This is a genomic window from Algoriphagus boritolerans DSM 17298 = JCM 18970, assembly GCF_900108085.1.
Taxonomy (GTDB): Bacteria; Bacteroidota; Bacteroidia; order Cytophagales; family Cyclobacteriaceae; genus Algoriphagus; species Algoriphagus boritolerans.
The window spans coordinates 57,672-173,014 of sequence record NZ_FNVR01000007.1 but is presented as its reverse complement, the minus strand read 5'-3'; the positions used below and the strand labels follow the sequence as shown (position 1 = coordinate 173,014).

Sequence of the window (115,343 nt, the reverse complement as noted above, 5' to 3'; positions counted from 1 at the left end):
TACGAACATCTGAATAGCCCAAGGTGAAACCTAGGGAATTGAAGATCGAGATGGTTTACAACAACCCCGAAGCGGGTTGAACTTAAGGTAAAATAGAAATACAAAACATGTGTATCCGCAAAGATGCACGTTGAAAGAATTTTGGTATAAACCGGGCTGATACACGCCCACAGACGACGATCCACTGGCCGACAGCTATCGGACAAAGTAACGTTAAACTGGTGATCTAGCCATTTTTTATTTGGCTACGTGCTGATATCCGAACACCCAAAATACGATCATTGAAAAACCAACAGTTTCATAAAGAAAAAAACACCGTGCCCTCTTATTTTTCCTCTGTGAACTCCGAGGTAAAAAAATTTACAAATAAACCTTCGGCTCCAACCATATCAAACCCAAACTCAATAGCATCCCAATCAACCAAAACCAATTGGAAATCTTGATGTAACTGTCCTCGGAAGTACCTTTTTCACCTTCCACCCGAAAAGTTAAAGGCTTAACCAAAGCACCTGCATAAAGGCTTGGCAGTTCATTTTGGCCATAGACATAAATCGAAAAATCATCTCCAAAATCCACCCAACCCACAGAATCTGACTGGAAATTTCCTTTTGCCAAATACGGATTGGTCAAAGCTCCAACAAGATTCACCGAATCCACAGCACTGTAAATCCACTCCGGAATACTGTCGGTTTTATTCAATTGAAGTTCTGCCGAAATTCCCGATAATACCGGAGCGGAAATCTTCCAAGACTGAGGTTCTTCGGGTTCCAAAACTCCAAATAACCCTCCCCAAATCGCCTCATAACCCTTCTCATTTCCCTGAAGAAGCATCGGAAAAGTAGACGAATACAAGCTGATCGCAATTTGTACACCCCCAACTCGCTGAACTGCAATTGCTGCATCTCCAGGCACTTTCTGACCATTTTTCTCAACCCAATTAAATGGAACTGCTTCCAATTGATTCTCAAGAGTTCTACTCTCCCCCTGCCCTGTCCGCTGCAATTGAAAATCCGTCCCAAACATCCGATTGATTTGACCGACTGTTTCTTCTGGTTTGGAAAGGTTCATGACTACCAAAGCTCCTTCAGAAGTCTTTACCCAATCCTGAAGTGACTTTAATTCCAATTGCTGAGGATCGATCAGGCGAATTTGCAGGGAATCGGAATTAGGAATTCCTCCTTCCAAAACAGTAGCTCTCGATAGTCGGATTTCCTGACTTACTTTTTCCCCCTTGCTCTCCAGCCATTGACTCAGCACCCGAACTTCCTGCCCCGGAAATGAAAACTGAAAATGGTATATCTTGGAAACTGACGGTCCAATAAAATAGCGCAACATTGCCACGGAATCTCCATCTATCAGAAGTGGAACTTCCATTTTCCCCTGCCCTGCGGTTTGAAATTCAAGTTCACCAGCATTCCAACCCTTGGCCAGAACGCTTTTGGCCAGTTCGATTTCACCTTGTTGCAAATTGAGTTTAGCACTGTCTTTTTCTGAAAAAATGCGGTAACTGAGCCGTTGAAGCTCTCCTTTTCTCACATAACCTTTCCAGGATAAATCGCTGATTTGTCGATCCGATTCAGGCAAAATCCAGCTGACTGATTGATTACGGAACGGATAAATTGATTCCTTTGAAAAATCTTCTCCCAAAAGAAAAACTTGGTCTCCTGACTCCCGATAATCTTCAATAGAGACTGTCCTTTTGACCTCCAAACTATCCTGCCAAAACCTCACAAGATCCCGATTTACTTCATCTGAATAAACCAGAATCGAGTTATCATTTTCAGAAACTGGTCGGCTTGGCTGGAGGAGGAAAAATCCGAAAAACAAAAGAAAAAGAATGAGTAATCCTGATTTAATCCAGATTCTTTGAGTTGTAATTCCGTTTTTGAATTGAAAAAAAACAGGAATCCCACCTGCAAGTGCAGCCAGGGAAATAATTCCCAATAGAATGGGCCAAGAAGTTATCGGATTAAATTCCATCATTGTACTTTCTTCCGAAATGCTTCTTTCAATGAATTTGGAGCCAAATAAGATGCGTCAGTTTTTTTATAGCTTCCTGCAAAAGGATAGAGTTTTTCCCGTAGTTCATTCCTACCCTTTTCCTCCAATCTTCCCGATTCCAATTCCTGCAGATGCAAAAGCAATTTCAAATCGTTCATCCCGGTGTATTCCATGCGTCTGCTCCATATTTCTCCGAGTTCATGGACAGTTTCACGGTCTTGGGTTGACAAAGTTGGCTTGGGTAGCATCCCCAACACCCTAGACGCCAGCGGTTCGATTTGCTTTTCCAACTCAACCAACTCCTTTTTCATTCGGGCATCCAAGTCTTTCAACTCGCCCGTAAGACGCTTTTCCTGCTCCTTAATGGGAGGCGGATCGTAGCCGGTACGCTTCACATAAACCCTTGATTTCTGCTGAACAGTTTTGAGTAATTCCAGCGCCTTGTATTGAAATGGAAGCGATTTCTCAGGTTCGAAAAGCCTCAGATAAAGCTCTGCTTGCCACATTTGCTCCAAGGCAGCCTTCAGTGCACCTTTTGTGGATTGCTCAAAATAGGTATTCACTTCCTCTGAATCATGCGAGTGCATATACTCGCTCAGCAAACTCTCGATTCCTCCGTCTACTTTGGAAGACTCCTCTGCAGGTTCCTCTTCATGGGAGTGACCTTCATGAGACTCACCTACCTCAACTTCATTTTCGCTCTCCTGATCGTGCAAATGCATGTATCCGCTCAGTAAATCTCCGCCTTCTTCAATCGTTCCTCCTCCGGCATCCGATTCAAACTCCTCACCCAAATATTGTCCATAGCGAAGGCGAAGGAGCTTTTGATCGTATCCGATTTCATTGGAAGTAAATCCGAATTCCTTAGCTGTCTTTTTTGACTTCTCAGCGAGTAGTTTCTCAGTATCAATGATGATCTGCCGCTGACTGCGGAAGTATTCCGGAAGAAACTGAACTACCATTCCCTCCATTGCTACATCACTTTGGTCGTTTTCATCCACATATTGGATAAAGTAGGTGTCGGTGCGGGAAAGGTTCGCGACAGGTTGTCTATTGTCCACTGCAGCCCAATAGTAATAGAGTTCGTCACCGGGCTGAAAATCCAAGGTTTTGAAATCCAACAGATAGCTTGCTTCTTTTTCTTTGAAAGCTTGAGTCAAAACAGGGAATCGCGTTTCCCGAAACTTCACATTTTCACCTTTTCCTCTTGCTAAAGTCGCAACTAGATAAACTTCCTTCACCTGAAAGTCATCACTGACTTTGGCCTTCAGATTTAGTGTAGAAGGATTTTTCGGAAAATGATAACGGTAGATTTCCTTTTCTTCAGGAATGAGCTGAGGGCTTTGATCCCAAATCGCTTCGAGCGTGTAAAAATCACTTTCAAAAACCTTCACACTATCCCGAAAGGCCTGAATCGAATATATTCCTGAATTATTTAACTCCTCCCTCAATTCAAAATATTGATTCTTTTGGGAAAACAGAAGCTTTTCCCCTACCGAATTGAGCAGAAAAACATCCAAATCTGAACTGTCTGTAAAGCCGATTTCCCATGTCAATTGAGACCCTTTGATTGCTTTTGCTTCAAGTTCCTGTTGAACAGATCCTGCAATTTTGGTGTACGCCGGCGGCTGAATGGTCAATCGGGTTTGGCTTAAGCTGATCGTTTGATCACTTGCTGTAGAAACAGCGGTTTCGACTACTTTAAACCGCCCCTCTTGGTTGATTTGATTTCCTGAAAAATCCAAAAATCCCCTTCCGGTATAAATCAAAACCGGCAAAATCAAGCCAAAAAAATACGGCATCAAACCCCGTTGAACTACCCACAAATTGGGCGGTATCCGACCTGATATCCGCTCAATTTGAAGTTGATCCGCAATGGTAAAGGAAGATTTATTCAGGAGTTCAAGACTGAATTCCAGATCGCTCACTTCCTGATGTAAAAGCTGGACAGCCCATTTTCGTTGGCTTCGAAAGGCTCCAAAAAACCAGGAAAAACCAATAAACCCGATAAGTAAAAGTCCACCGATGATCCACAGTGCGGCTCCAAAAACCCAAGCCAAAAATCCAAGAACCATCCCCAAGACCAAGGCTTTTGCCAAGGCATTCAGTTGCAATTGCAACTCCAGAGCCCGAATGGATTGCTTGAGTTTGTTCACAGATTAAGGCGATAAGCATAGAAACGTTCCAGCCCAAAAAGGATCAGGAAAAGAACCAGAAGAAGCACTGCTGTATTGGGTAATGCAGTCCTTTTCGATTCAGGAATTTGGACAAATCGTTGTGCCAGTTGATTGATTGTTAACCTTTTTTCTTGGGAATGAATTCCAAGAAAGTGAACCAGAGGAGCCAGGATCAATTCCGGGAGCAAACCCTTTTCGATCAGTTCCTCCCAAGTCAAACCGGATTGCTTTTCTAAATGAATGACGTTTTGAGGTAAAATACCATCCCCGGATTCCACCAATAAATAAAGCTTTTCTTTTGAAATTACTTCCTGGGTTTGATCGGTTAAGATCAATTTACCTCCTTCGGAAACTTCCGAAAAGGTAAGCCCATAAACTTCCTCTATGGCTTCAAAAGCGGCCAAAAGCTGGTTTTTTTTCTCCTGGTTGCTTAAAGAAATACTGAATTCAATCGGTCCGGAAAATACCGGATCAGTAATCTTTTCGGCGGTGTCGAGCTGGAGCAAACCAAGCTCACTCACAGAAAGAAATCGAGTCGAATCGATGCCAATTTTGGCTTTGGAATAGGTCCTTTTATCCGAGGTCGACTTATGTAAAAGTGGAATTTCGGGAACAAAAAGCAATTTTGAACCAAAGTCATTTTCCAGTCCAGAGACATAAAAATGTAGCGAATCCAAGTGCTTGGGAAGCAGATCCAAGGCCTTTTGAACATCAAATTTTTTCAAATTTCCCTCAGAGATTTGTCCAACCTCATAGTCAGGCAATCCTTCTGCAAACCAAATTACTTGCTCCCCCTTTTCCAGCGCCTGCTCAATTTCGAAGCGAAATTCAGACTCAACAGCAGCATTTGGCTGAATGAGGTGAACAATGGGTTTGGATTCGCTTTTTTCCAAAAAATCAAACCAAAGTCCGACAGCAAGCAAAACCAAACATGTCCAAATCAGAACTCGGAGTACTAAAAGCCGCAATTGCTCCAGTTTGAAGGATCGACTGGATTGGGATGCCTGCGCGTTAAGCCAATTCATAGCTGCCCAGTCCAGGACTTTTCCTTTTCGCCCATTCCAAAGGTGAATCAGGACCGGAACTGAAATTCCCAATAGACCCCAAAAGAAAATCGGCTGAAGAAACTCCATCAGGACATTCGTTTAAGGTTTAATATCTTGCGGGCAAGCGTGGCTAAGGGAGTCTGGATGGATTCCCGCAAAAGGTGGACTTGCGGTTGCTGAAACTTTGCATCCAACTGATCCAAATAGGACTGGAAGTTCTTCTTGAACTCGGATTTCAACACCTGCCCATCGCGTACCATTTCCATTCCGGTTTCCAAATCCCTAAAAAGCAGATTTCCCTGAAGATTAAAGTCGAGTTCTTGTTCGCCCAAAAGTTGGATAAGCATAAGTTCTTTTCTGGGATGGCGAAATTGATCCACCAGGTATTCCCACTCTCCATTTTTCTGAAGAAAATCCGAAACCCACACGATCAATTCACGATTTCGGCCTGTGGGAAGAAGTGGAATTGGTACGTCCCCAGGCCAGGTGCCAATCGCCCTTTCTAACTCCAAGTGGTACAATATCCGCTGAAAACTCTTGGGAGTCGGAGCGACTTTTTGAGTAAACTGCCCCTCTTTCAAGGTAAAATAGCTTAAAGAATCACCTTGTAAATAAGCAAGATAAGCTAAGGATGCCAGGAGGTTTTTCGCGTAATCCAATCTGGAAAAGCCATTTTCCACATAATTCATTGATCCAGAAAGATCTAAAATCAAGCTGATGTGAAGAGTACTTTCTGTAGTCGATTCCTTGACCATGTATTTGCCGGATCGGGCAAAATACTTCCAGTCGATCCGCTTGAGATCATCGCCCGGACGATAGTGTCGGTATTGCTCAAACTCACTCCCCACTCCCACCCGGATGCCCGAATGGATACCCTGCCTCAGCTGTTGGCTGATCAGCCGTGCCGAAAGTCTCAGGTCGTTGAGTTTGATGATCTCCAGATTACTTGGCATGAACCGGTACTTGTTCGACTAGTTTTGAAATGATAAAATCCGTGTCAATTTGCTCCGCCTCAGCTTTGAAATGAAGGGAAATCCGATGTCTGAGCACAGGATACACCAAATACTGGATATCTTCAGGAATCACCGCATAGCGTCCTTTGAGGATTGCCCGAGCTTTGGCACAGAGAATCAAAGCCTGACCGGCACGCGTGCCTGCACCCCACTCCACATAGGATTTGACTTCGGGTACCGTAGAATTCTCCAATCGAGTCGCCCGAATCAGCCTGGTGATGTAGGACAAAAGCGCTGAATCCAAATGAATCTCTCGAGTCAATTGCTGCAGTTGAATGATTTCTTCGGCAGAAATGATTTTATCGATTATCGGTTTGTAAGTTCCTGTTGTTTTTTCCAGCACTTCCAGTTCTTCCTGCTCGCTTGGGTAGCCCAATTTGATATAGAGTAAAAAGCGGTCCAATTGCGCTTCAGGAAGTGGATAGGTTCCGCTCTGCTCGATGGGGTTTTGCGTAGCAATGATCAAAAACGGAATGGGCAAAGGATAATTTTTTCCACCATAAGTCACCACTTTTTCCTGCATCGCTTCCAATAGAGCCGCTTGGGTTTTGGGCGGAGTTCGGTTGATCTCATCGGCCAAAACCATATTTGCGAAAATGGGCCCTTGAGAAAACTGAAAAAACTTCTTTCCTGTACTGTGATCTTCTTCCAGAATTTCCGTTCCGATGATGTCACCGGGCATCAAATCCGGTGTAAACTGAATGCGCTTGAAGCTCATTTCCATTACCTCCGAAAGGGTTTTCACCATCAGCGTTTTTGCCAAACCCGGAACACCTTCGAGCAGACAGTGACCGCCAGCCAACAGCGTAATGATCACCTCATCCAGCACTTCTTCCTGTCCGACGATGACTTTAGCAATTTCTTTTTTCAGCTTGGGAAGCTTATCTACCAGGTTTTGGTAGTGTTTTAGGTCAGTTTCCAATAGGTATTAGGTTAAAGCGTACACCACGATGTTTACTCCAAAACGGGTGTTGTCAATTTTGAGAAATCGCTTATTTCGAAAATCGTAATCCCACTCGCAGCCGTAGTCCTTGTTGCTGTAGAGCACACCGATTCGGCCATTGATCTGAATAGCTTTGAGGTAATCGTGAACCAGATCATCTCCCCAACCATTCAGTTCAAAGGAAGTCGCAGGAGGACCGTCTTCGAAAGTGAAAAAGCAACGATAGATCCAATGGTCATTGGGAATTTTTTGAAGGGCATCTGAACCGAAAGTCCGGCTCATTTCCTCCTCAAATGACTTGGCAAAAAGCCCGTCAATGTCATGATTGCAGTCGTCTACAAAGACAAATCCACCCTGCTCCACGTAAGTTTTGAAGTTTCTGCGCTCCTGCTGAGAAAACTCCACCAACTTATGTCCACTCAGGTAGCAAAAGGGACTTTTGAAAATCTCGGCACTGCTGAGCTCCACAATTTTTTCCTTTTCATCCACCGGAATCGTCGTGTACTCGACCAGACTATTGAGAAGATTGGACGGCATGCGCTGATCCGTATCCCAATTACCGGAGTTATACTTGAGGCGGGTGAAGAAAAATGTAGACATTGTGGAAGTTGGTCTTAGTACTTCCTCTGTAAGTAGTAAGTAGTAAACAGTAAGCAGTAACTACTCACAAATTACCACTCACCACTTACAATAGAGGAAGACAATCAAGAAATTAAACAGCGTCCGACAATGAAGTAAACGTAAAGTCACGAATTTTCATCGGAGGCACCATGTTTCCACCTGTTCGCTCCGGTTTGCCCAAGGATTCAATGTTGTTGAGCATGATGATCGGACTTTCGTTGAAACGGAAGTTTTTCACCGGGAATTTGATCTTACCGTCCTCGATGTAGAAGGTACCGTCACGGGTCAGTCCAGTGTATAGCAAGGTCTGTGGATCCACGGCGCGGATGTACCAGAAACGTGTGACCAAGATTCCTCTTTCGGTATTTCTGATCATATCCGGAAGTGACTGATCGCCTCCGGCAAAAATAAATCCCTGAGGTCTCGCTACTGGCTGCACTCCCTGCTTTTCTGCCCAATAACGGGAATAAAACATATTCTTCACGACTCCATTTTCTACCCAAGTGGTCTTTTCCAAAGGAAAACCTTCTCCAGACCAAGGTGCTGAAGGAATGTCCGGATGAGCTGGATCGGAGTAAATATTCACCCGCTCGTCGAAGAGCTTTTCTCCCAACTTGGTTCCTCCGCCTTTTTTACTCAGAAAGCTTCGGCCTTCATCGGCACTCCGTGCATCCATACCGGAAGCTAAAAGTCTCAGCAGGTCATTGGCAGCCATGGGCTCCAAAATGACGGTGTATTTTCCCGGCTCTATGGCCTGCGCATTGACAGATGCCATTGCTTTTTGGACGGCAACATTGGTCACTTCACCCGCCTTCAGCAAGCCTGCATCATTGAAATCCCGTCCGGCATAGCCTGAACCTGTACCATCCGCCGAACGGACCGTCACGGTAAAATCCACACTCGTACTCTGGTTGTAGCCAAACAACCCTTTACTGTTTCCGGTTGCCACAAAACCTGTGAAGTCTTCCAGATATCCAGCAGCGGTCAGGTTATTATCTGCACAGGGCTTGATGCTGTCCACTGCCAACTGAGCCCGGTACTCGGGATTGATGGAATCAGTAGCTTTTGCAAACGTTTTGGAAGGTCCATAATTCTGCGGACCGAGCATGGGCATGTATTCCGGATTTTCGGGAGCCAAAACTGCGATTTCCTCTGCACGAGCCACGGCTCTTTTCAGAGATTCATCATCCAGTTCGTTGATGCTGGCAGAGCCTGATTTTTTCCCATAAACCGAAGTGATGCTGAGATTGATCTCATTGGTTTCTCCACTGGTGTTTACTGTATTTCTTGCATAGCGGATGTTGCCGGTCCGGCCACCACGAATGCTGACCTCGGTTTCATCAGCTTTCGCATAAGACAAAACTTTATCTATAATCGCTTTTGCTTCTTCTTGAGTTAGTATAGCCATAATAATAATGTTCAGAATTAAATGTTTCTACCTGTGTTGATGACATTGACTCCGTCGAAACGGGTAGTTGGGCTGCCGTGAGAAACCGCTGAGGACTGAGAAGGCTGCCCTTTTCCATCGAAGAATGAGCCGAAAAGACGATAGTCGTCTTTGTCGCACACTGCTGAACAGCTGTTCCAAAATTCCTGTGTGTTGGATTGGTAAGCCACGTCTTCCAGCATTCCTGCTATTTCTCCGTTTTTGATTTCGTAGAAAAGCTGACCTCCAAACTGAAAGTTGTAGCGCTGCTGATCGATGGAATAGGATCCACGACCGATGATGTAGATTCCTTTTTCGATATCCTTGATCATTTCATGCGGGCTCATTTTCTCTTCACCCGGTTTCAGGGACACGTTAGGCATACGCTGAAACTGTACCGAAGACCAGTTGTCAGCAAAGCAGCAACCGTGAGATTCTTTTTCGCCGATGATTTTGGCCTGATCACGGATCGCCTGGTAATTGACAAGCACACCATTTTTGATCAGTTCCCATTCTTTGGCTTTTACCCCTTCATCATCCCAACCCACGTTTCCGAGGGAATTTGGCTGGATTTTGTCTGCCACAATAGTCACTTTGTCCGAACCGTACTTGAAATCACCTGATTTCCACTTGTCCAAGGTCGCGAAGCTGGTTCCTGCATAGTTGGCTTCGTAGCCCAATACACGATCGAGCTCCAGCGGGTGACCGACTGACTCGTGAATGGTAAGACCCAAGTGATCCGGATCCAGCATCAGGTCATATTTGCCCGGCAATACTGATTTGGCTGTAAGTTTTTCTTTGGCATGTTTGGCAGCGGCCACGGCATCTTCTACCATGTCGTAGCTGTTTTTATAGCTGTTGAATCCGGCTGGATTCATGTACTTGTCAGCAGCCAAGCCGTCCAAATATTCAAAGCCCATGCCCATCGGCGCACTTAGGGCCTGTCGGGAGCGGAAGTTTCCTTCGGCTTTATTCACCGCGGTGACGGTGAAGTTTGGCCAAATGCGGTGAATGTCCTGATCGATGTAAGAACCATCAGTCGAAGCAAAGTACTTCTGCTCATTGATCATGAAAAGCGCCGAATTGACAAAGGCAGCGCCATTGTCCAAGGCCGCATTGTTCACAGAAAGGAGCAAGTCAATTTTGTCTTTAACCGGAACCTCCATCGCGTTTTTCTTGATTGGAGTCTTCCAACTCACTTCGCCATAAGCCTGAACGGGTGCCAAGACAACCGGCTCACTTTGGAGTTTGGAGTTGGCTTTTGCAATGGCAACGGCAGTTTCTGCGCATTTCTTGATTCCATCTGGAGTCACTTCGGAGGTAGCCGAAAAGCCCCAGGTTCCGTTGGCAATGACCCGGATACCGACACCGAAAGATTCGGCATTGGTGATTCCCTGTACATTTTTCTCCCGGGTGAAAAGGTACTGCTGCAGGTACCGTCCGATTCTGACATCGGTGTAAGTAGCACCAAGTGATTTGGCGGTGTTCAAAGCCACATCTGCCAGGAGTTTTTTGGCAGCTGCATCCATCCCGGGCGTGAGCAAATGCTCAGCAGAGACAGGCTGGCTGAAGGCAACCAGACCGGGAGTCATCATTGCCCCCAATCCAAGCCCTGAAAGGTGAATAAAATCTCTTCTCTTCAAAATATCGCTTGTTTAATGGTTAGGTTATGTTTTTTCATTTGTATGCATGCTCAAAGGTCAATTTGCCTTTTTCTGGGTTGATTGGACGGAAGACCGAAGACGGGATACCGAAGAAAACCAAATACCAGAATATTGAGCTAATAAGTTGGATTTTCAAAATGCTGTCAGATTTTGGCAAGTCAAATTCATTTGAGCTAAATGTAATCCTATTCTCCAATGCTTTCAACGGGTTTGTTATAATGGCGGTAAATGGGTTTAATTGGTGGGAAATATTCGGTTTGGACGTGTATTTTTAATTAAAGCTGGTCTTCGCAAGATACGAAAGCGGACATTTTCTATCTAAATTTTAAAGTGAGGGGTGTATGGAAGTTTGGAAGTAAGGAGGTTTGGAGGTCGGGAAACATATTGTAGGATGACCCAGATTAAAACAAATTCTCCACAGTTTGTTTTTAACTTAAAATAAAATTCAACCTCAGCAAAAACCCATTTTTATGAAAACTTTTAAACGCTCCATCTGGATCCTTACGCTGGTTTTGGTAACACTTTCTCAAAACCTGTTCGCTCAAAACAAAATCCTCCTGATCAATAATGTGGAAATTTTCAATGGATCATCTGAAAATACAATCCAAGGGAACATACTGATCGAAGGGAACACCATCTCCAGGATTTCCACCGCTCCTATTCCAACCAACAAAAGCGCAAACGTTCAGCTCATTGATGGCAAGGGTAAATTTTTAATGCCGGGTTTGATCGATGCGCACTATCACGCCATGTTTTCAAGCCTTTCCCAGATCGCCTTACTGACCTCGAATATTGGCTTTGTCAACTTGGTTGCCGGTAAAAATGCGGAAAACTTGTTGATGAAAGGATTTACCAGCATCCGGGATTTGGGTGGGCCAGTCTTTGGTTTAAAGCAGGCAATCGACAACAAAGTCATCCCTGGACCGAGAATCTGGCCCTCGGGAGCCTTTATTTCACAGACAGGCGGACATGGAGATTTCCGCCTTCCCAATGAGATTCCATCCGATCCCTCCAATGGTTTGACCTATGCCGAACGGATCAATGCAGCCGCCCTGGCAGATAGTCCCGATGCAGTAAGACTTCGTGTCCGGGAGCAATTGATGCTTGGAGCAAGCCAAATCAAGCTGATGGCAGGCGGCGGGGTCTCTTCCATCTACGATCCCCTGGATGTAACCCAATACACGGAAGCCGAGATCCGAGCAGCGGTGGAAGCTGCGGAAAACTGGGGCACCTATGTCACTGTCCATGCCTACACACCAAAGGCAATCCAACAAGCCATTCGTGCCGGTGTCAAATGCATCGATCACGGACAGCTGATCGATGAGGAAACAGTGAAAATGATGGTAGAAAAGAACATTTTTTGGAGCTTGCAACCTTTTGTGGATGAAGGGGACAAAGGTGTGCTCAGTCCCGAGAGTCGTGCCAAGCAGTTGGAAATGTATCAGGGAACAGATACGGCGTTTGAATTGGCCAAAAAGTACGACATGAAAATCGCCTATGGCACAGATGTGCTCTTTGATGCCCAGAAAGCTGCACAACCTGGCCTTCAACTGGTGAAAATGAAGCGTTGGTTTAGCAACTTTCAAATCCTCCAAATGGCCACTGCAAACAATGCCCAATTACTCGAATTGTCCGGAAAAAGAAGCCCTTATTCCGGCAAATTGGGAGTGATAGCAGAAGGAGCTTTGGCAGATTTGATTTTGGTGGATGGAAATTTGATACAGAATCTGGAATTGATCACCGAACCTGAAAAAAACATCCTGCTGGTCATAAAGGACGGAGTAATTTACAAAAACATCCTGAAGTAAAACTGTAATAAAAGCTCAATGAATTTTTAGAAGGAGACCTGTTGAGATTTGATGCCCAGATGACCTACGAAGGTAATTTCGATCTTGATCATTGATTATTATGCTTCTGCCATTGTAAAATCCATATTCCGCACCTAATGTGGCACTTAAGATGAAATCCTCAGAAATTTTGGCTAAATGATACTGGACATTTGCTTTCCCAAAAAAATGAGAATAATTCAGAATAAAACGAGCGGGAGAAAATCCATGAATTACTCTGAAGTTCCCAAAGCCCAGTTCCGGTCGAATCACCAAGCGATCTCCCAAAGGGATATCATAAAAGATGAAAATTCCTCCTTCCCGGAATCTAGCCTCGGTAAAAAAGCCACCCAAAAATTGATTTTCAAGAACTTTAGCACCATTTCCACTCGCATAAAATCCCAAACCCGGATATCCTGAAACTCCCAAATCAAAATTGATCTGATATCCTAAAGATACCTGGTATGCATCCCCCAGAAAGTTGCCCTCCTTAAAATTTCTCCCAAGAAACTCTGCACTGAAATCCGAAAAAAAGATGCCCTTCTCGAATTTTTTCCACTTCTTCGCTTCTTGGGAATGACAAATACTTAGACTCAGAAACGATAAGACTGGAATTAAAAAGATTAATTTTTTCATGGTTATACCAAAATCACTGTTCCCAAATCAATCACCCCATTTGCATCCCTTAGTGAAGGATCAAGCATCAAATCCCTATCCGTGTAAATAAATTCATTCTGATTGACCTCAAATAAAAATGGGGATGGAGCGGTCAACCTGTAACTATCATCCAGATTTTTGGAGGGTACCACAACCTTGAATGCGCCAAGATTATCTGTGGTGATCGAATAAATTAAAGAAGAATTGGAATAAAAATTCAACCTCAAATTGGAAACAGGATCTCCCTCCTTATCCACGATCACTCCTTGAAAAGTATCAAAACTGTCATGAATAAACTCCTGGCAGCCTTGAGCAAAAAACAGGAGAAAAATGAAAATCAACAGATTTTTGGTATGGTAATACTTAATCCAGTTCATGTGGTTTTGCCTTTAAAAAGAGTAATTCAAAAACGAAAATATGACATGCTAGGTTACTAGTAATTTGACTATCACAAATCGTCAGACTTCTGGAGAATCAGGATAAAGACGAAGGATTTTAAATTCAGCGAATTGAGCGATCAAGACCCGCTCACTTACAAATGCAGCTTAAATCCCCCATTGATCACAAATCCATCCACTGGTGCATAGATATCCCGAAACTGTGGATTGCTGATCGAACCGGTAAAGATCGTGTCAAAAGCAGTCTGTCGGGTGTCAAGAAAGTTCTCAAAGTTTAGGAAAACCGAAAAGTTTTCCCCCAGCTTTTTCTCTGACATCAAACCCAGAATCCAGTAGGACTGGCCTGTCTGACCGTCATTAAGAAGCTGAGGACTGAAATAATAGCCTTCCAATCCTATCCAAAAGTTATCATGCTTTTCGTACATCAGCACATTGTTCAATCGATGCTTCGCGACTAACGGAAATTGACTGCTGACTCCTCCTTGACGCTCTTCTACATCCGCATAGGTATAGCCCAAAAACAATTTCCAATCCCGATAAGTCCACTTCAGATTGAGCTCCATTCCCTGAGTCCGAATCTGACCCTCGGGTTGACGAAATTCATACCCTGACCCTGCAGCGACCAGCATCAGCGGATCTTGGATCTGGGTGTAGAAAAAAAGCGTGTTGGTATTCAGTGTGGCTTCTTCTCCAATGGCTATCTTGTAATTGATGTCGAAATTGGCACCAGCCGAACGCTCAGCTTCAAACTGGGAAGGATCGATAGGCAGTACATTTCTGAAAGACAATCGCTCCGCTTCTTCCGAAAAAACGGTCGGTGATTTGTATCCCAATCCTCCTCCCAATCGCATTGTTAGGAGTTCCGAAGGCTCCACCATCAAGGAGACTTTTGGCAAAGGAAATAGCCCGTAATCCTTCTGATAATCGAGTCGAAAACCAGATTCCAAAGTCCATTTTTCGGTCATATTCCAGATATTTTGGACAAAAGCTCCTACCGTATTCAATTCATAATCCAGCGGGTCAGCTAGGTTTCCCTGGCTTTGGTCAAAGTTTTCTGTCCATAGATTCACTCCCGAAGTCCACTCTGAATTGGCATTTTGCTTTTGGAAATTGAGCTCGGAAAAAGAAGAAAACTGCTTTCCCCCAAACTGATAACCCGGCAGCGTAATCTCTCGATTGAAGAAGTTTAGGCTATTCTTGAACTCCAAAACAAGATCTTCTCCCCAGTTTTTTCGATAGCTTATCTGGGTGGAAAAGCGGTCTGTTTCATTTCGTTCAAAGTAAGGATCCGATACCGATTCCCCTTTAATATAATCCAGATTTCCTCCCAGTCGATCTTCTGTCGTCCAGTTGAACCCCAGGATCAATTCAGTATCAGCTTTAGGATTCCAAAAAATTTTGGGATTGACCGTAATCCGATCAAATTCAGGAATAGCGGTCAGTCCTACCGAGGAAGGGTCGTAGGCAGTTCCTTTATTGAAAGAGGCAAAAATAGTGGTACCAACTTTTTCAAATTGCTCGGAATAAAAAGCACTGACATCCAATCCCAATGCTGAAGTCCCATTGACCATCAGGTCCAAGTCTCCATCTTCCGAAGGTCGCTTTGAAATCAAATTCACCAAGCCCGCAATTGCACCACCCCCATAAAGCGTAGACGCGGAGCCTTTGATCACCTCTACCTGCGCCAGATCCAAAGGTGGAATCTGCATCAAACTCAACCCTCCAGAGTAGCCCGAATACAAGGGCAAACCATCACGCAAAAGTTGCGTGTACTTGCCGTCCAAACCCTGAATTCGGATACTGGAATTGTAACTCGTGGCGGAGGTTTGTTGTGTTTGGATTCCTGTACTTTCATTGAGGAGCATGCGGATGTCACCCGGTTTCATATTGCCTTTTTCGGCGAGTTCCTCCCCGGCGATGACTTCCACACGGCTAGGAATATCTTCAATTACCCGACTGGATCTCATGGATCGGACTACGATGGCTTCCAGCTCCTCCTCATCATGATGCAGTGCAATCAATTCCACTTCATCACTCTCATTGGGAAAGCTCCGCTCAAACCGGGCTGTTCTATAGCCCAAAAATCTAACTTCAATAGTGTAAGACCCATTAGGAACGGCCTCCAACCGGATCATCCCTTCCTCATCGGCAACCGCTGCAAATGGGGTATTAATCAACTGAAGGGTTGCTCCAACCAGGGGTAGTTCTGATTCCTTGTCAATAATCTGAGCTTGGTAGGAAAAATTGGATTGTGAAAAAGCTTCACCCAAAGGGAACAAAATGAGCCAAAGCAGCACAAAAATCAAAGGATAGGCTGAAATCTTCATTCTTCAAAATTTTTACGTGTATTATTAAAATTCATGGCTTAAGAATAGCGGGTGGATCCCAAGCGCAAAGGACAGGAATATTTTGTAAAAGTAATAAAGCGCGCGATGAAAGCACTGGGAGAAAACGGACTCCTACTAGAGTTCTTACAGAGTTCATTCTTTTGTGAATTAGATGTATTCTCCCCTCTTTCTTCCAAATCATCGACAGTTTTTAAGATATGGAAGGGAATTGTCGGGGATTCTCACGATAGTCGGCAAGGAGGAGAAAGAGAAATTCCCAAAAACTCAGCATCTGTTAGCTATATGCTTCATCTAAACTCCAAAAAAAATTGGCTACCCCCTCCCAGAAGTAGCCAACCAATCAAACAAACTATGAACAAGTCTTTAATCGGCAATGGTTATCGCTCCTTCCATCGCTGAATGTATCGTGCAATTGTAAGTGGCAAGTTCTTCCGCTAGTTCAGCCGTAAGGGTAAAGCTGATATTGGCTCCAGCTACCACAAAATTTACGTCAGCATCGTCCTCGAAACTTCCATCCGCTGCGTCTTCAGATAAGAGGATGTCTCCATCGGAATTTCTGAAATCAAGGGGATGATTTGCACCGCCATTATTGATGAAAGTATATCTCAAACCCTCTGTCAATTCGATTCCGGCATTATCAGCATCCAAGGTTGCAGAAGCACCTACTCCATCTATTGATACAACCCGATAAGCCGAAGTACCAACGTTCGCCAAAGTGATTGTAGCCGAAGCATCGCTATCGCTTGGCGGAAGCAATACCTGATCGATGGCGTGAATCACCCCATTGGTCGCATGAATATTCAAAGCCGAACTGATCAAACCACTATCGTTGATTTCAAGGTTTGCAAGATCCACGCTCAACTCCTGTCCATCCAGTAAGGTAGGAAGACTCGCATCCTGACGAAGGTCTTGGGAGAAAGCTCGCGCAGGCACAACATGGTACAATAGCACATCAGTCAACAGATCAACCGGAATTTCGTCCACTCCGCTCACTCCCAAAGCCTCATACAATGATTCAAAAGCCTCATCGGTGGGCGCAAATACGGTCAGGTTATCCATCGCATCTCCACTGACAGCTTCGACTAAGTCTGCACGAATCAATGCCGCTACCAATTGGGTAAACTCGGGCGTTTCGGCTTCATTGGCGGCAAGGGCAATCTCCGCAATATTCTGCGTGGGAGCCGTAATTACATAATCCAACACATGGATAATTCCATTGTCTGCTGCAATATCTGTCTGGATGATTTGAGCATTACCATTGATCCAAAGATTGCCGGAAGGATCTTCACTGACGTAAAACTGACTTTGATTCAAGGCGGTAACCGGGCCGGGTGCGACATCAGCTGATGCCACGGCTCCATTTACCACATGATAAGTAAGGATATCTTCCAAATCAGGATTTGCCAACAATTGATCGGAAGTCAAATTATTGTCATCAAGAAATTCCTCAAAGGCATCGTCATTGGGGGCAAATACGGTCAAAGGTCCCGGACCAGATAGGGCTTCTACCAGTCCTGCTTCCCCTACTGCCGCTACAAGCGTAGAAAAATCCGGGTTTGCTGCCGCAACATCTACAATAGTTTCACTTTCAGGTACCATCGGAGGATCCACTTCATCCTCACAAGCGGAAAAACTCAGAACAGATCCGAGCGAAACCAGCAGAGCAAATGATCTCCACGGGTTGAATTTTGAATTCATCATAGCTGTTAATATTAGGTTAGTTAATAAGTTGGTATGAAAAAGTAACCCACAGGAAAAGGCTTTGGTTATGGAAAAATGAAAGATTCGTTTAATTGTACAACGATTTCTAAAAAAAATTAAACCCCTCTAAATGATCAGATTATGGGATTTTTATCAATCAATTACTTATCAGTGAGTTTGAGTCGTACAGAATTGTAAATCAATGAAACTAAGATTTAGGAAGAAAAAAAACATTTGATTTTTGGAAAAGCTTGTCACATTTTCGAGCCTTTTCCAGAAGAATTAAGATGCAAACCTTTCCATCATATCATTTTTCCCGTTAAATCAATTCCTACTCATCAGTAGTTCAATCGAGGAAGTTTCATTCTCATTTTTGACATCAATTTCATGGAAATAAAATTAACTGAAAAAGAACTTCAATTTTTAGTCGATACCGCTTCGGAGGCAGGGGTTAGTTTGGAAATAACTGGTCAAGACAAGTTTATAATTCACCATCCGAAGGCCACTATTTCAGGTGAAATTCTGGGATTTACGGACAGGACTATCGTGATCGGGTATAGTTTGGGATTTTGGAAAAATCTGGTGGTAAACTGGCTTTTCAAATTCGAGAGAGAAGGCATTATTTGGAATAAGAAACAAAGGCGTTTTGAAATCAATCCCTTTTCTTTCCTTCCGGAAAAAGAGAAACTAGCCACGGCAGACTTTAGTATCCGGGGAATTTCGATGGATCCGGGAAGTCTACAAATTCAGCTTCACATCACACCTGAATGATCCCAAGCAAAAAACCCTTCGAGCTTTGGAAGAATATCCATTTCCCGAAGGGTTTTAGAATTGGTTTTTCCGACAAATAATTTTCAGGACATTTCCTTTTAGATCAAGTGCACTTTACTTCAATACGTATCTGAGAGAAAGACTTCCATCGATAAAATTGCCCCGATAGTGCTGAAAGTAGAAATATGGGATCAAATCAATTCCGATAGTCAGGGGAGCGTCTCTGAATTTATACTCCAGACCTCCGATTCCCACTATTCCAATGGCCGCAAAAGACCGATCACCCCAATAGGCCGGGCATTTTGGATTTCGGGGATCATTGCATTTCCCACCATATCCGTCATAATAGTCACGTCCATCGTAAAAGCCCAGCCTTGCCCCCACTCCATAAACCCAACTCAATTCAGGAACTTCAAGTGCATTTTTTTTATGCCATTCGTATATCCCCGTAAGGGAAGTTCCCCTCCATCTACTGGCACCTACTATTATTTCTACAGCGGCTTTATTATTGACAAAGTGCTTAAGCGTAAGACCTGAGGTATAGCCACCACGAACTCCAATTGCGGTAGTATAACCCGATGGCCCAGCCGGCAAGGCACTACTTTCGAGGAAAGTGCGAACGGGATAAAATTCTGGTCTGCTAAGCATTGTTGGCGTTTTTTCCCATTGGTTTAGCGGATGATTTTCAAGCAAGACTTCCTCAATCGCACAAGAACAGCCATCAATCAGGCTTTCTGATTCATTTTGAGCTAGAATTATTCCCATAAAGGAGAAAACCAACAGGCAACTCATAAATATCTTTTTCATAATCACTGGTCTGGAATAGTTAAATAATTTTTGTTGGTAGAATTCCACAAAATTAGGACGATTTACCGGAAACCGATCAGCAAAGATTTTACTCAAAAGAAAAGCCCCCCAAATCTCTCTGGAGGGCAATTTCAAATCCTGGTGCTGACACTTCGACTTCGCTACTGATGACAGATTGATTTTGATAAGCTAGAAGGGGCGTCAGTCCGAGCGGAGCCGAGGACCTTTCGACTCCGCTCAAGATGACAATACCCTTGCTTTTACATTAAACCACAGTCATTTCCATTTTGTATGTTCGCAGAATAGTTAAGACTCAGTTTGACATAAAATCTTATACATTTGGCACTTTCCAGCCATTATGATAGTTGGCTTTCATCAGGGCATTAGCATCGGTATCGGTAAACATATTTTTGGTGGCATCCCAATAGACTTTCTTGCCGGTCTTATAGGCAATATTTCCCATTTGAGCATTGATCGCAGCAACTGATCCCGTCTGAATGGCGCATTTGAGCAACTTTGGATCATTAGCCGTAACGGCTTCGATGAAGTTGACCGCATGAAGGTCTAGTGCGCTTGGTCCACTTGGACGGGTATGAGGCACTTCTTCGATCTTATTTTTTCGCTGACCATCCACATTTTCGGTTTCCGGGATCACTTTCCAGCCACCACGATTCACGACAAGCGTCGCATTGTTTCCGATAAAAGCGATTCCTTCTGTCGTTCCATAATTTCCGCCGTCAATTCCAGTGGCATGTTCCCATAGCATATTGAATCCTTCGTATTCATACACGGTCTGTAGCGTATCCGGAGTCTCCGAAGCATCATCCGGATAGGCGAACTTACCACCGGAAGCCATCACGGATTTAGGCGCACTTACGCCCATAGCGTAGAGCGCAATGTCGATTTCGTGCACTCCCCAGTCTGTCATCAAGCCACCTGCATAATCCCAAAACCAACGAAAGTTGAAATGGAATCGGTTGGCATTGAATTCCCGCATAGGGGCCGGACCGAGCCACATGTTGTAATCCACACCAGCCGGTGCAGGACCGTTTGGCACTACAGGGACCGGTTTCATCCATCCCTGATAAGCCCAGCATTTCACCAGGCGGATCTGACCGAGTTTTCCTGACTTCACATAGTTAATGGCTTCATCATACTGGGAACCCGAACGCTGCCACTGCCCTACTTGTACCACTTTGCCGTAACGCTCCTGTGCTTTCACCATGATCTGACACTCTTCGATGGTATTGGCAATCGGCTTTTCGACGTAGACATGCTTTCCAGCTGAGACTGCATCCACCATATTGAGGCAATGCCAATGATCCGGGGTACCGATGATCACCACATCGATATCCTTATCTTCGAGCATTTTGCGGTAATCGGTGTATTGCTTGGGGCGGGTATTTCGGAGCTTGAATACATCCTCCGTGCGCTGATCCAATACACTCTGATCCACATCGCAAAGAGCGACACAGTTGACTTGAGCGTTTTTCAGGTGAGCATTCATATTGGACCAACCCATTCCTTTGCATCCGATCACGCCGTAGTTGATTTGGTCATTGGCACCGATAGTTCGGGTATATTTCCCGAAATCAGCAGCTGTCAGGATGGTAGGCATGCTTAGGCCTGCTCCGAGCAGCATGGTATTTTGGATAAAACGTCTTCTTGAAGTCATGATGGTTAATTGGTTATTGGATTACTGTTTTATTGAAAGTAGGCAGTTTACGGTAGGCAGTTTGCAGAGATCTGCCTCCTGAAAACTAACCACTGCCAACTGATTAAAGCGGTCTGACCCAAATATTTCTGAACCGAACCGGATTGCCGTGGTCCTGAAGTTTGATCGGCAATTCTTCCGCATGAGCCTTGTAATTTGGAATACCGATGTATTCAGTTGGCCCTTTCAGGATTACATTATTCTGTACCAACACCCCATTGATCAAGACGGTAACCGTAGCGGGTGAGGTCACCATTCCGTTTTTGTCAAAGCGGGGTGCTTTGAAGATGATATCATAGTAATTCCACTCTCCGGGAGCTCTGAGGGGGTTGACCAATGGAGGATGCTGCTTGTAGATACTTCCTGCCTGACCGTTGGTATAAGTCTTGCTTTCGTAACTGTCCAAAATCTGCACTTCGTAGATTCCCATCAGGAAAAAACCGGAGTTTCCCCGACCCTGTCCTTCGCCTACGATCTCCGTAGGTGCTGACCATTCGACGTGATATTGTGCATCTCCAAAAGCAAGTTTTGACTGGATATCGCCCTTTCCTTTGGCGACAACCAATTCACCGTTTTCCAAAGTCCATGCTGCGGGACTTGAACCGTCTCTGGCACTTACAAAACCATTCAGATTCGATCCGTCAAAAATCACAATTGCGTCCGAAGGAGGTGCGGTGTTGTTTGCACCCGGAGTGACTTTGGGAGGAACAGGCGTGTAAAATTCAGTTGCCTGAGGAGGTAACTTAGGAGGAGTTTGGTCTTGGGCTTGGGTTAAGGAACATACCGAAAGTCCTGCCACCAAGAAAGGGATAGCTACTAACTGCTTCTTCATATACAATAGATTATTTTAGGAATTGATTGATAACCCGATAAATTACAGTAAAAAAGACGTGAATGCGAAAGCCGCTGATGGATTTTTGCTGGAAATGCCCGATTCCTTTTTTACTTTTCACAAAATTAATCCCCATGCAAAAAACCATACTCTACCTGATTTTCACCCTTTTTCTGAGTAATCTCGCTCTGGCTCAGGAAGAATACTATTTTCCGGGAGAAAAATTCGATCCTAATATCCCCTCACCATCCCAATTTCTGGGATATCCCATTGGTGATTGGCATACAAGGTATGATCTGATCGTAAAATACTTCGAAAAGCTCGATCAGATCAGTGAAACGGCTCAACTCCAAACTATCGGCTATACCCATGAGCACCGGCCGAAAGTCATTTTGACCATCGCTTCTGCCAAAAACATGGGAAATCTGGAGCAGATCCGTCAAAAACAGCTTCAATTAGCTGATCCTTCCCAGTCCAAACCGGATGTGAGCACCATGCCTTCCATTGTTCATCTCGGCTACGGAGTTCATGGGAATGAGCCTTCTTCTGCAGAGGCAGCCATACTGACCGCTTATTGGATTATGGCTAGCCAATCTGACTTGGCGAAAAATCTCCGTGAAAATATGGTCGTCCACATCGATCCGACCTTGAATCCGGATGGACGTGACCGACACAGCCTTTGGGCCAACTCCAACAAGGGCTTCCCCCCGGTCGCGGATCCGCTGGACCGAGAACACAATGAAGCTTGGCCGGGAGGAAGAACGAATCATTATTGGTTTGATCTGAATCGGGACTGGTTGCCGCTGGCTCACCCTGAATCACGGGTGAAAGTGGAGTGGTATCATCAGTGGTATCCAAATGTGACTACGGATTTCCATGAAATGGGAACCAACAGCACCTATTTCTTCGAGCCAACCAAACCTTTTGGTTCGGAAAACCCCGTTGTCCCAAGAAAAAACTACGATGACATCAATCCCCGATTTGCGAAGTATTTCGCTAAGTATATGGACGAGATAGGAAGCTTATACTGGACCAAAGAGGTCTTTGACAACAGCTATCCGGGTTATGGTTCGACCTATCCTGACATTCACGGAGGCTTGGGTTTGGTATTCGAAACCGCAAGCTCAAGGGGTCATTTACAGGCCAGTCAGCGCGGTGATATTTCCTTTGCCTTCACCATAAGAAATCACGTCGTTAATTCCTTGGCGACCATGGAGGCGGCCTTGGACAACCGAGTGTATCTGCACGATTATTTGAGGGAATTCTTCGAAAGTGCAGCGGCAGAAGGTGGAAAAGATGCCGCCAAAAGCTATGTCTTTGGGGACGAATTTGACGACGGTAGAAATCGATTGTTTGTGAGGTTTCTGCTTGATCACAAGATCAAAGTCTATGAAAATTCTGCAGACCTGACTGTAGACGGACAGGCATTCAAAAAAGGGAAATCCTGGGTAGTTCCTACAAATCAGCCCCAGTATCGCATGGTACGCACCATGTTTGAATACGTAAAGGAATTTGCCGACTCCGTGTTTTATGATGCTTCTGCGTGGACCATGGCAGCTGCCTACGGGATGCCTTTTGCAGCAGCTGCCACAGCTAAAAGCGGAACTGAGATCACCACGGTAGCAACACCTGAATTTACTTTCCCGGAGGGAAAAGCTTATGCCTATCTGATCGATTGGTCAGATTATTATGCTCCAAAGATCCTTTTTGAATTGCAAAAAACAGGAATCCATGTCGAGGCAATTCATGGAGCATTTTCTTCCCAAACACAAGATGGCAAGGTGGAATTTGCCGCAGGTACGATGATGATTCCTATGGGCTTTCAGAAATTGAAAGCAGAGGAGGTATCCTCCAAACTAAAAGAACTGGCTGCCAAAAACGGACAGAAAGTTTATGCCGTTCAGACGGGATTAAACCTCAGCGGAATTGACTTGGGTTCGAATAAAGTTTCAGCAATTCAGCAGCCCAAAGTCTTGATGGTGGTAGGCACTGGTATCAATTCTTATGAGGCAGGAGAAATCTGGAATCTGATGGATCAGCAGCTGGGAATGCCATTCACCAAAATCAATACGGAGCAATTTGGACGAGTAAATCTTCACGATTACACCACCTTGATCATGCCTTCAGGGAATTACAACACACTATCCGAAGGATCAGTCAATCACCTCAAGGACTGGGTTAATCGCGGTGGAACCATCATTGCCATGAAAAATGCATCCCTTTGGCTCAATCAAAAAGGAATCACCAAGGAAGCTGCCGTAGAATTGGCGGATGCGCCAAAAGATCCAGAGGTGCTCCCATTTGATACTCGAAATGATTTTGAAGGTGCAAAAGAAGTGGGTGGAAGTATTTATCTGGCCGAACTGGATTTGACACATCCGATCGCATACGGCTATCACCGCAATAACCTTCCTGTGTACCGCAATACAGATATTTTCATTGCACCCTCTGCTGACAAATACCTTACGCCGGTGAAATACACCGCAAACCCTCATTTGGGTGGCTACATCTCCAAGACCAATCTGGAAAAGCTCAAGCTAAGTGCTGGAGTGGTTATTTCATCCTCAGGCCAAGGTCGGGTCGTTCATTTCTTCGACAGCCCAAACTTCCGGGGAACGTGGTTTGGAACGAATAAGCTGTTCTTGAATGCAATTTTCCACGGGGACAACATGGATTGACATCAGAAGGCTAAAGTCTGAAATCTAAAAAAAAGCCGCTGAGTGGATGCTTAGCGGCTTTTTAGATTTCAAATAAACAGGAATTGATTTAGCTTAACTTAAATCGGACAGGCAATCTCATTCTGGAATTGACCACCTGATCTTTTTGCTTTGCAGGTTCCCAATTGGGAGAGTTTTGGACTACTTGTACAGCAGCTTCATCTGCACCGCCTCCTATTCCTCTCAGAACTTCAACATCAGAGATGGACCCATCGGAATTGACTACAAATACCACAATCACTGTCCCTTCAATACCCATACTTTTGGCTTCTGCTGGATAGACCAAGTTTTCTTGAAGGTATTTATTCCAACCTTCCATGCCTCCGGGAGGATTTGGCTGGACTTCGGTCACATCAAATATTTTATTTCCATCTTTTGCTACATCATTCACACGGGATAAAATATTGGAGGAACCCAGCGTCTGTTTGGCTTCCACTTGAGTAGGGCCTTCGATTTCCGGTTCGGTGGCGATGTCACAAGCTGAGAAAACGATTATCAGATAAATTGCCAATATTCCTGTTATTTTACTGATTTTCAATTCATTGTTTTTCATAACTGTTTGATTTATTGGTTAAAATTTGAAATAAAAGTTCTATCTCTAAGATTTCCCCAGAGTTAACTAATCAATGAGATAAATTCTGACGGAACCGTGAATGCAAAGTTTCCTTCTATAGTGGTAACAGTCCCCGAGGTGATCCCTTTGATTAAAATAGTTGCTCCTTTAATGACTCGTCCCTCAGTATCGGTCACAGAACCTTCTACTTTAATTCCGCCTTTATCCTTTTGTCCAAAAGACTCTGAAGACATTAACAAAGTGCTCAAAAACATCAAAGTGAAAGGGATAATTTTACTTGAAATAGAATATCTCATATACTTTGTGGATTTAAGTTAAAAATTAGTCTTCAATAATTATCCAAGACTTAAAGTCAAAGGACCGATGTGAGATCAGTTGCTCTGAGCTTAATAGGCAATCTCTGCAATTTCCTGAAGCGGTTCCGAAGGAATAACTTTTGGTTCTTCAATAGACTTAGCAGATATGAGATTTGATTCCGAAATGCTTGCCAGCTTAAATCGAATCGGCAACCTCATACGCGTAATGACTTCTCTACCTCGCTGTTTACCAGGTTGCCATTTTGGAGCATTTTGTACTACCCGAACTGCTTCTTCATCTGCTCCACCTCCTATTCCTCTGAGGATTTCAACATTTCGAATTGATCCGTCTTTTTGAATTTCAAAGACAACGATCACCGTCCCTTCGATTCCCAACTGACGCGCCTGCGCCGGATAAGTAATATTTTTAGCTAGGTATTGATTCCAACCGTTCATCCCTCCTTGAGGACTAGGCTGCTCTTCCACTACGTCAAATACTTCATCTGCTGGAACTTCTACAATATTTCGCAGATCCAAATTGGAAGGAATTGGAGGCATTTTATCAGTAATTGGCACTTCTAGGATTTCCGGAAAATCGCTTACCACAGCCAATTGTGGACTCATATCCTCTTTTTCACAGGAAAAAACAAAAAGCAACATACCTACCACCGGAATAAAGATTAAAAACCTCAGTTTTTGCCAAGCAGAAGATTGAGATTTACCCATCATAATGATCCGCTTCTTGGTCTGAAACTGGTTGAAATTGTTCATAAACTGCCAACCCGGCTTAGCAGTGATCAAGCTCAATAGCAACGTTGCATATTCTCTCGGAGCGTAAGAAGAGGTGACCCCTTGATCCGCCTGATATTCATGTACTTCACGTAGAGAGTTCTCAAATAAATAGATCAACGGATTAAACCAAAAGAGCACTTTGGCAAAATTCACCAGCAACAAATCCCAGCTGTGACAAAGTCTGACATGCATGGATTCATGAAGGATGATTTGCTTTTGTTCCGGGCTATCCGGATTGAAGTCCGGCATCAGAATGTACTCGAAGAATGAGGCGGGTACAAACTTCGGATGAATGGCAATGAAATGTTTGTTATAATAGATTTTTTGGGCTTTTCCGATTTGTCTTTGAGAAATCATAAAACCAAAAATCAAGCGTGAGGCAGTAAAAGCAGCCCCGATAAAATAGATCCTAATTAACAATTGACCCCAGGAGAGTGAACTGCTTCCTACTGCACCGTCCTGATCTCCGACCAGAAAAACCGGTAAAATAATCTCTGAAACCTCCGGTCCAATACCGAAAAACTCAAATTGGAGTAGCGGAATCAAACCCGATAGAAAAAGTAGACCGAGGAGGATTGACCTATTCCAGGAGAAAAAGGTCAATCCACTCAGCAAAACTCTGTAGATCACCAAGGAGATTGCCAAACAAATGGAAACCTCTACAAGATAAATCAAGAGCGCATTCATTACTTCTTGGAGTTATCCAATTTGTCGATCATATCCTGAAGCTCTTTCACTTCCTTATCGGAAATGTTTTTCTCCTTGACCATGAAGGAAAGGAAATTCCCGACGGATCCTCCAAAGAAATGCGTTACAAGCCTGTTAAAGCTCTTTTTACTGTAATCTTCTTGATTCACAGCTGGTTTGTAAATATTTACCGTACCATACATCCGATGGGTGAGATATCCTTTACGCTCAATATTTTTGATCGTTGAGGCTAAGGTGGTGTAGGGTGGCTTTGGATCCGGCAATTGGTCCAATACATCTCTGATCAACAATTCTCCCTGATTCCAGAAGATTGACATGATCTGTTCTTCGTTTTGGTTAAGTTCTTCCATAATTGAAAGTTAAAAAAGCAAATTGTATTTTCCTACGCCTTTGTCGTAGAAATACGAAAAAAAATTAAAATATTCTTTTAGAAAGATTAAATCTTTCAAAACAATATTCATTTAACCTTTTGATTTAAAATCATTTAAGATCAAAAAAAAATCCCAATAAACTGAGAATCAAAATTCAGTTTATTGGAATAGAATTGAAAATTTCGAACTTATCAATAGAATTTCTCCCTCCAGCGGAAGGCGACACGAACCAGAATTATCAAAGCAGGCACTTCTACCAAAGGCCCTATAACTCCGGCGAAAGCCTGTCCTGAATTCAGCCCGAAAACCGCTATTGCGACCGCGATGGCCAACTCGAAATTGTTTCCCGCAGCAGTAAATGACACGGCGGCATTTTGATCATACGGTGCACCCATGGCCTTGCTGAAGAAAAATCCCAGAACAAACATGATCACAAAATATACCAACAAAGGAATCGCAATTCTGACCACATCCATCGGAATTGTCACGATCAATTCTCCTTTCAGAGAAAACATCACCAGAATAGTGAAAAGCAAAGCAATCAACGTGATGGGTCCTATCTTCGGTAGGAATACGTTCGTATACCATGCCTCTCCTTTTAGCTTGGGTAAAATCAATCGGCTGAGCAATCCCGCCAAAAATGGAATTCCTAGATAAATCGCCACACTTTCTGCAATCGTGCCAATAGAAATATCCACTATCGCGCCTTCAAATCCAAAATATGGAGGAAGGATAGTGATGAAAAGCCAGGCATAGAAGCTATAGCCAAACACTTGAAAGATACTGTTCAAGGCGACTAATCCCGCCCCATATTCAGAACTTCCCTCTGCCAGATCATTCCATACCAACACCATGGCTATGCATCTGGCCAATCCGATAAGGATCAGCCCAACCATGTACTCCGGATAATCTCTCAGGAAAGTAATCGCCAGCACAAACATGAGAATCGGACCTACCACCCAGTTCAAAATCAGAGAAATACTCAAAATTTTGACATTTTTGAAAACCTTCGGTAATAGACGATAGTCAACTTTTGCCAGAGGAGGATACATCATCAGGATCAATCCAATCGCAATCGGGATATTGGTTGTACCCGAACTCAACGAATCAATCACCTCACTTGATTCAGGCAGAAAATATCCCAGACCCACTCCGATTGCCATGGCGAGAAAAATCCAAAGGGTCAAATATTGATCGAGAAAACTCAGTTTCTTTTTTGATACTGTCATAGACGCTCTTTTACTTTTTGGAAAATCAAAAACAACTCCGCACCAATCTGATGGGATCGTTCAGTGTACATTTTCTCTTCCAGCTCTGTGCCGTCGAATACTTTTGGATCTTCAAATTGCAAGAGAATACGCTTTTCTGTTCCTGGTATAAAAGGACAATTCTCATCCGCATGGTCACAGGTCATTACCGCCGAAAAACCCCTCGTAGGATTGATCGGGTCATCGTAAACTTTTGAAAAGGTGACGATTGGTTCTGACTCCTCTCCATGAAACACAAAGAAAACGGGGTTTACTTCCCCTTTTTGCACTACTTTAAAGCCATCCCGCTTGATCGCCGCCACGGCACGTTCGTTGAATTCCGTAACTTCTACTCCACCGGAATAGCAACGGGCTTTTATCCCGTGATAATCAGCAGCTGTTTGCCCCCAAATCTGCGAAAATTGGCTTCTCCGGCTGTTGTGAGTACAAATGAAATTCAGCCGAACTTCCTCATTTGACTTGATTTTCCCCAAAATGTAATCTGCCATAAGCTCGATTGCAGGTAATCGTTCTGCGGGAATCTGTGTGATAGGCAAAGCGGAAATTGTCTTCTGAAGAGCCGGAAAAAAAGAATGCTTCATAGGTCAGTAAAGATTAGCAGCATTTGGAATTAGGTGCACAGCATCCGGCAGCTGAAGTCTGGATTTCGGACAATTTAAGTTTTGGCTTTTGAGCGGGAATTCCACATTTATCTTTTGCAAGGCAATCTGTCATGGTCTTGGTCAGGACAAAAGCTTCTCCATTGAAATCCAATCCGTATTTACCAATAGTATCTCCCTGGTATTCTACCTCCACTTCCAAGTCCTCGAGTCCAAGAACTTTTTCAGAAAGCTGAATGATATCCAACAATTTTTTGGCTCCCAATCTGTGATCGTAATCTCCGTCTTCCCACAATTGGAAATTGATTGATTTCTCGTCTCTAAGTGTGCCACCACAGTCGATGAATCGCTTGGTAACCTGCCCTACTTCAGTGATGTGAAAATGAGCCGGAACTGATGTTCCATCTGGTAAAAAGAAGGTCAATTGGCTCAATTGGGGAAGTTGTGATTTGATTTCTGAAAGTTTCATAGGATTATAATTAATTTTTAAATGATTAGGTTAAATTTCATAAGTAATTTATCATCCCTTTGGATTTTGATTTTGTCGTTTCAGCCGGCCTCAGGGAGGCTAGATTTCAAAAGGATTTATTTATTGCAATATTACGATATATCATTTCAAATTTTTTTAACAGCAGGAGTCTGAATCACAGGAATTATTCAACTCGTCAAAGAGTCCGTTGAACAATCCTTGTACTTGCTCCCACTTTTCCGGATTGATGCAATAACTGACCGAGACACCTTCTATGGATCCTTGGATCAGTCCGATTTCTTTCAGCTCTCTCAGATGCTGGGATATGGTAGCCTGGGCAAGCCCGAGTTCCTGGACCAACGTGCCGTTGATGCAACTTTTACTTTTTACCAAATATTGAAGTATGGCTATCCTTGCCGGATGTGCAAAAGCCTTTGCGATGAGAGCCAGCTCATTTTGCTGGGTCGTAAATAATTCTGTTTTCGTGATCCCCATAATTATATTGCAATATTACGATGATTAAAATTTACAAGACAACTTTTTTTTATTTTTTTTTCAAAAAAATCGGAATCAGTCGTATTTGGCCTGAATGACCAAAGATCGGGACAAGACGGGAGAAACAATAAAATAGCCCAGCACCTCTGGATTACCGGAGACGACACGGATATTAGTGTCCGGATTCTGTGGAGGTGGACTGAACAGGCCTCCATCGCTAAAGAGCAAATTGACCAACTGATTGAGGTAATCAAAGGCATCCTGATTGAGTCTGAAAAGCTCCAGTCGAACGCGGTCATTTTCCTGAAAGGAATATCCCAGCTCCAGCCCTTCCTCAAAAAACGCCAATCCAAACGTATCATCAAAAAGCAAATAATCTTCGCGCTGATTCTTAAGCGTATCGTTTTCAATGACTCGTATTCGGTAATTATTGTCATTTTCAAAGGGAATCTTGCCATAAACTTTCACGTAATACCCTTGTTCCCTAAAAGACCGCTCCTCTTCAAAACTCCAAGTGATACTATCTACCGTTGGCGGTTCGAGCATGACACCTTCAGAAATATAGGTGTTTTCTCCCCATCGAACATTGAGCTGGTAGGTTTCGCCCACTTCGGCTTTTTCCAGTGGATTAATGGGTTTATAAGACTTTGTTCCCCCAAAATAGCCAAAAGGAACAACTTTTTCAGTGCCAGGAATTGTAATAAAAACCTCTGCATCAGCAATTTCTACCACTTCGGAAGAATCATAATAGTCCTTGGAAAGGGTAAATTTCACTTCATTAAAACTCCCCTGATCTGTCCAATAAGCCTCTATGGTTGGAACCAATTCTGATTTGGTGCCCAATGGTAAAGTTACTTCCTCTTGACACGAGGAGAAACAAAAAATAAGTAAAACCAAAAAGAGCCTGTTCATCAGAATTGAAAGTTGTAGGTGATCGAGGGAAGAAATGTGAATAGATAGGTCATCACTACACCAGGACGCGAAGAGATGATTTCTCCATCAGATCCTCCATCGAATGTAATATCCTCATTGTAAATCTGCCGAAACTCATATGCAAACGGATTTTTCCTTCCGTATAGATTATAAATACTGAAATTCCAACTGCCACGCCATTTTCTGCCTTTATCAGAATTTTTCCAGGTCACAGAGGCATCCATTCGGTGATAATCCGGAAATCTGTCCAAATTTCTGAATTCGGAATATAGGGGCACAGATTGATTATCTACCCGATAGGATCCGACAGGATAAGAAACAGCCTGTCCGGTGGTATAGACGAAAGTCAATCCTGCGGACCAGCTCGGTGAGAACTCATGATTCAGCACCAAGGTTACATCATTGGGTCTGTCAAACCGTGGATTATACGCTTGATTTTTACTGACCCCTGCGATTTTTCGCCATGCACGGGACCAAGTATAGGAAAGCCAACCCGTAGTTTTTCCGATATTCTTACGTAGAAGAAATTCAGTTCCGTACGCCCAGCCTTTACCCGCAAGTAATTCCGTCTCCACCTGATCGGTGAAAAGTACCTGTGCGCCATTGCGCAAGTCGATTACATTATCGAGATCTTTGTAATACCCTTCGACGGACAACTCCCAGCGATCCTGATCAAAGTTGTGAAAGAGCCCCAAGGAAATCTGATCGCTTTTCACAGGTTCAACATACCGTCCGGACAAAATCCATCGGTCTATTGGAAGTCCTGCAGAGCTGTTGGATGCGATTTGGATGTATTGGAAATTTCGGTTGTAAGCTGTCTTGACAGTGAAAAAGTCACTGATCCGATAGCGAAAAGCAATTCTCGGCTCCAGTCCTTGGTAAAAATGCATGTTTTCAAAAGTGCCAAATTTTAATGAATCGGTAAGCTCTACCTGCGGTCCGGGCACCTCACCTTCATAGAGATAATCTACTCCTCTTCCCACCTGATTAAAAAGTCCCCATCTTAATCCTGCTTCTGCGCTTAACTTGGGGGAAATCTCATAATTACCGCTTACGAATAAATTATTTAAAAGTCCATTTTTAGGATTGGTGACAATGGGCCGAATCGCACTACCCGATGCAGGATCCAAATCCACGGGTGCAAAATTGTAAAATTGGGAATGCACTCCCCAATTGACTTGGAATTTATCAGTGGGAATTGCAGTCCAAATCGCCTTAATTCCAGATTCGGAAAGTTTATTGCTCCATTCAAACCCATTCTCCGGATCATCAAACTCCACACTGTACTTGTATCTGGAATGATAGCTTTGGAGGTCAAAAAAGAACTTGTCCGACTTTACCCTACTCCAGTTAACCGCTGTCACCCAATTTGTCCAGCCCAAACCAAAAGCTACATCCAAACCCAGAAAATCACTGCCTTGATAACTGGAAATGGATACTTTGTCTTTTTCTCCCAAAACAAAAGCAAACTTCCCACTCAAATCATGGAAATTCAGGCTATTGTTGCGGATGGCATCATCTGAAGAAAGCCTGAGAAAAATATCCGCATAAGTCCTTCTTCCACTGAGGATGAATGTGGAGTTTTTTCCAAAAAGCGGTCCGTCCACTGTCAGCCTTGAAGAAATACTTCCTATGCCCCCTTCGCCACGAACCTGTTGGTTATTTCCTTCGCGCAGTGAAACATCGATCAAGGACGCTGCCCGTCCACCAAATGAGGCTGGCATGTTGCCTTTATACAAATCCACACTTTTCAATCCGTCCGGATTAAAAACTGAAAATATGCCGAAAAAATGAGAGGGATTATAGACGGGAGCCCCATCCAACTGAACTAGATTTTGATCAGCGGATCCTCCTCTCACAAATAGCCCTGTCGTCCCTTCTCCCGCGGTTTGGACACCCGGAAGGAGTTGCAGACTTCGAAATAAATCCACTTCACCAAAAAGTGCCGGAATATTCTTAATGGTTTCAATTGGAATGGAAGCCTTACCCATTTCCATGTTTTTCAATTGCTCATCCGGTTTTCGCTCCTGAATGATAATTTCATCGAGCGACATTTCTTCCTGCTTCAGGTAAAACCTGATGGGTTTTTCAGCGTCTTTTTGATTAATCACTCGTACAGATCGCTCAAAACCAACGTATGAGATGACCAGCCTGGCAGGAAGTGGAATCAATTCCAATTCAAATTTCCCCTCCAAATTTGTCACTACCCCTGAGGTACTTTTTCCCTCCCAATACACATTTGCCCCGATCAATGGCTCCGAATTACTGACATCCATTACCTCACCGGTAATAAACTTCTGATCCTGAGGATAAGCCTGAAGGCCAACGATCGAAAGAAAAAACAATGTCAAAACTCTGAAAAGGGACATGCAGCAGAAATTGGATCGGAATATGCTAGGCGAACGGCCTCGTAAAATTAATGTTTGTTAATTCTGCCAAAAGTTTCATCAACTGTAAGTCTTAGAAAAAATCCTGACTTTCAATTTAGGTTTAATTTCCTAATTTCAGGCCATGATTTGGGCATATCCTGACATCAGACTCACCCTAGTGTTGGCAGGAGTCTTTGTTTTGTTTTACTTTCTGTATTTAATCAAATTTTGGTCCATCAACCGTCGGTTGAAAGTGGAGAAGCAACGTCTTTTCACCAAATTGATTATCAGGTCAGCCTATTTTATTTTGTTCTTAATTGCTTTTGCCGGTCCATCCATCGGAAATTCATTCAAAGAAGTCAAAGAAGAAGGCAAAGACATTTTCATTGCAGTAGATCTTTCCCAGTCAATGAATGCCACGGACATTGGCCCAAGCCGCCTGTCAAGGATCAAATTTGAATTGAAAAACCTAATCAAAAGCTTTCCCTCAGATCGCATCGGTTTGATTATTTTCAGTTCGGAGGCATTTATGCAGTGTCCATTGACATTTGATCAGGCTGTTATCCAGCTTTACATCGACGGATTGAATACCGGACTGGTACCTAATGCAGGGACAGATTTGACTGCACCCCTTCGAATGGCTTTGGATCGTTTTCTCAAAGATGAAAGCCAGGAAATCAAAGCCAAGTCGATCATTTTAATCTCTGATGGCGAAAATTTTGGAGACGATCTCGAAAGTATTGTATCCGATTTGGCAGACAATAATATCAAAGTCTTTTCCCTCGGAATCGGCACTAAGCAAGGCAGTCAAATTCCCAGAGGAAACGGCGTGGTCATTGACCCAGCCACAGGTATGCCTGCTATTACAAAATTGGAATCACAATCACTTCGCCTGGCCTCCTCTGAAACTTCCGGTGAATACTTCGAAATCTCAGATGAGTCTCAGCAAATCGGTGACTTGATAGCGACCCTTGAAAGTATGGAAGGCGGAGTGGCAAATACCAGAATGGTAGAAGCCAGCTCAAATAAGTATTTTTACTTTTTGTTGGCGGCATTGAGTCTAGCCTTGTTGGATATGATTTTACCCATCAAAACAATCAAACTCTAATGAGCTGGAGCAACTGGATTTTGACCGTGTTTTTGATCATCCCAAGTTCTTGGACCAGAGTTTCCAGGCTGAATACAGCCATCGAGACCGCAGAAAGAAGCTACGCCGAAGCAAAATATGAAGAATCGGTAGCCAATCATCTGGTGTTAGTCAATGATTTCGAATACAAATCACCCGAATTAAGTTTTGATTTGGGTTTGAGCCATCAGTACTCCGAAAAGCTGGAAGAAGCCCAGACTTGGTATGATCAGGTCACCCAAAGCCCAAACAAGACCCTGGTTTCCTTCGCGTTTAATCAAGGGGGAGTCATTTTAGGTAACAAAAAAGAATACGAAGCGGCACTCAGCAAATTCCAGTCTGCACTGATCAAAGACCCGACCAATGAACAAGCCCGTCACAACTACGAAATGCTTGCCCGTTGGCTCCAGCGAGATGAAGAGCGAAAAAATCAGGAGCAGAACAAGCCTGAGCCTTCGGAATTTGCGAAGCGAAAGAAGGCTGAGGCTGACCGATTGGTGGAACAATTCCGATTTAAAGACGCTTTAACTATCATGCAAGAAGCTTTGACACAGGACGAAACTGTGGCTGCATACCAGGACTTTATAACCACACTTCAGGAGGTAGTGGAGATCGATGAAAAATAAACTAACCCTACTCACCCTTGCTTTATTTCTGTTTTTGACCCATGAAATAACAGCACAAACAGCCGGAGATTTCTTCAACCGTGCGGCTCGCTCCTATGTGAAATCAGACAAAGAAAATGCGCTGAAGGAAGTCAATCAAGGTTTGGGGCAATTCCCAAATGACAGTAAACTGAAAGCGCTGAAAGAAAAGTTGGAAAAAGAGCAAGAGGAAGAACAGCAGGAACAACAGCAGGATCAACAGCAACAAAACGATCAAAATCAAAGTCAGGACAGCGAAGGAGAACAGGGAGATAATCAATCCGAGCAAAAAGACGGGGAACAATCCGAAGAAGACAAGGCTAAAGAAGGACAGGAAGGCAAAGACCCCTCGCAACAAAGTGAAGAAGCTGGGGAAAATGCAAACGATCAAATGGACGCCAACCTAGCCGATCAGCAAAAGCGTATGGAAGCAATGCGCGAAAAGCTGAAAAGCATGAACCTCACCCCCGAACAAGCCGCTCAAATTCTGGAATCCCTCAATGCTGCCGAGCTTCGATACATTCAGGAGAACAAAAAGAAACCGACACAACGGCCAAAAAGAGGCCTTCCGGACTGGTAAAAAGTCCGATGTCGGATGACTGGTGACCGATGAATTGGCGCAACTCGAGACTGGTCCGATATTTACAGGCAGACGGAAGTCCTGGATATCATTGTATTTCGTTCTATTACGCTGTCAAAAAATTATCTAAATTCTTTGAAAACACACATCAAAAACATCGTTTGAATGACGAAGTAATCCCCAAAACCCATTCACATTATCGGAAATAGTTCAAAAAAATATCAAACGCCGAATTCTGAATAGTGAATAATCAAGTAGATCGCGCGACTGATTAACAACACCGGACATCGGTCATCTGACATCTAGCATAAACTAAACCCAAATAAACATGAGCAAAGAAGTTTATATCGTATCAGCTGTTCGAACTCCACTAGGAAGCTTTGGAGGCAAGCTATCAGGCCTGACAGCTATTGAGCTTGGAAACACCGCAATCAAAGGTGCGCTCGCAAAATCAGGAGTTCCCTCAGAAGCTGTCAATGAAGTTTTCATGGGTAATGTAATTTCGGCAAATCTAGGCCAGGCTCCTGCCCGTCAGGCAACGATTGGTGCTGGCATCGGATACAACGTCCCTTGCACCACAGTCAATAAAGTGTGTGCATCGGGTATGAAAGCAGTGATGCTTGCCGCACAATCCATTATGCTGGGCATCAACGATGTGGTAGTTGCAGGTGGAATGGAAAGTATGTCCAATGTCCCCTATTACGTTCCAAAAGCACGCTTTGGCTACAAGTATGGTAATGCCGAAATGGTCGATGGCTTGGTAAAAGATGGGCTTTTTGAGGTGTATTACAAGTTCCCCATGGGCAACTGTGCAGAAAACACTGCCAAGGAAATGAACATCACGCGCGAGGAACAGGACGCCTACGCCATTCAATCTTACAAGCGCTCGGCCGAAGCCTGGGCCAAAGGCATGTTCAAAGATGAAATCGTTCCTGTAGAAATGCTTGGCAGAAAAGGTGAGACGATCCTGATCGAAGAAGACGAGGAATTTAGAAACGTCATGTTTGATAAAATCCCTTCGCTGAAGCCTGTTTTTGACAAAAACGGAACCGTGACTGCCGCCAATGCATCCACTATGAATGATGGAGCTTCTGCTCTGATTTTAGTAAGTAAAGAAAAAGCTGAGGAATTGGGCTTGAAGCCTCTGGCAAAAATCCGGGGCTTCGCAGACGCAGCCACCGATCCACTTTGGTTTACTACAGCTCCGGCTTTGGCTATTCCAAAAGCATTGAAGCATGCCGGCGTTTCTGCTGAAGAAGTTTCTTATTATGAAATCAACGAAGCTTTTGCAGCAGTTGCGATTGCAAACCAGCGGGAATTGAACTTAGACAATGATAAAATCAATGTCTTTGGAGGAGCGGTTTCATTGGGCCATCCTCTTGGAGCTTCCGGTGCCAGAATCATCACCACGCTCAACTCCGTACTTCACCAAAAAGGCGGAACTATCGGGGTAGCCGGTATCTGCAACGGTGGCGGTGGAGCGTCTGCGATTGTGATTGAGAAGATGTAAGCTGATTGTTCAACCCCCTTGAGGTTGGTGACTTTATTACCGTAACTCTTTTCCATGGGTTCCACCCATGGCTATGAGGGTTTGACTGCTTCGCAGTCGTAAAGAATATTCAATTGAAATAACGATCCTGAGGGGATCAAACTTTTCAATAGCCCGTATGAAATGCGGGGTTATTGATTTTATTTAAATAATTTCCTCAATCCCGAAGAGATTGAATTTTGGTTTTATGCCTACTCAGACTTGTCACCAGTTTCCTACTTTGGAAACCCTGAAGTAAACTCCATTTCCAGTTTTTCCTTTCCTCCGATCACAAACATCGCTTCTACTCCCGGAAGACTTTCCGCAAGGATTTTAGCTTTCTCTGGACCCATGGCCATAAAAGCTGTCGCTAAAGCATCCGCCTGTGTAGCCGAGGGGGCTAATACCGAGACTGAAACCATGGAATGGCTTACCGGAAACCCGGTCTTTGGATCCAAAATATGCGCACGTCGATTTCCTGCTTCATCGATGTAGAACTTCCGGTAATTTCCCGAACTGCTGATCGATCGATTATCCAACTCAACCTTGGTCAGCATCGTGCTGGTTATCCCCATTTCAGCTTTTGAAGGATCCTCGATACCGATTGTCCAAGTGGTTTGGCGGGAATTTTTACCTTTAGCCTTCATCTCTCCTCCGATTTCTACCATGTAGTCGGTGATTTGATTCATTTCAAGCACTTCCACCAATTTGTCAATCGCATAGCCCTCTCCTAAACCGGTAATATCCAGCATGACTCCCGGTTTGGCGGCGAAATACCCCGAATCAGAAGAAATAATCATTTGCTCAAACCCAATTAACCCAGCCAAACCAGCGACTTTCACAGAATCCATTTCCTCCCGCTGCTCAAAAGAAAATCCCCAGGACTTCAAAAGTGGGTATAAGGTTGGCTCAAAATAACCTTCTGACATTTGGTGGTATTTTACGGTAGAATCCATCATGTCCCTGAAAGTCAAAGAAGGATTGAGGAGTTTCCCCGTTTGATTAAAAGTCGAGATCTCCGAATCTTGTACATAAGAATTGGCGGCGATATTGATCAAGTTGAAAACCGAGTCAAATTGCGGCTGAAGGTTCTTTTCCAAATCGGCTACCTGGATCCGATAATAGGTTCCAAAAATCTCACCTTCGTACGTTTTGTAGGCTTTTTCCTTTTCTCCGCAGGAGCTAAGAGCTGCAACAACGATCAGTAAATAACTCAGGGTGAATCGCATAGTCAATAATTTGGTAAATAAAAGTGAAGTCTACTTTAGCGTGAAATAGAATTTTTGCTCAAAAATAATCAAATTGATTTCCTTCACCGTTAATTTCCCATGCAGTCCAACAATCAACTTTTGGATAGCCACTTCTCACCATTCCAATTGCCCAAATCATGATCCATTATTCTAAAAATATTTTTCTACTAAGCTTTTTGATTTTGATTATTCAGAGTGTTTTTTCACTGTGTTTTGGTCAAGATACCATTCGGACTTATTACGACGAGGAGTCTCTCCACATCAAAGAGATTCTGACCAAAATCAATGGAAAAGCTGAAGGTGAGGTTCGCCTTTTTGATATCAACGGAAATTTGATTTTGATCGGAAATCTCAAAAATGATCAACGAAACGGCCCATTTTATGACTTAAATCCTGAAACTGGAGATACCCTTCGGATTGTGAATTTTCAAAACAACTTACGGGAAGGCAAATCGCTCAGTTACTTTCCGGGTGGGGGCTTGAGTCAAGAGTCAAATTTTGTCAATAATCAACTCGAAGGTCCAGTCACTTCTTATTTTGAAGATGGGACAGTCAGAGATCGAACCATCTTCAAAAACAACAAGCCGGATGGACTATCGGAAGCTTTTTATCCAAATGCGAATCCAAAAACTAAAATAAATTTCTCCATGGGTCAATACCATGGCACCTACGAGGAGTTTGATGAATCCGGGCAATTGGTATTCAGCACCAATTATTCCCGAGGAGTAATTGACGGCAAAGAGCTGCAATATTTCCCCGAAGGCACCATCAAGGCTGTACGGGAATTTCGCTCCGGAGAACTAAATGGAAGCTATGAATTAAACTACCCTGACGGCAAGCCAGAGCGAAGGGCTACCTACAAAAAAGGCCAACCTGAAGGCGAGATGATCGAGTATTTTCCGGATGGATCGATCAGAATGAAGGCAATTTATCAGAAAGGAATTCCGTCACTGCCTATCGTCTATTTTCATCCGAATGGAAAAGTGCGTCAACGGATTACCTATAACGGGCAAGGAGCTAAAGTATTGGAGGAAAATTATTTTTCAAATGAACAATTAGCTTCTTCCATCCGCTTTGTGAATGAATTGGAGGAGGGTGAAGTAAAGATTTTTAATGAAAATGGTAACTTAATGGAAATCAGAAACTATTCAAAAGGAAGGCTAAACGGAACCCGTGAGCTGTTTGATGAATCTGGTCAGCTGACAAAAACTGAAATTTGGGAAAACGGAAATAAAATCAAGAAATAAATCCGAAGTCTAACACAGAGGAAAGTCATTTTTATATTTTTGCCGAAACGAATATCACATGAGCAACGCCATTAAAGAAACCCATTTCAATTTTCCCGGCCAGGTGGGTTTTTACAAAGGAAAGGTTCGAGACGTATATATCTTTGAGAAAGAGCTCATAGTGGTAGCATCCGACCGAATTTCTGCATTTGATGTAGTTCTACCTAAACCCATTCCTTACAAAGGGCAGGTATTAAATCAGATTGCGGCAACTTTTCTTAGAGCCACCGCAGATATAGTTCCCAATTGGGTGACAGCCACGCCGGATCCGAGCGTCACGATTGGTAAGCGCTGCGAACCATTCAAGGTAGAGATGGTGATCCGTGGTTATATGGCTGGACATGCCGCCAGGGAGTACAAAGCAGGCAAGCGAACGCTATGCGGAGTTGCAATGCCAGAAGGGTTAAGGGAAAATGATCCCTTTCCGGGGCCGATAATTACACCAACTACCAAAGCTTCGGAGGGTCATGATGAGGACATCAGCAGGGAAGATATCTTAGCTCAGGGAATTGTAAGTGAGGCGGATTATCTTGTATTGGAAAATTACACCCGGGCGCTCTTCCAACGCGGTCAGGAAATGGCCAAAGCGAAAGGATTGATTTTGGTTGATACCAAATATGAATTTGGTAAGTTTGTAGACGAAATTCTTCTTATTGATGAAATTCACACACCGGATTCATCGCGGTACTTCTATGCAGATAGCTACGAAGAAAATCAGGAAAAGGGAATACCCCAGAAGCAGCTGTCCAAGGAATTTGTGAGACAGTGGCTCATCGCAAATGGATTTCAGGGAAAAGAAGGGCAAACCATCCCGGAAATGACAAATGAAATTGTAGAAAGCATCTCGGATCGCTATATTGAGCTTTTCGAACAGATCACCGGAGAAAAATTCGAGAAAGCAGATACACAACAAATTGAACATAGAATAGAAAAAGCAATTCTGGCACATTTAGGCCTATAAATCCAACTATAATGAAATACACCATCGATAAGAAAGAGCAATACGTAGTGCTAAAGCCACTTGAGGAGAAAATCGATTCTCTTATTGCTCCCAAATTAAAATCCGAATTGCTGACCATTCACGCTGAAGGGCACTCCAATATCGTGCTCGACATGAGTCTGGTGAAATATGTGGATTCCAGCGGCTTGAGCGCACTACTTGTAGGTGACAGAGAATTTGGACGAAACGGTGGTATTTTTATCATCTCAGGAGTTCAGGACCATGTAATGAAGCTGTTGAAAATCTCCATGTTGGACAAAAAATTGAATCTGGTAACTACGCTTGAGGAAGCAGGAGAAGCAATTTTCATCCATGAAATTGAAGGCGGCAAAGAAGAAGAAAAGGCTTGATCCCTGATTTTGAAATCACCATTTTAGGAAACACTTCCTCCATCCCGGTGCATGGAAGGAATCATACTGCCCAAGTCGTCAGATTTGGGCAGGTGTGTTTATTGCTGGACTGTGGTGAAGGCACGCAGATTCAGATGCAGAAGTATCGAATTAAATCCTCCAAAATCTCACATATTTTTATTTCCCATTTACACGGTGATCATTACTTGGGTTTGTTGGGAGTTTTATCCAGTAACAATCTTTCCAAACGGACCAAACCGCTCACAATTTTTGGCCCAAAAGGGCTGGATGAGATTATCACCACTCAGTTTCGCTGGAGCAATACGAGGCTCACTTACCCCCTCACTTTTGTAGAAACCAAAACAGACGGATTAAATCTTCTCCTGAATCATCCTCGATTTACAGTCCATAGTTTCCCACTGACTCACAGATTACCTACCACCGGTTTTTTGATCCGGGAAAAAGAAGGACTTCGAAATCTGAACAAAGAAAAACTACAGGAAAAGAAAATTCCGCTTTCAGCCATCCAAAGCCTGAGAATCGGTAAGGATTTCACAGATGAAAACGGAATCAACTACCTGGTCAGAGAATATATCATTCCGCCTTTGCCACTACGGAGTTATGCCTTTTGCTCAGATACTTGTTTTGAACCAAAACTAAGCTCCTATCTGGACAGTCCGACTTTACTATATCACGAGTCAACCTTTATGGAATCCGATGCAGAAAGAGCAAAAGTGACATTACATAGCACTGCAAAACAGGCAGCAAAAATGGCAAATCACCTAAAGGCAAAATCCTTGCTTTTAGGTCACTTTTCCTCCCGCTATGTGGGATTGGATGAAATGCTGAACGAGGCAAAAACTGTCTTTGCCGAATCTGAATTGAGTGAAGAAGGAAAAACCTACTCCATCTTGCCCTGATCCTGACCGATGAATAAAATCCAGCAAAGCCGAAAAACCAACCTATTTATTATCCTGGGATCAATTTTTCTAACCAATGCAATCTTGGCAGAAATTATCGGGGTAAAGATTTTTTCAGGAGAAAAAACGCTGGGTTTTGAGCCTGTCAATTGGACTTTTTTCGGAGAGTATGTACTGGACTTTAATCTGACCGCAGGGGCTGTGATTTGGCCCATTGTTTTTATCACAACAGATATTATCAATGAATATTTTGGAAAAAAAGGCGTTAGAAAAATCAGTTATATCACTGCGGGATTAATTGCTTACGTTTTCCTGGTCATTAGTATCGTTACTGTTTTGGTACCCGCTGACTTCTGGATGGATGTCAATGCTCAAACTCCCACCGGGGAAGATTTTGATATTAATTACGCATTCAACACCATTTTCCGACAGGGTTTGGGGATAATTATCGGTTCCCTGACGGCATTTTTGTTGGGGCAATTGATTGACGTGTTTGTTTTTCAGCGTCTCCGTGCTTTGACCGGACCAAAGATGATCTGGCTGAGAGCAACTGGATCGACTCTGGTTTCTCAATTTATTGATTCATTTGTTGTCCTCGGAATCGCCTTTTATGTTTTTGGAAATTGGAGTATCAGTCAGATTATAGCTGTTGGGTTGATCAATTATGCCTACAAGTTTACTGTAGCAATACTTCTGACGCCACTTCTCTATGTCGGTCATGGATTGATTGATCGGTATTTAGGCAAAGAACTGGCGGAGAATATGACTAAGGAGGCAAGTATGGATCGGTCGTTTTTGTGAATGGATATTGGAAAATTGAAAAATTGGAAAATTGGAAAATTTTAAGCGCCAAATTTTCATTGGATCCTAAAAATCAATTTTCTAACAAGAGAAAACTTAACTTTAGCTTATGACAACACTTGCGCTAAATATATCTTTAGGGGACTTGCTAAAGTCATCAAGCAAACTTTTCAATAAAAAAAAAAGAAATTCATTCATTTTTAGAATCCGAACTTTCGAAATACGAAGTAAATGAACCTGTTGAAACAAACAAGCTATCAGAAAAATCTCTGACCAAAGATTGGTTGTCTTCTTAAGGAGAGGAAGAAGCAAAGAAGGATTTGTGAGAGGTAATTTTATTTTTTTAGCAGAACAAATCTCCCTTACTAACCTCCGAAATCGATTGAAACCAAATTTATTTCGTTTTTAACCCTCCAATCATTCAGAATATTCTAAAATCTTTGACACAGCTATTGGATTTCCAAATTATTAATCCTACTTTTGCATCGTCAATTTTGACACAGCTATTTTTCGAGCCGTGAATCCTTACTGTCGCTTGTCTGGGATTTAGGATAACATGGCAAGAAAAAGTAAGGAAAACATTCATGGAAATTACAACACAATTCTCAGACCTGGGGATTTCGTCAGAAATCTTGCGGGCGGTGGAAGAAATGGGTTTTACAACCCCTTCCCCAATTCAATCACAAGCTATTCCTTTCATATTGGAGGGTCGAGATCTAATCGGTCAGGCTCAAACCGGTACTGGTAAAACTGCGGCATTTGGAATTCCTATTATCGATCTGGTCGATTCAGAATTGAACAAGCCCCAGGCTATCATCCTTTGCCCGACCCGTGAACTTGCTGTACAGGTAGAAGGAGAAATCCAAAAACTATCCAAGTATCACAGAAGCATCAACTCCGTAGCAATCTACGGTGGAGAATCCATAGACAAGCAGATCAGAGTACTCCGCAAAGGAGTTCAGATCGTAGTGGGTACTCCGGGCCGTGTTCAGGATCACATCAATAGAGGAACCTTGAAACTTGACAGCATCGGAATCATCGTATTGGATGAGGCTGACGAAATGCTGGACATGGGTTTCAGAGACGATATCGAGGCAATACTTCAGGAAATGCCACAGGAAAGACAGACGGTATTCTTCTCTGCAACGATGGCCAAGCCAATCTTGGACTTGACCAGAAAGTATCAAACCAATCCTGAGATCATCAAAATTGCCAAAAACGAGCTGACTGTTTCCCAAACCGAGCAGGTTTACTACGAAGTGAAACCTTCTTTGAAAATGGAACTGATGACTCGCTTGATGAACATCAACAATTACGCGCTAAGTGTAGTGTTCTGTAATACCAAGCGAATGACGGATGAGGTGACCGAAAGCTTAGGGGCGAGAGGCATCCTGGCAGAGGCACTTCACGGTGACCTGTCGCAGGCTCAACGGGATAAAGTAATGGGTAAATTCCGTAAGGGACTCTGCTCTGTATTGGTAGCAACTGACGTAGCTGCCCGTGGTATTGACGTGGACAATGTAGAGGCTGTATTCAATTACGATCTTCCATTGGACGAGGAATATTACGTACACCGAATCGGCCGAACAGGTCGTGCCGGTAAGTCAGGTACTGCGATAACGTTCATCACAGGTCGAAGAGAATCAATGAAACTTAGAGATTTGGAGCGTTTCACCAAGGCTACCATCAATAAAATGACGCCTCCTTCTGTAGCTGAATTGGTTGAGCTTAAAAAAGCACAACTGGTAAAGGACGTATACAGGGTATTGGCAGTGGAGGAAGATAATCAGCTTTTCGAAGCAACTATCGGACAGATGCTGGCTGAAGGCTTGACTATCGAACAGATTGCGCTGGGTTTGATCAAAATGAACATGGGTGAAACCGTGAAAGAATTGAAAGAGCAGGATTTCGGAATTGATACGTTTGGAGCAAGAAGGGAAGGATCAAGAGACGGAGGACGTGACTTTGGAAGAGGTGATCGTTTTGGACGTGGCGAAAGAGGCGGATCTGACCGCTTTGGACGTGGCGAAAGAGAAAGTGGTGGTCGCTTTGAGCGAGGCGGCGAGCGCAGTGGAAGATTCGGTGATCGTAGAGAATTTACTCCTAGAGACGGAGAAAGAAGCCGTGCTCCAAGAGTAGAAAGAACTCGCGATGCAAATATGACTCGCTTATTCCTGAACCTTGGCAACAAAGACAGAATCCGCCCTAACGATATCGTAGGTGCAATCGCAGGTGAAACTGGCGTACCGGGCAAAAGCATCGGTGGCATCGACATCTTTGACAACTTCTCCTTCGTGGACGTTCCTCAGAAAGACGCAGAACATGTGATCAAAGTAATGAAAAACAACACGATCAAAGGAAAGTCCGTCAACATGGAAATTTCAAAAGGTTAATTTCGTTTAAGGTTAAAATAATTTAAAGGCACATTTCTTCTCGGAATGTGCTTTTTTTGTGTCCTCATCTTTCAGTTTTAGCATGCAGCTTTTCTTTCAGGAAAAAATAGAAATCCCCATCACCTATCTCGACGAGGAAGAATCCCGGCATTTGGTCAAGGTGCTTCGCAAAAAACAAGGTGATCAAGTCCGACTTACCAATGGAAATGGGCAGGTCTTTAATTGTGTGATTTTGGAGGCAAATCAAAAGAAATCCAGTCTGAAAGTCCTGACTTCGAAAGAAATTCCAAAAGACGATTTTCAAATTCATCTTGCAATCGCTCCAACCAAAAGTCCTGATAGAATGGAATGGATGGTGGAGAAAATCACCGAGATTGGATTTCATGAATTATCCTTAATCGAGACCATGAACTCCGAGCGAAGCTTTTTGAAAACGGACCGACTTCACAAAAAAGTAATTTCAGCCTGCAAGCAAAGTTTGAAATTCAGAATACCTGTCCTTCATCCAACGGTAAAATTATCAGCGCTGATCAGCTCAAAAGATTTCGAAGGCTTCCAGAAATTCATTGCTTATGTGGATGAGACCCACGAAAACCATTTGATGGATGTGGCAAATCCAAAAGGAAGGTATCTGATTTTGATCGGTCCTGAAGGTGACTTTGACCCCAAAGAAATCAAAGAAGCTATTCAGGCAGGATTTCAACCTGTTTCACTGGGAAAAAGCCGACTTCGCACCGAAACAGCAGGACTAGCCGCGGTTCAGATGCTTCAGGTACTAAATCGGTGAAATCATCGTTGTTTTTCTTTGTAGAGATTAAAGTAAATCTTGAAGTACACGAGCATTTTTTTAACTTAGTTATCTTGAATAAAACCAACCCACCAACGATTTAAAAATCCTTGGTAGGTTACTTCTAACAAAAAGCTGTGCCGTATAAAGAGCGAGAAATAGAGAAAAAATATTATTCCATCGGGGAAGTTGGGGAAATGTTCAAGGTAGCGCCATCACTGATCCGCTATTGGGAAGGTGAGTTTGATATCATCCGTCCCAAAAAGGATAAAAAAGGTAACCGGCGCTACACTAAAGATGATATCCAAAAGATCCGATACGTTTACCATTTGGTAAAAGAAAAGGGATATACCCTTCAGGGTGCGCAGGAAGTCATTGCTGCAGGTAAAACCCAAGGATTTGACAAGGTAGCAGCTGTTCAGAAGCTTCAGGAAATCAAGGACTTTTTAATTAATCTTAAGAATGAACTTAAAGCCCGAAACAGATCCTGAAAACCTACGCTATCATTTGGCACTTTCTCAGGCTCCCAAAGTCGGCCCAGCCATTTTCAAGGCAATATTAGCTTACAGTGGATCCGCTCAAGCATTTTTCAGCCTGAATAAAGCCAAAGCAGCCAAAATCCCCCGTGTCGGAGAAAAACTTTTAGCCATTCAGAAACAAGCGGAATCGCTTCTTGAGAAAGCAGATGACTTGATCAACCTCAGCGAAAAAAAGGGATTTAAAATCATTATCTCCACCGAACCAGCCTTCCCTTCCAGACTCAAAATGCAGGAGGATGGTCCTGTTATTCTTTTTGTGCAGGGAAAAGGGGAGCTGAATTTCGAGCGAAGCGTGGGAATCGTCGGTACCCGCAGTGCAACAATTTACGGCAAATCGATCACTCGCAAAATCGTGGAAGATCTTCTTCCCTATCAGCCGGTAATTATTTCCGGTTTAGCTTATGGCATCGACATCGAATCCCACCGGGCAGCGCTACAGGTTGGACTGCCTACCATTGCAGTGATGGGTTCGCCTATTACTCAAATCTATCCGGCAATTCACAAAAAAACAGCGGAACAACTTCAGGAGACCGGAATATTAATGAGTGAATATGCTCCGGGAAGCACAATGGTGCCGGGAAATTTTCCTGCCAGAAATCGGATTATTGCCAGCCTTTCCGATGCCTTGATCGTGGTGGAAGCAGCAGAAAAAGGTGGGGCTTTAATCACTGCTGAAATCGCCTACAGCTACAATAAAGACGTATTTGCAGTACCTGGAAACCTTCAATCCCCATTTTCTGAAGGCTGCAATCACTTGATCCGAAAAATGAAAGCATCCATTTACACCGGACCAAATGACATCGCTGAGACTTTATTCTGGTCCAAACCCGGAGAAAAAAAGATAAAAAAACCAATCTTGGATTTGGCTGGTCGGGATGAGGAAGACACTGCCATATTGAGGTTACTTTTGGAAAAAGGAGAATCTGAAATCGATCAAATCAGCTATCAGACTGAGATTCCCTTAGGCTTGCTTTCCTCCAGATTGCTATCACTTGAATTTGAGGGAATCGTGAAGTCCCTGCCGGGAAAAAAGTTTAAGTTGATGGTTTAAAAATTGAAAGCTTTCCTTCGAAAATATCTTCCAAATTCAGTCTGAATCCTTCAATGCAGGAAGATCCAACTGTATCTCCAGATACAAATAGTTTTGACGACTGATATTTTCCCTTGATCAATTCCACCGTTTCCTCCATCTCCCAAGTCAAATAATCAGCATAGGTGTAGCGTCTATATTCTATATCTGGCTCTTTTACAAGGTGTTTGCCCTCATTTTCCATAACTTAAACCTACAAAAAATTCAAATTTGTTAGATAAAATCAATTGAACCATTTTGTGGACAAGAGCCTATTAAAGTTCCCTACCTCCCCTTAATCTTCCTGATCAATTTCGGATAATACCAGAGATAAAACCCACTCAAACTCATCAAAATCAAGCCCATTGCAGTCAAAGTGGAGTAAGTCAATTTGGTCGCCTCATCACCTCCAAGGTAAAAATCGACGATACTACCATCATGCACCTTTTCGATCCAGTCTGAATGGCGTGTTTCTATAGATAATACCTCACCGGATAATCCATCCAATTGAACTTCGGTAAAATGGGTTTTGAACGTCACCTTGGCTACTCCTTTGTCTGGTCGAATATCTATCCGATCCACTTCCGGATCCCTTCCCATTTTCCGCATTTCCCCTTCCCCGATTTGGATCATCTGAGCTGGCAAAATCCAAGAACCATCCTCAACCGATGTTTGGAGTGTAGGAGGAAGCAATTCGGCCTTTTTCTTCCATGCTAAAAGAACTGAAGTAATTCCAATGATGAAAAAGAACACGATTAATGGAACACCCATCCACCGGTGCAGTATTCTAAGCCAACGTAAAGATCTTACTTTACTTTGAATTCTACGTTCAGTCATCAATTAGGAGTTGAACACAAAATGAGTAAGTTTCATGGCCTCAACAAGTTCTGACTTATTCAAACCTAGGGAATAACCCTCCGACTCCAATGTTTCAATCATCACCTCAGTAGCCATATTTCCTACAAGATCATCTTTGGCCATGGGGCAGCCACCTAAACCATTCAAGGCTCCATCAAATCGTTTACAACCTGCTCTCAATCCCGCTAAAACCTTCTCAGCGATAGACTCTCGCCTGCTGTGAAGGTGTGCGCCAAATTCAATTTGCGGAAAGGCCTGGATCTGCACTTCAAAAAGTTGAGTAATCAAATCAGGGGTAGCTATACCAATCGTGTCAGACAGCGAGATCGTCTCTATCTGCAATTGGGCAAGCTTTTCTACGAATTCGGCCACCAATTCCGGTGAGTAAGGATCGCCATATGGATTACCAAAGCCCATACTGAGATACACCACTTGCTTTTTACCTTTTACTTCGCAAAGATTCTGAATTGTTTCCACTGTTTTTAAAGCTTCCATAATACTTGCATGAGTATTTCGCTGCTGAAAAGTCTCTGAAACAGAAAGTGGAAATCCCAGAAAGTCAATTTCAGGAAATGATAGTGCCTCTTCTGCCCCTCGGAGGTTGGCAACTATTGCCAATAATTTGGATTTGGAATCATGAAAATCCAATAAGTCCAAAACCTCGGCTGTATCCCGCATTTGTGGAATTGCCTTTGGGCTCACAAAACTTCCAAAGTCAATCGTATCAAATCCCACTTCCAGTAATTGATTGATGTAAGCAGCTTTGATGGCAGTATCTATAAATCCGGGAATTCCTTGCATCGCATCCCTGGGACATTCGATCAATTTAATCATGTCCGAAAGTAATAAAGTTCCTGTGAGCTGCTTTAAAATTTTCCTTCTGAAGCAAAAAATCGATTCCTGCGGAAAACCAGACTTATAAGTGCTTACTCACTGGTAACAAACATCTCAAATGGGGTAATTTGGGGCATTAAATCCATAATGTGCGAATTAAACAATCAAGAAAAACAGGGGGCATTCTGCTCAAAATGAAGCTATTTCAAAAAAGAAGGCACTTTTTCCACTTAATTCAAAATTGGTTGACCAATTGCAAATGAAAGTGATAGTACCATCAATTCTTTCACTTAACAAAATTCAACTATGAAAATCAAATCAACATTACTGATAGGTGCTGCTTGTATCGGCATTATTGCGTGTGAAACCAATACCTATACCGAACAGGACAGACTTACAGCAACTGCCAACCTGAATGCTTTTGTAGACAGCGTGGAAACTTCTTTAAAGACTACCCCGACACACGATTGGAGTGCAATTGATTCAAGATTTGATAGCTTGGAATCTAGAGCAGACAAAGTCTACAAAGACCTGAAAATGGAGATCACTGAGATCGAACTAATCGAAACTCGCTATGAAACAGCAATTGAAAACGCCAAGCGAATAGAGGAAAACTTCCAAAAAACTGCCGAAATGCATCTTCAAAACATCGAAAAGTGGTGGGAAACCACTTCCAAGGAACCTACTGCCACCAGAGCTAAAACCATTGCAAATATTGAATCCACAACTAGGGAAAGTCTGGATTGGTTGGAGAAAAATTTCAATAACCTCAGCGAAGACAGCAAAGAAAAGTATAATAAAATTGTTGACGAACTGGGAAAATCCTAATTCATTCAAAAAATACCAAACCCGCTGATTTCAAAATCAGCGGGTTTTTTAATGCTAAAACACCTCCTTGGCAATCTTGTAAGTAGCCTCTGCCTTGCTCATCGTGTAGAAATGAAGCGATGGAACTCCGGCAGCCACCAGCTCTTTGGATTGTTGAATAGCCCATTCAATTCCCACGTTTTTGACATCCGCATTGGTATTGCATTTTTCCAATTCATCCATCAAATCATCCGGAAAATCGAGGAAAAACGTTCGTGGAAGCATGGTAATTTGACTCAGGGTAGTTATCGGTTTGATTCCCGGAATGATCGGAACATCGATACCCACCTCCCGCACTCTTTTCACAAAGTCAAAGAACTTCTGATTATCAAAAAACATCTGAGTTACAATGTATTCTGCACCTTTATCGATTTTCTCTTTGAGGTATTTCAAATCAAACTTCATACTCGGCGCTTCGAAATGCTTTTCAGGGTAACCTGAAACTCCCACACAAAAATCGGTATGAAAGCTGTTTTCGGTCTCTTCATGCAAGTAATGGCCATGATTCATTCTGACGATTTGATCCACTAGCTCACTTGCATAAGTATGACCATTTGGCTCTGGAATAAACCTACCCTCCGACTTAGGCGCGTCACCACGCAGGGCGAGCACATTGTCCACTCCAATGAAATTCAGGTCTATCAGCGCATTTTCGGTTTCCTCCTTCGAAAAACCCCCACATAAAATGTGCGGAACTGCATCCACCTGGAAGCGGCTCATAATCGCAGCACAGATTCCGACTGTCCCGGGACGCTTCTTGGTACTCACCTTCTCCAAAAGGCCGTTGGGATGCTTTTTGTAAATAAATTCCTCCCTATGGTAGGTCACATCTACAAAAGGTGGCTTGAATTCCATCAACGGGGCTATTCCTTCCAAAAGTTCTTTTAAACTTTGGCCTTTAAGCGGAGGCAAAACCTCAAAAGAAAAAAGTGTAGAAGTGGCGTTTTTTAGGTGTTCGGTTATTTTCATATGATTATTATCTGTTTTTAAAGGCCATATGGAATCTCGCCATATGGGCATTATCCTTTTGGATGACGTAATTCGTCAGGCTCGATTTCATAAAACTGAAGTTGCTACGGTCTGAATGGGTGAATAGGCCAGATTTGGAGATAATAAGCGCTCGGCCTGTTTTAGCGTGATCCCTTTTCGCTCCGCATAACTTGCCACTTGGTCCTCTCCGATTTTACCCAAACCAAAATATTTACTCTCCGGATTTCCAAAGTAAAATCCGGATACCGAACTTGTCGGATACATGGCAAAACTGGAAGTCAGGGAGATTCCGATGGACTTCTCCAAATCCAAGAGTTCCGAAATCGTGATTTTTTCAGAATGCTCCGGACAGGCAGGATAGCCTGGTGCAGGTCGGATTCCCGGATATTCTTCTCGGATGAGGGAATCATTGTCCAAACCCTCTTCGGTCGAATAGCCCCAGTAATTTTTCCGCACTTGCTCATGGACATATTCAGCAGCTGCTTCGGCAAGTCGATCTGCCAAAGCCTTGAATAGGATGTCATTATAGTCGTCACCTGCTGCCTGAAACTCCGCGAGTTTGGTTTCCATCCCCAAACCTGAAGTCACCGCAAAGCAGCCCATGTAGTCGGTTTTCTCAGGATGAAGGTAGTCCGCCAAGGATCTGTTTGGCACTCCTTTTCCTTTTTTGCCCTGCTGTCGCAAAAAGTGGAATTTGGCAATTTCCAAGTTGGCATCATCGGGTCCTAAAACTACAGCATCATCTTCCGATCGTTTGACCGGAAAAAGCCCAAAAACCGCTTTTGCAGAAAGCCACTTTTCAGCAATCAATCTATCAAGCATCTCCTGCGCATCGGCAAATAGCTTTTTGGCTTCATTGCCTACTATTGGGTCTTCCAGGATTTTTGGATATTTCCCGCTCAGCATCCAGGTACTGAAGAATGGAGTCCAGTCGATATATTTTCGCAAAACAGAAAGATCCAAGTCGTCTAGGATGGTTCGTCCCAGCACTTTTGGTTTCACCGGCTCAAAGGTCGTCCAGTTTATTTCTACCGGATTGGCCTTGGCTTCTTCATAGCTCACCAGCTGCTTGACCAATTGCTTTGCTTCATGCTCTTCCCTTAGCTGCCGGTAAGTTTCCTTGATTTGAAGTCGGTACGCATCTTTAGTTTCTTCTGAGATTGCCTCACCGGCAATCGGAACAGACTTACTCGCGTCGGTCACATGGATCACGATACCGGAATACATCGGATCGATTTTGACAGCAGTATGGATTCGCGAGGTCGTCGCACCCCCGATCAGCAATGGAATCTTCAGTCCCTGTCGCTCCATTTCGGAAGCGACATTGACCATCTCATCCAGTGAAGGTGTGATTAATCCGCTCAAGCCAATGATATCCACGTTGTTTTTGATCGCTTCATCAATGATTTTCTGAGAATCCACCATCACCCCAAGGTCAATGATTTGGTAGCTGTTACAGGCTAAGACCACTCCGACAATGTTTTTTCCGATGTCGTGCACGTCACCTTTGACTGTGGCAAGCAGGATTTTCTTCAATGAGGAAGCTTCCTGACCCTCCTCGGGCAAAGGCATGAATGGCTCAAGATAGGCCACAGCCTTTTTCATTACACGCGCGGACTTCACCACTTGAGGAAGGAACATTTTTCCCTCGCCAAAAAGATCACCAACCACATTCATCCCGTCCATAAGCGGGCCTTCGATCACCTTCAAAGGGTTGACCAACTCCAGTCGGGCTGCTTCGGTATCCTCTACAATAAAGTCCAAAATACCCTTCACGAGTGCATGTTCAATTCGTTTGGCCACAGGATCTGATCTCCAGGCTTCGTTGACGACTTCTTTTTTGCCGGCAGCTTTTACCGTTTCAGCAAAATCGAGCAGTCGCTCAGTCGCATCTTCTTTTCTGTCAAAAAGCACGTCCTCTACCCGCTCCAAAAGGTCTTTTGGAATGTCATCATAGACTTCGAGCATGGAAGGATTTACGATCCCCATATCCATTCCATGCTTGATTGCATGGTAAAGAAATGCGGCATGCATCGCTTCACGCACCCGATCATTTCCACGGAATGAGAAGGAAACGTTACTCACTCCCCCGCTGACTTTAGCACCTGGAAGATTATGCTTGATCCATTTGGTTGCTTGGAAAAAATCGAGGGCATTTTTGCGATGCTCCTCCATCCCAGTGGCTACCGGGAAAATATTCGGATCAAAAATGATGTCTTGAGAATTGAATTTAACCTGATCGACAAGAATTCGATAGCTTCGTTCACAAATTTCAATTCGGCGCTCGTAGGTATCGGCTTGACCTTTTTCATCAAAAGCCATTACCACCACAGCGGCACCAAACTTTTTGATCGTCTTGGCCTGTTGGATAAATTCCGCCTCCCCGTTTTTCAGGGAAATGGAATTGACGATCCCTTTTCCCTGCACACATTTCAATCCGGCGAGAATTATACTCCACTTCGAGCTGTCTATCATGATCGGAATCCGGCTGATCTCAGGCTCCGAGGCAATAAGATTCAAAAATTTGACCATCGCAAACTCTCCATCCAACATTCCCTCATCCATGCAGACATCCAAAATTTGCGCTCCTCCACGCACTTGATCCAAAGCGATCTCGAGTGCATCGTCATATTGCCCGTTCAGAATCAGCCGGGCAAACTTCTTGGAACCTGTGATATTTGTCCGTTCCCCGATATTGACAAAATTGATAGTTGAGGTAAAAACTAGAGGCTCAAGGCCCGATAGTTTCATATAGTTCCTGTTATACATTGCTTCCCTCCTCCTCGAATACTTCGTTGATTTTTCTGGGCTTAAATTCAGCTGCCATTTTTGCCAAAGCAGAAATGTGCTCAGGCGTAGTGCCACAACAACCTCCCAGAATATTCAGCATTCCTTCTTTCAAAAAGTCACGGACTTGATCGGCCATTTCATTTGCCCCTTGGTCATAAGCACCAAACTCATTGGGTAATCCGGCATTGGGATATGCTGATACATAGAAGGGGGCATTTTGAGCCAATACTTTTAGGTATGGTCTCAATTCTTTTGCGCCCAAGGCACAATTTAATCCTACAGAAAGCAAGGGAACATGCGAAATTGATATCAAAAACGCTTCGGTTGTCTGACCTGATAAAGTTCGACCGGACGCATCGGTGATAGTCCCTGAAATCATGATTGGAATCCCTCCTTCCTTCGGGTCTAAAGGAATATTTCGCTCCTCATACACATCCTGAATGGCGTACAAAGCAGCTTTGGCATTCAGGGTGTCAAATATCGTCTCAACCAAAATAAGGTCTACCCCCCCGTCCAGTAAACCCCTCACCTGCTCAGCATAAGCTTCAGCGAGTTGATCAAATGTGATCGCACGATAACCCGGATCATTCACATCCGGAGAAAGCGAAGCTGTTCTATTGGTGGGGCCGATTGCTCCCGCTACAAATCTCGGTTTGTCAGGCTCCCTTTCGGAAAATTCATCTGCCACCGCTCTTGCCAGCTTTGCCGACTCATAATTGATCGCATAGGCAAGATGGGATAATTCATAATCCGCCTGAGCAATGGCAGTCCCAGAAAATGTATTTGTTTCAATGATATCCGCTCCGGCTTCAAGATATTCCCGATGAATCTGTCGAATAATATCCGGCCTGCTTAGTGAAAGTAAGTCGTTGTTACCCTTAAGTGATTTTGGGTGATCTGCCAATTCGGGGGTTCTAAAATCCTCTTCTGTGAGTTTATAGCGCTGAATCATGGTCCCCATGGCTCCATCGAGGATCAAAATTCGCTTTTCAATGGCCTGAAGTAGGATTTCTGTTCTGTTTTGCATCGATTGGTAATTAAATCAAAAAGCGAATCGAGCAAAACACGGAGAAGAGTTACAGGTAACTTGTCCGCTCATCTGTTCCCGGTCATTCCCGGAATGGGAGTTAGCACCTTGTTTACAGGTTGCTAAGACGTCGCAGGGCCCTTCCCTCAGTCTTTCTCGATAAGCTGTACAAAGGTAATAGCATTTCGATAAAAAAGTTTACCTATTATTTGAAATTCAGGTGGTTTTTTGACCCAAAGTTAATAAAAACTTAATCAAGGTCGTACTCCAAGAGTCAATCCAACCATAGGCCCAGTCATATATCGGCTCATGCCGAGCTCACCGAGACGATAGTTTCCCATGGCTAATTCATAACCGGCGGAGGCGCTGACGACCAGGTCGAAAAAATTCCGTTTCGTGACGGGTATTCCATATTCAAAGATTATTTCAGGCTTTGCCATCATACCGGAATTTCGCAAGTATCCATCAAAGTTCCTTCGCTCAAATAGCTCGGGAAAATCCGGTTTTTGGTTTTGAGTTAACGTGTATCGAATATTTCCGTAACCGATTCCGGCCAGTAATCCGACTGCAAAATTTTTAAGCTGAAAAAATTTCAGTCCTGCATTTCCATAGATTCTGAGGCTATTCAGCGAATGACTTTTACCAGTATTGGCTCCTCCCTCCAAGGCTGAATTGAACACATCAACTCCATAAAGTAGCCCATCAGTTTCACCCAGGATTCTTATGCCCACATTAGCAGGTTTACCATCGAATGGCACATATCCAGATTTTTTAAGCTCTGCATTCAGGATATCCGGGTTTCGAAAATGAAATCCCCGGAAAAGTGAAATTCCGATGGAAGCATCTTTGTAGAAGAAATTACGGTCCGGAAGCGAAATTCCTGCTCCCAACCTTAAAAAAGCACCGGATTGGGTATTGTCAAAAGACATTCCGTTCATTTGCCATTTGCCTTCAAAAGGACTAAAAGAATAGCCGAATTTTGCCAGAATTTCGATGGCTTCTTTTCTACCCGGCAAATCGAAATCATAGCTCAACTGAAATCCAATTTCCGTCAAAAAATCCCCAAAATATTGTGTGCCTTTATGAATATTATTTTCCCGAAGGATAAAACCTTCTTCCGGTTCGAGAAGAAAGAACGCCAAATTCCGGGTGTTTTCGGAGGGAAGCATCTCAAAATTCAAATATCCTACCCCCAGTGACATGTAGTGTATCAACTGGAATTTCCCCTCCTCTGTCAGGGCGTATCCGACATTCAACAGGGCTCTTGTCGTCCTGTATCTGATCTCATATCCATCAAAGTTACTGGCTTTGCTTTGATGGTGGGAAAGCTCAAGACCAGCCAAAAAATCATTAATTCTAGCCTGATAACCAATCCCATAAGTACGATACCTGTTTTGCAAAGGAGAAAGTCCTCTGAGCGATAGCATTTCGTTAAACTGACGGAGATTAGCTCCTGAAACACCCGTAAATCCATACAAGGAGGATCGCTTATTAAGCAATCCCTGCGCCTGAAGGAGGAATGGAAATACCAAAAGAAAAAGAAGAAGAGTGTACCCTCTGGTTCGCGTCATTTAATCCGGGTTGAAAAGCTGCAGTTAAGATTTGCTATCCTTGGCAAAATTAATGCTAAACCTCAGTTTTAACTTGATCTTTTGGGTTGAGATATTTCAGAATTTTCTCATATAGTAGTTCCGGAGTGAATGGTTTGGGTACAAAATCATTCATTCCACTGGCTTTCATCTCTTCTTTTATTTCGTTCAAAGAAGCGGCTGTCAAGGCTAATATCGGTATGGCAGATTTTTGTGGATCAGGATGATTACGGATTGCTTTTGCCACTTCAAAGCCATCAAGTTCAGGCATTTGAAGGTCCAGGAGCACCAAATCAAAGTTTTCGTAATTGAACTGCTCCAAGGCTTGCTTACCATCTGAAGTAATAATCAAATTACCCACAGCCCATTTGGTCAAGAATTTTCGAATCAAAATTTGATTTACGGCATTGTCCTCTGCCACGAGGATTGAAGTATTTTCCAGTGAGCGATGCTTTGCCAATTTTCCTGCCCGATCTGTTTCGAGTTGCCTGGAGTCCACAAATTCATACGAAATGACAAACTCAAAAATACTTCCACCCCCTTTTCTTGGTCTGACTTCGATTTCACCACCCTGAAGCTCAACCAATCGCTTGACAATAGCCAGGCCCAATCCGGTACCTCCGTATTTGCGACTTGTGGAAGAAGATGCCTGTGTAAATGCCTCAAAGATGGATTTTCGCTTGTTTTCCGGAATGCCAATTCCGGTATCTTCAAATACAAACTTGATATCCGTGTGATTGCCATTCGTAAATTCTCTGGAAATTGAAATCCTCACAAATCCAGTTTCGGTAAACTTGATTGCATTGGACACCAAATTATTTACAATTTGACCAATCCTAAGTGAATCGCCGATCAGCGTTTGGGGGATTGCTTCGTCAATTTCACAGGAAATTTTAAGCGACTTTTCATTTGCCTGAAAACTATGAGAATGAACGATCCTGTGGGTGATATTGCGAATATCAAATGGAGCAAGCTCCAACTCCACCTTGCCTGAGTCGATCTTGTTATAATCAAGAATATCATTGATCAGTGCCATGAGGTTTTCTGCCGAAAACTGTAGCGTCTTCAAGTTTTCCAATTGGTCTGGTCTCGGATCCTCCTCCATGAGAAAGTGAGCCAATCCAATGACTGCATTCATGGGGGTTCGAATCTCATGACTCATCACTGACAAAAACTGTGACTTGATTTGCGAGGCTTGTTCCGCTTTTTCTTTTGCAAGAAGTAGCTCTTTTTGGGTCTCCTTGAGCTTAGAGATATCTCGGGCGACTCCGGTGTAGTAGCGATGAATCCCTTCCTTGTCTTCGATTAATTTTCCATTGGAACTGAAAACCCGGTACTCCCCGTTTTTATGCCTTAATCGGAACTCAAGAAACTGATTTTGAGCAAGAAAATCCTTCTCTTCTCCGAGCATTTCCTGGAAAACACCCAAATCATCCGGGTTGATAAAATCAAAAATACTCCGTCCTATTACCTCTTCCGAATCATAGTCTAAGAACTGTTTAACATTGGGAGAAACATAATGAAGCAAAAATGCCTCTGTAAGAGAGAAAATTATTTCCGTTGAATCCTCCACCAGGCGTCGGTATTTCTCTTCAGACTGTTGGAGATCCTTTTTGGCTTGAAATTCATCCTGAATGTCTCTGACTATACTCAGCGCATACTCTACCTGACCATTTTCTACAATAGGTCTAATGGTACGATTATAATGTCTCTCATTGAACAAAAACTCGGACACCACGATTTCTTGATTGAAATACACCCGATCCAAAATGGCATTAATTTCCTCGTAGGGGGTGAGTTGAAATTCGCTGAGTTTCTTGCCTTCAAAATCCTCCCGTCTCAATCCCCACTTCTCAAAGTTGGTACCTTCAGCCAGGATATATCGCCTTTCCTTGTCAAGTAAGAAAATGTTTGTTTCGGGAATATTTGAAGCTAGGACGCGGTATTGTTCGTCGCGTTGGGATTTTAAGATTTCGAGATTCTTGCGGTCGGATATATCCTGAAATAATCCCTCATGCAGCAAAATTTCACCGGAATCTGAGAAGATGTCGCGGGTTCGATCTTCTACCCAGACAATTTCTCCAAGACTTGTCCTGATCCGATACTCCCCTGAAAACGAGGGTATTCCTACTTTCAACAATTTATTTTTCGAATACTCCAAAAGAATATCCTTATCCTCAGGATGCAATAAATCCAGGAAAGAAGTCCCCTTTTGGACCAAATCAGAAGCATCATATCCGAATAAATTGATGTTTTCGGAGATGTAATGAATTTTATAATTGTCATTGGGATCAACCCTGAAAAGCACCGCAGGACTATTTTCCACAATCAACTGAGCCCTTTTGGCGATCTGTTCTGATTTATGCTTTTCTTCCAGACCTCTTAAAATCACAGAATAACCTATTTTCTCCTTCCCCTCTGCGTGAATTGCCTGAATTGAGATTTCAAACGGAGAATAATGGGTATGCTTTGTCTGGATATTTCGGACCAGATTCTTCACTTCGCCAACCTGAAGATCTTGGCAAATTTCAACTAGCTTTTCATCACTATTCCAATAGATGGTGACTAAGTCTCCCAAAAACCCCTCATAATCTCTGGCAGTTTCGGGACAGCAAAGTTGAATAGCGGCTTCATTGAGGTAAATTACCTCCAATTCTAAGTTAGTGACCAAAATTGGGTCACTCACCTGAGCCAAAATTTGTGACTGAAGCCTTAAATAGCTGTCTGATGCTCTTAAATGTGTGATGTCAGTACAAAAGCCATAGACTTCCAAGCCCTGTGTAAAGAGTTCCCGCTTCCCTTCTATTTCATAGCTGAGATGCTTCGTTTTGCCCAAAGAGTCCGAGATCGTAAACTCTCCCGAGGTTCGGGACAATTCTTTACTTGCCTTTCTCAAATTTTTGACAAACTCGGATCTAAAAGGTTTATCAATTCTAAAAATCAAGGAAGAGAATTCTTCTGAAATTGGCTTCGAGCCCAAACCAAATAAATTGGCAAATCCACCGGAGCAATAAAACCGGTTTTTGAAGGTACTGTACCTCCATGAGCCGGATTTGGATAGCATCTCGGTCTGAGTGAGCAGGTTCTCATTCCGCTCTATTTTTCGATTCATCAGGCTTCCCAGATAGGAACCTGCCAAAACATCTCCCAATTGACGGAGCACCTGGATTTCTTTTTCCTCAAATGGGAAATCAGCAGGACCTGATTCAAAGCGGATCAATCCCAGTAGTTTATTTCCGGAAATCATAGGAATCAAAATCCTGGAGTTTTTTAAGCTCCTGACTGCTCGGTCAGGCCCTATTTCACTGGTTATCAGCCTTACTTTTCCTTTTTCCAGAAAAGATTGATTTTCAAAAATCAATTTCAATTCGTCGTTGTCAGGCAAAAGTTTCGAGTTTTCCACCTTGGAGGAAGACCAGGAAGTCAAGGCCTCCAATACTTCGGTTTCTTTGTTGAAAACAAGTATCTCAGCATGGCTGGCGTCAAGAAAATCTCCAAACCTGGCTAATCCTACGAAAAACTCGGATTCCATTTCACTGAAATTCCCACCTATGATTCGGGCTGACAAATGAATGATCAGATTTTCAATTTCATACCTTCTTTGCAGTGATTTTTCGGTCTGCACATATTCGGTCACATCTCTTGAACTGAAAATAATCCCATGGATCTGAGGGTGATCAAGAAGATTTTTGGCGAAACTTTCCAGATAAATCCGTTTTCCATCCCGCAGTTTCACCCAGAAGTCTATGGCAACTTCTTCTTTAGTCCGTAGGGCTTCATAAAAATCCCCTTTGACAATCTCAATTGAACCTAAGGCAGCAAAGTCACGAAAATTCTTCCCGATTATCTCAGCTGGAACGAAACCCAATTTTTCAGTCACTGAGTCACTGATAAACTTATAATTCCCATCCTTATCCAGAATGGCAATCATATCATGACTGTTGTTCAGAATGCTCTGCATGTAGCGCAACTCCCCGGAAATCACCTCCCCTTTTGATCGCCCGAGGGTAGCTTTATTCGTTACTGCGCCTTTTGATTCCGTCCCTTTTGCAATCAAAAAGCGTGAATTATAACTCGACGGAAGATTGATAAATCCCCAGTCAAACTGCTGTAGGGATCCTGCTTTTGAAAGCAGCGATTTGCTGATTCGAAGAGAAGGAACTGATCCTGTCCGGAAAAAATCATCCAGTGCACGGGTAAGTTCTGGAGAATCAAAAAATAGTTTCCAATTATCTGAAATGGGATTGAAATTTTCCAAAAAGAACCGATTGAAAAACAGGATATCCTCAGAATCCATCAAAAACAGCGGTTCCTGGATTTCATTAAAAAAATCAGAAATATCAAACTGCTGGAAATGGGTCATGAATTTTCGCGAGATTTTTTAGTACAACGAACAGTTTGTACCAAATCGGACAGTAATATTTGAAAAGAAAATCTTAAACACAAACCTTGATTACCTTTATTTTTCAAGTAACCAGGATCACCAGCTCATATTCCTGTCTTTTATTTTTCAAGATCAGGTCAAACATTTTCTGTTAAAAAACCGTGACGAATTTATAATTCAAATAACAACAACTAAAGACCAATTTTATGATCATTTCCACCACACCTTCTCTGGAAGGTTATCAAATTGACCAATATCTTGGAATTGTCTCAGGTGAAACAATCATCGGTGCCAATATTTTCAAAGACTTCTTTGCCAGTATCACTGATATCGTGGGCGGGCGATCCTCTACTTACGAGCAGGTACTTCGCGAGGCAAAAGCCACGGCGGTCTCAGAAATGGAAGCGCAGGCGCGGCAATTCGGTGCCAATGCGATCGTAGGAATTGATTTGGACTACGAAACAATCCGGGAAGGCATGCTGATGGTAACTGTCAGTGGAACGGCTGTAAAAATAACCAAACTGTAATCCAAAAAGGCCTGAAATCCTCAGGCTTTTTTGATTTGCTCCATGATCATTTTGGTATCTGCATTTTTACAAAAATGATTTTCCACAATTACTACCGGAGCTGACTTACACATATCCATACATTTAGTCTGGAAAAATTTGCAATGTCCTTTTAGTGAACCTTCTGTAGCCGCTTCTTTGAGCTCTTTTCGGATTTTTTTGGAACCGGCTTTTTTACAATCCGATCCCTCACAGATAAATACCAATTTTCGATTGTACCGCATCACATTCCAGAAATAGCCTGCATCATCAAACCGGTCAAATAGGCTCCATAAGTGCCCAAGGCATAACCCAAGACTGCTAATAAAACCCCTACAGGAGCAAGTGAAGGATCAAAAGCAGAAGCCACGATGGGTGCAGAAGCTGCTCCTCCTACATTGGCTTGGGAACCCACTGCTACGTAGAAGAATGGTGCTTTGATTGCAAAAGCCACCAATGACATGATGAGGATGTGGAAAATCATCCATACAATCCCAATCAAAAAGAAAATCGGATTATCCAGCACGGCACCCAAGTCCATTTGCATACCGATCGTGGCTACCAATACATACAGTAAGACACTTCCCATCCGCGAAGCTCCTGCGCCTTCGAGGTTTCGCGCTTTCGTAAATGAAAGAATCAGCCCTGCCGTGGTCGCAATGACTACGATCCAAAAAAATGCTGAATTGAGCGAGTATTGATTCAGATTAGGATAATTTGTTTCAAACCACAGCGCCAAAAAATCCGCACACAAATGGGAAAAACCTGTAACCCCGAATCCAAAACCTAAGATCAACATGGTGTCACCCAGGCTTGGAATTTTCATGATTCCCTCCCGGTGTTTGGCTATTCTGTCTCGAAGTTCATAAATGGCAGACGTATCGGACTTGAGTAGCTTATCCAATTTTTCAGAATTGGCCGCCCAGTAGAGTAGAAAAGCCATCCAAAGATTGGCTACCAAAACATCTACTGCGATCATTTGCCCGAAAAGCGTCGGACTTGCTCCGAAAACTTCCAACATGGCTGTCTGATTTGCTCCTCCACCTATCCAACTTCCGGATATGGTAGACAATCCCCGCCAGATCTCATCCGGACCTGTACCCGAATAAATGTCAGGAAACAGGAAGCCGACTGTCAACAAAGCCAATGGCCCCCCAAGCATGATTCCCACTGTACCCGCCAAAAACATGGTAAGGGCTTTGGGACCTAGTTTAAGAATACCCTTTAAATCAATGCTAAGTGTAAACAATACTAAAGAAGCGGGCAAAAGATACCTCGAGGCCACTTTATACAACCCGGAAGATTCGCCCGAAATCAATCCCAAGGAATTAAAAACTGCGGGGATAAAGTAACACAACAACACTGTGGGTACATAAGTGTAAAATTTAACCCAGAATGGTTTTTTGCTGGCTGAAGTGGCAAACACCAATGCCAGGGTTGCCATAAGTAAGCCAAAAACTACTGCGTCATTAGTAAACAAAGGAGCACTTTCTTCCATTCCGGATTATCTGTTTGAAGTACAACGATACGACCAAAAGCCCAAAAAGACCAATCACTTCATCCTCGGGTAAAGAATCTGAATTAATTCGCTTAAAATCATCGCTGTCGCTCCCCATACGATCTCACCATCAATCTCAAAATAGGGTGCATCCAAATTCATGCTTTTACCTATTGTCAGCATCTTTCTCTTTTTTATTTCCGGATTGAAAAGCAACGGCACCGCAGTCGGGATGATTCTGGAGACTTCGTTGGCCTCAGGAATGAATTCCGGTCTTTTTTCCAAAAACCCCACCACCGGACTGACCAGAAAATTGCTCGTCGGGATGTATAAGTCACTTAATCTGCCCAAGACCCGAACTTGGTCTCGATCCACTCCTACTTCTTCTTCAGCTTCCCGAAGTGCCGTCTGAATGATATCCGCATCACTTAATTCCATTTTACCTCCCGGAAATGCCACTTGACCACTATGAAAACCGACGTATTCCGGTCGTTTGATCAATGGGAAAAACGCTCCCCTTTCATCGGGATAAAACAAAATCAGCACACCACTTTTGCGATGATCTGCCGGTAGAACTGGCTCAAAACGCCTGATGTCAATCGGAATTGGTGACATCAGTAAATGAGCTCGTTTTCCGGGAAGAGGGGATTGTAATTCTTGCTCAAGTCGCCGAATAAGAATATCAAATTCCATTTTAGATCAAATCCACCGTCTTGAGCTTGGCATCCAAGTAGGACTCCTGTTTATAATCTATGACTACCTGATCCAATTTGAACTGGCTAAAAATGTGATTTTCAATATTGATGATCCAGATCATCGGTCTAAAGCCTTCTTCTTCCTGAAAAAACCCCAAAACCATGAATTCGGCAGCATTCAGCCACATTCCTTCCTCAAAAACTCCGGAAGGTCCCATAAAAAGCAAACGCTCCTTCATCCCATCCGACCGATACCAGATCACCTCTGAATCCGGATTTAAATAAGGGCGGTCCAAGCTCTCCTGAGCCTCTACTTTATAGGAATAAATGTCTATCGTACCATTGTCTTCGGGATGAGGAAATTGATAGGGAAAAAGTGGATCCTGAGGCAAAATCGGATTCTTCTCCGGCATTTCCATCGGATCTATGGAATCGTTCAATACCAACTCAAAATTAGCCGCATCAAAAATTCCTAAGTGTGTCGCCCAGTGTTTTTGCCAGCCTGAATTTTGGGCTATTCCAAGATTAATTTGATTGCGCATGACTTCCAATTTTCCTTCGTCCGGAGTCAATTCCTTGGAAATCTCCGTTTTGGTGGATTCCGAAGATTCACAGGCAAGTAAAAAAAATAGCATTCCAGCCCAAACTTGGAATTTCACTTTCTTAGACACATTCATAGCGAAAATTTGAACGTTGAAGCTAAGTGAAGTGATCGAAAAATCAAACGGATTCGTAAAATTGGATTGAAAAGAAAAACCGCATTGCGTTCATTAAGATTTACGGATATTCGGAACTTTGCCAGTAGCTTACTTCTAAGTTCTAATGAACTAGTGAATGCCAATTCTTGGACTTCTTCGGTCTACCGACTTCGGTCTCCCAGCCCAAAATCAAGGGTATATTCGTCTACTGGGAGAATAGCGTATCATCAGATTATGATTTAATAGAAATGGAATCTGGCTAAAATTAAAAAAAAGGCCTGGATAATATCCCGGCCTTTTCCTGCTCTCAAACCTATTAAACCTATTGTAGATATTCAATTCATGAATACCTTCGAAAAGTATAAAATGTTTTCATTCCCTCCAAACAATCGATTGCGAAAAATATTCAAAATTTTATTCGGTCATAATTTTCCATTTATAAATCACAGAAAATCAAGTGCTTTTTAAATTTTATTTGAAAAAAATTTCTGAGAAAATTCATCTTGCTTAAACCTATGTCACAGCGCGCACTGCCTATCGCCGAAAAACTCTTTGAAGGATACCTTAGCTACATCGAAGCTTTTAATTCCTATACCCGGCTTGCCCCAATTTATTTCGCCCAAAGAAATTGGCAGGCCACTCAGGTGAACCACAGACAGCGACTTAGGTTATACAAGGATATTTTATTCCAACTGGCTAAATCTTTTCAGGAAATCTTAGGTTCTGATTCGTCAAATCGTACCATTTGGAGTTTGATCAAAAAGGAATACCGTCAAATGATCACTGGACGTCCAGATGCAGAATTGGCGGAAACTTTTTTCAATTCGATTTTCAGAAAAACTTTTCCCAATAATCCACTCGATGAGGATCTGATGTACGTGACCGAGGAGGATAATTTTTTTTCGATCCATGAGAGCTCGGAAATTCTAAACACCTATCCTGCTTCCTTAGGTTTGGAACAGATCATCCGGAGAATCCTTGAAGATTACGATTTTGGAGGAGATTTTATGGATAAGGAAAAGGATGTGGAATTCTTGGTAGAGGGAGTCAAAAAAGTCATTCTTACCCGTTACCAAGTGGAAGTAGGCACGAAAACCCAACTTTTAAAACCCGTCTTTTACCGGAATAAGGCAGCTTATCTGATCGGAAGGACTTTTGTCGGTAAAAAATGGATGCCATTTATCATTCCATTCATGAATGGCCCGAAAGGAATCTTTGTCGACACACTGATTTTTGACCCCAATTTAATGAGTCACTTATTCAGCTTCACCCGTTCCTATTTTATGGTCGAAGCAGAAGTGCCTTCACAGATTATCGGTTTTCTGAGCTCAGTGATTCCACACAAAAAAATCCATGAACTCTACAATGCCATAGGCTTCAACAAGCATGGTAAAACACTCTTTTACCGGGATTTCCTAAATCACCTGGAAAACAGTTCAGACGAATTTGTAGTGGCACCTGGAATAAAAGGAATGGTGATGACGGTATTCACACTTCCGTCTCTAAATATTGTTTTCAAGCTGATCAAAGATCACTTCGAACCACCCAAAAGCATGACCCGGCAGGAAGTCAGAGAAAAATACAAACTGGTCTCACTTCATGATCGGGTGGGCAGAATGGCCGATACGCATGAATTTGAATATTTCAAAATTCCACTAGATCGGATAAGTTCTGAACTGATGAAAGAACTCAGAAACACTACCAATTCACTTTTACAGATAAATAAAAATTACCTGATAATCAAACATTTATACACCGAACGAAAGATGATTCCACTCAATATTTTTCTTGAATCCTGTACTGTGGAAGAAGGTAAGCGGGCCGTGGAAGACTATGGACGAGCCATCCTTCAATTGGCTCAGGCCAATATTTTTCCTGGAGATATGATGACCAAAAACTTTGGTTTGACACGACAAAAACGAGTCATTTTTTATGATTACGATGAAATTGAGTTTCTGGAAGACATGAATTTTCGGGAAAAACCCAAGCCGGAAAATTATGAGCAGATCTATGCTTCAGAACCTTGGTATGAAATCAGGAAGAATGATGTCTTTCCTGAAGATTTCAGGAGATGGATGATAGGAAGGGCAGATCTAAAGCCTCATTTTTTGAGCTATCACCAAGATTTGTTTGATCCTGCCTTTTGGAATTCCTTAAAGGAACGAATCCAAAAAGGTGAGTTGATCCATGCTTTTCCCTATCCTGATGAGATTCGATTTCGACCGGAGGAGGCTGTATAGCAAAACAACGTTTCATTCTTAGCAGTACAACGCTTATTTTTGACTAATCGGGTTAACCCAATTCGTATCCTCAACCCATGATTTCAGAAGTCTCAAGGTCTCCAGCCAAACCTACTCTTACTAAAAAAATCGTCCTTCAAACTCCGGATGACGACGACAGGCCCGTTTACATTTCCGGCAACTTCAACAATTGGGCGACACAGGATTTTAATTTCCGCATGAAAAAGCTCGAAACCGGGAAGTATGAATTCAATTTTCCGGAAGAACCCAAATTTGAGGGAGAACTGATTTACAAATTCACCAAAGGAGACTGGTCAGAAGTGGAAATCGATCGCTATGGCAACCGTACGCCAAACCGTCATTGGAATGATGACAAGGCTGTCAAGCTGGAGAAAGTGGCAAAATGGAGAAAAAACTGGCTTCCTTATCGCCCCTCTCAGCTTCCAAAAATCCATTTGATTTCCGAGGAATTTGAGATTCCCCAGCTGAACAAAACACGGAAAATCTGGGCACTACTGCCGCACGATTACGATACGAGCACCGAAAACTACCCCGTTCTCTACCTCCATGACGCTCAAAATCTTTTCAACGAAAATGCGGAATTCGGTAACTGGCAAATCGATAAAAAGCTGGCAGTCATGTCTGACTATGGCATTGGCAAAATCATTGTCATCGCAGTAGAACATGGAGAAAAAGAGCGGTTGATTGAATATAATGTAGGTAAAACACTACTGGGACAAGGAAACGGCAAACAATACATTCGATTCATCACCGATACCCTAAAGCCTTTTGTCGACAAAACCTTCCGCACCAATCCGAATCGGGAGCACACCGGTATCGGAGGCAGCTCGATGGGTGGATTGGTCAGCATCTTTTCCGGGTTGATTTATCCTGAAGTTTTTGGAAAACTGATGGTCTTCTCCCCCTCCCTTTGGGTGATCCCAAAGATCAAACTCGGCTTTTTTGATTTTTTTGAACCGCAGGAAACCCGAATCTACCTCTATGCGGGTGGTGACGAAAGCGAAACCATGGTCAATCACGTGACCAAACTCCGAAAGCGACTCCTCAAGCGAGAAAGCCTGGAAGGGAAGATGAAAGTACATCTTTCCATCAACGAACAGGGTAAACACAACGAATCCTATTGGGGTGATGAATTCCCAAAAGCCATCGAATGGCTGTTTTTCAATGACAAAAAGGAATAAAAACTTCCTACACAACTATGCAATTCAAAATTAATCCAAAAAATCTCTCGACAACAGCTTTGAGAGTTATCCCTGTCCTTCAAGGTAATGCTGAAGGACTAATTTCAGACAAGCTTGGGAATATAAGCCTTTCCAAAAACCTGTTTTCGGGAAAAAAAGACACCAACTACTCTCTGGCAATCGAAAGTCAAGTGGTCCTACTTCTCGGTCTTGGTGAAGATCCTGATTACAAAACCATGGAAACTTCATTTAGAAGAGTTTTAGCCAAAAGTTCCGAATTGGTTGAGAAGGAAGTTTTGATTGACTTTCCGGATTCTTTTTCCCGGGAACAGATCGAAGCTGCATTAGTTGGTTTTCAACTTGGTGCATATTCCCTTGGCTTTTACAAAAAAGAAAAAGCAAAAGATTACTCCAAGCTTAAAGTGGAAGTTTCCATGACAATTGATAAAGCTAAATCTTTGGCGGATCGGGCCCAAAAAATCGCTCAAGCCAAGATGGAAGCTTTCAAATTGGTAGATCTTCCTCCCAATAAAATCACGCCAGAATACCTGGGTGACTGGGCAAAAAATCTTGGGAAGAAATCAACGCTGGAGGTAAAGGTGTTTGATGTAAAAAAAGCAAAATCGGAGGGTTTGGATGCTTTTTTGGCGGTTGGTAGAGCTTCGGCAAAAGACCCCAAATTCATCATACTGGAGTACCGTCAGCCAAAAGCCAAACTCCACCTTGGACTTGTGGGTAAAGGGGTGACTTTTGACACCGGCGGGCTGAATGTAAAAACTCAGGGAATGCACTACATGAAATCCGATATGGGCGGGGCCGCAGCAGTTTTGGCAACTGCGCAAGTTGTTGCCGAACTGGAATTGCCCGTGAACCTTACTGTCATAGTGCCTGCTTTGGAAAATGCGATCGATAAAGACGCCTACTTGCCTTCCGAGGTAATTGGAAGTCACGCCGGATTGTCTATCGAAGTCATTGATACCGATGCTGAGGGTCGGTTGATCGTGGCGGATGGACTTTCATACCTAATCAAAAACTACAACGTAGACCAAGTCATTGACCTGGCCACGTTGACAGGAAACAGCATCGGAACTTTTGGTTATGAATGTGCCGCATTATTCAGTAATGATGGAAACCTTTCCCATGGACTCCAACAGGCTGGAGAGGAAATCGGAGAGAAATCCTGGCCCCTGCCGCTGTGGGAGACTTATGGGAAAGAGATGGAATCCGAGATAGCGGATATTAAAAATTTTAATGGAAAACCGTTTGCAGGAGCAATCACCGCTGCCAAATTTCTTCAGGCATTTATTCATGAGCATCCGGCCTGGGCACATTTAGACATAGCCGGAGTAGCATTTGGAGACAGTGAGTTTTCGAAAACTAAAACCGGGACAGCATACGGCGTTAGTCTTCTCTTGCGTTACCTGGAAAATCAACTTTAAAATTTATCCGACAAGTCTTCCGATTTGTCGGAATTTTTTTCACTTTTTGAAAATCAAAGCCATTCTTCATGAACTCCTCCAAAACTTTTCTCTGTATTTCTAACTATTTCAAAGGAAATGCTTTTCTGACCGCACTCAAAAAACAAGGAAACAAGGTTTTCCTCATCACTACAGAGAAACTGAGGGAAAAGCCCTGGGCCTTTGAGTACATCGACGAGGTATTCTACATGCCGGGTCAGGATTTGGATTGGGACATGGATCTGCTACTGAAGGGGGTCGGGGGATTGATGAAAGATCACAAGATCGAGGCCATCATTTCATTGGACGATTATGATGTGGAAAAGGCAGCCTTCCTCAGAGAAAACCTCCGTATCCCTGGAATGGGGCAGACTACGGGACGGTATTTTCGGGACAAACTTGCCATGCGAATGCGGGCAAAAGATGCCGGAATCCGCGTCCCTCCTTTCGCGCCACTTTTCAATAACGAAGAAATCAATCGGTTCGCTGATACGGTACAGGCTCCTTGGGTTTTGAAGCCTCGATCAGAAGCTTCTGCTAATGGAATCATCAAAGTACATACCAAGGGAGATCTCTGGAAGCACATTGATGAATTGGGAGAAAACAGGATTTACTACCTGGTGGAGCAATTCAAGCCCGGTGATGTGTATCATGCAGATGGGCTTCAATTGGGCGGAAAGACCTTGTTTTTGACCGTTTCGAAGTATTTGACGACTCCGATGGAAATCTCTCAAGGAGGAGGGATTTTCCGGTCTGCCAATATCGAATACGGCTCAGAGGATGACAAAGCTATCAAAAAGGTAAATGAAGCCATCATGAACGCCTTCGGTCTCCAGCATGGGGCTTCTCATACGGAGTTTATCAAATGCCGGGAAGACGGGGAGATCTACTTTTTGGAAACCGCCTCACGCGTAGGCGGGGCACATTTGGCGGAAATGGTCGAGGCAGCTACAGACATCAATCTCTGGGAAGAATGGGCGAAGATTGAAAATGCCGTAGCAAAAAACGAAAAATACACCCTACCCAAGGTAGCCAAAAACTACGCCGGAATCGTACTCACCCTTTCCAAATATCAGCACCCTGACCTCAGTCCGTTCGATGATCCCGAAGTTTGCTTCAGAGTACCATTGGATTACCATGCCGGTCTGATTGTGAAATCTCCAAAGCAAAAACGTGTATTGGACTTATTGGACAGCTACGCAGAGCGATTTGCAAGGGATCTATCTACCAGCGCAGATGCACCTGAGTTGAAGAAGTTTCATTGATTTTATTTCGATAGACTTATTTCTAAATCCGACAAATAATGACCAAATCTCAAGGAATTGAACTCAAAAAAAATTAAAGCCTTACATTTAAATAAAAAATGAAACAACTAACCTTCCCTTTGTTATTAGAGCCAAAAGCAATGAAAAGAATGGAAATATTCCCGTTGATGAGGTATATGGGAAGTAAGTATAAGCTAATTCCTTGGTTACATGAAACATTTAGTGAATTAGAATTCGATTCCGCATTGGACGCATTTTCAGGCTCTGGCGTAGTTTCTTACTTACTTAAATCTATGGGTAAGGAGGTTCATTCGAACGATTTTTTGACATTTTCAGCTACTATTACAAAAGCATTAGTCGAAAACAATTCGACCTTAATTGAAAAAAGTGATATTGATTTCCTGTTGAATTTAGAAGTGAAATCAGATAATTTCATAGAGACCACATTTGAAAATATTTTCTTTACTAGGGATGAATTAATCTTTTTAGATAAAATAAGCCAAAATATTTCAGAGCTAACGTCTCCATATAAAAAAGCCTTAGCCTTGACTGCATTATTTAGATCTTGCCTAAAAAAGCAACCAAGAGGTGTTTTTACAATATCTGGAAATCTGGAAAAGTATGACGATGGAAGGAGGGATTTAAAATTATCATTAAAAGAGCATTTTTTAGAACAAACAAAACTCAACAACAAAGTTATTTTTGATAATTCTAAAAGAAATGTTTCTTACAATGAAAATATTTTTGAATTAAAGAATCCTAATTTAAGTCCAGATTTGGTATATTTTGATCCGCCCTATGTACCACCTTCAGATGATAATTGCTATGTGAAAAGATATCATTTCCTTGAAGGATTATCCAAATACTGGCATGGTGAAAAAATAATGAAAGAAACAAAAGTGAAAAAAATTCAAAAAAAATTCACTCCCTTTTCATACAAAAAGACTGCTATTCAAGCCTTTGAATCCTTGTTTGATCAATTTTCAGAAAGCACTTTGGTATTATCATACTCATCCAATGCATTCCCGGATTTAGAGACTTTGGTATCCTTAATGAAAAATGAAAAATCAAATGTTGAAATAAAATCCAAACCTCACAGATACCATTTTGGTAATCATGCAACGGCTTTACGGTCAAACGTAATGGAGTATTTAATTATTGGTAGAGATTAAATATGATCAGACATAAACAAACCAAAACCCAGTTGATTGAAAGTTTAGGAGAAGTTAAAAGTGATTGGAAAGATGATTTTTCTGTACACTTTCTAGAATTAGTATCGAGTTTTAATTTCAAGAATAATGTCTCAGAAATTCACCTTATACAAATACTCCAAAAAGATTTTGAGGCTGGAATCACATTTTTTAGGTTAGTTCTAGAACAATCAAAGGATGAGTTTACTGAGATTTTAAAAGCACTCTTTTTTCATTCAAGTTTGGGTTATGGTAAAACTTGTTTTTTGTCAAATCCTGAAGAATACATCAGGATTTTAAAAGAATATGGTCTTATCGATGCAATAAATATTTTGATTTCCCGAGAATATACTTGGAGAGAAGTTATCCAGGAAAGGCTCAAAATGGGACGGGGAAGTGCCATCAAAGGTCAAAAAAGAGGCAAAAATCTTGAAGACTTTGTTGAGTCTATTGTATCTCAGGTATTTGAAAATTATGAAATCCGAAAAAGTTTTAGGGGAGCAAAAGGTCTGACAACTGCAAAAGCAGATTTTTGTATTCCCTCAACTCAAAATCCGAGTATAGTCATCGAAGTCAAAGCCTATGGTGCCACAGGAAGTAAACAGAGTGATGTGATTGGTGATGTGCAAAAAATAATTTTGGAAAAGCGAAATGATACTTACTTTTTGCTAGTCACTGATGGGATTACCTGGAAAGCTAGGATGCGGGATTTCGAAAGATTGATCGAATTTCAGAATTATGGGGATGTCTACAGGATTTATACCCAAAAAATGGATCTCGAACTTTTGTCTGACTTAATTCAATTAAAAGCAGAGTTGAATCTCTAACTCCAATCGTAATCTTTGGTTGAGATAAGGATTATTAAAACCGTTCTTCAATCCCTAATCCAAAAAGTGCGAAGTCGTATTTGACCGGGTCAAGTGGGTCGAATTCCCGAAGCTTTCGAGTCAGCTCCAAAGCTGTCAACCAATCCGTTTGCTTTCTGGTAATCAGGCCCAGCTTCCTGCCTACCCGATCGACATGAAGGTCACAGGGACAAATCAACTGAGCAGGTGAAATATTTTTCCAAAGTCCAAAATCAACTCCCATATCATCCGATCTCACCATCCAGCGGAGATACATGTTAATCCGTTTGCAGGCAGCCTTTCGGGATGGTGTTGCGATATGCTTTTTCGTTCGATTCGGAGCCGGGTCCAGGCTAAAGAAAACCTGATGAAACGCTGTCAAAATCGACTCCATCGAATCGATATGACCGGTTTGACCGATTAAAAATGCCTCTTCCAAGCTTTCATGATTTCGATAAAACCAACTAAGAAAATAAATGAAATAAAGCGTATCAACATCGTTGAATGTTCGATGCTTAAACCTCAAAAAAGGACTTAAGTCACCTTCGTGATGATTGAGCAAAAAATCATAGGGAACATTATCCATCAACTGGAACAGTTCCAAACATTTATTTATGATGGTCTTTCGCTGTCCCCATGCCAAAATTGCCGCAAAAAAACCTGCTATCTCGATGTCCTGTTTTTTGGAGAATCGATGTGGGATAGAAATCGGGTCGTTGGGGATGAAACCTGGTTGATTATACTGCACGACTTTCAGATCCAAAAACTCCTTTAGCCCTTGCATCAAATTGCCACTTTCACTTTTCCACCCTGAGTCCTGTCAAACCATTTGAAATAAAGTTCCTTGTCGATTTTTTCCGACACATGCCAGTCATAGCTTTTGATGGGAGTCAAGAAACGTTGTGAATCCCGATCGGGGTCGTAGAGGTAAATTTCAAAATCAGGCATTTCTTTTGGATCCTGCGTGTTCCATTTCTCCAAAATAAATCCATCTTCCAGGAACCTGACTTTATTTCCAAAGACAAAATCCTCCAAAATCGAAGGCACTCCTACCTTTCTCCTCCATTTGAATCCTGCAGGACCAAATATTATCTGCTGACATACTTTTGCTTCCCTAAGTTGATTGGAATGATCCAATTTTTTCCATTCAGCCTCATTTAAAACAACGGATTTCCCTTTCGGTCTCAACTGAGTCAAAAGAAAGGAAAGCTTGGAAAATAAAATCGTGAAGCCAAAGAACAGTAGCCCAAAACTCGCCAAAATCGGATATGAGATGATAAAAATAAAATTCCAAATAAACCGGAAAGTATGGTGAAAGAGTAGCTGGACTATGTTCATTTTGAATTACTGATGTCACAAAGGTACTCTCGGTAGTTTACAATGACAAAGATTCATCAGTTGACTAAAAAAACAGAAAAGCCGACTCTCGCCGGCTCTCCTTTAGGTCATTTTTGGAGGTTTTAATAGAGTACTTCTACCGGAAAACGTTGATTTACAGCACGTAACTGATCAAATGCTGCTTGGGAGAGCTTAATCACCAATTTGGAATTGTCGCCGGTTTCCGGAAGTCTGCCAACCACCCGGGCGAAGATCGTAATGTCATTTTCCTCATTTTTTACTCGCATGATACTTCCCACAGGGGCCTCACGGTGCAAAACCAAATATTTTTTATGTCCTCCTGTACCTTCAATCAGTTCGGCTTGGCCACTTTCCTTGATGTTTTTAAAACCTCCGGATGTATTCTCGGGGGTAGGTTCTGTAGTCAATACTGCTGTGGAAGGAGCCACATTAGGTGTTCCGATGACTGGAACAGTTACCGGACCTTCGCCTGCTCTGCCTACTTTGATCACCTGTCCTGAGCGAAGGTTATTGGAAGTCAATCCATTCCATTTAATCAAGTCCTCTACACTGGATTCATATTGCGTAGAAAGTGAAAAAAGCGTCTCCCCTGATTTGACGGTATGTGAAATCCACTCTCCGGGTGCCATAGGTGTCGAACTGACAGCAGGTTCTACCCTGGAACTTGGAACCTGAGCTGGCTCAGGCAGCGTTCTTTTTGGCTCTTCGGATTCAATCTTTTTATCAATGACCTTTGGCTCTACTTTTGGCTTTTCTTTTACTACTTCAGGTTGAGTTTTTGGAGTAGTCACTACAGTTGTAGCGCTTGCAATCGGGGGCGAAGGCGTGGTGACTGGATTTCGTGAATCTGTTTCTTTTACGATCAAAGCCTGCCCCACACTGAGATCATTTCCCAGCAACTTATTCCATTGCTTCAGTGAATCTACCGTGATATTATACTTTTTAGAAATCGAGAAAAGTGTCTCTCCTGGCGCCACTTTGTGCAGTGAGGTTCCTTCGTCCAATTCACTTTTTGAGATGTAGGGTATTCGAATGGTCTGACCGATCTTTAGTCCTTGTTTTAGAACTTCATTGGAATTTTGAATCTCTCCCACAGGAACTTGGTACTTCCTTGAAATTGCAAATAGTGTTTCCTGTGGACTTACTTTGTGCAAAATGAAGGTTTTGTCCCCTATTCGCTCCACTCCAATTGAATCTCCTGCCACGAAATCTGAGGCTTCAGCCCAAGACATTGCAAAAAACAAAACAAGAATTAATGAGCTTATAAATTTGGGTTTTAAGAACATAGTAATGAAAGCATTTCTGGTTGAATTGAATTACCGATAGAAATTGCAAGAATTATGCTAGAATTGCCAAAATCGGGCATTTTCATTCCTTCATTCCTGTAAAAGTTGAATTGCTTGCTTATCAAAAAATAAAAAAACTGGCGTATTGATTCTGTGATCCCTATCTTTTCCGTATAATTTGAAATTCAAAATGCAACTTCGTTCTATCTTCTTTTTTCTGCTTTTCTTCCTGTCCCTATCAATTCAAGCACAGGAGAAACCAGCTAAAATTTACACGTTCAAAATCGACAAAGACATCGATCCGGCGATGAACAGACGCGTAAAAATTGCTCTGGAGGAAGCTGTAAACCAAAAAGCCACGTTGATCATCATCGAAATGGACACCTACGGAGGTGCCGTTACTGATGCGGATGATATCCGAACGATGATACTCGAATCTGAAATTCCAGTTTATGTGTTTATAAACAAAGACGCGGCCTCCGCCGGAGCCTTGATTTCCATTGCCTCTGACAGCATCTACATGGCCCCCGGAGCAAGTATAGGTGCGGCTACTGTGGTTAACGGAGCCGATGGGGCAGCTGCTCCTGATAAATACCAATCTTACATGCGATCGATGATGCGGAGTACAGCCGAAGCCACAGGTCGAGATCCAAAAATCGCAGAAGGCATGGTAGACGAAAAAATAGAAATTGAAGGTATTTCGGAGTCCGGTTCAGTGATCACGCTTTCGGTTTCAGAAGCGATTAAATATGGTTTTTGTGAAGGAGAATTCAATTCAATCGATGAAATCCTGGAAGCTCAAAACCTTCAGGAAGCAGCTGTCATAGCCTACGAAGAAGATGCAATCGACAAGATTATCGCCTTCTTTTTAAGTCCTGCGATCAGTGGTGTATTGATTCTTATCATTATTGGAGGAATTTACTTTGAACTTCAGACCCCAGGGGTTGGATTCCCGATTTTAGCCTCCGTTGTTGCCACACTGCTCTATTTTATACCCTATTATCTCAACGGACTCGCTGAAAACTGGGAAATACTCATCTTCATCGTGGGGATTGTGCTATTAGCGGTAGAATTATTCGTTATTCCGGGTTTTGGCGTATTTGGAGTCTTGGGAGTTATATTCATTTTGGGAGGGTTAGTTTTAGGAATGCTACCAAATCAGAATTTCAACTTTGATTTCGTTCCGGCATCACAGCTTTTTGCAGCTTTGCTGACGGTGATTTTAGCAGCCTTGGCATCCGTAGGATTGGTTTTTTGGCTCACGCCAAAGGTTAATCAATGGGGAGCTTTTAGAACCATAACATTAGCTAGTACACAGGAGCGAAGCGAGGGATATACTTCCAGCTTCTATTCCAATTCACTTCTCGGCAAAGTAGGAATAGTCCATTCCCGACTCAGGCCAAGCGGCCGAGTGGAGATCGAGGGAGAAATTTACGATGCCTCTTCACGTGGTGACTTTATTGATCAGGGTGAAAAGATTATCGTCGTTTCCACAGAAGGAACGTCCCTAAAGGTGAAAAAACTCGAAGCTTGACCGGGAATATTTTTCACTAAGTTTGCGGCATGAACCCATTTCAGTCGATCTACGAGGCTATTGGAGAGGATCAAATCCGGAAACTAGTCGGAAATTTCTATCAGGAAGTGGCAAAAAATCCGGCTTTGCGAAAACTTTATGCCGAAGATCTCAAACCAGCCGAAAGAAGACTTTTTCTGTTTTTACTTCAGGTATTTGGGGGGCCACAAACTTATTCTGTTGAGCGTGGTCATCCCAGATTGAGAATGAGACATTTAGATTGGGAAATTGATCCGGTCATGCGCGATCACTGGCTGAACGCCATGCTGACCGCACTTGACAAGCTCAAGCCGGAGCAAAACGCCAAGGAGCTGATGACGCAATACTTCATTCAAGTAGCCAATCCTATGATCAATCATGAGTAGCATACTTCCCCGACTCCACTCTGCGTATGCGGCGGTTATGTTTCTGCTGATTTTTTTAGTGATTTTTCCATTTATCCTGATTTGTATTTGGATACCCGGGTGGAAAAAATACGGTCGGAAAATCAACCGTTATTGGGCAAGAGCTTACTTTTCAATGATCTTTCTTCCGGTGAAAATTGAAATTCTCGGGAAATTTGAAAAGAACAAACCACATATCTTTCTGGCAAATCACTTCAGCTACTTAGACGTAGCAATGATGGGATTTGTACCGGGTGATGTGCTTTTCGTAGGCAAAGCTTCGATCAGAAAGGCTCCGCTATTTGGTTATTATTTCAAAAGCCTGCACATCGCGGTGGACAGGGATCGGTTGAAAAGTAGGGCGGAGACCATGCGGAGAGCAGGAGAAGCATTGGACCGGGGAAGCGGCATTGTACTTTTCCCCGAAGGGGGCATCTATACCAAAAATCCTCCCAAGATGGTTCCTTTCAAAAACGGAGCATTTCGGCTGGCTATGGAGAAACAAATCCCCGTCATCCCTGTCACTTTATCCTTTAATCACCTAATTTTACCCGATAAAAGCCCGCTTTTGCTTCACCGCAGCACAGCTAAGATGGTTCTTCACGAGGCATTAGACCCCAAGGATTTTGAAACAGACGAACAACTGAAATTAGCCTGCTTCCAAGTAATTCAAGGTCAATTGGACAGAGATAACCGATTAATTCAATCTTAGATTTACAAGTCAATGAAAATAAATAAGGATTCCATAAAGAAAATCGCCCACTTAGCCAGGTTGGAATTTGACGAAGGTTCCGCTGAAAAAATGTCCAAAGACATGTCTCAAATTCTGGACTGGGTGGAGCAGCTCAATGAAGTGGACACTTCCAATGTGGAGCCATTGACTACCATGTCCTCGGAAGTCAATGACCTTCGTGAGGACAAAGTCGGCCCGCTTTTGGATCATGAAGCCGGTCTAAAAAATGCTCCTAAAAGAGACTCGGATTTCTTTCGCGTACCTAAGGTTTTAGAATAGGCATGCTGAAAAACACTCCTACTCTCCATACTTTGGGAAAATTTTCTGCCCTCCTGTTTTTAGTTACAGGAGTTTTTTTTGCTGCTTACACCTTCCTTTACGGCTCATCCTATTACCCAAACATCGTCCCCGCTGCCTTTCTGGATTCCATCGCGATTAACTTGGACTGGGCAAACTTCGGAACACTTTCATTTCCCATTCAAGTGGATAACTTTTTAGTCTTTCAGGAATTTCATTCCACACCTCCGGGTTTTACCTTGAATGAAAGTTACCTCTTCGGGGGAATTGTGTTTTTGGTTGCTGTCTCCGTACTTGCTCTGGCGAGTACGTTCAAAAAAATACCTTTCCTGATTTTCGGTGCAGCTTGGATTATTCTCTTGACCCTCACCAATTCCAACGGCTTAAATATTGGATCACCCAGCTCAAACACGCCGCTAATAATCTTGATTATCGGGACTTTTTTACCGGTAATTTATTTTCATGTTTGGAAGCCTGAAGCTGCTTTCAGCATCAGGTGGATAGCCGTCTTTTTGGCTTCGGGAGTAGCAGTTTTTTCTTTGATCACACTCAGTCCTATCGCTAATCCTCCGCTTTATTTGGCAGAACAAAGTCTGGTGATCGGGATCGGGATGGTAATATCCTGGATTTTTTGGCAAGGGCACGGGGTAATTTCAGGGATTTATATTCTTTTGGCCAGGGCAAATCAAAATGTAAGCATGAAGATCTCCTGGCAGATTGTGGGGATTTCCGGGCTTTATCTGATGACTTTGGTTTTTCTTCTACTGGACTTAAAAGGCGAGGTAAATCTGCCCTTCCCAACATTTTCTCCCTTGTTTTTGATCCTTCCGATAGGATTATTAGGCTGGCTGTCGACGGCTGAGAAACTCAGGCAAGTCGAAGAGATCGCCTCCCAACCAAAATTCCTCAAAGCATTCTTTTTGTTGGGTTTTGGGATTTCTTTTTGGATGATTTGGAAATTAGAGATTTCAGGAAATGAAGCCGCAGGGGAGTTTTTGAAGCATTTAATCATTTACTCACAGTTTGGTTTTTCCCTGTTTTTTGTGGTCTACCTTGTGAGTAACTTCCTGTCTGTGATGGACTCAGGAAAGGCTGTGGACAAGATTCTTTTCAAGCCTTACTCACTTCCCTACTATCATCTTAGAATCGGTGGAATGATTTCGATTCTGGTAGTCACGATCTACATGGATGCAGTGCTTGCTCCACAGGCCAACTCCATGACAACCAACATCCTGGGCGATTATTATTACCAAACCAATCAAAAGCTGGAAGCGAGTATTCTTTATGAAAACGCCTGGGCTGCCTATCGGAAAAACCAAAAAGCGAAAAATGCTACGGCACACCTTCTATTTGATCTCAACCAGCCCACACTGGCCAAAGAACATTTGGATCAGAGTTTTGCCGAAGTCCCACAGGTGGACAACATTATGCTACAAAGTTCCCGAATGATTCGGGAGAACAGGCCATTTGAGGCGGAATACTATCTCAAAAACGGATTGATGCGATTTCCCGAAAACCCGTATTTGATCAATAACCTGGCGCTGGTTTATGTGAAAATCCAAAAACCTGAGGAGGCCTTGGCACTGCTTTCAGGAATTAATCCCAATGATCCTGTACTTACTTCCAACTTGATTGCATTGCAAAGCAAATTGAAGAAAAAACAAGTCGAAACCCGCACAGGAGAGGGTCTGATCACCAAAATCAACCACCTGGCAAGTAATAACTTGGCCGGAGAACCTACCGATCTCAACGAATTGCAAAAGCTGAGAGAAGCATTGGAAAAAGAAACTTCGCCAATGCTGTTGAATGCCGGCATACGGAATCTTTTCTCAAATAAAAACTTCTCTAACACCACTTCAGATCTAATCTGGCTGGATTCCCTCAGCAAAAAGGAAGAATTGCTCGATTATCTGATGCAGTTGCAGGAAACTGCCACTATCCGAAGCCTGGCAGCCGGTCGAGTGACAGAAGCTGTAAAAAACCTGAATGGCTTGGCCTTTCGAAATCCCGGTGAAGCAGGGTTCTATTTGAATCTTACTGCAGGGATTTTAGCTCAAAATCTGGATTTTGAAAAAGCTTCAAAGGATATCCTTTTTGCTGAAGAAAAGGGCTTTCAAGCCTTTCGCCCATATCATTTCGTAATTTTGCGCTTAGGTGGATTTGCGGAAAAGGCCTTGGAATTGGAAGGTAAATATCTCGCCCCAAGCACCAATTCCCCTGACGAATTTCTTGTCTTACTCTCCAAATTCAATGAGTCAATTCCAGATAAGCTTTTTGATCAATGGATTTCCCTGTCTTCTGAGGATTGGAAGTCAACCCTCGCTTTCCTGCTGTTGGAAAGAAAAGCGCATGGACTAACCAAATTCCAATTGAATGCCTTGGGAGATTTTCTGAAAGGAAAAGTGGAAAATGAAGCGCAGCTGACTGCATTCCTTCAAAATCCAGATTGGTCAAATCAGGAGTCCTTGCTATCCTACCTTCAATTTCTTCAGGTCGGAGAAGAACTATCTGCCAACCCCTACAAAACTCCCCTTGTCTTGAGTGCTGCTGACAGGCTTGCAGATCCACTTGATCAGTATGAATTGCTCAATACAGCAAGTGAGTTTAGTAAAGATCCGATGCTCTGGATCCGTAAGGTTCAGGCGGCTAAGCGAATCGGATTGGATAATTATGCGACAGCAGCCCTGCAGGAGATGAGCAATTGGCTAACATGGGATGAAATTGAATTATTGCAAGGCACCAACTATTGATCTTTTTTCACGTATTTTAGAGCAATGCCTTAGAGGGTAAATAAACTAAACCACTAACTTAAACGGAATTTTCTATCATGAGCAAAGTCATTGAAACCCACGATATCAATAAAACCTATAAAATGGGTTCAGAAATTATTGAAGCACTCAAGTCTGTAAGCATTTCTGTGGATCGCGGTGAGTATGTCGCATTTATGGGCCCTTCCGGTTCTGGCAAATCTACCTTGATGAATATCATCGGATGCCTCGACTCGCCTACTTCCGGTACGTACATTTTGTCCGGCAAAGATGTCAGTGACATGAGCGAGAATGAGCTTGCTGAAATTAGAAATAAGGAAATCGGATTCGTTTTTCAGACTTTTAACCTACTGCCTAGAGCCAGTTGCCTGGACAATGTAGCTCTTCCACTGGTCTATGCAGGGTATAGCCGGTCCGACCGTAAGGAGTTGGCATTTCAGGCACTTTCCGATGTTGGCTTGGGAGATCGGACGAAGCACCGCCCCAACGAACTATCCGGTGGTCAGCGTCAGCGGGTTGCTATTGCAAGAGCCTTGGTAAATAACCCGAGCATCATCTTAGCCGATGAACCTACCGGAAACTTGGATTCAAAAACTTCGTACGGCATTATGGAGCTTTTCCATGAACTGCATGCCGGTGGAAATACCATCATCATGGTAACTCACGAAGATGACATCGCTCACTATGCCCATCGAGTGATTCGTCTGCGAGACGGATTGGTAGAAACAGATAAAATCAATCCAAACCCCACCAGAGGCATTATGATGCCGGTATGATTTATCCAAGTAATTTGAAATAGATTCTTATTTTTGCCCCTGAACGAAACGAGGCAGAATGAAAATCTATACTAAGACCGGAGATCAAGGAATTACTTCACTGCTTGGAGGCATGCGTGTCCCAAAATCCGATCTAAGGATAGACGCATATGGAACAATAGACGAACTCAATTCTTATTTAGGTCTACTCCGAGATCAGAAAGTGAATGCGAAAAGAGCCGATTTTTTGAAGGAAATTCAGGATCGATTATTCACCATCGGAGCTGATTTGGCTACAGTCCCGGGAAAAGATAAAGTCAAAAAACCTGATCTCTACTTAGAAGATGTAGAAGCGCTGGAGCGGGAAATGGATTTAATGGATTCCCAGTTGCCTATGCTCAGCGCGTTTATTCTACCGGGCGGACACCAATCGGTTTCATTTTGTCATTTAGCCAGGACTGTCTGCCGACGAAGCGAACGGATCGTAGTGGAGCTTGCTTCATTAGAGCCAGTTTCTGACCTAGTTATTCAGTACCTCAACAGACTTTCTGATTACCTCTTTGTATTGGGAAGAATGATGGCAAAGGAACTCGAGATAGAAGAAGTTACCTGGAAGCCTCGATTGTGATTAAACATCGGTTTTTTGGTAAATTTCGGCTCTTTCAAAAAACAGCCTCCTGGGCAATAAAATAATACAAAAGTCCCCCTTTATTTATCCTCAATCAAAAAGAGTATGAAGACGTCCTTAGCTATCCCAGTTCAGAAAATCGAAAAATCAAAAATTCAAGAAACCGATTTTTCAAATTTAATATTTGGAAAAACAATATCAGACCACATGTTTGTGGCGGATTATGTTAATGGGGAATGGACGGATTTGAGAATTGTTCCTTATGGCCCTTTGGACCTCCATCCCGCCAATGCAGCTCTTCATTATGGGCAATCAATTTTTGAAGGCATGAAAGCCTACAAAAATGACAAGGGGGAAATTCTGATTTTCAGAGGAGATGCTAACGCCAGAAGGATGAATGAATCGGCAACGAGAATGTGCATGCCTGAAATTCCTGAGGAAATTTTTATGGAAGGCCTACTTCAGCTTTTGGATTTGGACCGTAACTGGGTTCCAAGTGGTAAGGGGGCTAGCCTTTACATCCGTCCATACATGTTTGCGATGGATAATTACATCGGCGTAAAGCCATCAGACACCTATAAGTTTATCATTTTCACCTGTCCTGTTGGTGCTTATTACAGTAAGCCAGTCAATGTAAAAGTGGAGACAGCGTTTACAAGAGCCACGGAAGGCGGCACCGGTGCCGCAAAAACCGCTGGTAACTATGCTGCTTCGCTTTTCCCTGCACTACAAGCACAGCGTGAAGGATATGATCAGTTACTCTGGACGGATGGAAAATCCCATAGCAAAATAGAGGAAAGTGGGACAATGAACGTAATGTTTGACATCAACGGGACGCTGATCACTGCACCTACCCATACCGGAACCATACTCAAGGGCATTACCAGAGACTCCGTAATTCAATTGGCTAAGGATTGGGGAAAACCCCTGGAAGAGCGCTTTCTTACTGTGTCCGAATTACAGGAAGCATTGGAAGACGGATCTTTGCGGGAGGCATTTGGAACAGGAACTGCGGCTACCATTGCACATATTGCTAAAATCAATGTAAATGGTAAGGATTATAACCTTCCCGAAAAGGGCCCTGACGCATTTTCAAATAAAGTCCTAAACGAACTCGACGGAATCAAATACGGAACTATTCCTGACAGCAGAGGCTGGATTGTCAAAATCTAATTCAAAAACGAGAAGTTTCCTTCTCGTTTTTGCTATTTTCAGCTATGAAATTAGTATTAAGTCTGGTATTTTTCTTTTCGATAGTACTTGGGTCCTATTCCCAATCCAAGGATTTCATTCTGGTCAAAAGAGGTGGAAATCAGAAAACCCAACTACGCTACTACCCCGGCGAAAACATCACCTACAAAAGTAAAAAGCTGGGATATTTTGTTACGGATCAGATTGTGAGTCTTGACACAGACTACATCTACCTAACCGAAAATATCCTGAACCCATCGGATATTCTGGAATTGGACATTAGAAATAAAGATCCAAGAAATCGGACACTACAGAATCTGACAGCACTTTTTCTTGGTGCGGGCGGGATATTACTTACTGTCGAAGCAGTGAACAGTGTCTATCAACAAGATCGACTCCGAATCGACGAAGGCGTAGCAATCACCTCGGGGATTTTGGTCGGAACTGGTCTGGCCTTGTTGCCTTTACGTTACAAAACGTTCAAAAACACAAGTGGCTACGGAATCCAAATCATTATAATGCGTTTGGAATAATGGACCTATGCTGGTAAAAGCGGATATTTTTTTAGACTTTTGCAGCTTAAATTTTCACTTAGACAGATGACTTCAGAACAACTGAAAGACTTGAAAGCCCGCACTTCGGCTTTGAGGAGGTATCTTTGACTACGATCGTAAGAAAGCAGAAATAGATGACTTTGAGGCCGTATCGGCTCAAGCGGACTTCTGGAACAATCCAGAGGAAGCCGAAAAAACAATGAAACAAATCCAGGCTCGAAAAGGCTGGACCTCATCTTTTGAAAACCTAGACCAAAAAATTCAGGACTTGGATGTATTGTATGAATTTTACAATGCAGGAGAAGTTTCCGAAGAAGAATTGAAGGTTGATTATCTGAAAGCAAAGGAAGCCGTAGAGGAACTTGAACTGAAAAAGATGCTTTCCAATGAGGAAGATCAACTTAATGCAGTCCTGGAAATCAACCCCGGTGCAGGAGGAACAGAAAGTAATGACTGGGCTTCGATCCTGATGCGAATGTACATCATGTGGGGTGAGAAAAACGGTTTTAAGGTCCGTGAAGTGGATGTGCAAGAAGGTGAAATAGCAGGGATCAAATCAGCTACGCTGGAATTTGAAGGACCACTTGCTTACGGGTTTTTGAAATCCGAAACCGGAGTTCATCGATTGGTTCGTATCTCACCTTTTGATTCAGGAGGAAGGCGCCACACTTCGTTTGCATCCGTATATGCCTATCCGGAAGTGGATGATACCATTGAAATTGAGGTTAATCCTGCTGATGTGGAGCTTCACACTTCCCGATCCGGTGGTTCCGGTGGTCAAAATGTAAACAAGGTAGAAACCAAAGTTCAGCTGACTCACAAACCTACCGGAATTGTGGTAGTCTGTCAGATCGAGCGATCCCAGCTTGCCAACAGAGAGAAGGCGATGCTAATGTTGAAGTCCCGATTGTATCAAATAGAACTGGAAAAGCGGAATGCGGAAATCGCACGAATCGAATCGTCCAAACTTCGGGTAGACTTTGGCTCCCAGATTCGGAACTATGTTCTTCACCCATACAAACTGGTAAAAGACAATCGAACCGGGTACGAGACGTCAGATGCTCAGGGAGTGTTGGACGGAAACTTGAATGAATTTATGAAAGCTTTCCTACTCGCCCAGAGTGAAGAAAAAGCAAATAAAGAATAATCAAAAGAGGACGGATTTTTTCGTCCTCTTTTGATTTTAGTACGATCAATTTTTCAATCAAAGATTAATCATGGATATCTTTTCGATGGCCGAATGTTTATCCAATTCCTTTTAACTCGTTTGGACAAATTAACCGTGTATTTAGGCATCCTTCTTTTTTCTGGATTCTAAATAAACATCGAACAAAACTCTATCTCAATAGCCCAAATAATCGCTTACTCTTGGAATAGCCAAGATGGATTTTTGCCGTCCGTTGTAATAGGTTACTTTTTCACCATCAAAGAATGCCCCTTCTTCCAGCATTACCCGCACATCTTTGTTCCATTCTTTTACAAAAACTACTGCATTCAATTCAATTGCATAGCCGGTATTTGCATGCAGTGGAAAATCTCCAGCTCCGGGCGTATTACCTTGGTTATCCCACATGCCAATGGTAGGTCCGGCAGAATGTCCGTAAAAACCCAATGGATGGGTATAAATACTTCCTCGAATCCCTTCCGCTTCCATCTGCTTCCTGGATTCGCCAAGAATTTCATTTCCTGACCTTCCGGTTTTATAATTTGAAGTCAGAATATCCTGAAGTCGATTACCAACAGCCAGGGCATTTTGTAAGTATTGAGGAACTTCTGTTTCTCCGGCTTTGAGGACATAAGCCAATTCTTGCGTATCCGTATTCAATCTCAAATACGTGATCCCAAAATCGATGTGAAGCAGATCACCCGGCATAATCACTTGTTCGCTAGGTCGAACTGCAAAGGACCGGCTCGCTTCATCAGAACCAGGATCGGGTCTTTGAATATCCACTGTGGGATGAAACCAAGTGTCCAGTTTCATTTCCACTATTTTTTCTCTGTAAAACCAAACCACATCTTCCGTGGTCGTCACTCCGGGCGTAATCACCCGGTCAGAAAGTCCCTCTGCGATGATGTAGTGCGCCAACTCCTGAATGTGCTTGTAGGCAGCCATTTCAGCTTCCGTACGGGTTTCCAGCCATCTTACTGCCAGGGTCTGGGCTGAGACAACCTTGTCTTTATGCTTGTCAGGAAGATTTTTCATGAATTCCTCATGATCAAAATGCGTCAACCCATCGGCATGTCCAAAGTCTTTGGCAAAGTTGAGTCCGATCTTTTTAGGATTTTTTACAGAAATGAGCTCCATTAGAGCCTTCCATTGATCTGGCTGTGTTTCTGGATCCCAAACTTTTTTGAATGATTTGCCCACATCGTACCTGGCAATGGCATAAGTCTCAACAGGACCGTTTGGGGCAGGCTGATACATCACTAAAATGGTTCTTCGACGTGCCGCATGCCAGGTAGCCGGCAATAGCGTGCGAATTACCGGATCTTCATTGTATTCCCGGGACATCACGATCCACAGGTCAATTCCCGTTTCCGTCATCAAGGTTGGCAACAAATTCTGTATCCGGTCTTCCAGCCAGAGATCAATAACCTCTGCCTGAGCACGCTGCGTGAGTACGGCAGGCTGTTGAGAAAAAGAAGTAAATGCGGTAAAAACCACAAAAAAGAGAAGTAAAAGTCGCTTCATGACATTCAGTTTAGATTTGAACCCAAGATAGGATTAAGAATGAAAAGTAGAAATGGTTTTAGAGTATTGAAACCTGTTTTGAAACAATGGGTTTCTCCAACAGTCTTTTTTTGCTCAGGGTATGAAATCTATAGAAAAGCAGCAATGCAGTGATGCTCAATCCAATCAATAAACCATACCATATCCCCTTTTCTTCCATACCCAATTCAAAAGCAAAGAGATAACCCAGCGGCAGCCCCAAAATCCAATAAGCCATCAAGGTGACGAAGGTGGGAACTTTCACATCTTCCATACCTCTCAATACTCCCAGACCAACCACCTGTACCCCATCTGATAGTTGGAAAAGACCGGCAATGATCAACAAGGAAGCAGATAGCGCGATTACTTCAGGATCATCAATATAAAGGGTGGGCAGGTAAAATCGAGCGCCAATAAACAAAACTGCCGCGCTGAACATAAAGACAATGACCATCCCAAAAACTACCATTCCCGCTTCTCGCATGGCTTTGATATTCCCCTTTCCGATCTGATTGCTGACTCTGATCATGCCGGCAGTAGCCAATCCTGTGGCCATCATGTAACTGATGGAAGCCAAATTCAAAGCGATCTGATGACCTGCCAGTGCGTTCACTCCGATCCAGCCCATCATAATTGCAGCTGCGCTGAAAGCAGAAACCTCAAAAATGAACTGAAATCCTGTCGGAACTCCAATTTTTAAAATTCTGGCAAGCATGGGTAAACTGGCATTTCGGATGGTAAGACTCAAGTGAAATTTTCGGTAGCGTTGGGAATAAAAAACATATCCACCCATCATGACCATCATCAAGACTCTGGAAATCAACGTTGCCCAGCCTGCACCATTCAATCCCAAGGCGGGTGCGCCCAAATATCCCCATATCAGCACCCAGTTGAGAAAGACGTTAATCACATTACAAAAAATCGTGATATACATCGCCTGCTTGGTCTGGGAAAGCCCTTCTGCCATTTGCTTGAAAGTCTGAAACACCATCATCGGAACAAGAGAAGCTGTGATAATAAGCAAGTAAGGAATTGCCAGTACCACTACTTCATCGGGTTGATTGAGAAAATGAAGCCCCTGAGACAAGCCCAAAACTATTAATGTCAGGAGTATGCTCGTAGCGACATTGATCCATAGCCCATGGCTGAAAAGACTGGCGATGCGCTTAGTCTTTCCTTTACCATCCGCCACAGAGATCAAAGGCGTGATTCCCATAGATATTCCTATCCCAAACATCATCAAAACGAAAAATATACTATTGCCTAATGAAGCTGCTGCCAAAGGCAAGGCTCCCAATCTACCCACCATCATACTATCCGCCACACCGACAGACACTTGCCCCAGCTGACTGAGCATCACGGGGTATGCTAAATGAAAAGTGGTATTTAAATGATCCCTCAGCGTCATAAATTCAATAACCTAAAATCCGGGCAGCCTTCAAGATGCCGGCAATACTTAAACTGTCTGTGATTTCTCCCGCCATGACCATTTCCAAAACCTCCCGAAAAGGAAGTTTTTTGATCTGTAGAACTTCTGTCTCTTCAAATTCAGTTTCTCCTTGTGTCAGCTCTTCTGCCAAATAAACATATCCCACCTCATCAGTGACTGAATTTGATGTATGGATTTTCATGATTTGAGTCCATTTTCCGGCAATAAGTCCTGTCTCCTCTTTGAGTTCCCGTTGAGCCGATTCCAACAATTCGCATGCTATTGGTCCACCACCCATAGGGATTTCCCAGGAATATTCTCCCAGGGGATATCGGTATTGACCGATTAGCCAGGTATTTCCCTCCGGATCTATTGGGATGATGGCCATGGCGCGGTTTTTAAAATGAATCTTGCCATAGATGCCTGGATTACCGGCAGGATTTAAAACCTCATGTTGCTCAAGTTTTATCCAGGGGTTTTCGTATATGTTGGTACTTTTCAGGGTTGTCCAGGGATTTTCAGTCATATTTTTCAAAAAAAAAGGGCGGTTGAGCCGCCCTTGATTTACACTTAAAACCTTGCTTAAGCAGGTATAGGGAGCACTTTTGAATCTTTAAAGGTAGAGAGAATTACCATAGATTGCATGGAATCCACTTCTTTGATCTCGGAAACTTTCTCCAGCATCAGCTTTTGATATGCGGTGATATCTTTTGCGATGATCTTAAGGATAAAATCACCTGTTCCAGTGATGTGATGACACTCAATCACTTCAGGGATTTCATTGATCTCACGCATAAATGCATCAATATTTCCTTTGTTATGTCCAATCAGACTGACTAGTACGAATGTACTTACTCCCAATCCGATACGTTCAGGATCCAACTTAGCGTGATAGCTTTTGATAATTCCGGACTGCTCCAATTTTTTCACTCGCTCTAGGGTCGGAGCAGGTGATAGGCCAATGTCTTTGGACAATTGTGCATTGGTGATTTTTGCATTCGCCTGAAGGATTTCCAGTATCCTGCGATCTATTTTATCAAATTTTATTCTTACACTATTATCCATGTCTTTCGGATTTACAAAATTTTATGTGGTACAAAATTAATATAATTGATGAATGTTTTAAATCGATTTAAGCCTTTTTGATGAGTGGAAATCAAAATTTTGTTAATCTTTTACAAGAAATAGACAAAGAATACAACTGAAAGCCTTTGCCTGCGCAAAAAAATTCAAATTATCTCCTGTTATAACGGACTTCTACGAAAAAAATTTAATTAAAGTTTATTCCTTTTGATAAAATCTCGGGCTTCCTTGTGCGCGGGGTGTTTGCGCTTCGCATATTTTTTGACTTGGTCGAAATACTTTTTGGCCTGCACCTTATTTTTGGCTTCGGTTTCCATTTTTCCCAACTGAATCAACGCATGCAGGTAGTACCCGCTTTCCTGAGATTCGGATTCCTCCCCATAGGCTACAGTTTTGAGGTAATACTTTTTAGCTTCTGACTTTTGACCGATCCGGTTATAGTATTCAGCCACATAAAATGCTGCATATCTTCCGCTGTTGGATTCATAGCCATACTGCCTCTGATCAATGCGTTCCAAAATCTCCGTGGATTGCTTTACTGATTCCGTCCAACGGCCTACGGTGTAAAGATGCCTTGCATAGGATCGATGAAAATAGGGATTGTTGGGAAATTTGGAATGAAGGTATTCTGAAATCTGCAGCGCCTCATAGGGTCGTTTTTCCTCCGAAGCATACAATCGAAACAGGAAATACTGTGCCTCAACACGTGTATAGAAGGCATTGGTGGCTACCGTTTCCAACTGCTGAAGCCCCAATTGTTTATTTCCTTTCGGGAAAAGCGCCATTACTGGCCTCAGAAGCGGATAATTTTCTGGAATCCAAACTGAAAAATAATTAAATAAGGCATCACCCAAGAGAAGTTCAGGGTTAAACTCGGTTTCTCCCCTGCTTAACTCCATGTATTTGAGAGCATTTCTTCCTGCCCAAGCTGCCTTGGTCCAGCTTTTTCTCTCACTGTAAAGGCGGCCCTGAAACCCATAACCAGCTGCCAGAAAGAAAGCGGCCTCTTTGTTTTTGGGATCCCTATCAAACATCCGCTGTGCTTTCTCATTTGCTCGATCCAGATACTGTATGAAAATATTGTCAAATCGCGTGTTTGTCACGTCTACTTCGATCCGCCACCAATAGCCCAAGGCCATCAAAAAGTCAGGCAAGGGATGTTCAGGATATTGGTACATGATCACCGCAAAATCCCGCTCAGCTGTCGGAAAATCGAAGTTGTACATGCTGTTTATAGACTTGGTAATGCGGTATTGTAAACCTTTGTCGAGTAAAAGGTAACCGGAAGGATTGTCTGAAAGAACAGGATTTTCCGCCTGAGCAGAAATCTTCCATGGCAACATGATTATCACTAAACTCAAAATCGCTTTCCCAACTCGACTGTTCATTACTTTCTTTTGGTTCTGAATGCAAAACTAAGGCGAAATCCAATCAAACATTTAGATTTGGCCACTTTAACAATTGAAAATGGCAAAAACCGCTTCGCCCCTTGCACAACGACTGGAAGACTTAATAGATTTCGATAAACGGGTTTATTTTTTCGCGATTCTGTTGATCTTTTTGATCATCAGATACCTCACCAACACGCTGGTCCTGGAATCCATTCCAGATTACCAAACTTTGGAATCCCAGGGCGGTTTGATGTTCTTCCATATTTTCAACACCTTAAATTATGTCTGGACGCCTTTTGCGCTGCTTTGGAAGTTTACCGTTATCGCTTTTCTATTTTGGTCAATGGGCCTAATGGTAGGATACAAGGCGAGTTTCAAGGAACTGTGGAAATTTGCCCTAGTGGCTGAGTTTGTGTTTATTTTTCCCGAGTTGCTTCGTTTACTCGTCTATCTTAATCCTTCCAATGGTGTGACCTATTTTGATATACAAAATTTTGAGCCTCTTTCTGCTCTGTGGTTAGTTGGGCCAGGTAATGTCGGCGAGAAGTTTCACTATCCGCTATCTGTCTTGAATATCTTTGAACTTATCTACGGAGCATTTTGGGTTTTGGGTTATCATATGATCAGCAGAAGATCGGTCGAAGAAAGTACGCTGGTGGTTTTAATAGCCTATTATATTCCACTTTTGATCTGGCTAGGGTTCTATATTGGGGCCTATCGCTAGTTCTTTCTTTGCTTTTTGGCATCGCCGCTACAGCGCTGAGAGCAGTATTTTACTTCCTCCCAGTTTTTCTCCCACTTCTTTCTCCATGTGAAGGGTCGCTTGCATACGATACAGGTTTTTTCGGGTAAATGTTCTTTTTTCATATCAGGCCCAGCGATTGGGTAACGTGTGTCTTTCTATTATTCGATTTGCTTCAGCCACCACTTCCTGATCTTTCTGTGCAGCCCAAATTCTGTCACGGGCTTCTGCCGCAGCTTTTTCAGCATTCACCAACGGAAATGGATAGTCTACACCTAGCTTAAAGTTCAGGCTTAGCTGCTCCATAGGCGTTAATTCCCAAGGTGTATGAATTAGAGAATTTGACAACTTGGATAATTCAGGCACCCATTTTCTGATAAATGCTCCATCGGGATCATGATCCTGTGATTGCTTGACTGGATTGTAAATCCTCACGGTATTAATGCCCGTCACACCAGCCTGCATCTGAAGTTGGGGATAATGGATGCCAGGCTCAAAGTCCAAAAACATCCTGGCTAAATGATTTTTACCAGCTCGCCAGTCCTGTGAAAGATGATAGGTAAGAAATGAAACCACCATCGCACGCATTCGGAAGTTTAGATAGCCAGTCTCCCGAAGGCATCGCATGCATGCATCCACCAAGGGGAAGCCAGTCTGACCATTTTCCCAGGCCTGTATCCAATCTTCGCGTTTTTGATAGCCAAACTTGAAAAAACCACGATTGATAGGTTCAAACTCCATGCGACTTTCCATTTCAAATTTTTGGATAAAATGACAATGCCAGCGCAGTCGGGACTGGAAATTGGTGAAGTTTCTTACTTGAAAGCCAGTCCTCGACTTTTCCTCTGAAAGCTGATAAACTTCCCGAATGGAAAGACATCCCCATGCCAGGTAAGGTGAAAGTCGGCTGCAGCCTTTTCGGGCCAAATCAGGCTTGCTGATATGAAGGTTGTAGTTTTTGACCCGATCATCCAGAAAGCTTCTGAGATACATACGCCCCTTGGATTCGCCTCCCGGCTGCATATTCTCGTTTGGAACCTTCCATATTTCTGGAATTGCCTTTTGAGGAAAGCCTTTCAAAAATCCCTTAGACAAACTAAAAAAATTGGCTTTTTTCAGTTCGGGATTTTTCAAGGGCGCCTTCGCAAAACCAAACCATGAATTCCTCCATCGATCCCGATCTTTTCTTCCCCGCTGTACTCCCTGTTGAAGGTATTCTTTCCACTCGATTTGATGTTTCTTGAAAAAAGTCCCCATCTCCATATCCCTATCATAGGTGACTTTAATTCCGGTCTCTTGATGAGAATAGACGCTCTGAATGTGAACTTCTTTGATCAGTTGCTCAAACACATCCTTTACTTCCCCATAAAAAACAGCAACTGAGGTTTGGTAGGTTTTCAGCCGGGCATTCATGTCTTCCAGACTTTCCCAAACAAACCGCCAGTGTCGCGCATCACTTTGAGGTGCCGCGACCAGGCTTGGCTCAAAACAATATACCATCAAAATCGGAAAACCTGACCGGATAGCTTCCGACATTGGTTCATGATCGCTTAATCTAAGGTCTCGCTTTAGCCAAATAATGGAGATTTTTTGCACGAAAAGGAAACTTTCAGCTATACGGAAAGTTTGATCAATATGACAAAAAGTAAAGAGTTGACAGAAGTGGAAATTGACCGAATCATCGAAATGGCTTGGGAGGATCGAACACCTTTTGACGCCATCCAGGTTCAATTTGGAATAAGTGAAGGAGAAACGATCGAAATTATGCGAAGAAATATGAAACGAAGTTCATTCAACATGTGGCGTGCACGCGTCCAAGGTAGATCCACCAAACACCTGAAGAAATGTCCAGAAGAGATGAATACCTTCAGATCCAGAATGCAACGTGGTATTGCCTTGAACAAAATCTCAAAACGATAAAAGGCCGATTAAACAACCGGCCCTTTACACTCAACAAACCAAACTACTTTTCTTAAAAACCTAACCCAAAGACCATCGCTTTGGGAGTGAAATTAAAGTCTGAAACTTTTGAGGCTGCCCCCGTCAACGGGTGAATATTACAAACCCTGCTTTGACTTCTTACCGTCAAAATAGCAAAGGGCAAATCGGATTTTCCCCCCATATCAAATCCATTTTTTATCATCATTTTAGAAAAATCGAGTGATTGAAAAAAACAATGGCAAAACCTGCGGATCAAAAGGTTCTTTTATTCACTGTAGTATAATTGATTTTGAAATTACGAAGCGGGTGGTTTGACCGGATTGACCAAAAACAAAAAAAGTGAATCGATTGACCCACTTTTTTAAATCTAAAACCCAAAATTCCTATAACTCAAACCGTCTCAAAAGGCCAACTCATGATGCCTCCAGAAAGATTTTTTAACTTTTCAAAGCCCATTTCCGCCATTATTTCGCAAGCTTGACCACTTCTGTTACCGCTCCGGCAATACAGCAGATAGGTTTTATCCTTTGGAAGATTTCTTACCTGACTGGCAAAGGCTGAGGACATCATATCGAGATTTCTTGCACCTCTTATTTTTCCTGAAGCAAACTCACCGGCAGTCCTTACATCGATAATTACCGTGTCAGGCTGTAGCATGAGATCGTGGAAAGTACCCGAAGGAATATCTTCGTATTTTTTTGATTTTGCACTAAAGAAATTGAACATGGTCGTTTGTTTTTATTTCAAATTTACCAGCTCAACAGCCTTTAAATCAGTAATAAAAGTCACTTTGAAACCTTAAGCCTCTTTTGTAAGAAACCGATTTTTGATCTCCTGTAATCCCAAGCGAAGCGCTAAAACCCATGGAAAACCATGAAATACCAGATCACCCCAATCCATCAGTTTCATGCCGACTGCTCCACCTGCGACCCATTTGATTTTGCCCCAGATGTGTGGTTCGGGCACGAACGGCATCAAACCAAGAGTCATACAGAATAACAGGACTGTTTTCCAAGAATTGAGCGGATTGGCTTTGTTTAGTTCTTTTTGCTCCATGGGTAGGTGATTTGTGACCAAAAGGTCTTGGGAAATTCTTCAACATGCTCAAATCCGAGCGGCTCATTTTCATTTTCATTTGGGATATAAGCTGTCCCAAAAAGATAGTCCCAAATACTCAATGATATCCCATAATTTACGCCATGGCTCCCCGCCGGCAAATGCTTTGCATGATGCCAGAGGTGCATGACAGGGTTATTAAGAATGTATTTAAGGGGACCATAAGTGATTTTCACGTTCGCGTGATTGAGGTGTCCGATAGCTATCGTTACGATATGGAGAATGAAAAAATCATTCAGTCCAAAGCCGATCATGGCCAAAGGGATGTATTGAATTGACTTGTAGACAACAGTTTCCATCCAGTGGTAGCGAAGGTGGGCTGCAAAACCCATCTGCTCCACAGAATGATGGACTTTATGAAACTCCCATAGCCATGCATTATGATGAAGCAAGCGATGTACATTCCATTGGATAAAGTCAGCTATGACGAACATCAGAAGGAACTGAGCAAAAACCGGCCAGGTCCCTACTTGGACAGCTACTAAATTTTCAATACCAAAGAGACCAAGAAAATCATTGAAAACCTCTACAGCCACATTGGATACTGAGTTGTACACGATCAGAGAAAAAAGGAAAAAGTTGAAAAACATGTAAAAACCGTCCAGCCAGAAATCCTGACGTATCGCGGCCTGATTTTTCCTCCAGGGAAAAACCAATTCCAACATCCAAACAATCACAGACAACCCCACCAACCACCAAAAGTAGTTATGCCAGGAAGGTTTGAGAATTTCCGAACTGAGGTAATTCCAATAACCGTAATAGCCATCAAGAAAGATTTGGAAATATTCCTGTATCATGATCCTTAAAGCGCAAATAATTCCTTACCTATAATATAGATCCCCATCACAAGGACAAACCAACCAAAACCTGTTTTTAGGAATTTTTCATTGATTTTTTTAGAAAGCGCACTGCCTATAAAAATCCCTACTATGGAGAGGGCAGTGAAGATCAGGAGCATTTTCCAATCAATCGTCTGAGTGGAAACGTCTCCGAGAAACCCAATGAGAGACTTCGCTGCAATAATCAAAAGTGAAGTTCCCACCGCCATCTTCATTGGAAGTCTTGCCAAAAGGACCAAGGCCGGAATAATCAAAAATCCACCACCTGCACCTACGATTCCCGTAATGACTCCAACAAGTGAACCTTCTAAGGCTATCATCGGGTAATTAAATTTTATGGTTTCATTTTCATCGCAGTTTTTGCATTTTTTTCCGGATATCATGGATATCGAAGCAGCCAGCATGATAAGCGCAAAAAAGACCATGATACCTACATTTTTGGTAATCGCTGTTTCAGCGATGGTAAATAGCGGATCAGGCAACCAAGGCACTAGAAATTTACGCGTCAGGAAAACAGCAAGAAATGAGGGAATTGCAAATACAATCGCCGTTTTGTAATTGACCAGACCTTTCTTCATAAATGTCCCGGCACCAACCAAAGAAGTCGAACCGACTACAAATAAGGAATAGGCAGTAGCTAAAACAGGATCTACTTCCAGAATATATACCAAAACCGGAACAGTCAAGATCGACCCCCCTCCTCCGATCAAGCCCAGACTTACTCCGATAATAATAGCAGCGGCAAAACCTAATAGGGTAACTACGTCCATTTTTTTCTTAGTTTTTATTTGCTACAAAATTAAGGGGGTCAGATGGCCCTTAGTGGTGACAATTGTTACACTCAATCAAGTAGGATAAGCATGTAAATTAAAATTCAGATCCTGACAATTCAGGATTGGAGGTGATTTAAATCTTGTTTTTTTAGGCTGGAATAATCTAACTTTCAGAAAATCACAAAGCCATGAAGCTAATCGTTCCTATCGACTTCTCTGAGAATTCTATCAAAGCATTAGAGTTTGCCATTTTTATGGCAGATAAAAAACACGGAGAAATCACCCTTGTCCATGTAGTGGAGGTCGTCTATGACTTTGCCTCCCAGGCAGCAATAGCACTGGATACCATGATTAAAGACGGAGAGAAACTCCTGATAAAACTGATTGAAAAATATGAGGCCTCCGGCGTGAAAATGGACTATAAAATCACAGACGGTGTACCTTCAATCAGTATAGTAAGGATTGCGGATGAGCTGGGGGTAAGCTTGATAGTGATGGGTACCCAAGGAGCCAGTGGAATCAAAAAAGCGCTCATCGGAACCACGACAGTCAACTTGATACGAGAGGCCAATTGTCCTGTATTGGTAGTACCAGCACAGGCAAAAGTGACAGAAATCAATAAAGTAACCCTTGCCTTAGAATTTGCAAACCATGAAGAAAAATTCATTGACTGGATCATATTTATGAGTGAAAAATGGGAACTTGGGCTAGAGATACTCCATGTTCAGACGAGCCAAGGATTCAAAGAAGAGCTTGCCATCCTGGGTCTGGAAGGTTATCTGCAAAAGAAATACCCAGGTCTAAAAGTAAGAATTCACACATTTTATGCAGAAAGTGCCTCAGAAGGTCTTGATCTGTATATGCAGGAAAACGAAAATATGATATTGGTAATGTGTCATGAACATCGAAACCTTTGGGATCAGATCATCCATAAAAGTAAATCCCTTCAGATGGCCTATCATACTCACATTCCTTTGTTGATCATGAGTTAATGTCAAAGAGCCTGAATCTTGTGACTGATTCAGGCTCTTATTAAAATATGTTGTTCTTACTCACTTACTAATCAATTCCTCAAAATCATCTCGAATATAAATCACATTTCTGCCCAGTTCGATCCATTTTTTCTTTTCCAATTGCTTCAAGAGTCTCGATACAACTTCCCGGGATGTTCCTAATTCATTAGCGATCTCCTGGTGCGTGGTGTGAAGTTCGTTGGCTTTGTGTTGCTTCATCTTGGTGACGATGTACTGCATCAGACGCTGATCCATCCGCTTGAAGGCCACAGCATCCAACGCCACGAGCAATTCCTGAAACCTCATTTGATAGGTACTGGAGACAAAATCTTTCCATTGCTTAAATTCATTGGAAAACTGCTCGTGTACCTCAATGGGGATAAATATGATTATTGCCTTATCTTCTACTATTGCTTTGATTTCGCTGGGTCTGGATGCTGTACAGCATGTCAGGGAGAGCGCACATGTCTCACCTTGGTCCAGGTAATAAAGAAACAATTCTTTGCCATCATCATCCATTCGCATGATTTTGACTGAGCCTTCGATCACCAAAGGGACAGCTTTGATGAATTGACCAGGCTCCATCAGTACCTTTCCGGATTCAAGATTCATGACTTGTCCTTTATCCAAAATCGCTTGTAGCAATTTTGGATCTGTGATATTCGAAAGTGCTTGTTTTAGTTTTTCTACAGTCATTTTATTGATCTAAGGCACAAAAATGTTTTCATATTGAAATTGAATTTAGTGATAAAAATCACTTAAGGATACATTTTCAATTGATGTAATACTAAAAGGAATCAAAACAGATTCCTCCGTGACTTTAATCACAAGTTTTAATCAACCCTAGTCCTAAATTTCTTCATCAAACGACCCAAACCATGAAATCAAGCATGACTAAAAAGTCACATACTGGGATGCCCCGATAACTATCGGGGAAACCATGCGAGATTCCATCTGACCTTTGAAAAAAAAATTATAAACAGATGAAACACTATCAAATTTTGATCATCGGCGGAGGAACGGCCGGAATCACCATAGCTGCCCAATTGAAACGTAAAGATTCAACCCTTCAGATCGCTATTATTGAGCCATCTTCAAAGCATTATTACCAGCCTGCTTGGACTTTGGTGGGTGCAGGGGCGTTTGATTTTAAGGATACTGAGCGAAATGAGGCCGATTATATACCCAAAGGTGTGGATTGGATTCAGGATAAAGCCACAGGGATCGATCCCGATCTCAATCAGGTATCCACTGCAAATTCCGGTAACTTTGGCTACGATTACCTGATCCCTGTTCCAGGATTGGTGATGGCTCCGGAGCTTTTACCCGGATTGACTGAAGCACTGGATAAGGGTGTCGTTTGCTCCAATTATACTGATCCGGAGCACACTTGGGAGGTTCTCAAAAATTTCAGGGGTGGAAATGCTGTCTTCACTCAGCCTACTACACCAATCAAATGCGGTGGAGCACCTCAAAAAATCATGTATATGGCCGAGGAATACTTCAGAAAATCCGGTGTTAGAGCTAAAACCAATGTCCTTTTTGCCACCCCGGGTACTGTTATTTTCGGAGTACCTGAATTTGCCAAAACACTCAATAAAATCATCCATGAGCGAAATATTATTTTCAAACCCTTTTACGCCCCAGTCAAAATAGATGCAGAAAAGCAGGAAATCTATTTTCAATATTCCAAGCCAGGAGAAAGCAACTGCACCATCATGGAAGGAAATCCACTTGGTGAAGAGATCATCGGTGCGACCGAGATCAAAGTCCATTACGATATGCTTCACCTTGCTCCTCCTCAGATGGCCCCAAAGTTCATCCAGGAATCTAAGGTGTCCATACAGGAAGGCCCCGGCAAAGGGTGGATCGATGTAGACATCCATTCCATGCAGCACAAGCGCTACCCCAATATATTTTCCATTGGCGATGTAGCCAACTTGCCTACCGCAAAAACCGGTGCTGCCATTCGAAAGCAAGCACCCGTACTGGTAGAAAACCTCCTGAAAATGATCCAATCTGGCAAAATAGGTCAGAAATCTTACAATGGCTATTCTTCCTGTCCTATCGTAACCGGCTACAGCAAAATGCTCCTGTGCGAATTCAAATATGACAATGTGAAGGACAGTGACCCTTTGATTTCCACATTTGTGGATACTACTAAGGAGCAGTATAGTATGTGGCTCCTTAAAAAATACGGACTCCCATTTATGTACTGGAATCTGATGCTGCGGGGCAAAGCTTAACAAAACGTAAAAAATCCCGGCCTTTTGGTCGGGATTTTTAATTTTGGCAGGTTCCAGTTTGATTCTGAAATCAGAAAAAAGCCAAAAACCACTTATCAATTTCTCCCCTTCTGATTACTTCCCTTTCATTTAAATTTGCCGTGACTGGAATTTTATGAAAAAATACCTCTTCGCTTTTGGGATTTTCTTTGGATTAGGAATCGATTTTTTGATCGCTCAGCAAGTTCTTGTCACTGATTCATCCAATAAACAAGCACTGGGGGGCGTACTGATCTATTCAATTCATCCCGGAAGAAGTGTCGTTACTGATTCTAAAGGTCAAGCCAATATTGAGGGATTCAAGGATCAAAAATCTATTGTATTTCAACTTTTGGGATTTGAGTCAAAAAGCGTTTCATGGGCTGAACTTCTCGCCGTACAATTCAACATTGAGCTTACTCCCAGCCAAATCACCTTGGATGTAGCCATCATTGCAGCCAATCGATGGAGACAAAATGTTCAGGATGTTCCCGGAAAAGTCCGGTCATTGGATTCTAAACAACTCAATTTACGCAGCCCTTCAAATACATCGGATTGGCTGGGTAGTAGTGGAGAGGTGTTTGTTCAGAAGAGCCAACTTGGCGGAGGAAGTCCCATGATCCGAGGATTTTCGGCCAATCGTCTGCTTTACGCCATAGATGGTGTCCGAATGAATACGGCAATTTTCAGAAGTGGCAACCTTCAAAATGTTATTTCGCTGGACCCATTCACCCTTCAGACCACCGAAATTCTCTTCGGTACAGGATCGGTCATGTATGGTTCGGATGCGATTGGAGGCGTGATGGCTTTTGAGACATTAACCCCTGATTTGGGTGAGCAGGCTGTATCCGGTACTATTTTCAGCAGGTACGCTTCCGCATATTCAGAAAAAACAATCCATGCCGACTTGTCTTATGGCTCCGGAAAATGGAGCTTCTTAAGTAGCCTCAGTCATTTTGACTACGGAGATCTGAAAATGGGTAAGAACAAGGGTCAGGAATCCTATTTGCGAAAAACCTATCAAACCACCGAAAACGGAACTGATCTTCAGGTAGCCAATCCGGATCCTCTCCTACAGGTTGGCAGTGGTTATGATCAACTTAATTTGATGCAAAAAATAAGGTTTAAGGCCAGTGAAGAAACAACCTGGGATTACGGGTTCCACTACAGCAAATCAACTGATATTCCACGATACGATAGATTAATTGAGAAAAGAGAGGGAAATTTGCGTTTTGCCAGATGGAATTATGGTCCTCAGATCTGGATGATGAATACGGTCAAACTGACCCATTCTTCAGCTTCAAACTGGTTTGATCAGGTAAAAGTCATTTTGGCACACCAGCTATTTGAAGAAAGCAGAATCAACCGAAGATTTGGACAGGCGGATGAATTTGACCGCAGGGAAAAAGTCAATGCGGCCTCTTTAAATGTGGATTTTCTGAAAAATTTTAAAGGAGAAAGTTACCTGACTTATGGTTTGGAATCCGTTTTTAACAAGGTAAATTCTGAAGCAAGAGTGACAGATGTAGTCTTGAATCAAATCACTTCGACTTCAGCCCGATACCCCAATTCCGAATGGGCTTCCATTGCAGCCTATGGGAGCTTTCATTCTAAAATCTCAGACAACCTTCAATTTCAGTCCGCAATCCGATACAACTACACTGGCTTATCCGCCGACTTCACCAACAACCAGGATTTCTTTCCGCTGCCATTTAATAAATCTACAAACCATTATCATTCAGTTACCGGAAATATCGGCTTGATTTTCAGACCTGAACCTTCCTTTTCCATTTCCCCATTGTTGTCTACAGGATTTCGAGCTCCAAATGTGGACGATATCGGAAAAATCTTTGATTCAGAACCGGGTACAGTGATGATTCCCAATCCCAATTTAAAACCTGAATATGCCTATAATGCTGAAATAAACCTGAACAAGCACTTTCAAAATCGATTTAGCGTGGATTTCACGGCTTTCTATACCCTTTTGGATCAGGCAATGGTCAGGCGGCCTTCTACTTTGGACGGGCAATCGAAAATCATTTATGCCGGTGAACTCAGTGAGGTTTTAGCCTTGCAAAATGCAGCTTATGCTAAAGTCTATGGAATCCAAACGGGACTGGAATTCGCTATTACAAAAAAACTTTTGTTAACATCCCGATATAACTGGCAAAAAGGAGTTGAAGAATTGGAAGACGAATCGATCAGCCCTTCACGACATGCTGCTCCCGCATTTGGATTAACCCGACTTTCTTATCATTCAGGCAAATTAAAGCTTGAAATCTCCTCAATCTATAATGCTGAGCGCAGATTTGAGAATATGCCTGAAGAGGAAAAAGGAAAACCGGCAATCTATGCTATCGATGAAAATGGCAATCCTTATGCTCCCGGGTGGACGATTTTTAACGTAACTTCATCTTATGAATTTGCCAAATGGCTTTATTTAACTTTCGGAATCGAAAACATAAGTGATCAACAATACCGATCATACAGTTCAGGAATTGTAGCAAGTGGAAGAAACTTTACGTTTGGCATCAAAGGAAGCTTCTAAACCCGGGAATCTATGAAAGGCAAGTCTAAAAGAATTTTTACCACATTCACTCTATTCTCAATTTTGGCCTTGCTGCCCATGAGCTGTGGATTATTCTGCGGCAGCGATTCGTGCGGATGCGGTCCTGTTCCCAAACCTCGGGAGTTTGTGATTGAATCTTTTGCTACCAAAACAGTGGATGGTTATGGAAATGAAATCCCTGAGACTCAAAGTCGAAATTACAATCAGATTTTTAAATCCATAGAAATCAAGGATATAAAATACCTTTCAGCTATTAAGGTTGAAGAGCCAACCCCCTGGAGCCTAGGATTCGCTTTGGCTTGCAGCCCTGCTCCGGATACAAGCAAAAACAAGCTTCAATTGATTCAAATCATCAATGAAAGTGAGTTTACGTTGGCCGACGGTAGAGAATTTGGGGTTGGCGAAAATTTGAATTCTCTGTTTGGCATAGGCCATGTTTTTCAAACCAACTTAGTACCCATCCAAGAATTTACCCGATTGGGGTCAAACCTGAACTTTGATGATTTCTACAAAATCGGCCTTTTACAAAATCCCGAAAAAGAACTTCAGCTTAAGTTCACCATTCAGCTCGTCTTTGACGATGCGCAGGAATTTTTACTTTCCGATCAAATTCTCACTATCCGGTAGTTGGAAAACCTGACAAAAATCTTATCTATTTTTGATTAGATTCATTCCAAATAATCCTATTTTTGTCGTCAGGATAACCTAAGCCCATGACTGCTGACACACTTCCGCTGAATAGATCTGGAAAAATAGTTGAAATATTATCTTCTCCGCTGAAAATCAATCTTATGGAGTTGGGATTCTTACCGGGTAGACAAATCATGCTTCAGCATCAGGCACCCGCCGGTGGTCCGATGGCATTTTTAATGGACGAAACCCTATTGGCACTCCGAAAGTCTGAGGCAGCCCTGATCCGTGTAGAATTGATATAAATAGATGTCTGAAGCCACCCTTTCAACTAAAACAAAAACCACACGGATTGCCCTCGTGGGAAATCCCAACGTGGGCAAATCAACGCTTTTTAACTACCTGACGGGACTAAACCAGAAAATCGGTAATTATCCAGGGGTAACGGTTGACAAAAAAAGTGGCTCGGTACAGATCAACGGGGAATCTTTTGAAATCCTTGATCTTCCCGGAACCTACAGCCTTTTCCCTAATTCAGAAGATGAGATCATCGCGCACCGGGTCCTGAATCAAACCAGACTCGAAGCCAAGCCTGACTATGTGTTGATGATCATCGACTCATCGCAGCTTTCAAGAGGGCTCTTTCTTGCCACTCAATTAATTGATTTAGGTATAAATCTCGCCCTGATCCTTAACATGGCAGATTTGGCAGAAAAAAGAAACCTTGAAATCAAGACTTTCGAGCTGTTTAAGTCGCTGGGAGTACCTATTCTCTCTACCGATGCGCGGAATCAAAAAGGGCTGGAGGATGTCAAAAACCTGATCAGTCAGCGGAATTTCAACAAAGCCCAACCTTTTATTGATATTCAGCAAGTTGTCCCCGCTGAAATGCTGCTCCGTGTCAAGGAAAAATTTGACCTGGATAATTTATATCAGGCCTACCAAATGATTCGTTTTGGCACCAAAGACAAGGCGATTCCAGCCTCCGACCGGACTTATTTGGAGGATCTGATTCATTCGTCAAATTTTGATCTGGAAGAGGCGCAACTGGAAGAAACCAAAATCCGCTATCAAAAGATCACGGACCTTGTCACCAGAGCACTTTTCAAACAATCTGAATCCAAGCCGACCTCAAATCTAGACCAAGTATTTCTCCATCCAGTATTTGGTTATGTTATATTCATTGGGATTTTGCTTCTGATTTTTCAGAGCATCTTTACCTGGGCTTCCTATCCAATGGACTTGATTGATGGACTTTTTGCAGATATAAGTTCAAGTATTGCAGGACTTCTACCAGATGGACCACTTACAAGACTACTGGCCGAAGGAGTGATACCCGGAATAGGGGGTGTGGTGATTTTTATTCCTCAGATTGCTATGCTTTTTGGCTTTCTGGCAATTCTCGAGGATACGGGATACATGTCCCGAGTAGTTTTTCTAATGGATCGATGGATGCGACCTTTTGGACTTCATGGCAAAAGTATTGTTCCTTTAGTCTCAGGTGTAGCTTGTGCTATTCCAGGTGTAATGGCTGCAAGGAACATATCCAACTGGAAAGAGAAAATGATTACCATCCTTGTCACGCCTTTGATGAGCTGTTCGGCAAGACTTCCTGTTTACATCATTCTGATCGGATTGACTGTGCCGGATGAGGTGGTGTTAGGTTTTATCAATTTGCAAGCTTTGGCCTTGCTCAGCTTATACCTACTTGGGATTTTCGGTGTGTTGGGTACATCACTGCTTTTGAAATTCATCTTAAAGACTACTGAGAAAAGTTTTCTTCTCTCCGAACTCCCTCCCTACCGAATTCCACGATGGAGTGATGTTGGATTGACCATGATCGAAAAGTCCAAAACCTTCGTCGTAGAAGCGGGAAAAGTCATTTTAGCCATTTCCATTGTCCTTTGGGTTTTGGCCTCTTACGGTCCACCAAGCCGAATGGATCAAATCCGGATGGAAGGTGAAGCCAGGTTGGAAAACGTCAGTGATGAAGCTCAAATCGCCGAAATTGAAGCAGAGACCAGTTCATATCTTTTGGAAAATTCCTTTATAGGAATAATGGGACGGGCTATTGAGCCGGTGATCAAGCCCCTGGGTTATGATTGGAAAATCGGGATAGCGTTGATTACTTCATTTGCCGCAAGAGAAGTTTTTGTCTCCACTATGGCGACTATCTATAGCATCGGTGGAGATATCGAAGATGACCTCACAATCCGGGAAAAGCTGGATCAGCAAATCAATGCAAACACCGGAGAAAAGACCTTTAATGTTGCTTCCTCGTTCTCTTTGATGGTCTTCTATGTGTTTGCCATGCAGTGCATGAGTACAGTAGCTGTTGTAAAAAGAGAAACGAAAAGCTGGAAATGGCCGTTAATTCAGACGGCTTACATGACCGTATTGGCCTATGTAATGGCATTCATAACTTATCAAATTTTCTCCTGATATGTGGCAAGAAATCGGAGTCGGTATTTTGGTTTTGGCAGCTTTAGCTTATTTGGTGAGAAAATATTTTCTAAAACCCAAAACGCAAGCTGGCTGTGACAAATGCGCTAAACCCTAAAAACCTCGGGGATTCTTAAGAATTCCCCTTTTTTTTATACTTTTCACCAATGAGTAAAATCGCCCAGCAAAGTATCCAAACCACCGCTTTTTCCTATATCGGTGTAATATTGGGCTATATCAATGTACTATGGCTCTATCCCTATGCCCTTGATGCCACAGAATTGGGAACCTTCCGGACGATTCAGGATCTTGGACTACTTTTCGTTCCATTTGCACAGCTGGGTGTCGGACATGGAATCACGCGGTATTTTCCAAAACTTGAACAAAAACAATCGGCCTTTCTCACCTACAGCCTGGCACTTTCCTTAGTCGGCTTTGCTGTGGTCAGTCTGATTTTCTTTGGTTTTAAGGCTCAAATCATGGGCTTATTCGCTACCAACTCCCCTGAAATAATAAATTTTCTGGGAGTGGTGCTGCTGATTACACTTTTTGCTTTACTCAGCAGTGTGATGGATGCTTACAGTCGGTCCTATCTCAAAGTAGCGATTCCTACCTTTTTCAGAGAAGTCTTTCTTCGGTTTCTCACCTCGGTTTTAGTTGGAATCTACCTTTTGGACTGGATCAACTTTGATCAGGTGATGGTAGGATTGGTGATAGTCTATGGGTTGAGCCTTCTGGGAGTTTTGGTTTATCTCATTTGGCTGGGCAAAGTCCAACTTGACTTCAACTGGAAACACTTCCCCCCGGGGTTCAGAAGTTCATTTATCCGATTTAGTCTGATCACCTTTTTGGCCACTGCTGCCTCTACGCTGATCATGAAAATCGACAGTATCATGGTCAGTTCGATGGTGAGTCTGGAAGCAAATGCAATTTATTCCATTGCCTTCTACATGGCCTTAGTCGTGGAGCTGCCCCGAAGGGCGATTTCTCAGGTAGCCATGCCCGTGATTGCGGATCATTTTTCAAAAAATAACCTCAAGGAAATCAACCTGCTTTATCGGCAACTATCGAACCGACAACTTTACATCTGTCTTTTTCTTTTCGCGATGATTTGGTCAAATATTGACAGCATCTATCACTTTGTGCCAAACAGCGAACTGTATCAATCCGGCAAAATGGTGGTTTTTTATATCGCCTTAGGAAAAATATTTGATGTGGCTTTTTCGGTCAATAGCGAAATTCTGGTCTTTTCGCAGTACTACAGGTTCAATTTAGTATTGACCATTGCGATGAGTATTTTGATCATTGCGGTGAACTATTGGCTGATTCCAATCTATGGAATCGAGGGTGCCGCAATTGGCTCGGCTTCTGTCATGCTGGCATTTAACCTGGTCAAATACGGGTATTTGAAAATCAAACTAAACCTGGAACCTTTTAGCTACGAAACGTTGAAAATTCTTTTTGTAGGGGTTACAATCTTTGCTTTGAAGGACTTTTACTTGGAGAACGTCAATCCTTTGGTAATGATGGTAATCAAGTCCATCCTCATCGTAGGGATGTTTTTCTTTTGGTCTAGGATAGCCAATGTGGGGCAGGAAGAATGGAACTGGATAAAAAGTAAATTAAAAAAGTCCGGGCCTTAGAGTGTTACAAACCTCCGTACTGACAAGATTTGAGCTGCCTTAAATCCGCAAACTTCCACTGTTATCCTGCGTTTTGGGCGAGGGCCTTTTCGGTAAAGAAAAGGCTGAGGCCTGTTTTTGGAAAGGGCTTCACTCGTATATGTAATTAAATTGTGAAGTTTGAACAAGTCGGCGGCCCGGACTCTGCAAATATACGGGATCGAAGCGGGACAGTTTGAAAAAATCATCAATAGGTGCAAATACAGCAAAAATAAATTGATGGCGTTTTTGATAATGCCTCAATTTCCCCAAATATAATTTTCCCAGAAATCTTTCAAATCGAGTCAAAAACAAGGTCTCTCCATTTCGTACTTGAAAATCGAAATTTTATTTTGCGAAATACTGGAAAGATTCATTGGCTTAAACTTAACTTTGTACCGCAAACCCTCGGCTACTATGTACTTGATTAAGAAATTAATTGTTTGTCTCGATCAGACTCCTCTGGATCAGACACTGATTGAGTATGCTTCTTTTATAGCCAAAGTCAATCAGACTAAAAAAATTTACTTTTCGAACATTATAAAAAACCTTTCTATTCCAAAAGAAGTACTGGAAGAATTCCCGAATCTGATCGAAAACATGATCAATGAGCGAAAAGAAGCCATGGAGAAATTGGTGAATGAGCATTTCAGAGAATTAAAAGGGGCCACCATAAGCTATGTGGTCAAAGAAGGTAATCTCTCCAAAAAGATTTTGAAACTGGCCGAGGAGAAATCTGCTGATATGATCATCATCGGACGAAAAGTAGAACTTCCAGGAACGGGCGTTGCCGCTCAAAGACTGGCAAGAAGGGCAAGCTGTTCCCTGCTCATCGTACCGGAAGGATCCAAGCCAGGAGTCTCCAAACTTTTGGTGCCAAGTGACTTCTCCGACTATTCCAAAGATGCACTCGAAGAAGCGATTATGATCGCTTCCAAGTATGGCGGTAAGACCGAAATTGTCTGTCAAAATGTATTTTCAGTACCCTCAGGATATCATTTCACGGGTAAAAGCTATGAGGAATTTACCGAAATCATGAAAATGCATGCCGAAATCAATTATAAAAAATTCATTCGCAAAATAGACACCAAGGGCATCAAAATCACTCCGATTTATACCAAAGACGACGATGATGACCCTGTGAAAGAAATCGTCTCCAAGGCTTTGGAAATCAAAGCAGATGGTATCATCATCGGGGCAAAAGGAAGAACTGCGGCCACCGCACTCTTCATTGGAAGTATGGCAGAGCGACTGATCCAATTCAATGACAGCTTGCCCCTGTTGGTCACCAGGCCAAAAGGGAAAAACGCCGGAATATTGGACTATATACTTGAGATCTAGTCTCACTTAATTCTTTAAAAGAGTCGGAATTTCTGACTCTTTTTCATTTCCGTTAAACGCTGGATTCTTCCTTAAGTCTAATGACTCAAGTATGTCACCAACCGATCAACAATTACTGGAGCAGATCCGCTCACCCATCACCCGGGAGCTTGGATTCAGGCAATTGATCGAAACATACCAAAAGCGAGTGTATCAGGTCATCAGAAGATTGGTGCTCATCCATGAGGACGCTGATGATCTCACCCAAAACACCTTCATCAAGGCCTATAGATATCTTGACAAATTCAAGGGGAATTCTTCCATTTTCACTTGGTTATATCGCATCGCCACGAATGAAGCCTTGACTTTTCTTGAGAAAAAGAAAAAAAGATTTTCATTTTCCCTGGACGACCATCAGGAAAAACTGGAATCCTATCTGGATCAACCCGGATCACTTGACGGTGATCAAATCCAAATCCGCCTTCAAAAAGCCCTCCTCAAACTCCCCGAAAAACAACGGCTTGTCTTTCACCTAAAATATCAGGAAGAACTCACCTATGAACAAATGGCTGAAATCACCGGCACCAGCATCGGCGCTTTGAAAGCCAGCTATCACCATGCAATCAAAAAAATCGAACAATATGTACTATCGGAATAAACTATTGCCCTCCATCCTTGTCTAACCTACCATGAATCAATTACCAAAACTTAAAAATTTTGAAGCTCCCCAAGGTTACTTTGATAAGTTACCTGATCAAATACTGGCCAAAACAAAAACCAAGAAAACCCAAAATTGGATAGGGTATGCTGCTGCCGCTGTACTTGTCCTGGGAATGGCTATTGCCTGGCAAAGCGGAATTCTCACTCCTAAAACTCAGAATCTTTCTTCTGAAGAATTGGCTCTGCTCTATATCGAAAGCCAGGTTTGGACCGCTGAAGATATTCTAAGTATGGCAGAAGATCCTAATGCTATTCTCGATCAAATTATCGAAGAGGAATTGCCATTGGCAGAAGAACTTTGGGCAGAAGAGGAGCCCAACTGGTTTTAAAAAAATTAAATGTATAAGTAAAAAATCGTAAAACAGGGAATGACCTTCCCCCGATTGAGACTTTAATTCACAAAAGAAATCGAGCATGACGAAGATCGTCACACACTGGGATGATTATAAACCATGCGAGATTCCATCTGACCTTTGAAAAACAAATTATAAACAGATGAAATCGAGCATGACGAAGATCGTCACATACTGGGATGATTATAATGCATGCGAGATTCCATCTGACCAATAAATATCAAATTATAAACAGATGAAAAGAAACTTATAATCATATGAACAAGGCATATTTAGTTGCGATTCTCCTGTTTCTGGGAATTGGAAGCAATGCTTTTGGGCAACGCCCCCCTTTGGATCCCGAGAAACTGCAAGCTGCGCGAATCGCTTTCATCACCACACGCATTGATCTCAAACCTGAGCAGGCTGAGAAGTTTTGGCCAATCTTCAACCAATACCATGAAAATCGGGAAAAAACCATGCGGCAGCTCTCAGATCTTGGAAAGGACATGGAATCAGTCAGCGAAGAAGAGGCAAAATCAAGAATCCAGAAACGATTTCAATATCAGGCACAATTACTGGAAAATGAAAAAGCGTTTGTAAGCGACATATCCAAGGTACTGTCCTCCAAACAAATCCTGATGCTCAACAATATCGCCCGGGATTTCAACAGGCAACTTTATCAGCGAGGAAGAGGGGGAAACTAGAAAAAATGGCCCTGAATTTTATTCAGGGCCATTTTTTATTGCTTTTTCAGGAGATCTCTGATTTCTTCAAGAAGCTTCTCCGAAGCTGTAGGCGCAGGTGGTGGTGGCGGTGCCGGAGCCTCTTCTTTCTTTTTGCTTAGGTTATTGATTCCTTTGATCGCAAGAAAGATCACGAATGCAATGATGGCAAAATCAATCACATTCTGGATAAACATCCCATAATTCAGGGTAACAGCAGCGACTGCTTCACCGGCGGCATCTGTAGTGGCTTCTTTCAGGATAATATTCAATTCTTTGAAATCAACTCCTCCAATCAAAATTCCGATTGGCGGCATGACGATGTCATTGACAAATGAAGAGACGATCTTACCGAAAGCCCCACCAATGATCACGGCAACTGCCAGATCTACTACATTGCCTTTGATGGCAAACTCTTTGAACTCTTTTAGCATTCCCATATTGTGTAAGGTTGGTTGAAGTAAAATTAAAGATTCTCAAAATATTGCTGAAATGCAAAAGTTGACATTTAATTCAACTAAGTATCAAAGTTTAATACCTACAACCTGAAATTTAATTGAACCAAGCACCACATTTTTTCATTACCCTTACAGACAAAATCATACTGAATGCAAGCTCCTATCGCCTCAAAAAAACCACAGCTTTTAGAGATCCATGGTCACCAGCGAGTAGACCCTTATTATTGGATGAATGATCGGGAAAACCCGGAGGTATTGGATTACCTCAACTCAGAAAACACCTACCTCAAATCGGTAATGAAGCCCACTGAGGATTTCCAGAAGGCGCTTTTTGCTGAAATGAAAGGTAGAATCAAAGAAGATGATCAAACTGTCCCCTACTTTAAATCCGGATACTACTGGTACGTCCGGTATGAAAAGGGGGGAGAATATCCCATCTACTGTCGTAAAAAAAAATCCAAAGACGGCAATGAAGAAATCATTCTTGACGTCAACAAACTTGCAGCGGGAAAACCCTATTATCAAGTCGGCGGCACTTCTACTACCCCAGATCAAAAAATATTGGCCTTTGCAGTGGATGAAGTCGGACGAAGAATCTATACGATCCATTTCAAAAATCTGGAAACCGGAGAAATATTCACCGAATCGATACCTGAAATCACTGGAAACCTTGTCTGGGCAGCTGATAGCACCACGCTTTTTTACTCCAAGCAAGATCCTGAAACACTCCGCTCATACCAAATCTATAAACACAAACTTGGAACAGACCCGACTCAGGATCAATTGATATTCGAGGAATCTGATGAGGAATTTTCCTGCATGGTACACAAATCCAAAACAGAAGAATATTTATTCATTCATTCCGAAAGCACTATTTCATCGGAAATGAGATTTCTGAAATCAAATCAGCCGGACGGAGACTTCCAAATTCTGCAAGCAAGAATACCGCATCTGGAATACGCAGCGGATCATTTCGGAGAATTTTTCTGGATTAAAACCAATGAAAATGCCCAAAACTTTAAGCTGGTAAAAACTCCGGTTTCCAACACAGAAAAGGAAAATTGGGTAGATGTAATCACACATCGATCAGCTGTGCTTTTGGAAGACTTTGACCTTTTCTCGCGATATCTTGTGACTCAGGAACGATCAAATGGTTTGACTCAAATTCAAATCAAACCTTGGGATAGGGATGGACATGCTTTGAAGTTTGATGACGACACCTACACGGCTTGGATCGGTATCAATCCTGAATTTGATACAGATATTCTTCGCTACGGGTATAACTCCCTGGTGACGCCAAGTTCGGTTTATGACTATAACATGATCACCGGTGAGCGAACTTTGCTCAAACAACAAGAAGTCGTAGGAGGATATGATCCGGATCATTACCATTCTGAGCGAATTTGGGCAAAAGCATCAGATGAGACCTTGGTTCCGATTTCGCTGGTGTACAGAAAATCTCTTTTTGTCAAAAATGGCCAAAGTCCACTCCTCCTCTATTCCTATGGCTCCTACGGCTTTAGCATGGATGCCTACTTTTCAAGTAATCGATTGAGTCTTTTAGATCGGGGATTTGTTTTTGCAATAGCACATATCCGAGGCGGTGAAGACTTGGGAAGACACTGGTATGAGCAGGGGAAATTGCTAAACAAACGAAACACCTTCACAGATTTTATTGCTTGTGCCGAGCATTTGATATCTGAAAAATACACTTCGCCACAGCACCTCTACGCCATGGGTGGAAGTGCCGGAGGACTTTTGGTAGGCGCAGTAATTAATCTTAGGCCGGAGCTATTCAATGGTGCTATTGCCAACGTGCCATTTGTTGATGTGGTCACCACGATGCTCGATGAAAGTATTCCACTGACTACAGGGGAATTTCAGGAATGGGGAAATCCAAAAGAAAAAGAATACTACGATTACATGCTCTCCTATTCTCCCTACGACAATGTGGAAGCAAAAGCATATCCAAATCTCTTGGTCACTTCAGGTCTTCATGATTCCCAGGTTCAATATTGGGAGCCGGCCAAGTGGGTAGCCAAACTGAGGGACCTGAAAACGGACCATAATTTATTGCTTTTGGACACCAACATGGAGGCCGGACATGGAGGTGCCTCGGGTAGATTTAATGCATTGAAAGAATTGGCGCTGGAATATGCATTTCTCCTTATGCTTGAGGACAAAATCGAGAAATAGGTGGTTGCAAAATGAACCAAAGTTTTTATCCATTCATTTACATAAGTAAACCTTAAAAAATCAGTCTTGGAAAGGGAAATCCGAATTTTTCCTAACTTTGACCAGAACCTATTAGCTCCTATTCATGAAAATTGCCCTGATCGCCCATGATGGCAAAAAAGCTGACATGGTACATTTTTTAAGTGGATTCCGAGATGACCTTCATCGTGTGGATATTGATCTGGTTGCCACAGGCACCACAGGTTCTCATATTGAGCGGGCAGGATTTGAAGTAGAACGTGTGCTTTCTGGACCGATCGGTGGTGATGCACAGATCGCTGCCATGGCGGCAGAAAAAAAGCTCGATGCTGTAATCTTCTTTCGTGACCCCTTGGACAAACACCCTCATGAACCTGATGTACAAATGCTTATGAGAATATGTGATGTTCACAATATTCCGTTGGCGACCAACCCTGCCTCTGCCGCCCTCATGTTCAAAGCCTTAACACAACCTTAAATGGAACTCAAAACCATAAAAAAAATTGGCGTACTCACCTCTGGTGGGGATGCACCCGGAATGAATGCCGCGATTCGCGCAGCTGTAAGAACCGGATTTTATTACAACCTGGAGATGTATGGAATCTATCGTGGCTACGAAGGAATGATTCAAAATGACATCAAGAAGCTTAATTCCCTAAATATCACCCACATACTGGAACGTGGAGGGACATTTCTGAAATCTGCCCGAAGCGAAGAATTCAAAACTACTGAGGGCCGAAAAAAAGCCTATACAAACCTTAAAAATCACGGAATAGATGCCCTCATCGTCATCGGAGGCGACGGATCATTGACAGGTGCGCATCTGTTTTTCCAAGAATATGGAATTCCTGCTATGGGTCTTCCCGGCACTATCGATAATGACCTCTCCGGTACAGACTCCACCATTGGTTTTGACACGGCCTGTAACACAGCCATCGAAGCGATTGACAAAATCCGGGATACAGCTACCTCTCACGATCGTTTGTTTTTTGTGGAAGTGATGGGAAGAGATGCTGGCTTTATCGCGATCAATGCAGGAATCGGGAGTGCAGCGGCTGCAATATTGATTCCGGAAAATAAAACGCCAATCGAGTCTCTGGTCGAAAAGCTAAAATCCAGAACTAAAGCAATGAAGACCTCCAATATTGTCATCGTGGCAGAAGGGGGAAAAAGCGGCTCGGCACAGGAGATTGCCGATAAGGTTAAAAAATACCTCCCTTACTATGATATCAAAGTGACGATCCTTGGTCACCTGCAACGTGGGGGAGCACCCACCTCATTTGACCGATTACTCGCATCGAAGCTTGGTGTGGCCGCCGTGGAAGGGCTCATGCAGGGCAAGTATGATGTAATGGCCGGTTTGATCAATCACAAAGTAGTCTTCACTCCTATTGTCAAGGCGATTGTTGATGACAAAAAAGTAGATGAAGATGACCTGAGGGTCGCCAATATTTTGTCCACTTAACTAAAAGACTCACTTCGAATCGAGGTGGGTCTTTTACTTTAAGATTAATGCTGATGACAGTTAGCTTTCTTTTTTTCCAGCAAGTTCGCTTTTAAGCTTTTCCAGCCTTTCTCTCAAAGTATTTAATTCTTCGGTTTTTGAGTATTCCAATCCTTTGATTAAGGTGTCCAGATGCTCTAATTCCGATTTTTTGTCTGAAGTGCTTCCAGCCTTTTTCCATACTTCCTGATAGGAATCGGTTAATTCCTGCCAGTTTTCTTTCGTCGGCTTTTTACCGATCAAAATCCTGGAAAGTAACAGGTTTGAGTCGGTTACGAGATCCCAATATTCCTTTTTCTCCTTGGGCTTAGCTTGAATCAGGTTCTCTAAGTCATTAATAATTAAACTGAATTTAAGCTTGGTCTTTCCGTCAAATGGAAAACCTTCGTCTGTAATCAACTCATATACCTTAGCCAGCTGGACCGCATTATTGATGGGATATGCTGATTTGAATCCCGACTTTTCGGAAGCTTTAAAATACGCCCTGCCAGATTCCACCAATGCTTGGACAAAAGCCTGCTTGTCGGTTTCCAATACCATCAGTTTTCGCTTGTAAGCGCTTCCCAGGAGGCTATACCGCTCTGCCGTTTCCCCAAGAGCAAGGAGGCTGTTCAACCGTAATATTGCGTCCTGAATTCCGGCTATTGCTTCCACCTTTTTCTTTTGATTTATGGTGTATTCTTCCACCCAGTATTTGCAGGTGACATTGCAATATTGTTCCAAAGCTCTGAGTGAGAATCCGGCCTTTTCAATCTTGGTCAACTTTTCATAGTGAACTAACGCTGTTTTATAATCCCCGAGCTTACTGTAAACATCCGCCAGATACTCGGTGATTTTCTCTCCTGAAAAATTGGATTGTTTGATTGCTTCTTCCAGAATGGTTAACTTTTTTATTGCATCCTCATTTTTCAAAGATTTGGACTCCAAAGAATAAACCATGTTGAAAAGCTCCAATTCAACCTCCTCTTGAAGGTAAAATTTCTGAAAAGAATTGGGTCCGGAGCTAAGCCCATCCAATTTGTAAAAAGGATCACCGTAGCATTGATAGGCCCCCCAGGTATTTGTCCTCTTTTTATGCCGTTCAAAAACAAATTTTCGCGCCGATTTTGTTGCTTCTCCAAATGCAACACCACCCAGTAAACAAGAATAAAACTCCT

Annotated in this window: 104 protein-coding genes, 1 pseudogene and 1 riboswitch (1 of these 106 only partly in view); of the genes and pseudogenes, 50 read left to right on the top strand and 55 right to left on the bottom strand. The window is 42.8% G+C overall.

Annotation, left to right across the window (positions count from 1 at the left end):
• Positions 1 to 360: 360 nt before the first annotated feature.
• From C4S61_RS09085 to C4S61_RS09050, 8 genes are all read right to left on the bottom strand, one after another.
• A complete protein-coding gene (locus tag C4S61_RS09085) occupies positions 361 to 1,983 on the bottom strand; it encodes a hypothetical protein (protein ID WP_103924478.1) in 1,623 nt (540 codons plus the stop codon).
• On the bottom strand, positions 1,980 to 4,157 hold the full coding sequence (locus tag C4S61_RS09080) for a hypothetical protein (protein ID WP_103924477.1): 2,178 nt from the start codon (positions 4,155 to 4,157) through the stop codon (positions 1,980 to 1,982). The genes C4S61_RS09085 and C4S61_RS09080 overlap by 4 nt, the downstream gene beginning before the upstream one ends.
• Positions 4,154 to 5,311: a BatA domain-containing protein gene (locus C4S61_RS09075; RefSeq protein WP_103924476.1), complete on the bottom strand. Its 1,158-nt coding sequence runs from the start codon at positions 5,309 to 5,311 to the stop codon at positions 4,154 to 4,156. Before C4S61_RS09075 ends, C4S61_RS09080 begins: the two co-directional genes overlap by 4 nt.
• The gene (locus C4S61_RS09070) at positions 5,311 to 6,177 is read right to left on the bottom strand and encodes a DUF58 domain-containing protein (protein WP_103924475.1); all 867 of its coding nucleotides are present in this window, start codon (positions 6,175 to 6,177) and stop codon (positions 5,311 to 5,313) included. The genes C4S61_RS09075 and C4S61_RS09070 overlap by 1 nt, the downstream gene beginning before the upstream one ends.
• On the bottom strand, positions 6,167 to 7,159 hold the full coding sequence (locus C4S61_RS09065; protein WP_103924474.1) for an AAA family ATPase: 993 nt from the start codon (positions 7,157 to 7,159) through the stop codon (positions 6,167 to 6,169). The genes C4S61_RS09070 and C4S61_RS09065 overlap by 11 nt, the downstream gene beginning before the upstream one ends.
• Positions 7,160 to 7,165: 6 nt before the next feature.
• The gene (locus C4S61_RS09060) at positions 7,166 to 7,780 is read right to left on the bottom strand and encodes a DUF4159 domain-containing protein (RefSeq protein WP_103924473.1); all 615 of its coding nucleotides are present in this window, start codon (positions 7,778 to 7,780) and stop codon (positions 7,166 to 7,168) included.
• 112 nt (positions 7,781 to 7,892) lie between these two features.
• Entirely contained in the window at positions 7,893 to 9,209 is a 1,317-nt protein-coding gene (locus tag C4S61_RS09055) for a TldD/PmbA family protein (RefSeq protein ID WP_103924472.1), read from the bottom strand.
• Positions 9,210 to 9,226: 17 nt separating this feature from the next.
• Entirely contained in the window at positions 9,227 to 10,870 is a 1,644-nt protein-coding gene (locus C4S61_RS09050; protein ID WP_103924471.1) for a TldD/PmbA family protein, read from the bottom strand.
• 491 nt (positions 10,871 to 11,361) lie between these two features.
• Here C4S61_RS09050 and C4S61_RS09040 point away from each other — a divergent pair, with 491 nt between their 5' ends.
• Positions 11,362 to 12,699, top strand: coding sequence for a metal-dependent hydrolase family protein (locus C4S61_RS09040; RefSeq protein WP_103924469.1), 1,338 nt, complete (start codon positions 11,362 to 11,364; stop codon positions 12,697 to 12,699).
• A gap of 15 nt (positions 12,700 to 12,714) precedes the next feature.
• On the opposite strand, the gene C4S61_RS09035 is transcribed toward C4S61_RS09040, so the two are convergent.
• The 4 genes from C4S61_RS09035 to C4S61_RS22565 all read right to left on the bottom strand — a co-directional run bounded on the left by C4S61_RS09035 (position 12,715) and on the right by C4S61_RS22565 (position 17,821).
• The gene (locus C4S61_RS09035) at positions 12,715 to 13,353 is read right to left on the bottom strand and encodes a hypothetical protein (RefSeq protein ID WP_103924468.1); all 639 of its coding nucleotides are present in this window, start codon (positions 13,351 to 13,353) and stop codon (positions 12,715 to 12,717) included.
• A 2-nt stretch (positions 13,354 to 13,355) separates the two neighbouring features.
• Positions 13,356 to 13,751: a hypothetical protein gene (locus tag C4S61_RS09030; protein WP_103924467.1), complete on the bottom strand. Its 396-nt coding sequence runs from the start codon at positions 13,749 to 13,751 to the stop codon at positions 13,356 to 13,358.
• A gap of 155 nt (positions 13,752 to 13,906) precedes the next feature.
• Positions 13,907 to 16,099: a TonB-dependent receptor gene (locus C4S61_RS09025; RefSeq protein WP_103924466.1), complete on the bottom strand. Its 2,193-nt coding sequence runs from the start codon at positions 16,097 to 16,099 to the stop codon at positions 13,907 to 13,909.
• A gap of 384 nt (positions 16,100 to 16,483) precedes the next feature.
• Positions 16,484 to 17,821, bottom strand: coding sequence for a fasciclin domain-containing protein (locus C4S61_RS22565; protein WP_317046046.1), 1,338 nt, complete (start codon positions 17,819 to 17,821; stop codon positions 16,484 to 16,486).
• 387 nt (positions 17,822 to 18,208) lie between these two features.
• Here C4S61_RS22565 and C4S61_RS09015 point away from each other — a divergent pair, with 387 nt between their 5' ends.
• Positions 18,209 to 18,592, top strand: coding sequence for a hypothetical protein (locus tag C4S61_RS09015; RefSeq protein WP_103924465.1), 384 nt, complete (start codon positions 18,209 to 18,211; stop codon positions 18,590 to 18,592).
• A 114-nt stretch (positions 18,593 to 18,706) separates the two neighbouring features.
• On the opposite strand, the gene C4S61_RS09010 is transcribed toward C4S61_RS09015, so the two are convergent.
• From C4S61_RS09010 to C4S61_RS09000, 3 genes are all read right to left on the bottom strand, one after another.
• Positions 18,707 to 19,399, bottom strand: coding sequence for a hypothetical protein (locus C4S61_RS09010; RefSeq protein WP_146064368.1), 693 nt, complete (start codon positions 19,397 to 19,399; stop codon positions 18,707 to 18,709).
• 331 nt (positions 19,400 to 19,730) lie between these two features.
• Entirely contained in the window at positions 19,731 to 21,074 is a 1,344-nt protein-coding gene (locus C4S61_RS09005; protein WP_103924463.1) for a Gfo/Idh/MocA family protein, read from the bottom strand.
• 103 nt (positions 21,075 to 21,177) lie between these two features.
• Positions 21,178 to 21,945: a 3-keto-disaccharide hydrolase gene (locus C4S61_RS09000; RefSeq protein ID WP_103924462.1), complete on the bottom strand. Its 768-nt coding sequence runs from the start codon at positions 21,943 to 21,945 to the stop codon at positions 21,178 to 21,180.
• Between the two features lie 134 nt (positions 21,946 to 22,079).
• Between C4S61_RS09000 and C4S61_RS08995 the strand changes: the two genes are divergently transcribed.
• Positions 22,080 to 24,623, top strand: a complete 2,544-nt coding sequence (locus tag C4S61_RS08995; RefSeq protein ID WP_103924461.1) for a M14 metallopeptidase family protein — start codon at positions 22,080 to 22,082, stop codon at positions 24,621 to 24,623.
• 88 nt (positions 24,624 to 24,711) lie between these two features.
• On the opposite strand, the gene C4S61_RS08990 is transcribed toward C4S61_RS08995, so the two are convergent.
• The 10 genes from C4S61_RS08990 to C4S61_RS08945 form a co-directional block, all read right to left on the bottom strand.
• Positions 24,712 to 25,215, bottom strand: coding sequence for an energy transducer TonB (locus tag C4S61_RS08990; RefSeq protein WP_103924460.1), 504 nt, complete (start codon positions 25,213 to 25,215; stop codon positions 24,712 to 24,714).
• A 62-nt stretch (positions 25,216 to 25,277) separates the two neighbouring features.
• On the bottom strand, positions 25,278 to 25,532 hold the full coding sequence (locus C4S61_RS08985; RefSeq protein WP_103924459.1) for a carboxypeptidase regulatory-like domain-containing protein: 255 nt from the start codon (positions 25,530 to 25,532) through the stop codon (positions 25,278 to 25,280).
• A gap of 90 nt (positions 25,533 to 25,622) precedes the next feature.
• A complete protein-coding gene (locus C4S61_RS22045; RefSeq protein ID WP_103924458.1) occupies positions 25,623 to 27,011 on the bottom strand; it encodes a M56 family metallopeptidase in 1,389 nt (462 codons plus the stop codon).
• Complete coding sequence (locus tag C4S61_RS08975; RefSeq protein WP_103924457.1) at positions 27,011 to 27,382, bottom strand: BlaI/MecI/CopY family transcriptional regulator; 372 nt, start codon at positions 27,380 to 27,382, stop codon at positions 27,011 to 27,013. The genes C4S61_RS22045 and C4S61_RS08975 overlap by 1 nt, the downstream gene beginning before the upstream one ends.
• Positions 27,383 to 27,594: 212 nt before the next feature.
• On the bottom strand, positions 27,595 to 28,632 hold the full coding sequence (gene arsB, locus C4S61_RS08970) for an ACR3 family arsenite efflux transporter (RefSeq protein WP_103924456.1): 1,038 nt from the start codon (positions 28,630 to 28,632) through the stop codon (positions 27,595 to 27,597).
• Positions 28,629 to 29,252: a low molecular weight phosphatase family protein gene (locus C4S61_RS08965; RefSeq protein ID WP_103924455.1), complete on the bottom strand. Its 624-nt coding sequence runs from the start codon at positions 29,250 to 29,252 to the stop codon at positions 28,629 to 28,631. Before C4S61_RS08965 ends, arsB begins: the two co-directional genes overlap by 4 nt.
• 13 nt (positions 29,253 to 29,265) lie before the next feature.
• A complete protein-coding gene (locus C4S61_RS08960; protein ID WP_103924454.1) occupies positions 29,266 to 29,739 on the bottom strand; it encodes a DUF6428 family protein in 474 nt (157 codons plus the stop codon).
• A gap of 156 nt (positions 29,740 to 29,895) precedes the next feature.
• Positions 29,896 to 30,234 (bottom strand): ArsR/SmtB family transcription factor, encoded by a 339-nt coding sequence (locus C4S61_RS08955; protein ID WP_103924453.1) that lies wholly within the window; start codon positions 30,232 to 30,234, stop codon positions 29,896 to 29,898.
• Between the two features lie 75 nt (positions 30,235 to 30,309).
• A complete protein-coding gene (locus C4S61_RS08950) occupies positions 30,310 to 31,146 on the bottom strand; it encodes a DUF4249 family protein (protein ID WP_103924452.1) in 837 nt (278 codons plus the stop codon).
• Complete coding sequence (locus C4S61_RS08945; protein ID WP_103924451.1) at positions 31,146 to 33,536, bottom strand: TonB-dependent receptor; 2,391 nt, start codon at positions 33,534 to 33,536, stop codon at positions 31,146 to 31,148. The genes C4S61_RS08950 and C4S61_RS08945 overlap by 1 nt, the downstream gene beginning before the upstream one ends.
• Positions 33,537 to 33,678: 142 nt before the next feature.
• Between C4S61_RS08945 and C4S61_RS08940 the strand changes: the two genes are divergently transcribed.
• The 4 genes from C4S61_RS08940 to C4S61_RS08925 all read left to right on the top strand — a co-directional run bounded on the left by C4S61_RS08940 (position 33,679) and on the right by C4S61_RS08925 (position 37,396).
• Positions 33,679 to 34,644, top strand: a complete 966-nt coding sequence (locus tag C4S61_RS08940; RefSeq protein ID WP_103924450.1) for a VWA domain-containing protein — start codon at positions 33,679 to 33,681, stop codon at positions 34,642 to 34,644.
• Positions 34,644 to 35,288 (top strand): tetratricopeptide repeat protein, encoded by a 645-nt coding sequence (locus C4S61_RS08935; protein WP_103924449.1) that lies wholly within the window; start codon positions 34,644 to 34,646, stop codon positions 35,286 to 35,288. Before C4S61_RS08940 ends, C4S61_RS08935 begins: the two co-directional genes overlap by 1 nt.
• Positions 35,278 to 35,886 carry a hypothetical protein gene (locus C4S61_RS08930; protein WP_103924448.1) on the top strand — a complete coding sequence of 203 codons (609 nt, stop codon included), beginning with the start codon at positions 35,278 to 35,280 and terminating at the stop codon, positions 35,884 to 35,886. Before C4S61_RS08935 ends, C4S61_RS08930 begins: the two co-directional genes overlap by 11 nt.
• Before the next feature lie 328 nt (positions 35,887 to 36,214).
• Positions 36,215 to 37,396 (top strand): acetyl-CoA C-acyltransferase, encoded by a 1,182-nt coding sequence (locus C4S61_RS08925; protein WP_103924447.1) that lies wholly within the window; start codon positions 36,215 to 36,217, stop codon positions 37,394 to 37,396.
• Positions 37,397 to 37,650: 254 nt separating this feature from the next.
• Here C4S61_RS08925 and C4S61_RS08920 read toward each other — a convergent pair whose 3' ends face one another.
• A complete protein-coding gene (locus C4S61_RS08920; protein WP_103924446.1) occupies positions 37,651 to 38,643 on the bottom strand; it encodes an FAD:protein FMN transferase in 993 nt (330 codons plus the stop codon).
• A 158-nt stretch (positions 38,644 to 38,801) separates the two neighbouring features.
• On the opposite strand from C4S61_RS08920, the gene C4S61_RS08915 reads away from it, so the two are divergent.
• The 9 genes from C4S61_RS08915 (at position 38,802) to dprA (ending at position 47,791) form a co-directional block, all read left to right on the top strand.
• A complete protein-coding gene (locus tag C4S61_RS08915; RefSeq protein WP_103924445.1) occupies positions 38,802 to 39,911 on the top strand; it encodes a toxin-antitoxin system YwqK family antitoxin in 1,110 nt (369 codons plus the stop codon).
• Positions 39,912 to 39,969: 58 nt separating this feature from the next.
• A complete protein-coding gene (locus C4S61_RS08910; RefSeq protein ID WP_103924444.1) occupies positions 39,970 to 40,911 on the top strand; it encodes a phosphoribosylaminoimidazolesuccinocarboxamide synthase in 942 nt (313 codons plus the stop codon).
• A gap of 11 nt (positions 40,912 to 40,922) precedes the next feature.
• A complete protein-coding gene (locus tag C4S61_RS08905; RefSeq protein ID WP_103924443.1) occupies positions 40,923 to 41,300 on the top strand; it encodes an STAS domain-containing protein in 378 nt (125 codons plus the stop codon).
• A complete protein-coding gene (locus tag C4S61_RS08900) occupies positions 41,297 to 42,220 on the top strand; it encodes a ribonuclease Z (RefSeq protein WP_103924442.1) in 924 nt (307 codons plus the stop codon). The genes C4S61_RS08905 and C4S61_RS08900 overlap by 4 nt, the downstream gene beginning before the upstream one ends.
• A gap of 9 nt (positions 42,221 to 42,229) precedes the next feature.
• Positions 42,230 to 43,021, top strand: coding sequence for a queuosine precursor transporter (locus C4S61_RS08895; RefSeq protein ID WP_103924441.1), 792 nt, complete (start codon positions 42,230 to 42,232; stop codon positions 43,019 to 43,021).
• A 584-nt stretch (positions 43,022 to 43,605) separates the two neighbouring features.
• Positions 43,606 to 45,414 carry a DEAD/DEAH box helicase gene (locus C4S61_RS08885; RefSeq protein WP_103924439.1) on the top strand — a complete coding sequence of 603 codons (1,809 nt, stop codon included), beginning with the start codon at positions 43,606 to 43,608 and terminating at the stop codon, positions 45,412 to 45,414.
• 82 nt (positions 45,415 to 45,496) lie between these two features.
• Positions 45,497 to 46,201, top strand: a complete 705-nt coding sequence (locus C4S61_RS08880; protein WP_103924438.1) for a 16S rRNA (uracil(1498)-N(3))-methyltransferase — start codon at positions 45,497 to 45,499, stop codon at positions 46,199 to 46,201.
• A gap of 137 nt (positions 46,202 to 46,338) precedes the next feature.
• A complete protein-coding gene (locus C4S61_RS08875) occupies positions 46,339 to 46,692 on the top strand; it encodes a MerR family transcriptional regulator (RefSeq protein ID WP_103924437.1) in 354 nt (117 codons plus the stop codon).
• Positions 46,664 to 47,791 (top strand): DNA-processing protein DprA, encoded by a 1,128-nt coding sequence (gene dprA, locus C4S61_RS08870; RefSeq protein ID WP_103924436.1) that lies wholly within the window; start codon positions 46,664 to 46,666, stop codon positions 47,789 to 47,791. Before C4S61_RS08875 ends, dprA begins: the two co-directional genes overlap by 29 nt.
• 106 nt (positions 47,792 to 47,897) lie before the next feature.
• Here dprA and C4S61_RS21660 read toward each other — a convergent pair.
• The 3 genes and pseudogenes from C4S61_RS21660 to C4S61_RS08855 all read right to left on the bottom strand — a co-directional run.
• Positions 47,898 to 48,014: pseudogene (locus tag C4S61_RS21660) on the bottom strand (Uma2 family endonuclease); the annotation flags it as partial.
• A gap of 80 nt (positions 48,015 to 48,094) precedes the next feature.
• Positions 48,095 to 48,646, bottom strand: a complete 552-nt coding sequence (locus C4S61_RS08860) for a PepSY-associated TM helix domain-containing protein (protein ID WP_103924434.1) — start codon at positions 48,644 to 48,646, stop codon at positions 48,095 to 48,097.
• A 3-nt stretch (positions 48,647 to 48,649) separates the two neighbouring features.
• On the bottom strand, positions 48,650 to 49,501 hold the full coding sequence (locus tag C4S61_RS08855; protein ID WP_103924433.1) for a hydroxymethylglutaryl-CoA lyase: 852 nt from the start codon (positions 49,499 to 49,501) through the stop codon (positions 48,650 to 48,652).
• Between the two features lie 306 nt (positions 49,502 to 49,807).
• Here C4S61_RS08855 and C4S61_RS08850 point away from each other — a divergent pair, with 306 nt between their 5' ends.
• Entirely contained in the window at positions 49,808 to 50,329 is a 522-nt protein-coding gene (locus C4S61_RS08850) for a hypothetical protein (protein WP_103924432.1), read from the top strand.
• Between the two features lie 54 nt (positions 50,330 to 50,383).
• On the opposite strand, the gene metF is transcribed toward C4S61_RS08850, so the two are convergent.
• From metF to C4S61_RS08825, 5 genes are all read right to left on the bottom strand, one after another.
• Positions 50,384 to 51,337 (bottom strand): methylenetetrahydrofolate reductase [NAD(P)H], encoded by a 954-nt coding sequence (metF, locus tag C4S61_RS08845; RefSeq protein WP_103924431.1) that lies wholly within the window; start codon positions 51,335 to 51,337, stop codon positions 50,384 to 50,386.
• Positions 51,338 to 51,424: 87 nt separating this feature from the next.
• The gene (metH, locus tag C4S61_RS08840) at positions 51,425 to 54,109 is read right to left on the bottom strand and encodes a methionine synthase (protein WP_235009897.1); all 2,685 of its coding nucleotides are present in this window, start codon (positions 54,107 to 54,109) and stop codon (positions 51,425 to 51,427) included.
• A 10-nt stretch (positions 54,110 to 54,119) separates the two neighbouring features.
• On the bottom strand, positions 54,120 to 55,175 hold the full coding sequence (locus tag C4S61_RS08835) for a homocysteine S-methyltransferase family protein (RefSeq protein WP_103924429.1): 1,056 nt from the start codon (positions 55,173 to 55,175) through the stop codon (positions 54,120 to 54,122).
• A 65-nt stretch (positions 55,176 to 55,240) separates the two neighbouring features.
• Positions 55,241 to 55,341, bottom strand: a riboswitch (SAM riboswitch).
• Positions 55,342 to 55,429: 88 nt separating this feature from the next.
• The gene (locus C4S61_RS08830) at positions 55,430 to 56,746 is read right to left on the bottom strand and encodes a hypothetical protein (protein ID WP_200820556.1); all 1,317 of its coding nucleotides are present in this window, start codon (positions 56,744 to 56,746) and stop codon (positions 55,430 to 55,432) included.
• 55 nt (positions 56,747 to 56,801) lie between these two features.
• Complete coding sequence (locus tag C4S61_RS08825; protein ID WP_103924428.1) at positions 56,802 to 61,127, bottom strand: PAS domain S-box protein; 4,326 nt, start codon at positions 61,125 to 61,127, stop codon at positions 56,802 to 56,804.
• A 227-nt stretch (positions 61,128 to 61,354) separates the two neighbouring features.
• Here C4S61_RS08825 and C4S61_RS08820 point away from each other — a divergent pair, with 227 nt between their 5' ends.
• A complete protein-coding gene (locus C4S61_RS08820) occupies positions 61,355 to 61,675 on the top strand; it encodes a YbjQ family protein (RefSeq protein WP_103924427.1) in 321 nt (106 codons plus the stop codon).
• Positions 61,676 to 61,695: 20 nt separating this feature from the next.
• On the opposite strand, the gene C4S61_RS08815 is transcribed toward C4S61_RS08820, so the two are convergent.
• The 4 genes from C4S61_RS08815 to C4S61_RS08800 form a co-directional block, all read right to left on the bottom strand.
• Positions 61,696 to 61,938 carry a (2Fe-2S) ferredoxin domain-containing protein gene (locus tag C4S61_RS08815; protein WP_103924426.1) on the bottom strand — a complete coding sequence of 81 codons (243 nt, stop codon included), beginning with the start codon at positions 61,936 to 61,938 and terminating at the stop codon, positions 61,696 to 61,698.
• Positions 61,938 to 63,191 carry a DUF819 family protein gene (locus tag C4S61_RS08810; RefSeq protein WP_103924425.1) on the bottom strand — a complete coding sequence of 418 codons (1,254 nt, stop codon included), beginning with the start codon at positions 63,189 to 63,191 and terminating at the stop codon, positions 61,938 to 61,940. Before C4S61_RS08810 ends, C4S61_RS08815 begins: the two co-directional genes overlap by 1 nt.
• A 54-nt stretch (positions 63,192 to 63,245) precedes the next feature.
• Positions 63,246 to 63,806, bottom strand: a complete 561-nt coding sequence (locus tag C4S61_RS08805; protein ID WP_235009895.1) for an NUDIX hydrolase — start codon at positions 63,804 to 63,806, stop codon at positions 63,246 to 63,248.
• Positions 63,807 to 63,885: 79 nt separating this feature from the next.
• Positions 63,886 to 64,563: a hypothetical protein gene (locus C4S61_RS08800; RefSeq protein WP_103924423.1), complete on the bottom strand. Its 678-nt coding sequence runs from the start codon at positions 64,561 to 64,563 to the stop codon at positions 63,886 to 63,888.
• Between the two features lie 536 nt (positions 64,564 to 65,099).
• Here C4S61_RS08800 and aceK point away from each other — a divergent pair.
• The 6 genes from aceK (at position 65,100) to C4S61_RS08770 (ending at position 72,765) form a co-directional block, all read left to right on the top strand.
• Complete coding sequence (aceK, locus tag C4S61_RS08795; protein ID WP_103924422.1) at positions 65,100 to 66,824, top strand: bifunctional isocitrate dehydrogenase kinase/phosphatase; 1,725 nt, start codon at positions 65,100 to 65,102, stop codon at positions 66,822 to 66,824.
• A 77-nt stretch (positions 66,825 to 66,901) separates the two neighbouring features.
• Complete coding sequence (locus C4S61_RS08790) at positions 66,902 to 68,026, top strand: alpha/beta hydrolase (protein ID WP_103924421.1); 1,125 nt, start codon at positions 66,902 to 66,904, stop codon at positions 68,024 to 68,026.
• A gap of 17 nt (positions 68,027 to 68,043) precedes the next feature.
• The gene (locus C4S61_RS08785; protein ID WP_103924420.1) at positions 68,044 to 69,465 is read left to right on the top strand and encodes a leucyl aminopeptidase family protein; all 1,422 of its coding nucleotides are present in this window, start codon (positions 68,044 to 68,046) and stop codon (positions 69,463 to 69,465) included.
• A 68-nt stretch (positions 69,466 to 69,533) separates the two neighbouring features.
• Positions 69,534 to 70,748, top strand: a complete 1,215-nt coding sequence (locus C4S61_RS08780; RefSeq protein WP_103924419.1) for an ATP-grasp domain-containing protein — start codon at positions 69,534 to 69,536, stop codon at positions 70,746 to 70,748.
• Positions 70,749 to 70,846: 98 nt separating this feature from the next.
• On the top strand, positions 70,847 to 71,920 hold the full coding sequence (locus C4S61_RS08775) for a DNA adenine methylase (protein WP_200820555.1): 1,074 nt from the start codon (positions 70,847 to 70,849) through the stop codon (positions 71,918 to 71,920).
• A 284-nt stretch (positions 71,921 to 72,204) separates the two neighbouring features.
• Positions 72,205 to 72,765, top strand: a complete 561-nt coding sequence (locus C4S61_RS08770; protein WP_160111217.1) for a DpnII family type II restriction endonuclease — start codon at positions 72,205 to 72,207, stop codon at positions 72,763 to 72,765.
• 34 nt (positions 72,766 to 72,799) lie between these two features.
• Here C4S61_RS08770 and C4S61_RS08765 read toward each other — a convergent pair whose 3' ends face one another.
• The 3 genes from C4S61_RS08765 to C4S61_RS08755 all read right to left on the bottom strand — a co-directional run bounded on the left by C4S61_RS08765 (position 72,800) and on the right by C4S61_RS08755 (position 75,428).
• Positions 72,800 to 73,567: a TIGR02757 family protein gene (locus tag C4S61_RS08765; protein WP_103924417.1), complete on the bottom strand. Its 768-nt coding sequence runs from the start codon at positions 73,565 to 73,567 to the stop codon at positions 72,800 to 72,802.
• Positions 73,567 to 74,121 carry a hypothetical protein gene (locus C4S61_RS08760; protein WP_103924416.1) on the bottom strand — a complete coding sequence of 185 codons (555 nt, stop codon included), beginning with the start codon at positions 74,119 to 74,121 and terminating at the stop codon, positions 73,567 to 73,569. Before C4S61_RS08760 ends, C4S61_RS08765 begins: the two co-directional genes overlap by 1 nt.
• Before the next feature lie 122 nt (positions 74,122 to 74,243).
• Positions 74,244 to 75,428, bottom strand: a complete 1,185-nt coding sequence (locus C4S61_RS08755) for a LysM peptidoglycan-binding domain-containing protein (RefSeq protein WP_200820554.1) — start codon at positions 75,426 to 75,428, stop codon at positions 74,244 to 74,246.
• A 190-nt stretch (positions 75,429 to 75,618) separates the two neighbouring features.
• Between C4S61_RS08755 and C4S61_RS08750 the strand changes: the two genes are divergently transcribed.
• From C4S61_RS08750 to prfB, 10 genes are all read left to right on the top strand, one after another.
• The gene (locus C4S61_RS08750) at positions 75,619 to 76,962 is read left to right on the top strand and encodes an NfeD family protein (protein WP_103924415.1); all 1,344 of its coding nucleotides are present in this window, start codon (positions 75,619 to 75,621) and stop codon (positions 76,960 to 76,962) included.
• A gap of 29 nt (positions 76,963 to 76,991) precedes the next feature.
• Positions 76,992 to 77,366, top strand: a complete 375-nt coding sequence (locus C4S61_RS08745) for a globin domain-containing protein (RefSeq protein ID WP_103924414.1) — start codon at positions 76,992 to 76,994, stop codon at positions 77,364 to 77,366.
• On the top strand, positions 77,359 to 78,096 hold the full coding sequence (locus C4S61_RS08740) for a lysophospholipid acyltransferase family protein (RefSeq protein WP_103924413.1): 738 nt from the start codon (positions 77,359 to 77,361) through the stop codon (positions 78,094 to 78,096). The genes C4S61_RS08745 and C4S61_RS08740 overlap by 8 nt, the downstream gene beginning before the upstream one ends.
• A 12-nt stretch (positions 78,097 to 78,108) precedes the next feature.
• Positions 78,109 to 78,396 (top strand): Asp-tRNA(Asn)/Glu-tRNA(Gln) amidotransferase subunit GatC, encoded by a 288-nt coding sequence (gene gatC / locus C4S61_RS08735; protein ID WP_103924412.1) that lies wholly within the window; start codon positions 78,109 to 78,111, stop codon positions 78,394 to 78,396.
• 2 nt (positions 78,397 to 78,398) lie between these two features.
• Positions 78,399 to 81,164, top strand: coding sequence for a tetratricopeptide repeat protein (locus C4S61_RS08730; protein WP_103924411.1), 2,766 nt, complete (start codon positions 78,399 to 78,401; stop codon positions 81,162 to 81,164).
• A gap of 77 nt (positions 81,165 to 81,241) precedes the next feature.
• A complete protein-coding gene (locus tag C4S61_RS08725) occupies positions 81,242 to 81,958 on the top strand; it encodes an ABC transporter ATP-binding protein (RefSeq protein WP_103924410.1) in 717 nt (238 codons plus the stop codon).
• A gap of 58 nt (positions 81,959 to 82,016) precedes the next feature.
• Entirely contained in the window at positions 82,017 to 82,565 is a 549-nt protein-coding gene (locus C4S61_RS08720; RefSeq protein ID WP_103924409.1) for a cob(I)yrinic acid a,c-diamide adenosyltransferase, read from the top strand.
• 105 nt (positions 82,566 to 82,670) lie between these two features.
• Positions 82,671 to 83,738 (top strand): branched-chain amino acid aminotransferase, encoded by a 1,068-nt coding sequence (locus tag C4S61_RS08715; RefSeq protein WP_103924408.1) that lies wholly within the window; start codon positions 82,671 to 82,673, stop codon positions 83,736 to 83,738.
• 44 nt (positions 83,739 to 83,782) lie between these two features.
• Positions 83,783 to 84,289 (top strand): hypothetical protein, encoded by a 507-nt coding sequence (locus C4S61_RS08710; protein ID WP_146064367.1) that lies wholly within the window; start codon positions 83,783 to 83,785, stop codon positions 84,287 to 84,289.
• 66 nt (positions 84,290 to 84,355) lie between these two features.
• Positions 84,356 to 85,457 (top strand): peptide chain release factor 2 gene (gene prfB / locus C4S61_RS08705; protein WP_103924406.1). Its coding sequence is split into 2 segments (ribosomal slippage): positions 84,356 to 84,415 and positions 84,417 to 85,457, totalling 1,101 coding nucleotides; the frame shifts between segments, so codons are not numbered across the junction.
• 195 nt (positions 85,458 to 85,652) lie between these two features.
• Here the strand turns inward: prfB and C4S61_RS08700 are convergent.
• The 5 genes from C4S61_RS08700 to C4S61_RS08680 all read right to left on the bottom strand — a co-directional run bounded on the left by C4S61_RS08700 (position 85,653) and on the right by C4S61_RS08680 (position 90,875).
• Complete coding sequence (locus tag C4S61_RS08700; RefSeq protein WP_103924405.1) at positions 85,653 to 87,002, bottom strand: M24 family metallopeptidase; 1,350 nt, start codon at positions 87,000 to 87,002, stop codon at positions 85,653 to 85,655.
• A gap of 58 nt (positions 87,003 to 87,060) precedes the next feature.
• The gene (locus C4S61_RS08695) at positions 87,061 to 88,377 is read right to left on the bottom strand and encodes an MATE family efflux transporter (RefSeq protein WP_235009891.1); all 1,317 of its coding nucleotides are present in this window, start codon (positions 88,375 to 88,377) and stop codon (positions 87,061 to 87,063) included.
• 55 nt (positions 88,378 to 88,432) lie between these two features.
• Positions 88,433 to 88,975 (bottom strand): NUDIX domain-containing protein, encoded by a 543-nt coding sequence (locus tag C4S61_RS08690; RefSeq protein WP_103924403.1) that lies wholly within the window; start codon positions 88,973 to 88,975, stop codon positions 88,433 to 88,435.
• A 56-nt stretch (positions 88,976 to 89,031) separates the two neighbouring features.
• The gene (locus C4S61_RS08685) at positions 89,032 to 89,514 is read right to left on the bottom strand and encodes an Lrp/AsnC family transcriptional regulator (protein WP_103924402.1); all 483 of its coding nucleotides are present in this window, start codon (positions 89,512 to 89,514) and stop codon (positions 89,032 to 89,034) included.
• A 209-nt stretch (positions 89,515 to 89,723) separates the two neighbouring features.
• Positions 89,724 to 90,875: a tetratricopeptide repeat protein gene (locus tag C4S61_RS08680; RefSeq protein WP_407640576.1), complete on the bottom strand. Its 1,152-nt coding sequence runs from the start codon at positions 90,873 to 90,875 to the stop codon at positions 89,724 to 89,726.
• 124 nt (positions 90,876 to 90,999) lie between these two features.
• On the opposite strand from C4S61_RS08680, the gene C4S61_RS08675 reads away from it, so the two are divergent.
• Positions 91,000 to 91,647, top strand: coding sequence for a sulfate ABC transporter permease (locus C4S61_RS08675; RefSeq protein ID WP_103924400.1), 648 nt, complete (start codon positions 91,000 to 91,002; stop codon positions 91,645 to 91,647).
• Here C4S61_RS08675 and C4S61_RS08670 read toward each other — a convergent pair.
• Together C4S61_RS08670 and C4S61_RS08665 are read right to left on the bottom strand one after the other, a co-directional pair.
• Complete coding sequence (locus C4S61_RS08670; RefSeq protein WP_103924399.1) at positions 91,644 to 91,790, bottom strand: DUF2256 domain-containing protein; 147 nt, start codon at positions 91,788 to 91,790, stop codon at positions 91,644 to 91,646. The two genes, C4S61_RS08675 and C4S61_RS08670, sit on opposite strands and share 4 nt — an antisense overlap.
• 1 nt (position 91,791) lies before the next feature.
• Positions 91,792 to 93,201: a cryptochrome/deoxyribodipyrimidine photo-lyase family protein gene (locus tag C4S61_RS08665; protein WP_235009889.1), complete on the bottom strand. Its 1,410-nt coding sequence runs from the start codon at positions 93,199 to 93,201 to the stop codon at positions 91,792 to 91,794.
• A 99-nt stretch (positions 93,202 to 93,300) separates the two neighbouring features.
• On the opposite strand from C4S61_RS08665, the gene C4S61_RS08660 reads away from it, so the two are divergent.
• Complete coding sequence (locus C4S61_RS08660; protein ID WP_103924485.1) at positions 93,301 to 93,585, top strand: TIGR03643 family protein; 285 nt, start codon at positions 93,301 to 93,303, stop codon at positions 93,583 to 93,585.
• Between the two features lie 411 nt (positions 93,586 to 93,996).
• Here C4S61_RS08660 and C4S61_RS08655 read toward each other — a convergent pair whose 3' ends face one another.
• The 4 genes from C4S61_RS08655 to C4S61_RS08640 all read right to left on the bottom strand — a co-directional run bounded on the left by C4S61_RS08655 (position 93,997) and on the right by C4S61_RS08640 (position 96,331).
• Positions 93,997 to 94,332, bottom strand: a complete 336-nt coding sequence (locus C4S61_RS08655; protein ID WP_103924397.1) for a rhodanese-like domain-containing protein — start codon at positions 94,330 to 94,332, stop codon at positions 93,997 to 93,999.
• A 72-nt stretch (positions 94,333 to 94,404) separates the two neighbouring features.
• Positions 94,405 to 94,662 (bottom strand): hypothetical protein, encoded by a 258-nt coding sequence (locus tag C4S61_RS08650; protein ID WP_103924396.1) that lies wholly within the window; start codon positions 94,660 to 94,662, stop codon positions 94,405 to 94,407.
• Positions 94,644 to 95,519 carry a sterol desaturase family protein gene (locus C4S61_RS08645; RefSeq protein ID WP_407640575.1) on the bottom strand — a complete coding sequence of 292 codons (876 nt, stop codon included), beginning with the start codon at positions 95,517 to 95,519 and terminating at the stop codon, positions 94,644 to 94,646. Before C4S61_RS08645 ends, C4S61_RS08650 begins: the two co-directional genes overlap by 19 nt.
• A 5-nt stretch (positions 95,520 to 95,524) precedes the next feature.
• Entirely contained in the window at positions 95,525 to 96,331 is an 807-nt protein-coding gene (locus C4S61_RS08640; protein WP_103924395.1) for a sulfite exporter TauE/SafE family protein, read from the bottom strand.
• Between the two features lie 191 nt (positions 96,332 to 96,522).
• Between C4S61_RS08640 and C4S61_RS08635 the strand changes: the two genes are divergently transcribed.
• A complete protein-coding gene (locus C4S61_RS08635; protein WP_103924394.1) occupies positions 96,523 to 97,326 on the top strand; it encodes a universal stress protein in 804 nt (267 codons plus the stop codon).
• Between the two features lie 60 nt (positions 97,327 to 97,386).
• On the opposite strand, the gene C4S61_RS08630 is transcribed toward C4S61_RS08635, so the two are convergent.
• Complete coding sequence (locus C4S61_RS08630; protein ID WP_103924393.1) at positions 97,387 to 98,043, bottom strand: Crp/Fnr family transcriptional regulator; 657 nt, start codon at positions 98,041 to 98,043, stop codon at positions 97,387 to 97,389.
• A gap of 287 nt (positions 98,044 to 98,330) precedes the next feature.
• On the opposite strand from C4S61_RS08630, the gene C4S61_RS08625 reads away from it, so the two are divergent.
• The 10 genes from C4S61_RS08625 to C4S61_RS08570 all read left to right on the top strand — a co-directional run bounded on the left by C4S61_RS08625 (position 98,331) and on the right by C4S61_RS08570 (position 109,992).
• Entirely contained in the window at positions 98,331 to 99,593 is a 1,263-nt protein-coding gene (locus C4S61_RS08625) for an NAD(P)/FAD-dependent oxidoreductase (RefSeq protein ID WP_103924392.1), read from the top strand.
• A gap of 154 nt (positions 99,594 to 99,747) precedes the next feature.
• Entirely contained in the window at positions 99,748 to 102,159 is a 2,412-nt protein-coding gene (locus tag C4S61_RS08620) for a TonB-dependent receptor (RefSeq protein ID WP_103924391.1), read from the top strand.
• Positions 102,160 to 102,171: 12 nt separating this feature from the next.
• A complete protein-coding gene (locus tag C4S61_RS08615; RefSeq protein ID WP_103924390.1) occupies positions 102,172 to 102,807 on the top strand; it encodes a hypothetical protein in 636 nt (211 codons plus the stop codon).
• 86 nt (positions 102,808 to 102,893) lie between these two features.
• On the top strand, positions 102,894 to 103,115 hold the full coding sequence (locus C4S61_RS08610; protein ID WP_103924389.1) for a FeoA family protein: 222 nt from the start codon (positions 102,894 to 102,896) through the stop codon (positions 103,113 to 103,115).
• 4 nt (positions 103,116 to 103,119) lie between these two features.
• On the top strand, positions 103,120 to 105,252 hold the full coding sequence (gene feoB, locus C4S61_RS08605) for a ferrous iron transport protein B (protein ID WP_103924388.1): 2,133 nt from the start codon (positions 103,120 to 103,122) through the stop codon (positions 105,250 to 105,252).
• Positions 105,253 to 105,419: 167 nt separating this feature from the next.
• Positions 105,420 to 106,895, top strand: a complete 1,476-nt coding sequence (locus tag C4S61_RS08595; protein ID WP_103924386.1) for a lipopolysaccharide biosynthesis protein — start codon at positions 105,420 to 105,422, stop codon at positions 106,893 to 106,895.
• Positions 106,896 to 107,330: 435 nt separating this feature from the next.
• Positions 107,331 to 108,254 (top strand): universal stress protein, encoded by a 924-nt coding sequence (locus C4S61_RS08585; protein ID WP_103924483.1) that lies wholly within the window; start codon positions 107,331 to 107,333, stop codon positions 108,252 to 108,254.
• Between the two features lie 91 nt (positions 108,255 to 108,345).
• Positions 108,346 to 108,891, top strand: a complete 546-nt coding sequence (locus C4S61_RS08580) for an RNA polymerase sigma factor (RefSeq protein ID WP_103924384.1) — start codon at positions 108,346 to 108,348, stop codon at positions 108,889 to 108,891.
• A 31-nt stretch (positions 108,892 to 108,922) separates the two neighbouring features.
• Positions 108,923 to 109,282, top strand: coding sequence for a hypothetical protein (locus C4S61_RS08575; RefSeq protein WP_103924383.1), 360 nt, complete (start codon positions 108,923 to 108,925; stop codon positions 109,280 to 109,282).
• 281 nt (positions 109,283 to 109,563) lie between these two features.
• The gene (locus C4S61_RS08570) at positions 109,564 to 109,992 is read left to right on the top strand and encodes a hypothetical protein (protein WP_103924382.1); all 429 of its coding nucleotides are present in this window, start codon (positions 109,564 to 109,566) and stop codon (positions 109,990 to 109,992) included.
• Between the two features lie 35 nt (positions 109,993 to 110,027).
• Here the strand turns inward: C4S61_RS08570 and mscL are convergent, their stop codons facing one another.
• On the bottom strand, positions 110,028 to 110,450 hold the full coding sequence (gene mscL / locus C4S61_RS08565; protein ID WP_103924381.1) for a large-conductance mechanosensitive channel protein MscL: 423 nt from the start codon (positions 110,448 to 110,450) through the stop codon (positions 110,028 to 110,030).
• A gap of 168 nt (positions 110,451 to 110,618) precedes the next feature.
• On the opposite strand from mscL, the gene C4S61_RS08560 reads away from it, so the two are divergent.
• The 3 genes from C4S61_RS08560 (at position 110,619) to pfkA (ending at position 114,147) form a co-directional block, all read left to right on the top strand.
• Entirely contained in the window at positions 110,619 to 112,664 is a 2,046-nt protein-coding gene (locus tag C4S61_RS08560) for a S9 family peptidase (RefSeq protein WP_103924380.1), read from the top strand.
• 124 nt (positions 112,665 to 112,788) lie between these two features.
• Entirely contained in the window at positions 112,789 to 113,160 is a 372-nt protein-coding gene (locus C4S61_RS08555) for a methylglyoxal synthase (RefSeq protein ID WP_103924379.1), read from the top strand.
• Positions 113,161 to 114,147, top strand: coding sequence for a 6-phosphofructokinase (pfkA, locus tag C4S61_RS08550; protein ID WP_103924378.1), 987 nt, complete (start codon positions 113,161 to 113,163; stop codon positions 114,145 to 114,147). It abuts the gene before it with no gap.
• A 60-nt stretch (positions 114,148 to 114,207) separates the two neighbouring features.
• Here pfkA and C4S61_RS08545 read toward each other — a convergent pair whose 3' ends face one another.
• Positions 114,208 to 115,343, bottom strand: partial view of a CHAT domain-containing protein gene (locus C4S61_RS08545; RefSeq protein WP_103924377.1) — the end only. 4,276 nt of this gene lie beyond the right edge of the window; the window shows 1,136 of its 5,412 coding nt (coding positions 4,277-5,412); its start codon lies beyond the right edge, outside the window; it ends in the stop codon at positions 114,208 to 114,210.

Coding starts and splice junctions, on each gene's coding strand:
- C4S61_RS08805 (WP_235009895.1), bottom strand. CDS start 63,806: ATGTCACCAATTCCGATTGACATCAGGCGTTTTGAGCCAGTTCTACCG.
- C4S61_RS09035 (WP_103924468.1), bottom strand. CDS start 13,353: ATGAAAAAATTAATCTTTTTAATTCCAGTCTTATCGTTTCTGAGTCTA.
- C4S61_RS08820 (WP_103924427.1), top strand. CDS start 61,355: ATGATCATTTCCACCACACCTTCTCTGGAAGGTTATCAAATTGACCAA.
- C4S61_RS08730 (WP_103924411.1), top strand. CDS start 78,399: ATGCTGAAAAACACTCCTACTCTCCATACTTTGGGAAAATTTTCTGCC.
- C4S61_RS08655 (WP_103924397.1), bottom strand. CDS start 94,332: ATGTTCAATTTCTTTAGTGCAAAATCAAAAAAATACGAAGATATTCCT.
- mscL (WP_103924381.1), bottom strand. CDS start 110,450: ATGGGAATGCTAAAAGAGTTCAAAGAGTTTGCCATCAAAGGCAATGTA.
- aceK (WP_103924422.1), top strand. CDS start 65,100: ATGTCACAGCGCGCACTGCCTATCGCCGAAAAACTCTTTGAAGGATAC.
- feoB (WP_103924388.1), top strand. CDS start 103,120: ATGTCTGAAGCCACCCTTTCAACTAAAACAAAAACCACACGGATTGCC.
- C4S61_RS08800 (WP_103924423.1), bottom strand. CDS start 64,563: ATGAATGTGTCTAAGAAAGTGAAATTCCAAGTTTGGGCTGGAATGCTA.
- C4S61_RS09040 (WP_103924469.1), top strand. CDS start 11,362: ATGAAAACTTTTAAACGCTCCATCTGGATCCTTACGCTGGTTTTGGTA.
- C4S61_RS08920 (WP_103924446.1), bottom strand. CDS start 38,643: ATGCGATTCACCCTGAGTTATTTACTGATCGTTGTTGCAGCTCTTAGC.
- C4S61_RS08725 (WP_103924410.1), top strand. CDS start 81,242: ATGAGCAAAGTCATTGAAACCCACGATATCAATAAAACCTATAAAATG.
- C4S61_RS09055 (WP_103924472.1), bottom strand. CDS start 9,209: ATGGCTATACTAACTCAAGAAGAAGCAAAAGCGATTATAGATAAAGTT.
- C4S61_RS08580 (WP_103924384.1), top strand. CDS start 108,346: ATGTCACCAACCGATCAACAATTACTGGAGCAGATCCGCTCACCCATC.
- C4S61_RS08700 (WP_103924405.1), bottom strand. CDS start 87,002: ATGAAGCGACTTTTACTTCTCTTTTTTGTGGTTTTTACCGCATTTACT.
- metH (WP_235009897.1), bottom strand. CDS start 54,109: ATGAAACTATCGGGCCTTGAGCCTCTAGTTTTTACCTCAACTATCAAT.
- C4S61_RS08855 (WP_103924433.1), bottom strand. CDS start 49,501: ATGATTAAATTGATCGAATGTCCCAGGGATGCGATGCAAGGAATTCCC.
- C4S61_RS08635 (WP_103924394.1), top strand. CDS start 96,523: ATGAAGCTAATCGTTCCTATCGACTTCTCTGAGAATTCTATCAAAGCA.
- C4S61_RS08785 (WP_103924420.1), top strand. CDS start 68,044: ATGCAATTCAAAATTAATCCAAAAAATCTCTCGACAACAGCTTTGAGA.
- C4S61_RS22045 (WP_103924458.1), bottom strand. CDS start 27,011: ATGAATGCGCTCTTGATTTATCTTGTAGAGGTTTCCATTTGTTTGGCA.
- C4S61_RS08945 (WP_103924451.1), bottom strand. CDS start 33,536: ATGTCCCTTTTCAGAGTTTTGACATTGTTTTTTCTTTCGATCGTTGGC.
- metF (WP_103924431.1), bottom strand. CDS start 51,337: ATGAAAATAACCGAACACCTAAAAAACGCCACTTCTACACTTTTTTCT.
- C4S61_RS08850 (WP_103924432.1), top strand. CDS start 49,808: ATGAAAATCAAATCAACATTACTGATAGGTGCTGCTTGTATCGGCATT.
- C4S61_RS08715 (WP_103924408.1), top strand. CDS start 82,671: ATGAAGACGTCCTTAGCTATCCCAGTTCAGAAAATCGAAAAATCAAAA.
- C4S61_RS09000 (WP_103924462.1), bottom strand. CDS start 21,945: ATGAAGAAGCAGTTAGTAGCTATCCCTTTCTTGGTGGCAGGACTTTCG.
- C4S61_RS08625 (WP_103924392.1), top strand. CDS start 98,331: ATGAAACACTATCAAATTTTGATCATCGGCGGAGGAACGGCCGGAATC.
- pfkA (WP_103924378.1), top strand. CDS start 113,161: ATGGAACTCAAAACCATAAAAAAAATTGGCGTACTCACCTCTGGTGGG.
- C4S61_RS08925 (WP_103924447.1), top strand. CDS start 36,215: ATGAGCAAAGAAGTTTATATCGTATCAGCTGTTCGAACTCCACTAGGA.
- C4S61_RS08615 (WP_103924390.1), top strand. CDS start 102,172: ATGAAAGGCAAGTCTAAAAGAATTTTTACCACATTCACTCTATTCTCA.
- C4S61_RS08960 (WP_103924454.1), bottom strand. CDS start 29,739: ATGAAACTTTCAGAAATCAAATCACAACTTCCCCAATTGAGCCAATTG.
- C4S61_RS08810 (WP_103924425.1), bottom strand. CDS start 63,191: ATGGAAGAAAGTGCTCCTTTGTTTACTAATGACGCAGTAGTTTTTGGC.
- C4S61_RS08670 (WP_103924399.1), bottom strand. CDS start 91,790: ATGAAAAAAGAACATTTACCCGAAAAAACCTGTATCGTATGCAAGCGA.
- C4S61_RS08695 (WP_235009891.1), bottom strand. CDS start 88,377: ATGCTCAGTCAGCTGGGGCAAGTGTCTGTCGGTGTGGCGGATAGTATG.
- C4S61_RS08935 (WP_103924449.1), top strand. CDS start 34,644: ATGAGCTGGAGCAACTGGATTTTGACCGTGTTTTTGATCATCCCAAGT.
- C4S61_RS08555 (WP_103924379.1), top strand. CDS start 112,789: ATGAAAATTGCCCTGATCGCCCATGATGGCAAAAAAGCTGACATGGTA.
- C4S61_RS22565 (WP_317046046.1), bottom strand. CDS start 17,821: ATGATGAATTCAAAATTCAACCCGTGGAGATCATTTGCTCTGCTGGTT.
- dprA (WP_103924436.1), top strand. CDS start 46,664: ATGAACTTAAAGCCCGAAACAGATCCTGAAAACCTACGCTATCATTTG.
- C4S61_RS08755 (WP_200820554.1), bottom strand. CDS start 75,428: ATGTTCTTAAAACCCAAATTTATAAGCTCATTAATTCTTGTTTTGTTT.
- C4S61_RS08650 (WP_103924396.1), bottom strand. CDS start 94,662: ATGGAGCAAAAAGAACTAAACAAAGCCAATCCGCTCAATTCTTGGAAA.
- C4S61_RS09010 (WP_146064368.1), bottom strand. CDS start 19,399: ATGAAAAAGATATTTATGAGTTGCCTGTTGGTTTTCTCCTTTATGGGA.
- C4S61_RS08880 (WP_103924438.1), top strand. CDS start 45,497: ATGCAGCTTTTCTTTCAGGAAAAAATAGAAATCCCCATCACCTATCTC.
- C4S61_RS08645 (WP_407640575.1), bottom strand. CDS start 95,519: ATGATACAGGAATATTTCCAAATCTTTCTTGATGGCTATTACGGTTAT.
- C4S61_RS08885 (WP_103924439.1), top strand. CDS start 43,606: ATGGAAATTACAACACAATTCTCAGACCTGGGGATTTCGTCAGAAATC.
- C4S61_RS08965 (WP_103924455.1), bottom strand. CDS start 29,252: ATGAAGCATTCTTTTTTTCCGGCTCTTCAGAAGACAATTTCCGCTTTG.
- C4S61_RS08915 (WP_103924445.1), top strand. CDS start 38,802: ATGATCCATTATTCTAAAAATATTTTTCTACTAAGCTTTTTGATTTTG.
- C4S61_RS08765 (WP_103924417.1), bottom strand. CDS start 73,567: ATGCAAGGGCTAAAGGAGTTTTTGGATCTGAAAGTCGTGCAGTATAAT.
- C4S61_RS08990 (WP_103924460.1), bottom strand. CDS start 25,215: ATGAAAAACAATGAATTGAAAATCAGTAAAATAACAGGAATATTGGCA.
- C4S61_RS09075 (WP_103924476.1), bottom strand. CDS start 5,311: ATGGAGTTTCTTCAGCCGATTTTCTTTTGGGGTCTATTGGGAATTTCA.
- C4S61_RS08815 (WP_103924426.1), bottom strand. CDS start 61,938: ATGCGGTACAATCGAAAATTGGTATTTATCTGTGAGGGATCGGATTGT.
- C4S61_RS09070 (WP_103924475.1), bottom strand. CDS start 6,177: ATGCCAAGTAATCTGGAGATCATCAAACTCAACGACCTGAGACTTTCG.
- C4S61_RS08910 (WP_103924444.1), top strand. CDS start 39,970: ATGAGCAACGCCATTAAAGAAACCCATTTCAATTTTCCCGGCCAGGTG.
- C4S61_RS08895 (WP_103924441.1), top strand. CDS start 42,230: ATGAATAAAATCCAGCAAAGCCGAAAAACCAACCTATTTATTATCCTG.
- C4S61_RS09085 (WP_103924478.1), bottom strand. CDS start 1,983: ATGATGGAATTTAATCCGATAACTTCTTGGCCCATTCTATTGGGAATT.
- C4S61_RS08835 (WP_103924429.1), bottom strand. CDS start 55,175: ATGCAAAACAGAACAGAAATCCTACTTCAGGCCATTGAAAAGCGAATT.
- C4S61_RS08860 (WP_103924434.1), bottom strand. CDS start 48,646: ATGACTGAACGTAGAATTCAAAGTAAAGTAAGATCTTTACGTTGGCTT.
- C4S61_RS08930 (WP_103924448.1), top strand. CDS start 35,278: ATGAAAAATAAACTAACCCTACTCACCCTTGCTTTATTTCTGTTTTTG.
- C4S61_RS08665 (WP_235009889.1), bottom strand. CDS start 93,201: ATGTCGGAAGCTATCCGGTCAGGTTTTCCGATTTTGATGGTATATTGT.
- C4S61_RS08750 (WP_103924415.1), top strand. CDS start 75,619: ATGCAACTTCGTTCTATCTTCTTTTTTCTGCTTTTCTTCCTGTCCCTA.
- C4S61_RS09005 (WP_103924463.1), bottom strand. CDS start 21,074: ATGACTTCAAGAAGACGTTTTATCCAAAATACCATGCTGCTCGGAGCA.
- C4S61_RS08955 (WP_103924453.1), bottom strand. CDS start 30,234: ATGGGGATCACGAAAACAGAATTATTTACGACCCAGCAAAATGAGCTG.
- C4S61_RS08775 (WP_200820555.1), top strand. CDS start 70,847: ATGAAACAACTAACCTTCCCTTTGTTATTAGAGCCAAAAGCAATGAAA.
- C4S61_RS08690 (WP_103924403.1), bottom strand. CDS start 88,975: ATGACTGAAAATCCCTGGACAACCCTGAAAAGTACCAACATATACGAA.
- C4S61_RS08940 (WP_103924450.1), top strand. CDS start 33,679: ATGATTTGGGCATATCCTGACATCAGACTCACCCTAGTGTTGGCAGGA.
- C4S61_RS08630 (WP_103924393.1), bottom strand. CDS start 98,043: ATGACTGTAGAAAAACTAAAACAAGCACTTTCGAATATCACAGATCCA.
- C4S61_RS08710 (WP_146064367.1), top strand. CDS start 83,783: ATGAAATTAGTATTAAGTCTGGTATTTTTCTTTTCGATAGTACTTGGG.
- C4S61_RS08680 (WP_407640576.1), bottom strand. CDS start 90,875: ATGTTGCCATGGAAGATTTCTGCTCAGGCGGAAAATCCTGTTCTTTCA.
- C4S61_RS08740 (WP_103924413.1), top strand. CDS start 77,359: ATGAGTAGCATACTTCCCCGACTCCACTCTGCGTATGCGGCGGTTATG.
- C4S61_RS08685 (WP_103924402.1), bottom strand. CDS start 89,514: ATGGATAATAGTGTAAGAATAAAATTTGATAAAATAGATCGCAGGATA.
- C4S61_RS08610 (WP_103924389.1), top strand. CDS start 102,894: ATGACTGCTGACACACTTCCGCTGAATAGATCTGGAAAAATAGTTGAA.
- C4S61_RS08660 (WP_103924485.1), top strand. CDS start 93,301: ATGACAAAAAGTAAAGAGTTGACAGAAGTGGAAATTGACCGAATCATC.
- C4S61_RS09060 (WP_103924473.1), bottom strand. CDS start 7,780: ATGTCTACATTTTTCTTCACCCGCCTCAAGTATAACTCCGGTAATTGG.
- C4S61_RS08950 (WP_103924452.1), bottom strand. CDS start 31,146: ATGAACAGGCTCTTTTTGGTTTTACTTATTTTTTGTTTCTCCTCGTGT.
- C4S61_RS09030 (WP_103924467.1), bottom strand. CDS start 13,751: ATGAACTGGATTAAGTATTACCATACCAAAAATCTGTTGATTTTCATT.
- C4S61_RS08585 (WP_103924483.1), top strand. CDS start 107,331: ATGTACTTGATTAAGAAATTAATTGTTTGTCTCGATCAGACTCCTCTG.
- C4S61_RS08595 (WP_103924386.1), top strand. CDS start 105,420: ATGAGTAAAATCGCCCAGCAAAGTATCCAAACCACCGCTTTTTCCTAT.
- C4S61_RS08760 (WP_103924416.1), bottom strand. CDS start 74,121: ATGAACATAGTCCAGCTACTCTTTCACCATACTTTCCGGTTTATTTGG.
- gatC (WP_103924412.1), top strand. CDS start 78,109: ATGAAAATAAATAAGGATTCCATAAAGAAAATCGCCCACTTAGCCAGG.
- C4S61_RS08825 (WP_103924428.1), bottom strand. CDS start 61,127: ATGACCCATTTCCAGCAGTTTGATATTTCTGATTTTTTTAATGAAATC.
- C4S61_RS08560 (WP_103924380.1), top strand. CDS start 110,619: ATGCAAGCTCCTATCGCCTCAAAAAAACCACAGCTTTTAGAGATCCAT.
- C4S61_RS08780 (WP_103924419.1), top strand. CDS start 69,534: ATGAACTCCTCCAAAACTTTTCTCTGTATTTCTAACTATTTCAAAGGA.
- C4S61_RS08640 (WP_103924395.1), bottom strand. CDS start 96,331: ATGGACGTAGTTACCCTATTAGGTTTTGCCGCTGCTATTATTATCGGA.
- arsB (WP_103924456.1), bottom strand. CDS start 28,632: ATGACAGTATCAAAAAAGAAACTGAGTTTTCTCGATCAATATTTGACC.
- C4S61_RS08745 (WP_103924414.1), top strand. CDS start 76,992: ATGAACCCATTTCAGTCGATCTACGAGGCTATTGGAGAGGATCAAATC.
- C4S61_RS08995 (WP_103924461.1), top strand. CDS start 22,080: ATGCAAAAAACCATACTCTACCTGATTTTCACCCTTTTTCTGAGTAAT.
- C4S61_RS08975 (WP_103924457.1), bottom strand. CDS start 27,382: ATGGAAGAACTTAACCAAAACGAAGAACAGATCATGTCAATCTTCTGG.
- C4S61_RS08830 (WP_200820556.1), bottom strand. CDS start 56,746: ATGACGCGAACCAGAGGGTACACTCTTCTTCTTTTTCTTTTGGTATTT.
- C4S61_RS08720 (WP_103924409.1), top strand. CDS start 82,017: ATGAAAATCTATACTAAGACCGGAGATCAAGGAATTACTTCACTGCTT.
- C4S61_RS08620 (WP_103924391.1), top strand. CDS start 99,748: ATGAAAAAATACCTCTTCGCTTTTGGGATTTTCTTTGGATTAGGAATC.
- C4S61_RS08675 (WP_103924400.1), top strand. CDS start 91,000: ATGGCAAAAACCGCTTCGCCCCTTGCACAACGACTGGAAGACTTAATA.
- C4S61_RS08570 (WP_103924382.1), top strand. CDS start 109,564: ATGAACAAGGCATATTTAGTTGCGATTCTCCTGTTTCTGGGAATTGGA.
- C4S61_RS08905 (WP_103924443.1), top strand. CDS start 40,923: ATGAAATACACCATCGATAAGAAAGAGCAATACGTAGTGCTAAAGCCA.
- C4S61_RS09025 (WP_103924466.1), bottom strand. CDS start 16,099: ATGAAGATTTCAGCCTATCCTTTGATTTTTGTGCTGCTTTGGCTCATT.
- C4S61_RS08575 (WP_103924383.1), top strand. CDS start 108,923: ATGAATCAATTACCAAAACTTAAAAATTTTGAAGCTCCCCAAGGTTAC.
- C4S61_RS08790 (WP_103924421.1), top strand. CDS start 66,902: ATGATTTCAGAAGTCTCAAGGTCTCCAGCCAAACCTACTCTTACTAAA.
- C4S61_RS08985 (WP_103924459.1), bottom strand. CDS start 25,532: ATGAGATATTCTATTTCAAGTAAAATTATCCCTTTCACTTTGATGTTT.
- C4S61_RS09015 (WP_103924465.1), top strand. CDS start 18,209: ATGGAAATAAAATTAACTGAAAAAGAACTTCAATTTTTAGTCGATACC.